General features: G+C 74.6%; 102 protein-coding genes and 1 pseudogene (2 of these 103 only partly in view). 47 read left to right on the forward strand and 56 right to left on the reverse strand.

Features of this window, described 5'->3' with window-relative positions; translation table 11 throughout:
- Positions 1–897, forward strand: the 3' portion of a protein-coding gene (locus ABZ836_RS09955) for an FAD-dependent oxidoreductase (RefSeq protein ID WP_361141073.1). It extends 465 nt beyond the left edge of the window; only the last 897 of its 1,362 coding nucleotides appear in the window; its start codon lies beyond the left edge, outside the window; its stop codon occupies positions 895–897.
- Between the two features lie 254 nt (positions 898–1,151).
- Entirely contained in the window at positions 1,152–1,574 is a 423-nt protein-coding gene (locus ABZ836_RS09960; RefSeq protein ID WP_356132844.1) for a PPOX class F420-dependent oxidoreductase, read from the forward strand.
- Positions 1,575–1,682: 108 nt separating this feature from the next.
- Here ABZ836_RS09960 and ABZ836_RS09965 read toward each other — a convergent pair whose 3' ends face one another.
- From ABZ836_RS09965 to ABZ836_RS10000, 8 genes are all read right to left on the reverse strand, one after another.
- The gene (locus ABZ836_RS09965; RefSeq protein WP_361141198.1) at positions 1,683–2,897 is read right to left on the reverse strand and encodes an ABC transporter substrate-binding protein; all 1,215 of its coding nucleotides are present in this window, start codon (positions 2,895–2,897) and stop codon (positions 1,683–1,685) included.
- A gap of 62 nt (positions 2,898–2,959) precedes the next feature.
- Positions 2,960–4,108 (reverse strand): branched-chain amino acid ABC transporter permease, encoded by a 1,149-nt coding sequence (locus tag ABZ836_RS09970; RefSeq protein ID WP_356132846.1) that lies wholly within the window; start codon positions 4,106–4,108, stop codon positions 2,960–2,962.
- Positions 4,101–4,997, reverse strand: coding sequence for a branched-chain amino acid ABC transporter permease (locus ABZ836_RS09975; RefSeq protein ID WP_356132848.1), 897 nt, complete (start codon positions 4,995–4,997; stop codon positions 4,101–4,103). Before ABZ836_RS09975 ends, ABZ836_RS09970 begins: the two co-directional genes overlap by 8 nt.
- The gene (locus tag ABZ836_RS09980; protein ID WP_356132850.1) at positions 4,994–5,875 is read right to left on the reverse strand and encodes an ABC transporter ATP-binding protein; all 882 of its coding nucleotides are present in this window, start codon (positions 5,873–5,875) and stop codon (positions 4,994–4,996) included. Before ABZ836_RS09980 ends, ABZ836_RS09975 begins: the two co-directional genes overlap by 4 nt.
- Positions 5,872–6,687 (reverse strand): ABC transporter ATP-binding protein, encoded by an 816-nt coding sequence (locus tag ABZ836_RS09985; protein ID WP_356132852.1) that lies wholly within the window; start codon positions 6,685–6,687, stop codon positions 5,872–5,874. Before ABZ836_RS09985 ends, ABZ836_RS09980 begins: the two co-directional genes overlap by 4 nt.
- Positions 6,688–7,046: 359 nt before the next feature.
- Entirely contained in the window at positions 7,047–8,318 is a 1,272-nt protein-coding gene (locus tag ABZ836_RS09990) for a helix-turn-helix domain-containing protein (RefSeq protein ID WP_356132854.1), read from the reverse strand.
- A 268-nt stretch (positions 8,319–8,586) separates the two neighbouring features.
- Positions 8,587–11,346, reverse strand: a complete 2,760-nt coding sequence (locus tag ABZ836_RS09995) for a LuxR C-terminal-related transcriptional regulator (protein ID WP_356132856.1) — start codon at positions 11,344–11,346, stop codon at positions 8,587–8,589.
- A gap of 275 nt (positions 11,347–11,621) precedes the next feature.
- The gene (locus ABZ836_RS10000; protein ID WP_356132858.1) at positions 11,622–12,557 is read right to left on the reverse strand and encodes an alpha/beta hydrolase; all 936 of its coding nucleotides are present in this window, start codon (positions 12,555–12,557) and stop codon (positions 11,622–11,624) included.
- A 339-nt stretch (positions 12,558–12,896) separates the two neighbouring features.
- Here ABZ836_RS10000 and ABZ836_RS10005 point away from each other — a divergent pair.
- A pseudogene (locus ABZ836_RS10005) lies at positions 12,897–14,239 on the forward strand (diaminopimelate decarboxylase).
- Positions 14,240–14,460: 221 nt separating this feature from the next.
- Here the strand turns inward: ABZ836_RS10005 and ABZ836_RS10010 are convergent.
- Positions 14,461–14,739 (reverse strand): GlsB/YeaQ/YmgE family stress response membrane protein, encoded by a 279-nt coding sequence (locus ABZ836_RS10010; RefSeq protein WP_356133006.1) that lies wholly within the window; start codon positions 14,737–14,739, stop codon positions 14,461–14,463.
- 231 nt (positions 14,740–14,970) lie between these two features.
- On the opposite strand from ABZ836_RS10010, the gene tgmA reads away from it, so the two are divergent.
- Both tgmA and tgmB read left to right on the forward strand, forming a co-directional pair.
- Positions 14,971–15,168 (forward strand): putative ATP-grasp-modified RiPP, encoded by a 198-nt coding sequence (tgmA, locus tag ABZ836_RS10015; protein ID WP_356132862.1) that lies wholly within the window; start codon positions 14,971–14,973, stop codon positions 15,166–15,168.
- A gap of 23 nt (positions 15,169–15,191) precedes the next feature.
- On the forward strand, positions 15,192–16,157 hold the full coding sequence (gene tgmB, locus ABZ836_RS10020; RefSeq protein WP_361141077.1) for an ATP-grasp ribosomal peptide maturase: 966 nt from the start codon (positions 15,192–15,194) through the stop codon (positions 16,155–16,157).
- A 38-nt stretch (positions 16,158–16,195) separates the two neighbouring features.
- Here the strand turns inward: tgmB and ABZ836_RS10025 are convergent, their stop codons facing one another.
- On the reverse strand, positions 16,196–16,750 hold the full coding sequence (locus tag ABZ836_RS10025; protein ID WP_356132866.1) for a roadblock/LC7 domain-containing protein: 555 nt from the start codon (positions 16,748–16,750) through the stop codon (positions 16,196–16,198).
- A gap of 119 nt (positions 16,751–16,869) precedes the next feature.
- Positions 16,870–17,298, reverse strand: a complete 429-nt coding sequence (locus tag ABZ836_RS10030) for a hypothetical protein (protein WP_356132868.1) — start codon at positions 17,296–17,298, stop codon at positions 16,870–16,872.
- Between the two features lie 243 nt (positions 17,299–17,541).
- Between ABZ836_RS10030 and ABZ836_RS10035 the strand changes: the two genes are divergently transcribed.
- The 5 genes from ABZ836_RS10035 to ABZ836_RS10055 all read left to right on the forward strand — a co-directional run bounded on the left by ABZ836_RS10035 (position 17,542) and on the right by ABZ836_RS10055 (position 22,235).
- The gene (locus ABZ836_RS10035; RefSeq protein ID WP_361141200.1) at positions 17,542–18,033 is read left to right on the forward strand and encodes a DUF5709 domain-containing protein; all 492 of its coding nucleotides are present in this window, start codon (positions 17,542–17,544) and stop codon (positions 18,031–18,033) included.
- The gene (locus ABZ836_RS10040) at positions 18,030–18,644 is read left to right on the forward strand and encodes a 2Fe-2S iron-sulfur cluster-binding protein (protein ID WP_361141080.1); all 615 of its coding nucleotides are present in this window, start codon (positions 18,030–18,032) and stop codon (positions 18,642–18,644) included. The genes ABZ836_RS10035 and ABZ836_RS10040 overlap by 4 nt, the downstream gene beginning before the upstream one ends.
- Positions 18,641–19,633, forward strand: a complete 993-nt coding sequence (locus ABZ836_RS10045; RefSeq protein ID WP_361141082.1) for a xanthine dehydrogenase family protein subunit M — start codon at positions 18,641–18,643, stop codon at positions 19,631–19,633. Before ABZ836_RS10040 ends, ABZ836_RS10045 begins: the two co-directional genes overlap by 4 nt.
- A gap of 51 nt (positions 19,634–19,684) precedes the next feature.
- Entirely contained in the window at positions 19,685–21,793 is a 2,109-nt protein-coding gene (locus tag ABZ836_RS10050) for a xanthine dehydrogenase family protein molybdopterin-binding subunit (RefSeq protein WP_361141084.1), read from the forward strand.
- 97 nt (positions 21,794–21,890) lie between these two features.
- On the forward strand, positions 21,891–22,235 hold the full coding sequence (locus tag ABZ836_RS10055) for a YkvA family protein (RefSeq protein ID WP_356132876.1): 345 nt from the start codon (positions 21,891–21,893) through the stop codon (positions 22,233–22,235).
- 101 nt (positions 22,236–22,336) lie between these two features.
- Here ABZ836_RS10055 and ABZ836_RS10060 read toward each other — a convergent pair whose 3' ends face one another.
- Complete coding sequence (locus ABZ836_RS10060; protein WP_356132878.1) at positions 22,337–23,995, reverse strand: catalase; 1,659 nt, start codon at positions 23,993–23,995, stop codon at positions 22,337–22,339.
- Between the two features lie 291 nt (positions 23,996–24,286).
- Here ABZ836_RS10060 and ABZ836_RS10065 point away from each other — a divergent pair, with 291 nt between their 5' ends.
- From ABZ836_RS10065 to ABZ836_RS10080, 4 genes are all read left to right on the forward strand, one after another.
- Positions 24,287–24,493 carry a hypothetical protein gene (locus ABZ836_RS10065; RefSeq protein ID WP_356132880.1) on the forward strand — a complete coding sequence of 69 codons (207 nt, stop codon included), beginning with the start codon at positions 24,287–24,289 and terminating at the stop codon, positions 24,491–24,493.
- A gap of 137 nt (positions 24,494–24,630) precedes the next feature.
- Positions 24,631–25,056 carry a MerR family transcriptional regulator gene (locus ABZ836_RS10070; RefSeq protein WP_356132882.1) on the forward strand — a complete coding sequence of 142 codons (426 nt, stop codon included), beginning with the start codon at positions 24,631–24,633 and terminating at the stop codon, positions 25,054–25,056.
- The gene (locus ABZ836_RS10075; RefSeq protein ID WP_356132884.1) at positions 25,053–25,385 is read left to right on the forward strand and encodes a thioredoxin family protein; all 333 of its coding nucleotides are present in this window, start codon (positions 25,053–25,055) and stop codon (positions 25,383–25,385) included. The genes ABZ836_RS10070 and ABZ836_RS10075 overlap by 4 nt, the downstream gene beginning before the upstream one ends.
- 94 nt (positions 25,386–25,479) lie before the next feature.
- Positions 25,480–26,220 (forward strand): nucleotidyltransferase domain-containing protein, encoded by a 741-nt coding sequence (locus tag ABZ836_RS10080; RefSeq protein ID WP_361141088.1) that lies wholly within the window; start codon positions 25,480–25,482, stop codon positions 26,218–26,220.
- Here the strand turns inward: ABZ836_RS10080 and ABZ836_RS10085 are convergent.
- Positions 26,205–26,609, reverse strand: coding sequence for a peptidase inhibitor family I36 protein (locus tag ABZ836_RS10085; RefSeq protein ID WP_356132888.1), 405 nt, complete (start codon positions 26,607–26,609; stop codon positions 26,205–26,207). The genes ABZ836_RS10080 and ABZ836_RS10085 overlap by 16 nt on opposite strands.
- A gap of 207 nt (positions 26,610–26,816) precedes the next feature.
- On the opposite strand from ABZ836_RS10085, the gene ABZ836_RS10090 reads away from it, so the two are divergent.
- Positions 26,817–27,074: a hypothetical protein gene (locus tag ABZ836_RS10090; protein WP_361141090.1), complete on the forward strand. Its 258-nt coding sequence runs from the start codon at positions 26,817–26,819 to the stop codon at positions 27,072–27,074.
- A 13-nt stretch (positions 27,075–27,087) separates the two neighbouring features.
- On the opposite strand, the gene ABZ836_RS10095 is transcribed toward ABZ836_RS10090, so the two are convergent.
- Together ABZ836_RS10095 and ABZ836_RS10100 are read right to left on the reverse strand one after the other, a co-directional pair.
- Positions 27,088–27,552, reverse strand: coding sequence for a DNA-binding protein (locus tag ABZ836_RS10095; protein WP_356132890.1), 465 nt, complete (start codon positions 27,550–27,552; stop codon positions 27,088–27,090).
- Positions 27,553–27,663: 111 nt separating this feature from the next.
- Positions 27,664–27,804: a hypothetical protein gene (locus tag ABZ836_RS10100; RefSeq protein ID WP_361141092.1), complete on the reverse strand. Its 141-nt coding sequence runs from the start codon at positions 27,802–27,804 to the stop codon at positions 27,664–27,666.
- 113 nt (positions 27,805–27,917) lie between these two features.
- On the opposite strand from ABZ836_RS10100, the gene ABZ836_RS10105 reads away from it, so the two are divergent.
- Complete coding sequence (locus ABZ836_RS10105; RefSeq protein ID WP_361141094.1) at positions 27,918–28,661, forward strand: hypothetical protein; 744 nt, start codon at positions 27,918–27,920, stop codon at positions 28,659–28,661.
- Between the two features lie 170 nt (positions 28,662–28,831).
- On the opposite strand, the gene ABZ836_RS10110 is transcribed toward ABZ836_RS10105, so the two are convergent.
- Entirely contained in the window at positions 28,832–31,318 is a 2,487-nt protein-coding gene (locus ABZ836_RS10110) for a tetratricopeptide repeat protein (RefSeq protein WP_361141095.1), read from the reverse strand.
- Positions 31,319–31,463: 145 nt separating this feature from the next.
- Between ABZ836_RS10110 and cpt the strand changes: the two genes are divergently transcribed.
- Positions 31,464–32,027 (forward strand): chloramphenicol phosphotransferase CPT, encoded by a 564-nt coding sequence (gene cpt, locus ABZ836_RS10115; RefSeq protein ID WP_361141097.1) that lies wholly within the window; start codon positions 31,464–31,466, stop codon positions 32,025–32,027.
- Between the two features lie 80 nt (positions 32,028–32,107).
- Positions 32,108–32,464 (forward strand): peptidase inhibitor family I36 protein, encoded by a 357-nt coding sequence (locus ABZ836_RS10120; protein WP_356132900.1) that lies wholly within the window; start codon positions 32,108–32,110, stop codon positions 32,462–32,464.
- Positions 32,465–32,542: 78 nt separating this feature from the next.
- On the opposite strand, the gene ABZ836_RS10125 is transcribed toward ABZ836_RS10120, so the two are convergent.
- Both ABZ836_RS10125 and ABZ836_RS10130 read right to left on the reverse strand, forming a co-directional pair.
- A complete protein-coding gene (locus ABZ836_RS10125) occupies positions 32,543–32,875 on the reverse strand; it encodes a hypothetical protein (RefSeq protein ID WP_361141099.1) in 333 nt (110 codons plus the stop codon).
- The gene (locus ABZ836_RS10130) at positions 32,872–33,720 is read right to left on the reverse strand and encodes a TIGR02452 family protein (protein WP_361141101.1); all 849 of its coding nucleotides are present in this window, start codon (positions 33,718–33,720) and stop codon (positions 32,872–32,874) included. Before ABZ836_RS10130 ends, ABZ836_RS10125 begins: the two co-directional genes overlap by 4 nt.
- 169 nt (positions 33,721–33,889) lie before the next feature.
- Here ABZ836_RS10130 and ABZ836_RS10135 point away from each other — a divergent pair, with 169 nt between their 5' ends.
- Positions 33,890–35,140: a HEAT repeat domain-containing protein gene (locus ABZ836_RS10135; protein WP_361141103.1), complete on the forward strand. Its 1,251-nt coding sequence runs from the start codon at positions 33,890–33,892 to the stop codon at positions 35,138–35,140.
- 43 nt (positions 35,141–35,183) lie between these two features.
- Here ABZ836_RS10135 and gdhA read toward each other — a convergent pair whose 3' ends face one another.
- Positions 35,184–36,521 carry an NADP-specific glutamate dehydrogenase gene (gene gdhA, locus ABZ836_RS10140; RefSeq protein ID WP_356132908.1) on the reverse strand — a complete coding sequence of 446 codons (1,338 nt, stop codon included), beginning with the start codon at positions 36,519–36,521 and terminating at the stop codon, positions 35,184–35,186.
- Positions 36,522–37,008: 487 nt separating this feature from the next.
- Here gdhA and ABZ836_RS10145 point away from each other — a divergent pair, with 487 nt between their 5' ends.
- A complete protein-coding gene (locus tag ABZ836_RS10145; protein WP_361141105.1) occupies positions 37,009–37,482 on the forward strand; it encodes a GNAT family N-acetyltransferase in 474 nt (157 codons plus the stop codon).
- A gap of 25 nt (positions 37,483–37,507) precedes the next feature.
- Here ABZ836_RS10145 and ABZ836_RS10150 read toward each other — a convergent pair whose 3' ends face one another.
- Entirely contained in the window at positions 37,508–37,714 is a 207-nt protein-coding gene (locus ABZ836_RS10150) for a DUF4287 domain-containing protein (protein WP_356132914.1), read from the reverse strand.
- 305 nt (positions 37,715–38,019) lie between these two features.
- On the opposite strand from ABZ836_RS10150, the gene ABZ836_RS10155 reads away from it, so the two are divergent.
- From ABZ836_RS10155 to egtD, 7 genes are all read left to right on the forward strand, one after another.
- On the forward strand, positions 38,020–38,232 hold the full coding sequence (locus tag ABZ836_RS10155) for a hypothetical protein (protein WP_361141108.1): 213 nt from the start codon (positions 38,020–38,022) through the stop codon (positions 38,230–38,232).
- Positions 38,233–38,395: 163 nt separating this feature from the next.
- The gene (locus tag ABZ836_RS10160; protein WP_361141110.1) at positions 38,396–38,806 is read left to right on the forward strand and encodes a VOC family protein; all 411 of its coding nucleotides are present in this window, start codon (positions 38,396–38,398) and stop codon (positions 38,804–38,806) included.
- 295 nt (positions 38,807–39,101) lie between these two features.
- On the forward strand, positions 39,102–39,560 hold the full coding sequence (locus tag ABZ836_RS10165) for a DUF1801 domain-containing protein (protein WP_361141112.1): 459 nt from the start codon (positions 39,102–39,104) through the stop codon (positions 39,558–39,560).
- A 245-nt stretch (positions 39,561–39,805) separates the two neighbouring features.
- Complete coding sequence (gene egtA, locus ABZ836_RS10170) at positions 39,806–41,092, forward strand: ergothioneine biosynthesis glutamate--cysteine ligase EgtA (RefSeq protein ID WP_361141114.1); 1,287 nt, start codon at positions 39,806–39,808, stop codon at positions 41,090–41,092.
- The gene (egtB, locus tag ABZ836_RS10175; protein ID WP_356132922.1) at positions 41,092–42,465 is read left to right on the forward strand and encodes an ergothioneine biosynthesis protein EgtB; all 1,374 of its coding nucleotides are present in this window, start codon (positions 41,092–41,094) and stop codon (positions 42,463–42,465) included. The genes egtA and egtB overlap by 1 nt, the downstream gene beginning before the upstream one ends.
- Positions 42,465–43,274 (forward strand): ergothioneine biosynthesis protein EgtC, encoded by an 810-nt coding sequence (gene egtC / locus ABZ836_RS10180; RefSeq protein ID WP_361141116.1) that lies wholly within the window; start codon positions 42,465–42,467, stop codon positions 43,272–43,274. The genes egtB and egtC overlap by 1 nt, the downstream gene beginning before the upstream one ends.
- Complete coding sequence (gene egtD, locus ABZ836_RS10185; protein ID WP_361141118.1) at positions 43,271–44,233, forward strand: L-histidine N(alpha)-methyltransferase; 963 nt, start codon at positions 43,271–43,273, stop codon at positions 44,231–44,233. Before egtC ends, egtD begins: the two co-directional genes overlap by 4 nt.
- Positions 44,234–44,403: 170 nt before the next feature.
- Here the strand turns inward: egtD and ABZ836_RS10190 are convergent, their stop codons facing one another.
- Positions 44,404–45,666 (reverse strand): extracellular solute-binding protein, encoded by a 1,263-nt coding sequence (locus tag ABZ836_RS10190; RefSeq protein ID WP_361141120.1) that lies wholly within the window; start codon positions 45,664–45,666, stop codon positions 44,404–44,406.
- A 222-nt stretch (positions 45,667–45,888) separates the two neighbouring features.
- Between ABZ836_RS10190 and ABZ836_RS10195 the strand changes: the two genes are divergently transcribed.
- Entirely contained in the window at positions 45,889–46,104 is a 216-nt protein-coding gene (locus ABZ836_RS10195; protein WP_356132930.1) for a dodecin, read from the forward strand.
- A gap of 49 nt (positions 46,105–46,153) precedes the next feature.
- Here ABZ836_RS10195 and ABZ836_RS10200 read toward each other — a convergent pair whose 3' ends face one another.
- Positions 46,154–46,645: an HAD family acid phosphatase gene (locus ABZ836_RS10200; RefSeq protein WP_356132932.1), complete on the reverse strand. Its 492-nt coding sequence runs from the start codon at positions 46,643–46,645 to the stop codon at positions 46,154–46,156.
- A 142-nt stretch (positions 46,646–46,787) separates the two neighbouring features.
- On the opposite strand from ABZ836_RS10200, the gene ABZ836_RS10205 reads away from it, so the two are divergent.
- On the forward strand, positions 46,788–48,557 hold the full coding sequence (locus ABZ836_RS10205; RefSeq protein ID WP_361141122.1) for a GAF domain-containing SpoIIE family protein phosphatase: 1,770 nt from the start codon (positions 46,788–46,790) through the stop codon (positions 48,555–48,557).
- 105 nt (positions 48,558–48,662) lie between these two features.
- Here ABZ836_RS10205 and ABZ836_RS10210 read toward each other — a convergent pair whose 3' ends face one another.
- Genes ABZ836_RS10210 through ABZ836_RS10220 form a run of 3 tightly spaced genes read right to left on the reverse strand, consistent with a single transcriptional unit; the run spans position 48,663 to position 52,064 of the window.
- Positions 48,663–49,412, reverse strand: coding sequence for a succinate dehydrogenase/fumarate reductase iron-sulfur subunit (locus tag ABZ836_RS10210; RefSeq protein ID WP_356132936.1), 750 nt, complete (start codon positions 49,410–49,412; stop codon positions 48,663–48,665).
- Entirely contained in the window at positions 49,409–51,355 is a 1,947-nt protein-coding gene (locus tag ABZ836_RS10215; RefSeq protein WP_361141124.1) for a fumarate reductase/succinate dehydrogenase flavoprotein subunit, read from the reverse strand. Before ABZ836_RS10215 ends, ABZ836_RS10210 begins: the two co-directional genes overlap by 4 nt.
- Position 51,356: 1 nt before the next feature.
- Positions 51,357–52,064, reverse strand: a complete 708-nt coding sequence (locus ABZ836_RS10220) for a succinate dehydrogenase (RefSeq protein ID WP_361141126.1) — start codon at positions 52,062–52,064, stop codon at positions 51,357–51,359.
- Between the two features lie 92 nt (positions 52,065–52,156).
- Here ABZ836_RS10220 and ABZ836_RS10225 point away from each other — a divergent pair, with 92 nt between their 5' ends.
- Entirely contained in the window at positions 52,157–53,044 is an 888-nt protein-coding gene (locus ABZ836_RS10225) for a LysR substrate-binding domain-containing protein (RefSeq protein WP_356132942.1), read from the forward strand.
- Between the two features lie 168 nt (positions 53,045–53,212).
- Here the strand turns inward: ABZ836_RS10225 and ABZ836_RS10230 are convergent, their stop codons facing one another.
- Both ABZ836_RS10230 and ABZ836_RS10235 read right to left on the reverse strand, forming a co-directional pair.
- Entirely contained in the window at positions 53,213–53,488 is a 276-nt protein-coding gene (locus tag ABZ836_RS10230; protein ID WP_356132944.1) for a DUF1876 domain-containing protein, read from the reverse strand.
- Between the two features lie 128 nt (positions 53,489–53,616).
- The gene (locus ABZ836_RS10235) at positions 53,617–55,755 is read right to left on the reverse strand and encodes an EAL domain-containing protein (protein ID WP_361141128.1); all 2,139 of its coding nucleotides are present in this window, start codon (positions 55,753–55,755) and stop codon (positions 53,617–53,619) included.
- Positions 55,756–56,035: 280 nt separating this feature from the next.
- Between ABZ836_RS10235 and ABZ836_RS10240 the strand changes: the two genes are divergently transcribed.
- The 3 genes from ABZ836_RS10240 (at position 56,036) to ABZ836_RS10250 (ending at position 58,420) form a co-directional block, all read left to right on the forward strand.
- A complete protein-coding gene (locus ABZ836_RS10240) occupies positions 56,036–56,746 on the forward strand; it encodes a hypothetical protein (protein WP_361141130.1) in 711 nt (236 codons plus the stop codon).
- Between the two features lie 43 nt (positions 56,747–56,789).
- Positions 56,790–57,554 carry a hypothetical protein gene (locus tag ABZ836_RS10245; protein ID WP_356132950.1) on the forward strand — a complete coding sequence of 255 codons (765 nt, stop codon included), beginning with the start codon at positions 56,790–56,792 and terminating at the stop codon, positions 57,552–57,554.
- Between the two features lie 251 nt (positions 57,555–57,805).
- Complete coding sequence (locus ABZ836_RS10250) at positions 57,806–58,420, forward strand: hypothetical protein (RefSeq protein WP_361141132.1); 615 nt, start codon at positions 57,806–57,808, stop codon at positions 58,418–58,420.
- 124 nt (positions 58,421–58,544) lie between these two features.
- On the opposite strand, the gene ABZ836_RS10255 is transcribed toward ABZ836_RS10250, so the two are convergent.
- The gene (locus ABZ836_RS10255; protein ID WP_356132954.1) at positions 58,545–59,039 is read right to left on the reverse strand and encodes a hypothetical protein; all 495 of its coding nucleotides are present in this window, start codon (positions 59,037–59,039) and stop codon (positions 58,545–58,547) included.
- Between the two features lie 332 nt (positions 59,040–59,371).
- Here ABZ836_RS10255 and ABZ836_RS10260 point away from each other — a divergent pair, with 332 nt between their 5' ends.
- The gene (locus ABZ836_RS10260; RefSeq protein ID WP_361141135.1) at positions 59,372–60,034 is read left to right on the forward strand and encodes a class F sortase; all 663 of its coding nucleotides are present in this window, start codon (positions 59,372–59,374) and stop codon (positions 60,032–60,034) included.
- Positions 60,035–60,173: 139 nt separating this feature from the next.
- Here ABZ836_RS10260 and ABZ836_RS10265 read toward each other — a convergent pair whose 3' ends face one another.
- Positions 60,174–61,037: a polysaccharide deacetylase family protein gene (locus ABZ836_RS10265; protein WP_361141137.1), complete on the reverse strand. Its 864-nt coding sequence runs from the start codon at positions 61,035–61,037 to the stop codon at positions 60,174–60,176.
- A 209-nt stretch (positions 61,038–61,246) separates the two neighbouring features.
- On the opposite strand from ABZ836_RS10265, the gene ABZ836_RS10270 reads away from it, so the two are divergent.
- Positions 61,247–61,792 (forward strand): sigma-70 family RNA polymerase sigma factor, encoded by a 546-nt coding sequence (locus tag ABZ836_RS10270; protein ID WP_361141139.1) that lies wholly within the window; start codon positions 61,247–61,249, stop codon positions 61,790–61,792.
- A gap of 176 nt (positions 61,793–61,968) precedes the next feature.
- The gene (locus tag ABZ836_RS10275; protein WP_356132961.1) at positions 61,969–62,475 is read left to right on the forward strand and encodes a hypothetical protein; all 507 of its coding nucleotides are present in this window, start codon (positions 61,969–61,971) and stop codon (positions 62,473–62,475) included.
- A 64-nt stretch (positions 62,476–62,539) separates the two neighbouring features.
- Here the strand turns inward: ABZ836_RS10275 and ABZ836_RS10280 are convergent, their stop codons facing one another.
- The 3 genes from ABZ836_RS10280 to ABZ836_RS10290 form a co-directional block, all read right to left on the reverse strand.
- A complete protein-coding gene (locus tag ABZ836_RS10280) occupies positions 62,540–63,406 on the reverse strand; it encodes a DNA-formamidopyrimidine glycosylase family protein (protein ID WP_361141141.1) in 867 nt (288 codons plus the stop codon).
- A 49-nt stretch (positions 63,407–63,455) separates the two neighbouring features.
- The gene (locus tag ABZ836_RS10285) at positions 63,456–65,558 is read right to left on the reverse strand and encodes a SpoIIE family protein phosphatase (protein WP_361141143.1); all 2,103 of its coding nucleotides are present in this window, start codon (positions 65,556–65,558) and stop codon (positions 63,456–63,458) included.
- A 76-nt stretch (positions 65,559–65,634) separates the two neighbouring features.
- Entirely contained in the window at positions 65,635–65,862 is a 228-nt protein-coding gene (locus tag ABZ836_RS10290) for a hypothetical protein (protein WP_356132966.1), read from the reverse strand.
- A 127-nt stretch (positions 65,863–65,989) separates the two neighbouring features.
- On the opposite strand from ABZ836_RS10290, the gene ABZ836_RS10295 reads away from it, so the two are divergent.
- Complete coding sequence (locus ABZ836_RS10295) at positions 65,990–67,417, forward strand: lipase maturation factor family protein (RefSeq protein ID WP_361141145.1); 1,428 nt, start codon at positions 65,990–65,992, stop codon at positions 67,415–67,417.
- A 102-nt stretch (positions 67,418–67,519) separates the two neighbouring features.
- Here ABZ836_RS10295 and ABZ836_RS10300 read toward each other — a convergent pair whose 3' ends face one another.
- From ABZ836_RS10300 to glgC, 3 genes are all read right to left on the reverse strand, one after another.
- The gene (locus ABZ836_RS10300; RefSeq protein WP_356133014.1) at positions 67,520–67,702 is read right to left on the reverse strand and encodes a hypothetical protein; all 183 of its coding nucleotides are present in this window, start codon (positions 67,700–67,702) and stop codon (positions 67,520–67,522) included.
- 360 nt (positions 67,703–68,062) lie between these two features.
- Complete coding sequence (locus tag ABZ836_RS10305; RefSeq protein WP_361141147.1) at positions 68,063–69,685, reverse strand: SDR family NAD(P)-dependent oxidoreductase; 1,623 nt, start codon at positions 69,683–69,685, stop codon at positions 68,063–68,065.
- Between the two features lie 196 nt (positions 69,686–69,881).
- Positions 69,882–71,111 (reverse strand): glucose-1-phosphate adenylyltransferase, encoded by a 1,230-nt coding sequence (gene glgC / locus ABZ836_RS10310; protein ID WP_356132970.1) that lies wholly within the window; start codon positions 71,109–71,111, stop codon positions 69,882–69,884.
- A 247-nt stretch (positions 71,112–71,358) separates the two neighbouring features.
- On the opposite strand from glgC, the gene ABZ836_RS10315 reads away from it, so the two are divergent.
- Positions 71,359–72,336, forward strand: a complete 978-nt coding sequence (locus ABZ836_RS10315; RefSeq protein WP_361141149.1) for a DMT family transporter — start codon at positions 71,359–71,361, stop codon at positions 72,334–72,336.
- Here ABZ836_RS10315 and ABZ836_RS10320 read toward each other — a convergent pair.
- Positions 72,306–73,661 (reverse strand): transglycosylase family protein, encoded by a 1,356-nt coding sequence (locus tag ABZ836_RS10320; RefSeq protein ID WP_361141151.1) that lies wholly within the window; start codon positions 73,659–73,661, stop codon positions 72,306–72,308. The two genes, ABZ836_RS10315 and ABZ836_RS10320, sit on opposite strands and share 31 nt — an antisense overlap.
- A gap of 647 nt (positions 73,662–74,308) precedes the next feature.
- On the reverse strand, positions 74,309–76,183 hold the full coding sequence (locus tag ABZ836_RS10325; RefSeq protein WP_356133010.1) for an ABC transporter ATP-binding protein: 1,875 nt from the start codon (positions 76,181–76,183) through the stop codon (positions 74,309–74,311).
- 315 nt (positions 76,184–76,498) lie between these two features.
- On the opposite strand from ABZ836_RS10325, the gene ABZ836_RS10330 reads away from it, so the two are divergent.
- From ABZ836_RS10330 to ABZ836_RS10340, 3 genes are all read left to right on the forward strand, one after another.
- Positions 76,499–77,581 (forward strand): mechanosensitive ion channel family protein, encoded by a 1,083-nt coding sequence (locus ABZ836_RS10330; protein WP_356132975.1) that lies wholly within the window; start codon positions 76,499–76,501, stop codon positions 77,579–77,581.
- 169 nt (positions 77,582–77,750) lie between these two features.
- On the forward strand, positions 77,751–79,973 hold the full coding sequence (locus ABZ836_RS10335) for an NADP-dependent isocitrate dehydrogenase (RefSeq protein WP_356132977.1): 2,223 nt from the start codon (positions 77,751–77,753) through the stop codon (positions 79,971–79,973).
- 144 nt (positions 79,974–80,117) lie between these two features.
- Entirely contained in the window at positions 80,118–81,365 is a 1,248-nt protein-coding gene (locus ABZ836_RS10340; RefSeq protein WP_361141154.1) for a cytochrome P450, read from the forward strand.
- 72 nt (positions 81,366–81,437) lie between these two features.
- Here the strand turns inward: ABZ836_RS10340 and ABZ836_RS10345 are convergent, their stop codons facing one another.
- Genes ABZ836_RS10345 through ABZ836_RS10355 form a run of 3 tightly spaced genes read right to left on the reverse strand, consistent with a single transcriptional unit; the run spans position 81,438 to position 83,994 of the window.
- Positions 81,438–81,923, reverse strand: coding sequence for a hypothetical protein (locus ABZ836_RS10345; protein ID WP_356132981.1), 486 nt, complete (start codon positions 81,921–81,923; stop codon positions 81,438–81,440).
- Positions 81,920–82,564: a sigma-70 family RNA polymerase sigma factor gene (locus ABZ836_RS10350; RefSeq protein ID WP_356132983.1), complete on the reverse strand. Its 645-nt coding sequence runs from the start codon at positions 82,562–82,564 to the stop codon at positions 81,920–81,922. Before ABZ836_RS10350 ends, ABZ836_RS10345 begins: the two co-directional genes overlap by 4 nt.
- Positions 82,561–83,994 (reverse strand): S8/S53 family peptidase, encoded by a 1,434-nt coding sequence (locus ABZ836_RS10355; RefSeq protein WP_361141156.1) that lies wholly within the window; start codon positions 83,992–83,994, stop codon positions 82,561–82,563. Before ABZ836_RS10355 ends, ABZ836_RS10350 begins: the two co-directional genes overlap by 4 nt.
- A 146-nt stretch (positions 83,995–84,140) precedes the next feature.
- Between ABZ836_RS10355 and ABZ836_RS10360 the strand changes: the two genes are divergently transcribed.
- The gene (locus ABZ836_RS10360) at positions 84,141–86,759 is read left to right on the forward strand and encodes a CHAT domain-containing protein (RefSeq protein WP_356132986.1); all 2,619 of its coding nucleotides are present in this window, start codon (positions 84,141–84,143) and stop codon (positions 86,757–86,759) included.
- A 98-nt stretch (positions 86,760–86,857) separates the two neighbouring features.
- Here the strand turns inward: ABZ836_RS10360 and ABZ836_RS10365 are convergent, their stop codons facing one another.
- On the reverse strand, positions 86,858–87,901 hold the full coding sequence (locus ABZ836_RS10365) for a hypothetical protein (protein WP_361141158.1): 1,044 nt from the start codon (positions 87,899–87,901) through the stop codon (positions 86,858–86,860).
- 436 nt (positions 87,902–88,337) lie between these two features.
- Positions 88,338–88,649 (reverse strand): hypothetical protein, encoded by a 312-nt coding sequence (locus tag ABZ836_RS10370; RefSeq protein WP_361141160.1) that lies wholly within the window; start codon positions 88,647–88,649, stop codon positions 88,338–88,340.
- Positions 88,650–88,906: 257 nt separating this feature from the next.
- On the opposite strand from ABZ836_RS10370, the gene ABZ836_RS10375 reads away from it, so the two are divergent.
- From ABZ836_RS10375 to ABZ836_RS10390, 4 genes are all read left to right on the forward strand, one after another.
- Positions 88,907–90,595 carry a hypothetical protein gene (locus tag ABZ836_RS10375; RefSeq protein ID WP_361141162.1) on the forward strand — a complete coding sequence of 563 codons (1,689 nt, stop codon included), beginning with the start codon at positions 88,907–88,909 and terminating at the stop codon, positions 90,593–90,595.
- A 4-nt stretch (positions 90,596–90,599) separates the two neighbouring features.
- Positions 90,600–90,938, forward strand: a complete 339-nt coding sequence (locus ABZ836_RS10380; protein WP_356138153.1) for an antibiotic biosynthesis monooxygenase — start codon at positions 90,600–90,602, stop codon at positions 90,936–90,938.
- A gap of 183 nt (positions 90,939–91,121) precedes the next feature.
- Positions 91,122–92,006 (forward strand): hypothetical protein, encoded by an 885-nt coding sequence (locus ABZ836_RS10385; RefSeq protein WP_361141164.1) that lies wholly within the window; start codon positions 91,122–91,124, stop codon positions 92,004–92,006.
- Positions 92,007–92,209: 203 nt separating this feature from the next.
- A complete protein-coding gene (locus ABZ836_RS10390; RefSeq protein ID WP_361141166.1) occupies positions 92,210–93,388 on the forward strand; it encodes a M14 family zinc carboxypeptidase in 1,179 nt (392 codons plus the stop codon).
- Between the two features lie 157 nt (positions 93,389–93,545).
- On the opposite strand, the gene ABZ836_RS10395 is transcribed toward ABZ836_RS10390, so the two are convergent.
- The 13 genes from ABZ836_RS10395 to ABZ836_RS10455 form a co-directional block, all read right to left on the reverse strand.
- Positions 93,546–95,126, reverse strand: coding sequence for a zinc ribbon domain-containing protein (locus tag ABZ836_RS10395; RefSeq protein WP_361141167.1), 1,581 nt, complete (start codon positions 95,124–95,126; stop codon positions 93,546–93,548).
- A gap of 5 nt (positions 95,127–95,131) precedes the next feature.
- Positions 95,132–95,698, reverse strand: coding sequence for a phage tail protein (locus ABZ836_RS10400; RefSeq protein ID WP_356138162.1), 567 nt, complete (start codon positions 95,696–95,698; stop codon positions 95,132–95,134).
- On the reverse strand, positions 95,695–97,656 hold the full coding sequence (locus tag ABZ836_RS10405) for a putative baseplate assembly protein (protein ID WP_356138164.1): 1,962 nt from the start codon (positions 97,654–97,656) through the stop codon (positions 95,695–95,697). The genes ABZ836_RS10400 and ABZ836_RS10405 overlap by 4 nt, the downstream gene beginning before the upstream one ends.
- Positions 97,656–98,078 (reverse strand): GPW/gp25 family protein, encoded by a 423-nt coding sequence (locus ABZ836_RS10410; protein WP_108952835.1) that lies wholly within the window; start codon positions 98,076–98,078, stop codon positions 97,656–97,658. Before ABZ836_RS10410 ends, ABZ836_RS10405 begins: the two co-directional genes overlap by 1 nt.
- Positions 98,078–98,386, reverse strand: a complete 309-nt coding sequence (locus ABZ836_RS10415) for a PAAR domain-containing protein (RefSeq protein ID WP_356138166.1) — start codon at positions 98,384–98,386, stop codon at positions 98,078–98,080. The genes ABZ836_RS10410 and ABZ836_RS10415 overlap by 1 nt, the downstream gene beginning before the upstream one ends.
- A gap of 36 nt (positions 98,387–98,422) precedes the next feature.
- Positions 98,423–100,246 carry a VgrG-related protein gene (locus tag ABZ836_RS10420; RefSeq protein ID WP_356138168.1) on the reverse strand — a complete coding sequence of 608 codons (1,824 nt, stop codon included), beginning with the start codon at positions 100,244–100,246 and terminating at the stop codon, positions 98,423–98,425.
- A complete protein-coding gene (locus ABZ836_RS10425; protein ID WP_108952832.1) occupies positions 100,243–100,965 on the reverse strand; it encodes a LysM peptidoglycan-binding domain-containing protein in 723 nt (240 codons plus the stop codon). The genes ABZ836_RS10420 and ABZ836_RS10425 overlap by 4 nt, the downstream gene beginning before the upstream one ends.
- 71 nt (positions 100,966–101,036) lie before the next feature.
- Entirely contained in the window at positions 101,037–101,462 is a 426-nt protein-coding gene (locus tag ABZ836_RS10430) for a phage tail protein (protein ID WP_361141171.1), read from the reverse strand.
- 96 nt (positions 101,463–101,558) lie between these two features.
- On the reverse strand, positions 101,559–104,480 hold the full coding sequence (locus ABZ836_RS10435; RefSeq protein WP_361141173.1) for a hypothetical protein: 2,922 nt from the start codon (positions 104,478–104,480) through the stop codon (positions 101,559–101,561).
- Positions 104,481–104,484: 4 nt separating this feature from the next.
- Complete coding sequence (locus tag ABZ836_RS10440; RefSeq protein WP_164540787.1) at positions 104,485–104,643, reverse strand: DUF6760 family protein; 159 nt, start codon at positions 104,641–104,643, stop codon at positions 104,485–104,487.
- Complete coding sequence (locus tag ABZ836_RS10445; protein WP_361141175.1) at positions 104,640–105,137, reverse strand: hypothetical protein; 498 nt, start codon at positions 105,135–105,137, stop codon at positions 104,640–104,642. The genes ABZ836_RS10440 and ABZ836_RS10445 overlap by 4 nt, the downstream gene beginning before the upstream one ends.
- Complete coding sequence (locus tag ABZ836_RS10450) at positions 105,134–105,574, reverse strand: phage tail protein (RefSeq protein ID WP_356138174.1); 441 nt, start codon at positions 105,572–105,574, stop codon at positions 105,134–105,136. The genes ABZ836_RS10445 and ABZ836_RS10450 overlap by 4 nt, the downstream gene beginning before the upstream one ends.
- Before the next feature lie 47 nt (positions 105,575–105,621).
- The gene (locus tag ABZ836_RS10455) at positions 105,622–107,166 is read right to left on the reverse strand and encodes a phage tail sheath family protein (RefSeq protein WP_356138175.1); all 1,545 of its coding nucleotides are present in this window, start codon (positions 107,164–107,166) and stop codon (positions 105,622–105,624) included.
- A gap of 256 nt (positions 107,167–107,422) precedes the next feature.
- Between ABZ836_RS10455 and ABZ836_RS10460 the strand changes: the two genes are divergently transcribed.
- On the forward strand, positions 107,423–109,129 hold the full coding sequence (locus ABZ836_RS10460; RefSeq protein ID WP_356138177.1) for a DUF4157 domain-containing protein: 1,707 nt from the start codon (positions 107,423–107,425) through the stop codon (positions 109,127–109,129).
- 21 nt (positions 109,130–109,150) lie between these two features.
- Here ABZ836_RS10460 and ABZ836_RS10465 read toward each other — a convergent pair whose 3' ends face one another.
- On the reverse strand, positions 109,151–111,104 hold the 3' portion of the coding sequence (locus ABZ836_RS10465; RefSeq protein ID WP_361141177.1) for an ATP-binding protein. Its footprint extends 338 nt past the window's final position; 1,954 of the gene's 2,292 nt are visible here — the last part of the coding sequence; the start codon falls outside the window, past its right edge — the gene reads right to left on this strand; its stop codon occupies positions 109,151–109,153.

Below are 111,104 nucleotides of genomic sequence, written 5' to 3' on the forward strand. Positions count from 1 at the left end.
AACGTGGCGCTCGACGTGGCCCGCATCCTGGCGAAGACCGCCGACGAGCTGCTCCCGACGGAGATCCCGGCCAACGTCCACGACGGCCTGAAGGCCAACCGGGCCAAGGAGATCCACGTCTTCGGCCGCCGTGGGCCCGCGCAGGCGAAGTTCAGCCCGATGGAGCTGCGCGAGCTGGACCACTCCCCCAGCATCGAGGTCATCGTCGACCCCGAGGACATCGACTACGACGAGGGGTCGGTCGCCACCCGCCGGGGCAACAAGCAGGCGGACATGGTCGCCAAGACCCTGGAGAACTGGGCGATCCGCGACGTCGGCGACCGCCCGCACAAGCTGTTCCTCCACTTCTTCGAGTCCCCGGTGGAGATCCTCGGCGAGGACGGCAAGGTCGTCGGCCTGCGCACCGAGCGCACCGCGCTCGACGGCACCGGCAACGTCAAGGGCACCGGCGAGTTCAAGGACTGGGAGATCGGCGCCGTCTACCGCGCCGTGGGCTACCTGTCCGACGCGCTGCCCAAGCTGCCCTGGGACGAGGTCAGCGGCACCGTTCCGGACGAGGGCGGCCGGGTGATCGAGAGCGGCGAGCACCTGCGGTCCACCTACGTCACCGGCTGGATCCGCCGCGGTCCGATCGGACTGATCGGGCACACCAAGGGCGACGCCAACGAGACGGTCGCGAACCTGCTCGACGACTACGCCAACGGCCGGCTGCTCACGCCCGCCTCCCCCGCCCCCGAGGCCGTGGAGGAGTTCCTCACCCGGCGCCAGGTGCGGTTCACCACCTGGGACGGCTGGTACCGGCTGGACGCCGCGGAGAAGGCGCTGGGCGAGCCGCAGGGCCGCGAGCGCGTGAAGATCGTGGAGCGCGAGGAGATGCTGCGGGCCAGCGGCGCCTGACGCCCTCGGCGCGCCGCCCGTGCCCGGGCACCGGCGCGTCGCCCCCGAGGGTCCCCGGCGGATCCCGGCGCCCCACGGAGGGCCCCCGGCCGAGGCCGGGGGCCCTTCGGCGTGTCCGGACGTCGGCGTGTCCGGACGGCGTACTCGGGGCAGGCGGTGCGGGACCGGGCGGGCCCGATGTGGCAGCGTGACCGGGTGACGCCCCGTCACACGACCCCGCCCGGCGGACCGTCGTGCGGAGAAGAGGAGAGACGATGTCGAAGCCGCCGCTTCCCGAGGCAGCGATCACCATGCTGGAGAAGCCGAACCCCGCGGTGATCACCACCCTGCGGGCGGACGGCCAGCCGGTCTCGACGGCCACCTGGTACGCCTGGGACGAGGGCCGGGTGCTGGTCAACATGGACGAGGGCCGCAAGCGGCTGGAGCACATCCGCCACGATCCGCGGGTGACGCTCACCGTCCTGGACGAGGCCAACTGGTACACCCACGTGACCCTCATCGGCCGGGTCGTCGAGATGAGCGACGACAGCGACCTGTCCGGCATCGACCGGCTGTCCCGCCACTACATGGGCGGGCCCTACTCCGAGCGGGGCCGCGGCCGGGTCAACGCCTGGATCGAGATCGACCGCTGGCACGGCTGGGGCTCGTTCCGCGACACCGACCAGGCCGCCGGCTGACCGCACCCGCGTGACGGCACGCACGCGCCGGAACGCGACGGCGCTCCCGCGCGCCACGCGGAACGGCCCGCGCCCGAGGGGGCGCGGGCCGTTCGCGGTGGACGGGGCTCAGGCGCGGCCCTTCTCCTTCAGGTACTCCTCGACGCCGGGGGCGACCCGGGGCTGCTCGACGATCTCGGCGCCGCCGAGCGCGTCCTTGGACGGCTTGAGCACGTAGTTCTCGAGCGAGGCCGGGCGCTTGACGTTGCTGAAGTCCTGCGGGGTGCCCAGACCGGTGTCGGCGTCGGCCAGCTGGCGGTGGGCCTTGACGATGTCCTCGCGGGCCAGGCTGCCGCTCTCGCAGGCCTTCTCCAGGGCCAGGCCCAGGAGCTGCGCGGCGTTGTAGCCGGAGAGCACGCCGGTGTCGACCGGGGCCTTCGGGTAGGCCTTCCGGTACTTGCCCACCATGTCCTTGACGCCGGGGATGTCCGCGTTGACCGCGGGGGCCGCGCTGATCATGTTCAGCATGCCCTCGAGGGCCGGGGCGGCCTCGGAGGCCATCAGCTGCGGCGAGTAGCCCGGGATGTTGGAGACGACCGGCACCTGGAGGCCGCGGGAGGCCGCGACACCGACCAGGGAGGCGGTCTGCACCGGGCCGGCGCTGATCAGGATCGCCTTGACCTTGGCCTTCTGCAGGGCGGCCACCTGGGCGGACAGGTCCTGGTCGGTGGGCTTGATCTTCTGCTCGACGATCTCCACGCCGGCCTTCTCCGCCGCCCAGGTCGAGCCCTCCAGGGCGTTGGAGCCGTAGTCGCCCTCGAAGTAGACGTGGCCGATCTTGTCGCCCTTCTCGATCCCCTTGGCCCGGGTCAGGAAGTCGACGCCCGCGATCATGTCGACGTCGTAGGTGGTGCCGGTGACCTGGACGGGGTCGATGCCCAGGAGGGAGGCGGACCATGCCTGCGGGTAGGTGAGGATCTGGTCCTTGCCGATGTCGTCGACCAGCGCGGCGACGACCGGGGAGCCGATGACCTGCGAGAGGGCGACGGAGTCGGGCGCCACCTCGGAGTACGCGGCGACGGCCTTCTGGACGTCGTAGCCGTGGTCCTTGACGGTGATCTCGATCTTGCGCTCGCAGATGCCGCCCTCGGCGTTCACCTCGTCGGCCCACATCTTCTGGGCGTTGGTGATGGACTCGCCGAGCGTGGCGTAAGGGCCGGTCAGGTCGGTCAGCGCACCGATCCTGATGGTGGTGTCGGTGACGCCCGGGCCGCCCTTGATGCCACCGGCGCCCTCCTTGCCCTTGGAGTCCTCGGCCTTGGTGCTGCAGCCCGCGACGAGCATCGCCGACAGGGCCGCGGCGACGGTGATGCGGGTGGCGCGACGGTGCGCGGAAGGCGTTGCGTTCACGGGGTGTGCTCCTTGACGGTGACGACGGGAACGGCGGACGGTGCGGGGGTCACGGGCTCGGCGAGCCCGGTGTCGTGGGGCGGCGCGGACGGCTTGCGCCGCAGCCGCAGCCGGAGCCGGCGGACGAGTCCGTGCAGGCCGTCGGGGGCCCACAGCAGGATCACGACGATCGCGGCGCCATACAGGTAGCGGGCGGCCTCGGTGGGACCGAGCGATCCGTCCGGGGAGCCGGGGGCGGCGACCAGCGGGAGCTGGTCGGCGTACTTGGCCATCACCAGCGGCAGGGCGGTCACGAAGAACGCTCCGGCCACCGCGCCCGCGACCGAGCCCAGACCACCGATGACGATCATGGCCAGGTAGTCGATGGAGAGGACCAGCCCGAAGTAGTCGGGCACCACGCGCCGGAAGGACAGGGCCAGCAGGACCCCGGCGAGGCCGGCGTACATGGAGGAGACCACGAACGCCGACGAGCGGTAGCGGGCCACCGGCACGCCCATCACGGACGCCGCGGTCTCGCTGTCCCGCAGGGCCACCAGGGCCCGGCCGGGGCGTCCGCGCAGCAGGCCGCGGGCGGTGAACCAGGTGAAGGCCAGCAGCAGCAGCCCGAAGTACCAGAGGCGCTCCTCGGCGCCGAACGGGACGCCGAACAGGCCGAGGTCGTCGTGCCCGGAGTCGAGGACGAGTCCGCCGATCTCCATCGGCTCCACCGAGCGGCCGTTGAAGCCTCCGGTGACGCCGTCCATGGTGAGCATCAGGTGGTGGCCGATGAAGACCAGCGCCAGGGTGGCGATGCCGAGGTACATGCCCTTCACCCGGCCCGCGACGGGGCTGAAGACGCCGCCCGCCGCTCCGGCGAGCAGCACGGCCAGCACCATGGCGATCACCGGGGGCAGCCCGAGGCCGGGGTCGCCGGAGAACCAGACGTACCCGTAGGCGCCGACGGCCAGGAAGAAGGCGTGGCCCATGGAGAGCTGGCCGGCGGTCCCGGACAGCAGGCTCAGTCCGATGGCGCCGATGGCGGCGGCCATGGAGAAGAGCCCGATCCGCAGCCAGTACGCCTCCAGGTAGAGCGGCAGCGCGCAGAGGACCAGCAGCGGGACGAGGATCCCGCCGAGGCGCAGCAGGGGCTTGGCGGCGTCAGACACGGGCCGCTCCCTTCGCTCCGAAGAGTCCGTTGGGCCGCACCAGCAGCACCAGGACCATGACCACGTACGGGGCGACGTCGCTGAGCCCGTCGCCGAGGACGTGCAGGTCGCTCTGGTAGGTGATGACGAAGGCCTCGGTCAGGCCGATCACCAGGCTGCCCGCCAGGGCGCCCACGGGTGAGGCGAGGCCGCCGAGGATGGCGGCCGGGAAGGCCTTGAGGGCGATCTGTCCGGTGGTGCGCTCCAGGCCGGTGGCCGGGAAGGCGGCGAGGAAGACCGCGGCGAGCGCGGCGAGGGCGCCGGCCAGGCACCAGGCGAGCATCCGGGTCCGGCCGAGCCGAACGCCCTGCAGGGCGGCCGCCTCGGTGTCCTCGGCGGCGCAGCGCAGCGACAGGCCCCAGCGGCTGTACCGGAAGAGGGCGAAGACGCCGCCGATGACCAGGGCGGAGACCGCGATGGCGGCCAGCCGGCTGTCGGCGACGGTCACCGGGCCGAAGGTGCGGACCTTGTCGCCCCACGGGTCGCCTAGCGACAGCAGGTCGCCGCCGATGCGGCGGGCCAGGTCGGTGACGATCAGGATGTCGACGCCGATGGTGACGATGGTGGCGACGTGGGCCGCCTTGGGGTCCTGCGGCAGGCGCTGCAGCAGGACCCGGTCGACGACTCCGGCCAGCGCGGCGGTGGCCAGCACGCCCACGGCCAGGGCGCCGGCGAAGCCGAGGTCCTCGTGGAGCACGGCGGTGAGGTAGCCGCCGAAGAGCAGCATCGAGCCGTGGGCGAAGTTCATGACGTGCGACGCCTTGAAGATGATGACGAAGCCGAGCGCCACCAGGGCGTAGACCGCTCCGAGGGCGAGGCCCGCCAGGAGGGTGTCGAGCAGGCCTGTCATGCCGCTTCCTTTCCGGGTGCTGAGGAGCCCGCGCCTTCGGGGCCGGAGCCGGCCGGGCCGGGGTCCTCGGGGCCGCCGCTCCCGGCGGCGGTGCCGAGGTAGGCGCGCAGCACCTCGGGGTCCCGCCGGACGGCGTCGGGGGTTCCGTGGGCGATGCGCCGGCCGAAGTCGAGGACGGTGACCTCGTCGGCGAGCCGCATCACCAGGCCCATGTCGTGCTCCACCAGCACGATGGACAGGCCGAGTTGCTCCCGCACGGTGCGGATGACCTCGACGGCCGCGGCGCGTTCGGTGGTGTTCATGCCGGCGACGGGCTCGTCCAGCAGGAGGACGCGCGGTTCCAGGCACAGGGCCCGCGCCATCTCCACGCGCTTGCGGTCGCCGTAGGACAGCAGGGCGACGGGCTGGTCGAAGTGGCGCTCGAGGCCGACGAGTCCGGCGATCTCGCGGGCCCGGGCGAGGTGGGTGCGCTGTTCCCGGACGGCGTGCGGCAGGTGCAGCGCGGAGGAGACGAAGCCGGCGCGGGTGAGGGCGTGCCGGCCCAGCATCAGGTTGTCGCCGACGGTGCCCTCGGTGGTGACGATGTTCTGGAAGGTCCGCGCGACGCCGAGGGCGGCGATCCGGTGCGGGGCGAGGCCGGTGAGGCGGTGCTCGCCGTAGCGGACGGTGCCCGAGGCGGGCCGGTAGAGGCCGGAGAGGACGTTGAAGCAGGTGGACTTGCCGGCGCCGTTGGGGCCGATCACCGCGTGGACGGTGCCGGGGGCGACGGTGAAGGAGACGTCGTCGAGGGCGGTGAGGCCGGCGAAGCGGACGGTGACGCCGTCGACCTCGAGGGGCTCGGGGGCGACGGGGGACGTGCCGGAGGGCCTGGGGTTCACGCGGCGCCCCTCTCCGGGCCGCCCGGGGCGGCGCCGTCGGTCGTGGCGGGCTCGTCCGCCTCGCCGAGGTAGAGGCGGCGGACGGCGTCGGTGCGGGCCAGCTCGTCGGCGGGTCCGGAGAGCCGGACCTCGCCCACCTCGAGGACGTGGGCGTGGTCGGCGAGGGCGAGCGCCATGCCGGCGTTCTGCTCGACCAGCAGCACGGAGGTGCCCTGGCCGTTGATCTCGCGGATCACCTCGGCGATCCGCTCGACCATCTGCGGGGCCAGGCCGAGGGAGGGCTCGTCCAGCAGGAGCAGCTTGGGGGCGGCCATCAGGGCGCGTCCGATGGCGAGCATCTGCTGCTCGCCGCCGGAGAGCAGGCCGGCCTGCTGGCGGGTGCGTTCGGCCAGGCGCGGGAAGAGCGCGAAGACGCGGTCGCGGCCCTCCTTGATCCGCTCGGGGCTGCGCCGGCCGAGGCCGAGGCCGCCGGAGCGCAGGTTCTCGTCCACCGTGAGGCCGGCGAAGACCCGCCTGCCCTCGGGCACCTGGACGACTCCGGCGCGCACCGCGGCGACCGGGTCCTGACCGTCGAGGACGGTGTCGCCGTAGCGGATGCCGCCCGCGGTGACGGCTCCGCGGTGCAGGCGCAGGGTGCCGGACACGGCGCGCAGCAGGGTGGTCTTGCCGGCGCCGTTGGCGCCGAGCAGGGTGACGACGCTGCCGGGCGGCACGTCCAGACTCACGGAGCGCAGTGCGGAGACCGCGCGTCCGTAGGTCACGTCGAGGTGCTCCACCCTGAGGGTGGACGCCTCGTCCGATGCTCGGGGCATCACTGCTCCTTGGTTGCGTGCCGCGCGACCGGGGCCGGGGCGGGGGCCGAAGGTGGCCGGCCCTGTCGGGACCGGGGCCTGGGCACGGGGCTCGTCGTTCGTCCGTGCGGGTATCCGCCTGGATGTTCCGTGCGGAAGTGGTGCTCAGATCAGCACGCGCCGAGGGGGGTGGTACAGCGGAAAACCCAAGCTCGCGGCGGTGCACCAACGCTGGTGGCGGCGGGTTGTGCGGGTGCCCAGTGGGCTTCGCGGACGGCCGCGGGCGGCGGCGCGGGCGGTGGACACGGCTGTGCCCCGGACCGCGGTCGGGCGGTCCGGGGCACGGGGCGCGCGGTGGCCTTCGGGGGCCCGCGCGGGCCTCAGGGGCGCAGCAGGCGGCGGGCGGCCAGGGCCAGGCTGACCTGGACGACGTCGCCGGGCCGGGTGAGGGAGCGGCCGGTCAGCTGCTCGCAGCGGCGGAGCCGGTTGAGGACCGTGTTGCGGTGGCAGTAGAGGCGGGTTCCCGCCCGCTGGGCCGAGCCGTCGCATTCCAGCCAGGCGGCGAGGGTGTCCAGCAGGACGTCGCGGTCGGCGGGTTCGAGCCGCAGCAGCGGGCCGAGGACCTCCTCGGCGAGCGCCCGGCCGAGTTCCGGCCGGGAGAGCAGCAGGGCGGAGGGGAGTTGTTCGTGGAGGCGCACGCTGCCGCCGCCGTCGGGGCAGATGCCGAGGGCGGTGTCGGCGTGCCGGCGGGCGTCGCCGAGCGCGGCCAGGCCGTCGACGGCGAGGCCGACGCCGACGCGGGCGCCCTCGGGCACGCCGGGTCCGGTGGCCAGGCGGCGCAGTGCCTGGTCGTCCTCGAGCAGGACGATGCCGTGGTCGAGGTCGACGCCGGTGTGCCAGTGCACCCGCATGCCGGCCGGGACGGCAGCGGCGCGGGCCGCGGCGCTCTCGGCCGCGGCACCCGCGCTGACCGCCACGACGGCGTACCGGCCCTGTTCGGGCAGGCCGAGCGCCTCGGCGGCCTCGGGGAGGTCGGCGATGCGGCTGGTGCCGTCGAGGAGGGCGGCGGTGAGCAGGCGCAGCCGGTTCTCCCGCCGCCAGGCGAGACGCCGTTCGACCTGGCGGTAGGCGTCGGCGACGAGGGTGCAGTGTTCGTCGACGAAGTTCCAGACGTCGGCGGCGACGTGGACCAGCAGGCGGACGTCGTCGGGGGACGTGCGGGAGGTCTCCTCGACGAGTGCCTGCCAGACCAGCGAACCGCCGAGGCGGAAGGCGTGCAGCAGGGCGTCGAGCGGGAAGCCCTGTTCGGCGCGGGTGGCGCCGATCTTCCACGAGCAGCGGCGGGCCTCCTCGCGGGCGGTGCGCGGGTCGAGCAGGGAGGCGACGCTGTGCCGCAGGGAGCCGTGGGCCTCCTGCCAGGTGCCGGTGGGCTCAGTCTCCATGGCCGCCCGGTAGACGGGTTCCTGCTCGCGCAACGCGGCCACCAGCCGGTCGGTGAGGTCCGGCAGGTCGTCCTGGATGACCCGCGCCGCTCGGTGCAGGACGCGGAGCGCCTCCGCGTCGGTCAGCGAACGGAAGCGTGGTGAGCGCGGCCGTGGTACGGCGGGTGTCGCGGGGCGCAGGGCACCTCGTGACCGTACGGCTTGGTACATCGCGATCCTCCTCCGAGGTCGGCTCCCCGGCAGTACGCGCGCGGCGGCCGTGCCGGCGGCCCCCGGGGTCCGGGGGCCGCGGTGCGGCCGTCGCCTGACTCGTCCTGTTACGCAGAATGACATACCGTCCGGTCGGTCCCTAGGGGTGTGCAGCCAGTTGCTCATTTGTTACCGATCGGTGCCGTGCGTATGCCGTGCGTGTGGCGAGCGCGTTGCGGGTGAGTGGCGGACGGGCCGCCGCCGCAGGCCGCCGCCGAGGCGCCCGCCGTCAGAGCTCCTGGCCGACCAGGCGGGCGAGTTCGACGCGGGAGCGCACGCCCAGCGCCGCGAAGATGTTGCGCAGGTGGTGGTCGACGGTGCGGGTGCTGACGGACAGGCGCTGGGCGACCTCGCGGTTGGTGTCGCCGCCCGCCACGCAGCGGGCGATCCGCTGCTGCTGGGGCGTCAGCCGGGCGAGCGCGCCGTCCTGGGGCGCGGCCGGGGCCTCGCCGTTGGCGCGCAGTTCGGCGCGGGCCTGGTCGGCCCAGACCCGCGCGCCGCAGCGGTCGAAGATGTGCAGGGCGTCGCGGAGGCGGCCGCGGGCCTCCCGGGGGCGTCGCCGGCGGCGCAGCCATTTGCCGTAGAGGAGTTGGGTGCGGGCCTGCTCGAAGTCGCCGCCCGCCTGTTCGTGGAGTTCCAGGGCCTGCCGGTACAGGGTGTCGGCGGTGCCGGGGTCGTCCGGCGGGACCAGCAGGGCGCGGCAGCGGGCGAGCTGGGCTGGCGCCTGGGGGTCGGCGCCGAAGTCGGCCCAGAGTTCGAACTCCTCGACCACGATGCGGGCCTCGTCGACGCGGTCGGCGAGGACGGCCGCCTCGACGAAGCAGGGCATCACCAGGGCCCGGACGGCGAAGTGGCCGCCGGTACGCCCGGGTCTGACCAGCGGGCCGAGCCGGGCGGCCGCCTCGGAGGGGCGGCCACGGCCCAGTTCGGCCCGCCCGGCGGCCCATTCGGCGAGGGTGGCGGTCTGCGCCAGGCCGTGGCCGCGCGCCGTCTCGAGGGCCGCGGCGGCCTGGGCGGTCACCTCGTCGACGTCGCCCTCGATGGAGGAGGCTAGGGCGAGGATGGCGCGGTGGTGGGCCACGGTGTTGCGCCGCCGGGAGTGGAGGGCGCAGCGCAGGCCCTCCTCGGCGTGGGCGCGCGCCCGGGCGTGGCGGCCGGCCCGGAGTTCGGCGTAGGCGAGGTATTCGAGGGTCTGCGGGACGAAGGCGTCGTAACCGCGGGCGCGGGCGGCCGCCAGGGCGCGGGCCCCGGCCCGGCAGGCGGTGTCCACCTCGCCGAGCAGCAGGGCGGCGGTCGCCGCGCGGTGCAGCGCCTCGGGTTCGTCCTGGGTCCAGCCGTGGTCGAGGACCCGGCGCAGCGGGCGGGCGGCGTCGGCGAGGCGGGCCTCGAGGATGGCGCGCATCCCGGTGAGGTAGTCCCGCACCGGGTCCGGACGGCCGGGTTCGGGTTCGGGGGCGGTGGCCGAGGCCGTGGCGAGGGCCGAGAGGCAGCCGGTCATGTCCCCCGCGGCCCAGGCGGCGTCCGCCGCGGCGACGGTGGCGGCCAGCGCCAGAGCGGGCGCCTCACCGGCCAGCAGGGAGCGGGCGAACAGCAGGGAGGCGTGGGCGTCGGCCACGGGGCCGTCCCCGAGGGTCATCACGCCGCGGAGCATCTCGGCGCGGCCGCGCACGGTGGCCCGGGCCTCGGGGCCGCCGGCGTCGGCGAGGAGGCCGCGCGCCTGGGCGGGTCGTCCGGCGAGCAGGGCCTGTTCGGCGGCGGCCGTGCGGCGCTCGGCGCGCAGGGTGGCGCCGAGGGTGAGGTCGGCGGCCCGGGCCAGGGCGGCGGCGCGCCGCAGGTGGGTGGCGTCGGTCGCCGGGTCGAGCGCGGTGCGGGCCAGGTCGTCGGCGAGCGCGGCGTCGGGGGCGCTGACGGAGTGGGCGAGGTGCAGCAGGGCGGCGAGGCGGTGGCCGTCCGCGGTCAGGACGGCGGCGAGCGCCCGGTGGGCGGCGCGGCGCCGCGCCGGGCGGGCGGCCGCGTGGACGGCGCGGCGGATCAGGGTGCCGGTGAAGCGGAGGCGGCCGTCGGCGACCGCGATCAGGTCCACGGCGCGTTCGGCGCGGGGCGGCGGGGCGGCGGCTCCGCCCAGCCGGCCGGCGGCGCGGAGCACCAGGTCGGCGTCGACCCCGGCCCGTCCGTCGGGCGGGGCGGTCTCGTGGGCCGCGGCGGCGGTGAGCAGCAGGTCGTCCAGCCCGGCGGGCAGTCCGGTCAGGCTCTCGCCGACCACGCAGGCCAGCACGTCGGCGTCGGCGAGGGGCCGGGGCAGCGGGGCTGCCCCGGCGAGTTCGTCGGGCGTGAGGCGCCGGACCAGGGCGTGCAGGAGGGAGGGGTTGCCGTCGGCCTCGGTGAGGAGTTCCTCCCGCACGGCGGGGTCGACGCCGCCGGGGAGGAGGTCGGCCAGCAGTGCCTGGGCGGCGGACCGGGACAGCGGGCCGAGGCGCAGGACGGGAAGTCCGGCGAAGTCGGGGTCGGCGGCGCGGTGCCCGGTGACGGAGACGAGCAGGCCGACCCGGCCGGCGGCGTGCAGGCGGCGGGCGGCGAAGCCGAGCGCGGCCCGGGAGGGGGCGTCCCAGAGGTGGGCGTCGTCGACGCAGAGCAGGAGCGGGCCGCCCGCGGCGGCGGCTCCGAGCAGGTCGAGCAGGCCCTCGGGGGTCCTGGGGGTGCGCGGGAGGTCGCCCACGGTGCGGGCGGCGGCGCAGCGCACGGCGTGGACGCCGCTGTAGGGGAGGCGGGATTCGGCGGCGGCCGCGCCGACGCGCAGGACGGGGCCGGCGGTGAAGGAGCGGGCGACGTCCTCGAGCAGGGTGGTGCGCCCGAGGCCGGGCTCGCCGGCCAGGAGGAGGACGGCGCTGCCGTCCTCCAGACGGTTCGTCAGGGTGGCGGCGGCCGCGCGCAGTTCCTCGCCGCGGCCGTGCGTCCGTGGGGGGTTGATGACGGTCGTCTGTCCGGTCATTCCCGCGATGTTACGGAGGAGTAAAGCCCGCCGGAAGCCTCCGGTCCGGGCCCGGTGCGCGGGTGTGTGGCCGTCCACGGGCGGAGGCGGCCGGCTGTGCGGCGGCACACGTCCGGGCTCCCCGGTCTTTCCTGTCTTTCCGGTCTTTCCGGTCTCTCCGGTCTCTCCGGTCTCTCCGGGTGCGAGGGCCGGTGCCCGGGAGGGGGCGCGGGCGGTTCCGGGCACGCCGAACGGCGGCCGCGCGCGGGGCGCGGCCGCCGTCAGGGTCCCCCGGGTCAGAAGGCGCAGGTGTTGCGGTACTCCTCGACGTCGCTGAAGAGACCGGTGCTGGGGCCCGGGCAGAGGAACTGGGAGTAGCGGGTGTCGTCGTCGACCCACCGCTTCAGCCAGGAGATGCTGTACTTCGCGATCGTCGTGTTGGAGGTGTTGGGCGCGAAGTGCGTGGCGCCGTTCAGCTCCAGGTACGCCTTCTCGGTGCTCGACGGGATGCTGGTGTAGAACGGCTCGGAGTGGGTGGTGACCGAGGCGATGCTGTCGTTCTCCGCGCCGAAGATCAGCGTGGGCGTCCGGATCTCGGACCAGGTCTTGTCCAGGTTCCACGGCGTCATCGGGATGATGGCCTTGATGGACGGCCGGTCCTTGGCCGCCTCGAGGGTGCCGCCGCCGCCCATGGAGTGGCCCATCAGGGCGACCCGGTTGGCGTCGATGCGCGTGCGGACGGAGCTGCGCTGCGTCAGGTAGTCGGCCGCCGCCAGCATCTGGTCGCCGCGGGAGGCGGGCTGGTCCGCGGTGGTGATGGTGTCGATGGTGAACACCACGAAGCCCTGGGAGGCGAGGCGCTCGCCGAGCCACGAGATGGACGACTCGTAGGCGGTGAAGCCCGGGGTGATCACCACGGCGCCGAAGGTGCCGTCGCTGGTGGTGGTCGGGTAGTAGACGGTGCCGCCGCCGAACCCTGACACCAGCAGGGACGAGACGGAGGTGCTGGACACCGAGTACGGGCCGCGGAGCGCCTCGATGCTGGAGTTCGTCGGGGCCGGTCCCCGCTCGTACGGGTTGTCCGCCGCGGTGGCGCCCGGGGCGGCGAGGGTGCTGAAGGCGACGGCTGCGGCCACGGAGGCGGACAGGCCGGCGACGCGGCCGAGACGGCGCCGACGGGTGGCCGGCGTGGGGAGAGCGTCGTTGGACGGGCTGCTCTGCGAGTGCTGCACGACGAGTCGTCCTCTCTGACGAGGCAGTCGCCCTCGCGGTCGCGGCACGCGTCGTCCTGACGTGTCCGCGCCGCCGGCGGTGCTGCCGCTGACTGGCAACGCCACTGTCGGGCCGCCCGCCGGACGCGTACATCGGCAAAATCACCGGTGTCGCCGCGCTGCCGTGACGCGGTCGGGGTCGTCGGCGGGCCGGCCGGGGGCGATGAGCAGGGCGGACGCCGTCTGGCTCGTGGGGCCGCGAAGGGGGAGGCTGTACGCGGCGCGCGCCGTGCCGCCCCTCGGAGCGGCGGCGGGCGCGGGCCTGTACGCCGTCGCCGCCGTGTCTGTGAGGAGTCGGAGATGAACTCTGCCGCGCCGTCGCCCGTCGGGGACGCCCGGCCGGCCGTCGCCGACGTCCTGTCGCGCGCCCTCGCGGCCGGGCTGGTCGGCCCGGACCGGCCGGTGGCAGGGTTCCTGGACACCGCGGGGATCCTGCGCTCGGTGGAAGGGCTGCGCACCGCGTTCGCCGGGGTCCCCGACGTGCTGCGTGTCCGCTGGTGCCCGTGCTGCGGCTGCTCGCGGCGGCCGGCATGGGGTGCGAGGTGGCGAGCCCCGGAGAGCTCCGGCTGGCGCTCGCGGCCGGGTTCGAGCCGGAGCGGATCGTGCTGGACTCCCCCGTGAAGACCGGGTCCGAGCTGCGGGAGGCGCTGGAGCTGGGTGTGGCGGTGAACGCGGACAACCTGGCCGAGGTGGAGCGCGTCGCGCGGCTGCGGCGGGCGGACTGCTCGTCGGTGCTGGGCCTGCGGATCAACCCGCAGGTCGGCGGTGGCTCCATCGCGGCCACCAGCACCGCCACCGACCACGCGAAGTTCGGCGTGGCGCTGCGGGACGCGGGGGCCGGGGACCGGATCGTGGAGGCCTTCGCCCGCCACCCCTGGCTGACCCGGCTGCACGTCCACGTCGGTTCCCAGGGCTGCCCGCTGCCGCTGATCGCCGAGGGGGTCGCGGCGGCGCACCGGCTGGCGGCCGTCATCGACGAGCGACTGGGCGAACGCCGGGTCACCGGCCTCGACATCGGCGGCGGACTGCCCGTCAACCACGCCGACGACCGGGTCACCCCGACGCACGCCGAGTACGTGGCCGCGCTCCGCGAGGCGGAGCCTGCGCTGCTGGACGGGCGCTACCGGCTGGTCACCGAGTTCGGACGGTCGCTGCTGGCGAAGAACGGGTTCCTCGCCGCGCGGGTGGAGTACGCCAAGGACGCGGGAGGGCGCCGGGTGGCGCTCACCCACGCGGGCGCCCAGGTCGCGACGCGCACCGTGCTGCTGCCGGACGCCTGGGCGCTGCGGGTCTCGGCCCACGGGCCGGACGGACGGCCGAAGACCTCACCGGCTCTGCGGCAGGACGTCGCAGGCCCGCTCTGCTTCGCCGGGGACGTGGTGGCGCACGACAGGGAGCTGCCCGAACTCGCCGAGGGCGACTGGGTGGTGCTGCACGACGCGGGCGTCTACTGCTTCACCGCCGCGTGGAGCTACAACAGCCTGCCGCGGCCCGCGGTGCACGGGTACCGGGCCGCGGCGGACGGCGGCGGCATCGTCTTCGCGACGGTGCGCTCGGCGCAGACGCTGGACGAGATCGTCCGGGAGTCCGGGCTCGACCACGCGGACGCGCTGCTGCGCGGTCCCGGCGACGCGCCCGTCTGACCGCGCGTCCGCCCGACCGACGCGTCCGCCCGACCGGCCGCTGCGGGCCGAGGCCGTCCCGCTCGCACCGCAGGCCGCAGGCCGGCGCCCCCCGGCCTGGCCCCCCGCGCGAAGGGGGCGGCAGTCCCGGCCCGGCCCGCCGCTCCCGGGCGCACACGTCGGCGCCCGCACCGGAAACCGGTGCGGGCGCCGACGAGTTGCGAGCGGTGCGACCGCTCGGGTCAGGCGTGACGGTGTGTGCGTCGACCGCCGGTGAAGGCACGGTAGATCAGCAGAAGGATCACCGAGCCGATGATGGCGGCGATCCACGTGGAAAGGTCGAAGAAGCCGTCGATCGAGTCGACGCCGAAGATGACCTTGCCCAGCCAGCCACCCAGCAGACCACCGGCCACGCCGATCAGCATGGTGATGATGATGCCGCCGGGGTCGCGCCCCGGGAGCAGCGCCTTGGCGATGGCGCCGGCGATCAGGCCGATCAGGATCCAGGCGATGATGCCCACCATTCCTCCACAGTCATCCAGGTTATCTGTCCTTTCATCGGATGTTCCGTGTGCGCCACGTCAAACCAACTTTTCTCGCCACCCCCTCGGACGGTCACGGAGCGTGAGGAAACCAATCACCGGCCCGGCACGTATAAGTCCCTGGAGGCGGAGCGTCCGACAACCTCGTCACGGGGCCGGGCGGGTCGTGTCCGAGCGAGGAATGTGACGGACCGTCCCAGGGAGAGACCCATGCGCATGTTCGCCCTCGAATACGCCCGTCCGGCGGAGGAGTCCGAGGTCACCACCACCGCGCCCTACAGATACGACCCGCTCCTGCAGCTCAACGTCCTCGACGACGGGCGCATGGCCGCCCACGACCGGGCCCTGCTGAGGGAGTTGGGGGCGACCACCTCGACCGCCGGTTCCAAGACGCACTTCGACGACTGACGCCGCCCCGCGGACGCGAAGCGATGACCGTTCTGATCCTGACATGTACACAGGATGTGACGGCGGACCTGGTGGTCGAACGGCTCGACGCCCGCGGCGTTCCGGTCCTCCGCATGGATCCGGCCGATCTTCCGGGCGCGGTCGCGCTCTCCGGCGAGTTCGGCGAGGGCGGGGAGGGCGGCGAGGGCGGGCTGCGCGGCGCGCTCTCGGTGGGCGGCCGGCAGGTGGGGTTCGGGGACCTGCGGTCGGTCTGGGTCCGCAGGCCGGGGGTTCCGGGCAGCGCCGCCGAGGATGCCTCCGACTGGCTCGTCCAGGAGGCGTCACAGGCGCTGTACGGCATGCTGCGCGGCACCGGAGCGCGGTGGATGAACCCGCCGGAGGCTGCGTACATGGCCCGGCACAAGCCGTGGCAACTGCGGCTGGCCCAGCAGTCCGGCCTCCCGGTGCCCGCCACGCTGATCACCACGGTGCCGCGCGCGGCCCGTGACTTCGCCGCCCGCCACCGGGACCTGGTGGTGAAGCCGGTGTCGGGGACGCACCCGCAGGACCCGCCCCTGGTGGTGCCCACCAGCCGGGTGGCCCCGGACGCCGACTTCGACGCGGTGGCGCTGGGCCCGACGCTGCTGCAGCGCCTGGTCGTCAAACGCGCGGACATACGGCTGACCGCGGTCGGCGACCGGCTGCTGGCCGCCCGGAAGGAGGTCTCGCCCGACGCCGCGCCCGAGGACGTGGACGTCCGCTTCGCCCCGTCCGCCCACGCCTGGCGGGCGGTGGGCGTGCCGGACTCCGTGGCGGCGGGCGTGCGGGGGTATCTCCACGCCGCCCGGCTCGCCTACGGCGCCTTCGACTTCGCCGAGGACGCGGAGGGGACCTGGTGGTTCCTGGAGTGCAACCAGTCCGGGCAGTTCGCCTTCGTCGAACTCGACACCGGGCAGCCCGTCACGGACGCGGTGGCGTGCTGGCTCGCCGGGCCGCGCGAGGAGGGCTGACCCTCGCGCCACGCGGCGCCAGGGCTGACTCCCGTGCCTCAGGCGGTGGACCGCGAGCCGGAGGAGCGGGGCCCGTTGCCTCGGGCGCGGCCGGCGCGCGTCGTCCCCGGCGAGCGGACCGGCAGCGCGGCCGGCTGCCCCACCGTCCCCGCCCCCGCCCCCGCTCCCGCTCCCGCCTGCGCCCGGTCCGGGGCGGGCGGCACGGGCGCGGTGGGCATCAGGTGCGCGATGCGGCTGCCCGCCCGCCGTCCTTCCAGGTGGAGGCGGCCCACGTTGACCCGGTCGCCGGCGAGCAGCGTGAGCACCGCCGCCGGGCCCGCGGCGTAGGTGGCGACGTAACCGGCGGAGCCGCGCACCAGGAGTTCCCGGAAGTCCCCGCGCCGCGCGGCGTCGGTGAGCCGGGCTCCGACCCCCAGGGCGGCCGCGGTGAGCGCGGCGAGCCCTTCGGGTTCGGTGCCCGGCGGGGTCTCGTGGGCCAGCACCAGTCCGTCGGCGCTGGCCAGCAGCGCCCCGGTCAGTTCCGGGACACGGGAGCGCAGCCCGCGCAGTTCCTCCCTGATCTCGGCCTCGTCGATCCCTGCCGCGCCGGTCATCGGCCCGCTCCCTTCGCCTCGCCCGTCAAGCTCTTCGTCACTCACCGCGGCTCCCGGGCCGGCTCCCGCACCCGCCACGGGGGTGGGGCCGCCGCCGGTGCGGCGCCGTCCCGGCCGCCTCATCCGAGCACCAGCCGCTCCACGACCTCCGCCAGCCGGATCCGGGCCATCGCGAGGTTGCCCTCGGTCCGGTCGAGCCACAGGTGCAGGCAGACACTGCCGTCGAAGGCGGTGGGCACGAAGCGCAGCACGTGGTAGGCCGAGGCGGTGGTCACGATCACGTCCTCGACCGGCGGCTCGTGTCCGGTCCGGCCCGACGTCCGCCGTCCCGGCCCCGCGTCGGTGAGGGCGTCCGCCGGGGCGAAGACCCGGTGCTCGGCGCTGACGCGGGCGACCTCGGCGATCTCGGCGGCCGCGGTCTCCGGGTCCTTGCCCGGTGCCTCGCCGACCGCCCCCAGGGAGAGCCCGCTGATCCAGTCGACCAGTGCGGCGCCCCGTGCCCCGGGCAGCCGTACCGCCTCCTGCAGGCTCTCGTCGATTCCGGGCACGCCGCATCCCCTCCCCCACTGCTCGCCTGTCCGCGCATCAGACCAGAGCCCCAGAGACTACGGAATGTGCCGCCCCCGGTTCGGGCCTTTGGCATTTTCCTTTGGAACATGCACGTATGTGGATCGCTTCGGCTTCGGAATCGATCGGGCCCCGGGCGGCGCGTCCGGGTGGCGGCCCGTGACGGGGGGTGTCAGGCGACCGGGGCTGGATACGCGGGTCCCATGACTGACCCGACAGACGCGATGGACGGCAACTCCGGCGGCCAGGACTTCGGTGACGAGGTCTACCAGCCCCAGGACGGCGCGGAGGGGCGCGAGGACGACGGGATCCTGGACCCGGAGGACACCCTCAACGAGCGGGAGAGCGAGCCCTACGACGAGGGTTACTCGCCCCCCGAGCGGCCGCTGGGGGTGGAACAGCACGGCACCACGGCCCGGGAGCAGCGCGAGGGCGAGAGCCTGGACGAGCGGCTGGCCGAGGAGCGGCCCGACCCGGCGGCCGAGGCGGCCACCGAGGGGGACGGGGTGGGTGACCTGCCGGGCGGCGAGGGCGAGCCCCTCGACGACCAGGTGGGCGACGAACGCGCCGGACGCCTGGTCGCCCCGGACGAGGGCGCCCGTGAGGACGCCGAGAAGGACATGCTCGCCGAGGACGTGGGCATCAGCGGCGGCGCCGCCTCCGCCGAGGAGGCCGCGGTGCACCGCGTACCGGAGGAGGACGAGCAGTCGCTATGACGACGCCCCAGACGCCCGGTACGTCCGGAGCACCCGGGACACCCGGGACGCCGCACAGCCCCGGGACACCAAGGACGCCCCCGACACCCGGTGCCCCCGCCTCCCGCACGACGCTCACCGTCAACGGCCGGGAGCACACGCTGACCGTCGACAACCGGCGGGTCCTGCTGGACCTGCTGCGGGAGGACCTGGACCTGGTCGGCGCCAAGAAGGGCTGCGACCACGGCCAGTGCGGGGCGTGCACGGTGCTGGTCGACGGGCGGCGGGTGAACAGCTGCCTGCTGCTCGCCGTCGCCCTCGACGGCAGCGAGGTCACCACCGTGGAGGGCCTGGCCGACCAGGACGGCGAGCTGCACCCGCTGCAGCGGGCGTTTGTGGACCGGGACGCCTTCCAGTGCGGCTACTGCACGCCCGGCCAGCTCTGCTCGGCGGTGGGCGCGCTGGCCGAGGCGGCGCAGGGGCACCCGTCGGCGGTCACCGGTCCCGGCACCGAGGCCGGCGAGCCGGTGCCGCTGGGCGCGGCGGAGATCCGGGAGCGGATGAGCGGCAACCTGTGCCGCTGCGGCGCCTATCCGCGCATCGTCGAGGCCGTGGAGGACGTGATCCCATGAGGACCTTCGAGTACGTCCGCGCCCGCACGGTCGAGGAGGCCACCGCCGCGCACGCCGCCGCACCGGACGCCCGCTACCTGGGCGGGGGCACCAACCTGGTGGACCTGATGAAGCTGGGCGTGGAGCGCCCGGCGACGGTGGTGGACGTCTCGCGGCTCCCGCTGGACACGGTGGAGGAGCTGCCGGACGGGTCGCTGCGCGTCGGCGCCACCGTCCGCAACAGCGACCTGGCCGCCCATCCGCTGGTCCGGGAGGGCTGGCCGGCGCTGTCCCAGGCGCTGCTCGCGGGCGCCTCGGGGCAGTTGCGCAACGCGGCCACCACCGGCGGCAACCTGCTCCAGCGGACCCGGTGCCCCTACTTCCAGGACCTGTCCAAGCCGTGCAACAAGCGGGAGCCCGGCAGCGGCTGCGGGGCGCGCGAGGGCATGCACCGCGACCACGCGGTCCTGGGCCACTCCGCCCGGTGCGTCGCCACCCATCCGTCGGACATGGCGGTGGCGCTGGCCGCCCTGGACGCGCGCGTGGAACTGGACGGCCCGGACGGCGCGCGCGAGGTGGCCGCCGACGCGTTCCACCGGCTGCCCGGCGACCGCCCGGACCTGGACACCGTGGTCCGCCCCGGCGAGCTGGTCACCTCCGTGGTGCTGCCCGCCGCGACCCGGGGGCTGCCGTCCGCGTACCGGAAGGTCCGCGACCGCGCCTCGTACGCCTTCGCGCTGGCCTCCGCGGCGGTCGTCCTGAAGGTCGAGGGCGGCGTCGTCGCGCGGGTGGGGATCGCCCTGGGCGGCGTGGCGCACCGGCCGTGGCGGGCACGCCGGGCCGAGGAGGCGCTCACCGGCGCCGCCCCCACCGGCGCCGCCTTCGAGCACGCGCTGGAGCGGGAGCTGTCGGCGGCCGAACCGCTGCGGGACAACGGGTACAAGGTGCCGCTGGCCCGTTCCCTCACCGTCGACGTCCTGACCCGTCTCGCCGCCCGGTCCGCCGGGTGACCGGGGCGCACCGCACCGGCGGCCCGCAGAACCACCTCACGGAGGAATCCCATGGCTGACGCCCCCGCCGCGCTCGGCGCCCCCGTCGTCCGGCGGGAGGGCCGCGACAAGGTCACCGGCCGGGCCCGCTACGCCGTCGAGCACCGCCTGCCCGGCCTGGCGCACGCCTGGCCGGTTCCCGCCCGGGTGGCTTCCGGGCGGGTGCTGGGCGTCGACGACTCGGCGGCGCTGGCGACGCCGGGCGTGCTGGCGGTCCTCACCCACGAGAACGCGCCCCGCCTCGCCGAACCCGACGACCCGACCCTGGCGGTCCTCCAGGACCCCCACGTCCCGCACCGGGGCTGGGTGGTCGCGCTGGTGGTCGCCGAGACGCTCGAGGCCGCCCGTGAGGGCGCCGCGGCCGTGCGGGTCGAGTACCTGGCGCAGGACCACGACGTGCTGCTGACGCCGGACCGCCCCGACGCGTACGTGCCGGAGAAGGCCAACGGAGGTCACCCGGCGCTGCGGGAGCACGGCGATCCGGACGGCGCGTTCGCGGCCGCGCCGGTCCGCGTGGACACCGCCTACCGGGTGCCGCCGCTGCACAACCATCCGATGGAGCCGCACGCCTCCACCGCCCGCTGGACGGAGGGTCGGTTGGAGGCCTGGTGCTCCAGCCAGGGCACCACCGCGGTCCGCCGGACGCTCGCGGCGGTGTTCCGGGTGCCGGAGACGGCCGTCACCGTGCGCGCCGAGCACGTCGGCGGGGGCTTCGGCTCCAAGGGGACGCCCCGCCCGGACGTGGTGCTGGCCTCGATGGCGGCGCTGCACACCGGGCGGCCGGTCGCGCTGGCGTTCGCCCGCCGGGACCTCCCCGCCCTGGTGGGCCACCGTGCGCCGACCCTGCACCGGGTGCGGCTGGGGGCCGGGCCGGACGGGGTGATCCGCTCGCTGACGCACGAGGTGACCACGTACAGCTCGCGGATCAAGGAGTTCGTGGAGCAGGCCGCCGTGCCGGGCCGGACGATGTACACCTCCCCGCACAGCCGGACCGTCCACCGGGTGGCGCGGCTGGACGTGCCGACGCCGTCGTGGATGCGCGCGCCCGGGGAGACGCCGGGCATGTACGCCCTGGAGTCGGCGATGGACGAGCTGGCCGGGCAGCTGGGCATGGACCCGGTGGAGCTGCGGGTGGTCAACGACTGCCGTGTCGAGCCCGACAGCGGCAAGCCGTTCAGCAGCCGCCACCTGGTGGAGTGCCTGCGGGAGGGGGCGCGCCGCTTCGGCTGGGCGGGGCGGGACCCGCGTCCCGGGGTGCGCCGCGCCGGCCAGGTGCTCACCGGCACGGGCGTCGCGTCGGCGACCTACCCGGTGCTGGTCTCCCCCAGCACCGCCACCGCGCGGGCGCTGCCGGACGGGACGTTCCTGGTGCGGGTGAACGCCACCGACATCGGCACCGGCGCGCGCACCGTGCTGGGCCAGGTGGCCGCCGAGGCACTGGGCGCCGCGGGCGACCGGGTGCGGATCGAGATCGGCGACAGCGACCTGCCCGCGGCGCCCCTCGCGGGCGGTTCCTCCGGGACGGCGTCCTGGGGGTGGGCGGTGCACGAGGCCTGCACCCGGCTCGCCCGCAGGCTGGCCGTGTACCGGGGTGCGCTCCCGCAGGACGGGCTGGAGGAGCACGCGGACACCGCCGGCACCGCCGACGCGGAGAGCGACTACGCCCGTCACGCCTTCGGCGCGCACTTCGCCGAGGTCGGCGTCGACACCGTCACCGGCGAGGTCCGGGTGAACCGGCTGCTCGGCGTGTACGCCGCGGGGCGCATCCTCAATCCGCGGACCGCCCGCTCGCAGTTCGTCGGCGGGATGGTGATGGGGCTGGGGATGGCCCTCACCGAGGGTTCCGCCCTGGACCCGGCCTTCGGCGACTTCGCCGAGCGGGACCTGGCGGCCTACCACGTGCCGGTCAACGCCGACGTGCCGTCGGTCGAGGCGCACTGGATCGAGGAGGACGACCCGCACCTCAACCCGGTCGGCGGCAAGGGCATCGGCGAGATCGGCATCGTGGGAACGGCCGCCGCCGTCGGCAACGCGTTCCACCACGCGGTGGGCGTCCGCCTGCGGGAGCTGCCGCTGACCCCGGACCGGGTCCTGGAGGCGCTGGGCGGCCGGGTGGGGTGAGCTCGGCCACGCCGGGGGCCGTACGGGCCGCCGGTCGGGGAAGCTGGAGAGGGAGGGCGTCGCACCCGCGGCGCCCTCCTCGCTCTGGAGGTGTGCGGTGGACGAGCGGACGACGCTGGTGCTGATCGTGGTCGCGGCCGTGGTCGCGGTGGTGCTGCTGGCCGTCGCGGTGCGGCTGCTGGTGCGGCTGGTGCGGACCCGCCGCGCGCTGCGGCGGGCCGGGCTGCCGACCGGGCCGCGGTGGGTGTTCTGGGGCGCGGTCGCCTACCTGGTGCTCCCGGCCGACCTGGTCCCCGACCCGGTGTACCTGGACGACGTCGGCGCCCTGCTGCTCGCCCTGCGGACCGTGGGGGCGGCGCTGCCGAGGAAGGGGAAGGGCGGCGCGGGCGCCCCCGCCGGCCCGGCCCTCCCCGGTCCCGCCCCCGCGCGCCAGGAGGACTGACGTCCCGCGCGACCCCACGCGCCGCCCACCACGTCGGACGAACGCCACGTCGCCCCCCGCGGAGAACCGCGGGGGGCGACGTGGGGTTCCGGCGGGCCGGGTCAGCGGGTGACCACGAACCGCTCGTCGGGGACGCAGTGGGTCATGGTGAGGCCCTCCACGTTCCGCGGCGGGTTGTTGCCGAGGTTGCTCAGCCGCTTCCGGTCCTCGTCGGTGAGGTCCTGGCTCTCCAGCGGCTCGAGGTGCGCGACGTCCTGCGCGCCGATGCCGAGGCCCTCGCCGACCCGCTTGCCGAGGTCGTTCTCGACCAGGAAGAAGTGCCAGACCATGCGCTCCTGGATGGGACGGTCGCACTGCGAGAGCAGGTCGATCATGTTCTTGACCAGGTCGTCCTGCTCCCACTGCTCCATCAGGCAGTAGCGCTGACCGGCCTGGAGGTAGTCGTTGGTGCGCGGGATGCGCTTGCGGGTGAGGCGCCCGCTGATCTCCGGCCCCTGCTCGTCGTGGGTCGGGTAGTGGGCCTCGCGCAGCCCGCCGAGGATGGAGGGCTCGTAGTTGACGAGCGGATTGCCGCCCCCGCCGTCGACGTGGTACGTCATCTGGCCGTCGCGCTGGTTGGTGCGGACCAGACCGTGGTCGGGCTGGTTGACGGGGAGCTGGAGGTAGTTCGGGCCCACCCGGTAGCGCTGGGTGTCGCTGTAGGAGAAGGTGCGGCCGACCAGCATCTTGTCGTCGGAGAAGTCCAGGCCGTCGACGAGGACGCCGGTGCCGAAGGCGATCTGCTCCGACTCCGCGAAGAAGTCCTCCGGACAGCGGTCGAGGACCATGCGGCCGACCGCCTTGGGCGGGAACTCCTGCTCGGGCCAGGTCTTGGTGTCGTCCAGCGGGTCGAAGTCCAGCTCCGGGTGCTCGTGGTCGTCCATCATCTGGACGAGGAGCTCCCACTCCGGGTAGTCGCCCCGCTCGATCGAGCCGTAGAGGTCCGCCGTGGCGTGACCGGTGTCCTGGGCCTGCAGGTTGGCGGCGTCCTCCTCGGTCATGCTCTTGACGCCCTGCTTGGGCATCCAGTGGTACTTGACCAGCTTGGTCTCGCCCTGCTGGTTGACCCACTTGTACGTGTTGACGCCGAAGCCCTGCTGGTGCCGGTAGTCGGCCGGGATGCCGCGCGGGCTGAACAGGTTCACCAGCATGTGCATCGACTCGGGGGTCTGCGACATGAAGTCGAAGATCCGGCGCGGCTGTTGCACGAAGGTGACCGGGTCCGGCTTGAGGGCGTGGATGACGTCGGGGAACTTGATGGCGTCACGGATGAAGAAGACGCCCAGGTTGTTGCCCACGAGGTCCCAGTTGCCGTCCTCGGTGTAGAACTTCACCGCGAAGCCGCGGGGGTCGCGGCTGCACTCGGAGGAGTCGCGGCCGCCGATCACGGTGGAGAAGCGGCAGGCGACGCGGGTCCGCTTGCCGCGCTCCTGGAAGAGCTTGGCGCGGGTGTACTGCGCGATGGGCTCGTCCCCCCAGGCGCCGTACGCCTCGAAGTACCCGAAGGCGGTGGCCCCGCGGGCGTGGACCACGCGCTCAGGGATGCGCTCGCGGTCGAAGTGGCTGATCTTCTCGAGGAACTGGTAGTTCTCCAGCGTGGCCGGTCCCCGCGCGCCCACGGTGCGCTGGTTCTGGTTGTCGTAGACGAAATGGCCCTGCCGGTTGGTGAGGATCTCCCTGTCGTCACCCTGCGCGGGGCCCTTGCTGGATACGTCCGTCATGCGGGGGGTGCTCCTTCGGCTGATCGCCGCGCTCACGCACCGTACGCGGGCACGCGACACGCTGTTGTAGGGCTTTTACGGTTTTAGCACCCTTTGCCCTGTGTGGCGATCGGTACGCGAGGGAGCCGTGGGACTCCAGGAGATCTCCTCCGGAACCCTGTACCCCCTTCACCGGAACGCAGCGCGCGGGCCGGCCCCGGATCGACCCCCTCCCCCGCGACCGTTTCGCAGGCATAGGTCATGTTTTCTTCGGGTACGCGGGTGCCAATCGGCGAGCCGAGGGAGAGACCCATGTCGACTGCACAGCCCGACGAGTCCCGCGCCTCCTCCGAGGGGGTCACCCCGGACGGGAAGCTGCACGCCCGTCCCGACACCGAGGTGACCCCCGAGGACCTGGTCCTGGCGACGGGGCGCGACGTCACGCCCGACACCCTGAAGTGGGCCGAGCGCAAGCTGGCCGCCGAAGGACCCGCGGCGCTCGACAAACTGCTGCCCTAGCTCGGCGGGGCGAGCGCGCTCCCCGCGACACCGAACCCCGGTACGGCCCCAACCGTCCCGGGGTTCGGTGTGTGTCCCCCGCGCCTCCGCAGCTGGGCCGTTGCCTTGACGTCGGCGTCAAGCCGTACGGTCGGCGCATGCGAATCGGCGAGCTGGCCGCCCGGGCCGGGACCACCACCCGGACCCTGCGGTACTACGAGTCGCGCGGGCTGCTGCCGGCGCGGCGGGACGGCAACGGACACCGCACCTACGACGAGCGCGATCTCGCACAGGTACGGCAGATCCGCACCCTCCAGGACTTCGGTTTCGGACTGGAGGAGACGCGGCCGTTCCTGGAGTGCCTGCGCGCGGGCCACGCGGAGGGGGATTCCTGCCCGGCGTCCCGGCTGGTGTACCGGCGCAAGCTGGACGAGCTCGACGCCATGATCGAGCAGCTGGGGGCGGTGCGGGAGAAGGTGGCCCGGCAGCTCGCCCGAGCCGAGCGGGCCGGTGACCGGCTGGCCGCCGAGGCGCTGGTTCCGGGCGGCCCGGAACCCGTCTGCGAACTGGGAGGACGAGGATGAGCAGGGCGAAGGGCGTGGCCGAGGTGACGGACGCGGATTTCGCGGCGGAGGTCCTCGGCGCCGCGCTGCCGGTGCTGGTGGAGTTCACCGCGGACTGGTGTCCGCCGTGCCGGCAGATGGCCCCGGTGCTGACCGCGCTCGCCGCGGAGGAAGGGGAGCGCCTGAAGGTGGTGCGGCTCGACGTCGACACCAGCCCGGAGACGACCAACCGGTACGGCGTGCTCTCCATGCCGACGTTCCTGCTGTTCCGCGGGGGCGAGCCGCTGCGTTCGCTGCGGGGCGCGATGCCCAAGCGGCGGCTGCTCGAGGCGGTGGACGAGGCCCTGTAGGTCCGGGACCGGCGCAAATGCGGGTGACGTGCGGCGGGGCGGCCGTGAGAATGGGGCCGCGGGGGGTCCGCGTGATCATCAGGAGGGAGCCGCCATGAGCACGGTCGAGAACGTCCTGCTGTCCGGGATCGTGGGCTCCACGGCGTACGGCCTCGCCCACGCCGGGTCGGACGTGGACCGGCTCGGCCTCTTCGCCGCACCCACCGTGGAGCTGCACGGTCTGCGGCGGCCGAAGGAGTCCCACGTCACCACCGCGCCGGACCGGACGCTGCACGAGGCGGCCAAGTGGTGCCGCCTGGCCCTGTCCTGCAACCCCACCGCGACGGAACTGGTCTGGCTGCCGGACGAGTTGTACGAGGTCCGCACCCCGCTCGGCGACGAGCTCATGGCCGTCCGCACCTCGTTCCTCAGCGCCGGGAGGGTGCGGGACGCGTATCTCGGTTACGCCGTCCAGCAGTTCAGGCGCCTGCAGGGCCGGGGCGAGGGCGAGGACGCGCCCGGGCGGCGCGCGCGGACCGCGAAGCACGCCCGCCACCTCAAGCGGCTGTGCGCGCAGGGGCTGGAGCTCTACACCACCGGACGGCTCACCCTCCGGGTCGACGACCCGCAGGAGTTCCACGACTTCGGCGAGCGGGTCGCCGCGGACCCCACCGCCGCGCAGCCCCTGCTGGACCGCTACCGGGCCGCCTTCGAGGAGGCGCGCACCGCCCTTCCCGACGCCCCGGACGAGGGCCCGGCGGAGGCCTGGCTGCACCGGGTCCGCGCCCACTTCTTCACCCCCTGCCCCGACGGGACGGGCCCGCGGGGCCGGTCCGCCGGTCAGCAGTTCTGGTAGATCGTCACCGCGTCGATCCGGGTGCCGAACTTCCCGCCCCACTTGTAGGCGTTGGAGTAGTCCCCCATCGCGACCCGGCGCATCTCGTGGGGGTTCCAGTCGATGAAGCAGCCGGGGGCGTTGGCGTAGAAGGAGCCGACGTTGTCGTGGAGGTAGGGCGGCAGGTCCCGGTAGCCGCTGCCGGGGGTCCAGCGCCAGGGGGTGCCCTCGAAGTCGTTGTCCTGCCAGAAGCAGATCTCGTTGGGGCCGCACTGGGCGGCCGCGCGCTCGAGCGCGGAGGCGCCGCCGGGTGCGGCCGTGGCCGCGGGGGCCCCTCCGAGCAGAGCGGTGAGTGCGAGGGCGAGTCCGAGTCCGAGTCCGGTTCGCCTGGTGATCGACGGACGACGCATGCCGCCTCCATGAGTGAGAAGTCGGATTCCGCTTCCCACCGTGCCCGAGCCGGCGGCACGCCACGTCGGTTCCGCCGCGATGCCACTCCTGCGGGGCATGCCGGGGTGACGTGTCGTTGACCCGGCGTGACGCAGGTGACGGCCGGTGTCCGCTCCGGCGGGGACGGCGCTTGACCTCGAGCGGAGTCGAGGTCGCAGGGTGGGCACATGACCTCTTCCGCGCACGACACGCATCGCCTGCCCGCCGACCCCGACGCCGCGACGGCCGCACTGCGCGCCCTGGTCGCGACCGTGGAGCGGGTGCAGCGCGACCAACTGGTCGACGAGTTCGTCGCCCTCTTCCGGGCCGACGCCGTGTGGACCACCAGCGGCGGGGGCACACCGCTGTACGTCGCCGCCAAGGAGGACGGGCGGTGGCTGCCGGCGGCCTGCCAGAACACCACCGCCCCCGACGGGGAGGGCTGAGCCCCTCCCCCGATCACTTCTCCGCCTCCGCCTCCTCCTCGCGCCCGGTCCGCGCGGCCAGGCGCTCGTACCGCTGCCGGGCTGCCTGCTGGGTGCCCAGCCCGAGGCCGAAGGCGATCTCCTGCCAGGTCATGCCCCGCCCGCGGGCCATCTGCAGCAGGCCGGTCTCGAGTTCGTCCAACTCGCCGCGCACCAGCGGCAGAAGGGTCAGGGCCGCGGTGATGTCGGCCTGGTCGACCTCCGGTTCGCCGTCCTCCGGGCGGGCGGCCCCGCTGAGCAGGAACGCCACCAGCCGCACCGCCTCGTGCGGCCCCGGCACGGCCGGATTGCTCTGGCGACGGCGTTGCTCGTCGGTCGCCGCGTGACGCTCGGCGATCCGGAACAGGGCGGCGGGCGCCCTCCTGGCCCGCGCCTCCTCGGGGTCCGGCGGCTGGAACGGGTCGGCGGGCGCGGGGTGCTGTTCTGGTGTCCTGGCCATGGGAACACCTTCGGGCGTACACATCAGCTTGTCAACCATTTATGATGAACGAATCGTTCACACGGGGTCGTGTCACGCCGCGACAGCGGCCTGCTACAGCGCCGAACCCGGTTACTTGCGCCTCCTCGACGCCGCTACCGCGGCCCACACCAGTCCCAGGACGAGGAGGCCGATCACGACCCACATCGGGGCTCCGCCCAGGGCCTTGTATGCCAGTACCGTCCCGTTGCCGGTCTGTCCCATCACAGTCACTCCGCTCCTTCGGTGCTGCTCGGCTGCGCCTGCTGACTGCTCGCCGCCGGAGCCGCCCCGTTGCCGGCCCACCCCTGAGGGGCACGCGGGTCGGCCTCTGCTTGGATCTCCACATGACGGACTGGTCTCAGCTTCACCACGCGTACGGGACCGCGGAGGACATTCCCGGCCTGCTCGACGCCGTCGGCCCGGATCCACAGGATCCGGTCTGGAACTCCCTGGCCTCTCGCCTGTATCACCAGGGCGGCGTCGGCTCGGCCAGTTACGCCGCCCTGCCGATCCTGGCGCAGAAGGCCCGGCAGTGGTCGATCACCGACCGGCGCATGCCGCTCTTCCTGGCCGGCCAGATCGTGGCCGCCCGCGACATCTACGACGAGGTCACAAGCCCCTTCGTCGCCCATTCCTCCGTCATCGCCGAACTGCTGGCACTGACGGAGGAAGCACTGGGCGATCCTGCCCTCGCCGACGACTCCGTGAACTACGTCCAACTCCTGTCGACGTCGCTCAGCTTCGAGGGGGTGGAAGGCTGGGGTGAGCACCTCGACCAGGTGTGCGGCGAGGAGTACGAGGTCTCCTGCCCGGACTGCTTCTCGGAGAACTTCATCGTCTTCGGCGAGAACGGCCACTACTCCACCGCTGACGACATGTACTTCAAGCGGCCGCCGGCCCACACCGTCCCACTCCAGCCGCAGGACCCGGCGACCGCCGAGGGGCTGCTGCCCAAACTGCACGCCCGGGTCCTGGCCGACGGACACCCCGAGATCGCAGCCAGACTTCCGTACGTCTTCGGCCACGCCCACTGCGCCCACTGCGGTGAGTTCTTCAGCGTCCCGGACGCCATTCTCGCCATGCCATGATCCGGCCTCATGGCGGCCGGACCGCCCCTGCCCTCCCCGGAGCCCGACGTTTACCGCGCGTCGCCGCCCGCGCAGGGGTCGACACGCAGCTCGACGCCGTCCGCGCGCCAGGCCCTCGTGTGGCCTCCGGCCGGAGCGAACGAGGAACCTCATCGTCCCCGCGGCGCCGTTCACCGCGGGTCGCCGGGGATGTCGCGTCGCCACGCGCCGTCCGGGTCCAGGGCGGCCGCGCGGTCGAAGTCCTGGCGTGCGGCGTCGGTGCGGCCGGCGAGGGTGCGGGCGCGGCCTCGGCCGACGAGGGCCCACAGGTCGTCGGGGTCGAGGGCGAGCGCCGCGGTGAAGTCTGCCTCCGCCTGCTCGTAGCGGGTGGCGTGCAGGTGGGCGAGGCCGCGTTCCACCAGGGCCCAGCGGTAGTCGGGGACCAGGGCGAGCGCCGCGGTGAGGTCGGCGACGGCCTCGTCGAGGGCCCCGGACAGCCGGTGCGTCTTGCCACGTTCGGCCAGTGCCCAGGCGTAGTCCGGCCGCAGCGCCAGCGCCGCGGTCAGGTCGGCGACGGCCTGCGGACGGCGGCCGGCCTCACGATGGGTCCGCCCGCGGGAGCCGAGGGCCCAGGCGTAGCCGGGGTCGAGGGCGAGGGCCGCGGTGAAATCGGCGATCGCCTCGTCGAGCCGCCCGGCCTGCCGGTGGACCTGGCCGCGGGAGCCGAGGGCCCGGGTGTGCCCGGGGTCGAGGGCCAGCGTGGCGGTGAGGTCCGCCAGGGCCTCGTCCCACCTCCCGGCCCGGCGGTGCGCCTCGCCCCGCTGGGCGAGCGCCCTCGCGTCGGTGGGGTCGAGGCGGACGGCGGCGGTGAGGTCGTCGACGGCCTCCTCCTCGCGGCCTGCCCGCAGGTGCGCGCGGCCGCGGTGGAAGCGGGCGGCGGCGCTGTCCGGGTCGAGCGCGACGGCCCGGTCGAACTCGGCGGCGGCGGCCTCCTCCTGACCGGACACCTCCAGGTGCCGGCCGCGCACCACATGGGCGTGGGCACGGGCCGCGGGACCGAGCGTCCGGCGGGTGAGCAGCACCCCCAGCGCGGCGACGACCACGTCCCCCTCCGCCTCCGTGGCTGCACGGAGGCGGCCGGCCTGCTCCCGCAGGAAGTCGTCGTCGGTGTCCTCGGCGGCCTGGCCGAAGGCGTCGGCCCACTGCCGCAGGATCTCCGGTCCGGCCTCCGCCGCCTGCACGGCCTCCTCCAGCACACCGGTCGCACCGCCGCCGGGGTGGGCGCAGAGCCGGTGGTACGTCTCGTCGATCCGGTGCCGCCACCACCGGGCGTCCTGCGGGCGCCGTCCTGCGGGCAGGTTCTCCTCGAGGCCGGCCCGCCAGGCGGCGTGCGCCTCGGCCAGCCGCAGGTGGACGGCGGTCCAGCCCTGCGGGGAGCGCGCCCGCTCACGCCGGACCATGCCCGCGCGGACGACGGCGTGGTACTTCTTGTACGCGCCGCTACCGCTGACGAAGGGCTGCCCGCAGAGCCAGCTCCACAGGTGACGCGCCTCCTCGGGTACCGCCGCCGCGAACACGTCCTCGTTGAGCCGGGGCGCGAGCGCGCAGGTCAGGACCACCTCGCGGCAGAGCGGATCGGCGATCCACCGCACGAACCGTTCGACGGCGGCCTCCGCCGCGTCCCCGTCCGGGTCGACGGCGTCGGCGCCCTGGGGCCGGGCCAGGGCGAGGAGGTCGGCGAGGAGCGGCAGGCCCATGGACAAACGCCCCACCGCCTCCACGGTCCCCGGCTCGGTGACTCCGCGCCGGGCCAGCAGCTCACGGGTCTCCTGTTCGGTGAACGCCTCCAGCGGGACGTCCTGCCCCTCGGCCTTGAGCCCCGCCCACTCCGGCTCCGAGAGGTCGTTCCGCCCCGCCAGCACCACGACGACGTTGACGGGCAGCGGCCCGTACCCGTCGCTCAGCAACGTCCGCAGCCACACGTCGAGATGGCGACCGGTCTCCTCCCACGTGTCCAGGAAGAGCACCACCCACGGGTACTTCTCGCACAGCTCGCCGAGCGCCGCGACGAACTCCTGGCCCACCGGGCCGAGTTCGGGCGTACGCACGCGTTGCTGACGGTTGCGGACGCGGTCCTGGATCCGGTCCACGCCCTCGGCGACCGTGTCCGGGTCGACCATCGCCGAGAGCAACGGGCCGCCGGGAACCACTCCGGACACTCCGCCGAGCACGATGCGGGAGATCGCCCGGGTCGTCGGCGAGGGCCCGTCGTCGGCCGCGCCGTCGAGGTCGACCGGTTCCGCGGCGGCCTCCTGCGCCCTGCGGTACTGCTCGACCGCCTTGTCGAACCCCTTCAACGGCCCGGCCTGATCGGCCAGTTGCCGCGCCAGGGCGACCATCCCCGACAGCGCCCCGTGCACGTCGTTCTCGTCGACGGCGGCGGTGAGCGCGCCCGCCTGCCGGGCGGCCTCACGCCACTGGCGCAGCAGGCTCGACTTGCCGACCCCGGCCACGCCCCGCACGTGGAACAGGAAGCTCGCCGGGTCCGTCCGCGAGAGCGGGTCCTTGGTCAGGTTCCGGGCGAACGACGCCACCTCGTCGCGTCGCCCCACGAACCGGTCCAGCGAGCGCATGGCGAGCAACTCGCCGCGGGACGGCCGCCGTTGCGGTCTCGGCATGGATGTCCTCCCTCGATCGGCCGTTGGGTACGACGCCCGCGGCGCCTCTCCGGTTGCCCCGGAGGAGGAGCCCCGCGGCGGAACCTCACCCGGCCGCCGGGGAAAAGGCGTGGCACCGCTCCGGAGCCGGTCCTGTCGTGGCGCGGTGACCACGCGAATGATCATTCTCAACGGCGGTTCCGGCGCGGGGAAGTCCGGCATCGTCCGGTGCCTGCAGGCGGTGCTGCCCGACCCGTGGCTGACCTTCGGCTGCGACTCGTTCGTCGACGCGCTGCCCGCGAGGATGCAGTCGTCGGAGGGCGGCATCGTGCTCGGCGCGGACGGCGAGGTCACGATCGGCGAGGAGTTCAGGACCCTGGAGGCCGCCTGGACCGAGGGCGTCGTGGCGATGGTCCGCGCGGGCGCCCGGGTGATCGTCGACGACGTCTTCCTGGGCGGGCCGGACTCCCAGCGGCGGTGGCGGAAGGCCCTGGGCGGCCTGGACGCGCTGTGGGTGGGCGTCCGTTGCGACAGCGCGGTCGCCGCGGGGCGGGAGATCGCCCGCGGGGACCGGGTTCCGGGCATGGCGGCGGCGCAGGCGGAGCCGGTGCACCGCGGCGTCCACTACGACCTCGAGGTGGACACCACCCGTACCGAGTCCCTGGAGTGCGCCCGCGTCATCGCGGCCCACGTGCGCCGGCCCCGTCCCGTGGCCGACGCCCACCGGTGACGGGCACGGTCCGGGCGCCGGCGTGCCCCGGTCGGCCCACGGAGGCGTGACCGATGGCCGCGATGATCGTTCCACCCGGCATGCGATCACTCACACACATGCGACGCTCCGGACTTGCCCTGCTCTGCGGTCTCGCCCTGATGACCGGCCTCTCCTCGGCGGCGGCCGCCGCCCCCGAAGCCGCGCCCGTCGCCGCGGCCGCCGCGAAGGGGCAGTTCCACTGGATCGGCGCCAAGGGCAAGCCCTACTTCGTGGAGAACCCGCCCAACGGCAGGTGCCTGTCCATGGCCGAGAAGGGCCGCGCCCCGCAGAACCGGACGTCCTCCGCGGCGACCGTCTACACGGGCAAGAAGTGCAACGGCACGGCCAAGCGCCTGGCTCCCGGCCAGCGGGCCCCGAAGGGCGTCGCCTTCGCCAGCGTGCGCTTCGGGAAGTGACCGTCCCACCCGGGAAGTGACCGTCCGGCCCGTCCCGGTGGCCCGACGCCCGGCCCGGCGTCCGGGTCGGCGGCCCGCTCAGCCCAGGCCGCGGTGTGCGGCCCAGAGCGCCGAGGCCCGGGTGGCCGCCGCCTCGATCAGCGCGGTGAGCTCGGGGCGATCGGCCGAGACGGGGAACGACACGTAGGCGCCCCGGCCGCCCGCCGTCGGACGGCCGTACGCCTTGGCGGCGAGGGTGCCGTCCGGCAGGAGACGGACGTTCAGCGTGGACAGGGTGAACTCCTGGTCCCGCCGGACGTCCGTCCACCGCAGCGCCTCCGGCACCGTCACGTTGACGGCCAGGGCGCTGACGTCGAGGGAGGCCAGGGCTGCGCGGACCTCGGGGTCGTCGGGGGAATGCCGGTGGTTCATGCGTCCACCCTCTCCTGGCCGGCGAAAGCACGGAAGGTCTCCTCGAACGCTCCGCGCGTCGCGGCGTCACGGGTGCGGTCGAGGACGCCGAAAACGACGTCCGCGAACCGTCCCTCGAACCGCCCGCCGGGCGCGAGCGGCGCGCGGAAGGCCTCGGCGACCTGGGCGGGGTCGTTGCGGAAGACGCCGCAGCCCCAGGCGCCGAGCACCAGCCGCCGGTAGCCGTGCGCGGCGGCCGTCTCCAGGACCCGCCCGGCCCTGACGGCGAGGGCCGCGGGGATGTCGTCGACCCGGTCCGGAAGGGTACGGGCGATGACTCCCGCGTTGGGCGCCGCGGCGGTGAGGAAGCCGACACGGTACGGCTCGTCGAGCAGACGTCCGCGGTCGTCGCGGAAGACCGGGACGCCGGGCGCGTGGATCACCCGGTCCGAGTAGAACGGACTGCGGTCGGCGCGGTGGTGGCCGTAGAACTCGGGCGCCCGCAGCAGACAGGAGTGCAGGGCCGAGCCTCGGCAGAGCGCCTCCTCCTGGGCCTGGGCCCCGTTGAGGTAGCCGCCCCCGGGGTTGCGGGCCGAGGCGAAGTTCAGCACGGCCACCGGGTCGTCACCGCTCCGGACGAGCCGGTGCGCGGCCTGCAGGCTGCTCTCCGGCGTGACCTCGACGACGGTGCGGACGGGTTCCGCGGCCGGCACCGGCACGGGATCCGGACCCACCATCCGGGTGCCGTCACCGGCCTCCCGGACCGCCTCGGCGATGTCGACCGTGCGGCCGTCGGACGCGCGGTAGCGGCCCGCCGCCACGATCTCCTCGTTCTCGCGGGCGATCCCCCGCAGCCGTGCGCTCATCAGGTGCGCCGTTCCTCCCTCCGGGCGGGCGACTCCCGCCCCGGCTCCGGACCTTAGCCCCGCGAGGCCGCGATCCCCCACCCGTTTTCCCACCGCACGGCTGTGCCAGACTGCGGGGCCGAGCGCCGGTCACGGTCGGGTCCGCTCGGGGGAGAGAAGGGGGCGCGGAATGGACGCGAGGCTGCTCGCGGCGGTGGAGGCGTTCGACGCGGAGACCGCCGGGGACCTGGTGGAGGACGGCGCGGATCCTGACCGTCCGCTGCCGGACGGATCGACGCCGCTGTCGCGCGCGGTCGCCTCGGGCTCCCCCGGACTGGTGTCCGCGCTGCTGGGCGCGGAGCCGCGCCTGCGGCTGCCGCCCGCGGAGCGGGAGAGGCTGCTGGCCCTGGCCCGCCGGTGGTACGAGGCCGGGGCGGAGGCCGGGTTGCGCCGGCTCACGGGAGCGACCGGGGCGGCGGAAACCGTACGGGTGGAGGACCCGGAGTTCCTCTTCGTCGAGGAGATCGCTCTGGACGGCCGCACCGTGCGCGGCGGCCACGGCGCGATCCTCACCATGCTGGAGCGGCGCTTCGTCCTTCCCACCCCGCCCGGGGAACTCGTCGCCCGTGCGGCCCGCACCGATCCGTACCACGCGGACTGGGGGGAATCGTCGTGGACGCTCGGCGAGCGCCGCGGCGACCCGGCCTGGCGGGCGCTCCTCACCCACCGGCACCACCCCTCGCCCCGCCACCGCCTCTTCCTCGCCGACCACCTGCGGTGCGAGGGAGTCACCACCGCGCACACCGAGGCCCGGCAGCGTGAGGCGGACCGGCTGCTCGCCGCCTGGGCGGCGGAGGAGACCGAGCCCGAGGTGCTCGCCATGGTGCTGCAGGCCCTGGCCACCGCCGACGACGGGCGGCCGGAGGGCCTGGTCGCGCACGCCCGTCACCCCGACCGGCGGGTGCGCGAGGCCGCGGCGGGCTGCCTGCTGATGTGGCGGCGGCCCCACCCGCCCGCCGCCCTCGCCGCCCTGGCCGCGCTGGCCCGCGACGACGACGCCGGAGTGCGGGCGGCGGCGGCCACCGCGATCGGCGCCGTCGGCGTGCACGCCGACGAGACCCGACGCCTCCTCCTCGCCCTGGCCGACGACCCGGACCCCTCGGCCCGGGCCGAGGCCACCCGGGCGCTGGCCTGCTCGGGCGACGCCCACCCGCTGGTGACCGACGCCCTGTGGAACCTCCTGTCGGAGGAGGACCAGGACCTGCGCCTGGACGGCGCGTTCGGCCTCGCGCGGCTGGACGACCCTCGCGCCCCGGAGGCCTACGACCGCGTGGGACGGCTCGAGGAGAAGTTCCACGAGGACCTCCGGGCCGGTTTCCTCCTGCGCCGGGCGTGGGCCGCCTCCTCAGCGGGGGACGGGCCCGGCGCCGTCCCCCGCTGAGGAGGCGGCGCCGGGCCCGATGTGCCGCGGCGTGGCCGTCGGGTCAGATGAGCCCCTGCGCCAGCATCGCGTCGGCGACCAGCTCGAAGCCGGCGATGTTGGCGCCCGCCACGTAGTTGCCGGGGCTGCCGTAGCGCTCGGCGGTGGTGTGGCAGGAGTCGTGGATGTGACGCATGATCTCCGCCAGCCGCTCCTCGGTGTGGGCGAACGTCCACGAGTCGCGCGAGGCGTTCTGCTGCATCTCCAGGGCGCTGGTGGCCACGCCGCCGGCGTTCGCCGCCTTGCCGGGGCCGAAGGCGACGCCCGCCTCCTGGAAGACGCGGACCGCCTCCGGGGTGGTGGGCATGTTGGCGCCCTCGGCGACGGCGGTCACGCCGTTGCGGACCAGGGCCACGGCGTCGCCCTCGTGCAGCTCGTTCTGGGTCGCGCAGGGCAGGGCGACGTCCACCGGGACGCTCCACACCCCGGCGCCGGGCACATAGGTGGCGCTGCCGCCGCGGGCCTCGGCGTACTCGGAGACCCGGCCGCGGCGGACCTCCTTGATCTCCTTGAGCAGGTCGAGGTCGATGCCCTTCTCGTCGACGACGTAACCGCCGGAGTCGGAGCAGGTGACCACGGTGGCGCCGAGCTGGTGCGCCTTCTCGATGGCGTAGATGGCGACGTTGCCGGAGCCGGACACCGCGACGCGCCGGCCGTCGAGGGAGCTGCCCCGGCTGCGCAGCATCTCCTGGGTGAACAGGACGCAGCCGTAGCCGGTGGCCTCGGTGCGCGCCTGGGCGCCGCCCCAGCCGAGGCCCTTGCCCGTGAGGACGCCGGACTCGTAGCGGTTGGTGATGCGCTTGTACTGGCCGAAGAGGTAGCCGATCTCGCGACCGCCCACGCCGATGTCACCGGCGGGGACGTCGGTGTACTCGCCGAGGTGGCGGTGGAGCTCCGTCATGAAGGACTGGCAGAAGCGCATGATCTCGGCGTCCGACCGGCCCTTGGGGTCGAAGTCGGAGCCGCCCTTGCCGCCGCCGATGGGCATGCCGGTCAGGGCGTTCTTGAAGATCTGCTCGAAGCCGAGGAACTTCACGATGCCGAGGTTCACCGACGGGTGGAAGCGCAGACCGCCCTTGTACGGGCCGAGCACGCTGCTGAACTCGACGCGGAAGCCGCGGTTCACGTGGATGTGACCGGCGTCGTCGGACCACGGCACACGGAAGATGAGCTGCCGCTCGGGCTCCGCCATGCGCTCGACGATGCGGGCCTCGACCAGCTCGGGCCGCCGCTCGAGCACCGGACCGAGGGAGTCCAGTACCTCGCGCACCGCCTGGTGGAACTCTGTCTCACCCTGGTTCCGGCGAAGAATCTCCGCGTACAGCGACTCGATGACGCGCATGTGCAGCCGTGACCTTCCGTGGTCGGAATGATGCCGTGCGCCTCGTCCCGGAGGGGCACGCGCAGAAACGTTGTGGCACCTCTATTGTCCCTGTCGTTCCAAAAAAACGACGGTCCGTATCCACATGGCGGACACCCGCCGGGCGGCAGTCACGGCCGGTGACGGCGCCCGGGTGCCGGGGCGGCGGGGCGGCGGCGTGCGGTCGCCGCGGGCCGTCACCGTCCGCGACCGGGCACGGTCGCGGGTGCCCAGGCCGGGCCGCCGCTCCGTACCGCGAGCGCCTCCTGGAACTGGACTGCGAGACCCTGCTCGCCCCCGGCGGCCGGCACTCCCTGGTCGTCCACACCGCCCGCCCCGGCAGCGAAACCCACGACCGGCTCCGCCTGCTCCAGGTCGTCGGCCTCCAGGACCTGGCCGCCGCTCCCCCGCCGCCTTCCGCCGCCGGGCACCGGCGGCCGCGGTCCGGCGCCGCGGACGGGAGTGCCTGATGGAACTGCTGCCCGCGGGCCCCGGCCACCCGGCCGTGGTGGCCGGATGGCCCGCCTCCGCCGCGGAGGTCGCCCTGTGGTGCGGACGGGACGAGTTCCCCGTGTCCGCGCGGACCGTCGCCGCCTGGCAACAGGAGGACGGCGTGCGGGCCTTCGTGCTGGTCGAGGGTGAACGCACGGTCGCCTACGGCGAGTTGTGGCTCGACGACGAGGAGGACGAGGCCGAGCTCGCACGCCTGGTGGTGGCTCCCGAGGCCCGCGGCCGGGGCGTGGGGCGGGCGCTGGTCCGGGCACTGCTCGCCGGGGCGGTGGACGCGGGCTTCGACGACGTCTTCCTGCGCGTGCGCCCGGAGAACGCCCCTGCGCTGCGGTGCTACCACGCCGCCGGGTTCCGGCCGGTCGCCCCCGGCCTCGCGCGGGAGTGGAACGCCGCCCAGCCGGTCGACCACGTCTGGCTGCGGGCCGGGGAGTGACCGCCGTGCCGTCGCGGCCCGGGCGTCACGCCGGCTCGGCCAGGGTGTGGGCGACGAGGGCGTTGGCGTGACCGTGGCCCAGGCCGTGCTCGTCCTTGAGCCAGGCGACCAGCTCCATGTGCCTGGTCAGCGGCGAGGAGCGGATCAGGTCCCTCCACTCCGCGATCGGGCGGCCGTACTTCTTCTCGATCGAGGGGAAGTAGCTGGCGGGGCCCTTCACCGGCGCGGTCATGCGTGCCTCCAAGTGGTCGGTGGACGCCTGCCGTTCAGGCGTCCACCGAGTAGGACCGCGGTCACCGGCAGAACTCGTCGGTCCTTCCCGGCGGAGTTCGCACGGCCCCCTCGGCCGTCCGTCCGTTCGCGCGGGGGCGGTCGCATCGGCGCGATCCCGCCCCCTAAGATCGGCTACGGCCTACGCTGGTCCCACCCCCCAGGACGGCGCCCCGCGGAGGTGCGCGGGACGTCGGGCCGAGCCGGTGACCGGCTCGGTCACCACCCCGTCTCCCGGCCTCCGGGCCGTCCACGAAAGCAGATCCGTTGTTCCAGGAAACGCCCATCTACAACCGTCTCGTCGCCGAGCGCGGCGACATTCCCGTCCAGGTGCGGGGCGAGGCCGAGCGCATACACCGCACGCTGACGCCGCTGCTGGGCCCGCCGCCGTCGAGCCGGCCGGCATGGCAGCCGCAGGGCGGCGCCCCGGTCCAGGGGGGCCGGCCGCCCGCCGCGCCGCCCTTCCCCGAGCTGCCCTGACCGCGGGCGGGCGCCGCCAGGGGGGTGGGCCGGGCGGCGCGTGCCGCCCGGCCGTTCGGCGTGGGCGCGCGGCCGGACGTGGGCCGGGCACCGCCCGCGTCCGTGGCGGACGGTGACCGGAAACCCCGGGACGGCGGCCTCGGGGCCGTTCTACGGTGACCGCATGGACCTGACGATCAACACGACCTCCCTCCCCCACGACGACCCGGAGGCCTCCCTGGCCTTCTACCGCGACCTCCTCGGGTTCGAGGTCCGCGGCGACGTCGGGGAGGGCAGGATGCGCTGGATCACCGTCGGCCCGGCGGGACAGCCGCAGACGTCCGTCCTGCTGGCCCCGCCCGGCGCCGACCCGGGGGTCACCAAGGCCGAGCGGCGCACCATCGCCGAGATGATGGCCAAGGGCACCTTCGGCTGGATCCTGCTGGCCACCCCCGATCTGGACGCCACCTTCGAGAAGGTGCGGGCCGGCGGCGCGGAGGTCGTGCAGGAGCCCACGGAGCAGCCCTACGGCATGCGGGACTGCGCCTTCCGCGACCCGGCGGGCAACCTGATCCGCGTCCAGGAGGCCCGCTGACCCGAGCCTCGGCAGGCCCGCTACGGCGCCGCACCGAGGCCGCACAGGGGCAGCCGGGAGGCCCGCGCGGGGGCGGCCTCCGGACCCGTTGCCCATGCCGGGTCGAGACCGGCTCCGAGCCGGGCCGGAGCCGGATCCAGGCCGGGTCGAGGGCCCGGACGGACCCCGTCCGGGCCGGTCAGTTTTCGAGAAGCCCCGGCGGCCCCCGCGGGCCTAGCGTGTGAGGCACGGCAGGACGACGGCCCCGGCGGGCCGGGCGGTCCGGCACCGGCACACGGCGCGAGAGGGGAACGCGATGAGGAGCACGCGGACGGCGGTCACGGTGGACGAGGCGCGGGAAGGGTTCACCGAGGAGGAGCGCGCCGCGATGAAGGACCGCGCCAAGGAGGTCCGCGGGGCGGCGCGGCGCGGCGCGGCCAAGGCGGACCCGGAGGCCGAGGTCCTGGCGAAGATCGCGGAGATGACGGCGGCGGACCGTGCCCTGGCCACCCGGATCCACGGCCTCGTGCGGGCGGCGGCCCCGGAGCTCACCCCGCGGCTCTGGTACGGCATGCCGGCGTACGCGAAGAACGGCAAGGTGCTGTGCTTCTTCAAGTGCGCGCAGAAGTTCAGGACCCGCTACGCCGAGTTCGGCTTCAGCGACGTCGCGGCCCTGGACGACGGCACTTTCTGGCCGATCTCGTTCGCCCTGACCGAGCTCACCGACGAGGTGGAGGCGCGGCTGGCCGACCTCCTCCGCAGGGCCGCGGGCTGACCTCGCCCGCCGCGGGAGGCCGGGCCGGACCGGGGAGCGCCCCGGGTCCGGCCCTCCGGCGTGCCGCCTGCCGCGCGGGCGCGGGCACCGTCCGGACCTGCGGCGCTTCCCGTCGTCACCGATTTCCGGACACCGGCGCACCGTCCCGGGACTCCGCTCCCGAGGTGCGCCCTTGTGTCCTTCCGTGTCAGGGTCTTGGGTGGGAAGCCAGCGTTGTCGACTCTCTCAGGAGGAGGAACCCGGGCATGTCCGAGGCGACAGGGACGGCGGCGGGGCCGGGAGAGATGCTGTCGGAGGCCGGCGCGGAGGCGCTGGTCCACGGCATCTGTTTCAAGACCGGTCCGCCCCGTCTGCTCGGCGTGGAACTGGAATGGCTGGTCCACGACCTGGACGATCCGCGCGCCACCGTCACCCCCGAGCGGCTCGAGGCGGCGCACGCCTCCCTGGAGGGGCTTCCGGTGACCTCGCCGCTCACCTTCGAACCCGGCGGGCAGGTCGAGCTGAGTTCCCGCCCCGCGGAGTCCCTCACCGCGTGCGTGGGGACGATGGCCGCCGACCTGGCGACGGTCCGCCCCGTGCTGCGCGAGCAGGGCCTGGCCCTGGCCGGCATGGGCCTGGACCCCTGGCAGCCGCCGCGCCGGTTCCTGCGGGAGCCGCGGTACGACGCGATGGAGCGCTGCCTGGACCGGTACGGGCCGGCGGGCCGGATCATGATGTGCACCTCGGCGTCGGTGCAGGTGAACCTGGACGCAGGCGTCGAGGAGCCCGGGACGATGGGGCATGTCCGCCGCTGGCGGATGTCGCACCTGCTGGGGGCGGTGCTGCTGGCCGCCTTCGCGCACTCCCCCATGGCGGAGGGACGTCCCACCGGCTGGCGTTCCACCCGGCAGTTGCGGTGGGCGGAGATCGGCGTGGAGCGTGCGGGCGCTCCCCCGCTGGAGGCGGAGCCGCGGGCGGCCTGGACGCGGCGGGCGCTCGACGCGCCGCTGATGTGCCGGCGCCGCACGGTCGGCCCGTGGGAGGTGCCGGAGGGGACGACCTTCCGGGACTGGCTGCGGCGCGGCGAGGCCGACGGCTCCGGGCCGCGGCGGGAGGACCTGGACTACCACCTGACCACCCTGTTCCCGCCGGTGCGGCCCCGCGGGTTCCTCGAGCTCCGGATGATCGACGCCCAGCCGGGCGAGGACGGCTGGATCGTGCCGCTCGCGGTCGCCGCGGCCCTCTTCGACGACCTGGCCGCCGCCGAGACCGCCTACCGGGCGGTCAAGCCGCTGGCCGAGCGGAGCCGCCCGCTGCCCGCCCCGCACAACCCGCTGTGGACGGGCGCCGCGCGGCACGGCCTGGCCGACCCCGAGCTGCGGGAGGCCGCCGCGATCTGCTTCTCGGCCGCGCTGGAGGCACTGCCCCGGCTCGGCGCGGGCACGGCGGTGACGGACGCCGTCGGCGAGTTCGCCGAACGGCACGTGGCGCGCGGCCGCTGCCCCGCCGACGACCTCCTGGACCGCGTCCGGCAGGGAAAGGAACCCTTCTGATGACCGAGGTCACCGGGCCGGGCACCACCGGTGCGCCCGAGGCGTTGCGGGAGCGGGCCGAGGCCGCGCTGTCCGCCGCCCGCAGGCGCACCGCGCTGCTCACCTCCTGTCTGGACGATCCCGAACTGACCGCCCAGCACTCTCCGTTGATGTCGCCCCTGGTGTGGGACCTGGCGCACGTCGGCAACCAGGAGGAGCTGTGGCTGCTGCGCGCGGTGGGCGGGCGCGAGGCGCTGCGGCCGGAGATAGACGGCCTGTACGACGCCTTCCAGCACTCCCGTGCCGAACGCCCGTCGTTGCCGCTGCTGCCGCCGGCCGAGGCCCGGCGGTACGTCGCGGAGATCCGCGGCCGGGTGCTGGACCTGCTGGAGCACGCGCCCTTCGACGGCCCCCCGCTCACCGCGGCCGGCTTCGTCTTCGGCATGGTCGCCCAGCACGAGCAGCAGCACGACGAGACCATGCTGATCACCCATCAGCTGCGCCGCGGTCCCGCGGTGCTCACCGCGCCCGACCCCGGGCCGGCCCCCGCGCACACGGGACCGGCCGAGGTGCTGGTGCCCGGCGGGCCGTTCGTGATGGGCACCTCCGACGAGCCCTGGGCGCTCGACAACGAGCGGCCGGGGCACCTGGTGGAGGTGGAGCCGTTCTTCCTGGACACCGCGCCGGTGACCAACGCCGCGTTCCTGGCGTTCATGGAGGACGGCGGCTACCACCAGCCCCGCTGGTGGCGTCCCGAGGGCTTCGAGCACCTGCGCGCGCAGGGCGTCGAGGCGCCGCTGTTCTGGCGGTTCGAGGGCGGGCAGTGGCTGCGGCGGCGGTTCGGGAGGACGGAGCCCGTACCGCCCGACGAGCCGGTCGTGCACGTGAGTTGGTACGAGGCCGACGCGTACGCCCGGTGGGCGGGGCGGCGGCTGCCGACCGAGGCGGAGTGGGAGAAGGCGGCCCGCCACGATCCGGCGACCGGCCGCTCCCGCCGGTACCCGTGGGGCGACGAGGACCCGTCCGCGCACCACGCCAACCTGGGCCAGCGGCACCTGCGTCCGGCGCCCGTGGGCAGTTTCCCGGCCGGCCGGTCGCCGCTGGGGATCGGGCAGCTGATCGGTGACGTGTGGGAGTGGACGTCGAGCGACTTCCTGCCGTATCCGGGGTTCGCGGCCTTCCCGTACCGGGAGTACTCGGAGGTGTTCTTCGGGCCGGAGCACAAAGTGCTGCGCGGCGGTTCCTTCGCGGTGGACCCGGTGGCCTGCCGGGGCACGTTCCGCAACTGGGACTACCCGGTGCGGCGGCAGATCTTCTCCGGCTTCCGCACGGCGCGTTCGGCCGTGCCCGACCGGGCGGGGCCGGGCGTCCGGCCGGGCGGGGAGGCGGTCTGATGTGCCGGCACCTGGCCTGCGTGGGGCCTGAGGCGCCCCTGCGCGACCTGCTGGTCGCTCCGGCGCACAGCCTGTTCCGTCAGTCGTGGGAGCCGAGGCGGCAGCGGTACGGGACGGTGAACGCCGACGGCTTCGGGGTGGGCTGGTACGCCCCCGGTGACCCGGTGCCCGCCCGCTACCGCCGGACGGGGCCGGTGTGGGCGGACCCCTCGTTCACCGACCTGGCGCGGGTGGTGCGCTCGGGCGCGGTGCTGGCCGCGGTGCGGGACGCCACCGAGGCGGGCGCCGACGGGGAGGCCGCCGCCGCGCCGTTCGCCGCGGGGCGGTGGCTGTTCAGCCACAACGGGGCGGTCGCCGGCTGGCCGGGGTCGCTGGCCGCGGCGGCCGGGACGCTGCCGCCGGTGCGGCTGCTGGAGCTGGAGGCGCGCACCGACTCGGCGCTGGTCTGGGCGCTGGTGCTGCACCGGCTGCGCTCCGGGGAGGAGGCCGGACCGGCGGTCGCCGGGGCGGTGCGGGAGGTGGCTGCGGCCGCGCCCGCCTCGCGTCTGAACCTGCTGCTCACCGACGGCGAGACGATCACGGCCACGGCGTGGGGGGACACGCTGTGGTACCTGGCCGAGCCGGGCCGGCGCGCCGTGGTGGCGTCCGAGCCCTACGACGACGACCCGCGCTGGCGGGAGGTCCCGGACCGGACGCTGCTCACGGCGACCCGCGCGGCCGTGCTGCTGGACCCGATGGACGGCGGCCCGGACACCCCGCCGCCGGCCGGCGCGAACGCCGGCACCCCGCAGGAAGGAGCACAGCGGTGAGCCCGTTCCGCATCACCCGCACCCTGCCCGAGGACGCCTCCCGGGCGGCGCTGCGCGCCGACGTCGTGGCCGGGCTGGCCGACCGGCCGCGGTCGCTGCCGCCGCGCTGGTTCTACGACGCCCGGGGCAGCGAGCTGTTCGACCGGATCACCCGGCTGCCCGAGTACTACCCGACGCGCGCCGAGGCGGAGATCCTCACCGACCGCGCCGGCGAGATCGCCCGGGCGAGCGGGGCCCGCACCCTGGTCGAACTGGGTTCGGGTTCCTCGGAGAAGACGCACCACCTGCTGGACGCGATGCCGGACCTCGCGCTCTACGTGCCGGTGGACGTGAGCGAGAGCGCGCTGCGGGGCGCGGGGCGGGAGCTCTCCGGGCGGCGTCCGGAGCTGGACGTGCACGCCGTGGTGGCCGACTTCACGGGGCGGCTGGAGCTTCCCGAGGGGCCGGGGCCGCGGCTGGTGGCCTTCCTGGGCGGGACGATCGGCAACCTGGAGCCCGCGGAGCGGGAGCGGTTCCTGCGGTCGGTACGGGAGTTGCTGTCGCCGGGTGACGCGCTGCTGCTGGGGACCGACCTGGTCAAGGACGAACGCGTGCTGGTCCGGGCGTACGACGACGCGGCCGGGGTGACCGCGGAGTTCAACCGCAACGTGCTGCGGGTGGTGAACCGCGAGCTGTCGGCGGACTTCCGGCCGGAGCTGTTCGACCACGTCGCGGTGTGGGACCCCGCCGCGGAGTGGATCGAGATGCGGCTCCGGTCGAGGGAGGCGCAGACGGTGAAGATCCCCACCGTGGACCTGGTGGTCGACCTGGCCGAGGGCGAGGAGGTGCGGACGGAGGTCTCGGCGAAGTTCCGCCCGGAGCGGGTGCGGGAGGAACTGGGCGCCGTCGGCATGGAGGTCACCCACTGGTGGACCGACCGCGAGGGGCGGTTCGCCCTGTCGCTCGGGGTGGTGCGCTGACGGGCCGGGCCGCTCCGGCGTTCCCGGTAGCCCCCCCCGCGTCCGGCAGGGGGTCCGCGTCGCCGTCGCGGGCCCCCTGCCCCCTGCCCCTGGCCCCCGAACTCCGGCCCCGGCCCCGGCTTCCGGCCCCCGGCCGCCGGCCGCCGGCCGCCGGCCGCCGGCCCCAAGGGTCAGCCGAAGACCGGGTTCAGCGCCTCCGTGACGAGCGCGGACGCCTTCTCCGCCTCGCGCCGCGGGTCCCCGCCCTCGAGGACGGCCGTCATGTACCGCTTGATCGGGTTGTCGGCCTCCACCTCGGCCCACTCGGGTGTGGACGGCGTGGCGCGGCCGTGGGCGGCGCCCGCGGCCATGGCGGCCACGCCCTCGTTGTCGGCGACGGCTCCGGCCAGTTTCTCCTTGTTGGGCACGTAGTTCATGGTGCGGGCCAGGTCGGTGACCCACTTCTCGCTCACCAGCGCGCCGATCACATCGATCGCCCCGCTCTGCTGGTCGGTGTTGCGGGGGATGATGAGGTCCGACCCGCCGGTGAAGACCGCGCCGGGCTTGTCCGCGGTCATTCCCGGGACCGGGAAGTAGCCGATTTTGCCCTCGAGTTCGGGGTTCTCGGCGAGGACCGTCTGGACCACGCCGGGCACGGCGACGATCTGCGCGACCTTGCCCTCGGCGAACACCCCGGCCTGCGGCGGGTGTTCCTCGTCGGCGTTGACGGGTCCGTCGCCCAGGGCCTGCAACTGCCGGTAGAACTCCATGCCGCGCAGGGCCTCTTCGGAGTGGAGGGCGCCTTCCCAGGCATTGCTGCGCTCGACGGCGAGGTCGCCGCCCTCGTCCCAGATGAAGCCGGAGAGGGTGTACCAGTCCTGGCCGGCCAGGTAGATGCCCTGGTTGCCGCCGGTGTCCAGCTTGCGGGTGGCTTCCAGCCACTCCTGACGGGTCTTCGGCGGGGCGGTGATCCCGGCCTGCGCGAAGAGGTCCTTGCGGTAGACCACCACGCGGTTGGCCGCGTACCAGGGGATCCCGTACTGGTGGTTGCGGTCCCGGCCGGGGTCGGTGAGGCCGGGGAGGCAGTCGTCGACGCCCCAGTCCCGGACCGCCTCCAGGGTGAGGTCGAGCAACTGCCCCTCGACGTACTGCGGCACCTGGGTGTTGCCGACCTCGATGACGTCCGGCCCGTCGGGGGCGTCCTCCGGCTCCATGGCCGCCTGGACCTTGGCGCCGATGCCCGTCCACTCCTGGATGCGGATGTCCAGCCGGATGTCCGGGTGACCGGCCTCGAACTCGGTGGTGAACCTCTTCAGGAACGCCTCGGAGGCGGTGCCCTTCATCAGCCACACGGTGACCGTGCTCCGTGTCGATCCGCCGGGGAGCATGCCGCAGGCGGCGGTGGTCATCAACGCGACGGAGGCGCCCATCAGGGCGAGCAGACGACGTCTCACGGTGGTCCTGTTCTGTGATGCGCAGAAAGACCCGTGGGGGGACGAGCGCGGGGCGCTCGGGGGGTGCCTGGATTTTGGTATGGACCAATGTCCGCGTCAAGGGCCTGCCGTGCGGAGGGCGGTGCGGAGCGTGACGTCTCGCGGTTCGTCCCGGCATGGGGCACGGTGGAGGGGTGTCGGGCGTCACCGTCCCCCGCGACGCCCCGGAGAGGAGTCGTCTCCATGTCGGACAACGTCTACCGGGTCACCGAGATCGTCGGCAGCTCCGCCGAGGGCGTCGACCAGGCGATCCGGAACGCCGTCTCCCGCGCGTCGAGGACGGTGCGCAACCTGGACTGGTTCGAGGTGACCCAGGTGCGCGGGCACATCGAGAACGGCGAGATCGCGCACTACCAGGTGGGGCTGAAGGTCGGGTTCCGCATCGAGGAGCCCGAGTAGGAGATGCGAGGGCGGGGGTGCCGAGCGGCGCCCCGCCCCCGTCGTCCCCTCAGGTGCGGCCCTCGCGCTCCTGCGCCTCCCGCAGGGCCTCCGACGCCTCGGCGGCCCAGCGGGCCCTGACCACCCGGAAGCCGGCGCGCTGCGCGTCGTCGCAGACCAGTTCGTCGTCGTCGACCAGCATGCGGATCTCCCGGTCGCGGGCGAGTTCCCGCAGGATCTCCAGCTTGGTGCGGCGGGCCGGACGCCGGTCGTGGTTCTTCCGCATCCGGATCGGGCCCTCGGGCAGGCCGTGGGCGGCCAGCCACTCCACGGTGTCGCGGCGGCACCGCTCCGGACGGCCGGTCAGGTAGACGACCTCGCACTCCTCGGCGGCCTCCAGCACCAGGGCGATGCCCTGGGCCAGCGGCGGGTCCTGAGGCGCGGCGGCGAAGAAGCCGTCCCAGTCCTTGGGACTGGTCTCCAGGAAGCGCCGGCGGTGCGTGGTGTCCGCCAGCGTGTTGTCCAGGTCGAACACGGCGAGGGGGCGTCGGGTCTCCTTCACGCACCCAGCCTAGGGGGCGGGCGACGCGTCCGGCTGATCTCCCCGGTCCGGAGGCGTCACACCGGGCCCGCGCGGGCACCATGCACCGGACCGGGCCGTGACCGATCGGCCCGACCGAGTTCCCCGGGAGGCGGCGACATCGATGGCGGAGCACCAGGACGGCGTACTGCCGGAGGCCGAGGCGCTGGCGTCGATCGGCAGAACGCTCGCCGCGCTCTCCGCACCGGCGTACATCGCCGACGGGTCCGGCGCCGTCCTGGCCGTGACCCCGGCCCTCGAGGAGCTGGTGGACAGGGACGCCGGCGCCATGGTGGGGCACGACGGCCACGAACTGCTGCATCGCAACGAGTACGGCGAGACGGTGGCCCGCTCGCGGTGCGGGATCCGGAAGGCGGCCCTCACCGGGCGGCCCACGCAGGGTGACCGCATGTGGATCGCCCGGGCGGACGGCTCGCTGGCGCAGGTGGGATGGCTGGCCGCCGGGTGCGACGTGCCGGGACTCGACCCGCTGATGCTGGTGGTCTTCACGCGGTGCTCCGACGCGGCGGAGACCGAGGAGGGCGCGGACCCGGCGGACGCCGAGGCCGCCGAGGTGGACCACGGGGTGCTCTCCGAGCTGGAGCGGCTGGCCCTGCTCGCCGAGACCACGACCCGGCTGACCAGCACCCTGGACATGGACGAGGCGCTGCGCAGGCTGACGCGCCTCCTGGTTCCGCGGCTCGCGGACTGGGCCGTCGTCGACCTCATCACCCAGCGCGACGAGGTGGTCCGGGTCTCCGTCGCGCACCAGGAGGACGGGCGGGTGGTGCGCAGGCCCGACCTCGAGGGGCCGATGCCCCCGATCCCCCCGGAGTCCACGATGCCCCTCTCCCGGGCGCTGCGGGGCGCGGCCTCGTCGATCGCCGGCCCGGAGACCTACCAGGGCCCGCCCGACGCGGACATCGCCGTGGCCCAGCGGAAGCTGTTCGAGGCCACCGGCATGCACTCGGCGGTCATCGCGCCCGTCCGCGGTCTGCGGGACGTGATCGGCGCGCTCACCCTGGGGCGCAGCGAGCGCCCCGAGCCGTACACGCCGGCCCATCTGCCGCTGCTGGAGGACATCGCCCGCCGCGCCGGACTCGCCCTGGACAACGCGCGTCTCTACGAGCAGCAGCGGGCCGTGGGCCAGACGATGCAGCGGCACCTGCTCCCCCAGCTCCCGCGGGTGCCCGGGATCGGCATGGCGGCCCGGTACCGCCCGGCGCAGGAGGCGTCCGAGGTGGGCGGCGACTGGTACGACGCGTTCGTGCTGGGCGACGGGGCCCTGGTGCTGGCGGTCGGGGACGTGGTCGGGCACGACCTGGAGGCGGCGGCGGGGATGGCGCAGCTGCGCAACATGCTCCGCGCCTACAGCTGGTCGGAGCAGCGGCCGCCGAGCAAGATCGTCGAGTGGCTGGACCTGGCGTGCCTGAACATCGCGGAGGTCTCCATGGCCACGTTGATCTGCGGCCGTCTCACCGGCACGAGGGACGGGCAGTACCGGCTGCGGTGGACCAACGCGGGTCATCCGCCGCCCCTCCTGGTGACCGGTGACGGCGAGGCCCGCTACCTCACCGAGGGTCACGGGCCGCTGCTCGGCCTGGGCACCAGCCCCACGCGGCCCGACGGGACCGTGCTCCTGCCGCCCGGCTCCACCCTGGTCCTCTACACCGACGGCCTGGTGGAGTCCCCGCGCGACGCCATCGACGAGGGCCTGGAGCGGCTGCGGGTGAACGCCGCGTCCCTGGCCCAGCACGGTCTGGACGACTTCACCGACCAGCTCCTGGAGCGGTCCCGCCCACCGCACAACGAGGACGACGTGGCGCTGCTCGCGGTGCGGATCCCGGCCGAGCCGCCCGCGACGCCGCCGCGCTGGCGGCCGCGGACCGGATGACCCGCCGGCGCCCGTGAGAAGGCCGCGGCGTGCTTGGCGGGGCCGGAATGAGCACCACACCGGCCCCGCCCGTCCGCACCTCGTCGGCGAACGTCCTTGTGCGGCCTACCGCCGCGCCCCCTTGGCCGTGGCCCGCAGCCACTCGCGGTTCATGTCGGTGATGGAGGACAGGGGGATGCCCTTGGGGCAGGCCGTGGCGCACTCGCCCGCGAGGGTGCAGCCGCCGAAGCCTTCGGCGTCCATCTGCTCCACCATGTCCAGCACCCGGGTCTCGCGCTCGGGGGCGCCCTGCGGGAGCACGTTCAGGTGGTTCACCTTGGCGGAGGTGAACAGCATGGCCGCGCCGTTGGGGCAGGCCGCCACGCACGCCCCGCAGCCGATGCACTCGGCGTGCTCGAAGGCGTAGTCGGCGTCCGGCTTGGGCACCGGCGTGGCGTGCGCCTCGGGGGCGGCGCCGGTCGGGGCGGTGATGTAGCCGCCGGACTGGACGATGCGGTCGAAGGCCGCCCGGTCGACCACCAGGTCCTTGATCACCGGGAAGGCCGCGGCGCGCCAGGGTTCGACGTCGATGACGTCGCCGTCCTGGAAGGACCGCATGTGGAGCTGGCAGGTGGTGGTGCGCTCCGGACCGTGGGCGTCGCCGTTGATCACCAGCGAGCAGGCGCCGCAGATGCCCTCGCGGCAGTCGTGGTCGAAGGCGACCGGGTCCTCGCCCTCGAGGATCAGCTTCTCGTTGAGGGTGTCGAGCATCTCCAGGAAGGACATGTCCGGGGAGATGCCGTCCACCTGGTACGTGGACATGGCGCCTCGGTCGGCGGCGTTCCGCTGCCGCCAGACGCGCAGGGTGAGCCTCATGCGTAGCTCCGCTGGGTGGGGTGGACGTACTCGAAGACCAGGTCTTCCTTGTGCAGCACGGGCGCCGTGCCGGTGCCGGTGAACTCCCAGGCGGCGGCGTAGGAGAACGCGTCGTCCTTGCGGGCGGCCTCGCCGTCGGGGGTCTGGGACTCCTCCCGGAAGTGGCCGCCGCAGGACTCGCTCCGGTGCAGGGCGTCCAGGCACATCAGCTCGGCCAGTTCCAGGTAGTCGACGACGCGGTTCGCCTTCTCCAGGGACTGGTTGAACTCCTCGCCGGTGCCGGGGACCTTGATCCGCCGCCAGAACTCCTCACGGATCTGCGGGATCCGCTCCAGCGCCTTGAGCAGCCCGCTCTCGGTGCGTGCCATGCCGCAGAACTCCCACATGAGTTCGCCGAGTTCGCGGTGGAAGGAGTCCGGGGTGCGGTCCCCGTCGACGGCGAGCAGCCGCCGCAGGCGGTCCTCGGTCTCCGCGACCACCTCACGGGCGGCGGGGTGGTCCGCGGTGACGTCGTCGGTGTGCGGGTTGCGGGCCAGGTAGTCGTTGATGGTGGCCGGCAGCACGAAGTAGCCGTCGGCGAGGCCCTGCATCAGGGCGGAGGCGCCGAGGCGGTTGGCGCCGTGGTCGGAGAAGTTGGCCTCGCCGATGGCGAACAGCCCGGGCACGGTGGTCTGCAGGTCGTAGTCGACCCACAGGCCGCCCATCGTGTAGTGCACGGCGGGGTAGATCCGCATCGGGACCTCGTAGGGGTTCTCCGCGGTGATCCGCTCGTACATCTCGAAGAGGTTGCCGTACTTCTCCTCGACCTTCTTCCGCCCCATCCGGCGGATGGCGTCGGAGAAGTCGAGGTAGACGCCCTGGCCTCCGGGGCCCACTCCCCTGCCCTCGTCGCAGACGTTCTTGGCGGCGCGGGAGGCGATGTCGCGCGGGACCAGGTTGCCGAAGGAGGGGTAGATGCGCTCCAGGTAGTAGTCGCGCTCCTCCTCGGGGATCTCGTTCGGCGGCCGGTCGTCGCCCCGGGCCCTGGGGACCCAGATGCGGCCGTCGTTGCGCAGCGACTCGCTCATCAGGGTGAGCTTGGACTGGTGGTCGCCGGTGCGCGGGATGCAGGTGGGGTGGATCTGGGTGAAGCAGGGGTTGGCGAACCAGGCGCCGCGCCGGTGCGCCCGCCAGACGGCGGTCGCGTTGGAGTTCATGGCGTTGGTCGACAGGTAGAAGACGTTGCCGTAGCCGCCGGTGGCGAGGACCACGGCGTCCGCGAAGTAGGTGTCGATGCGGCCGGTGACCAGGTCGCGGGCGACGATGCCGCGGGCGCGGCCGTCGACCACGACCAGGTCGAGCATCTCGGTGCGCGGGTGGAGCTCGATGTTGCCCGCGGCGACCTGCCGGGAGAGCGCCTGGTAGGCGCCGAGCAGGAGCTGCTGGCCGGTCTGGCCGCGGGCGTAGAAGGTGCGGGAGACCTGGACGCCGCCGAAGGAGCGGTTGTCGAGCAGGCCGCCGTACTCGCGGGCGAAGGGCACGCCCTGGGCGACGCACTGGTCGATGATCTCCACGGAGATCTGGGCGAGGCGGTGGACGTTGGACTCGCGGGCGCGGAAGTCGCCGCCCTTGACCGTGTCGTAGAAGAGGCGGTGGATCGAGTCGCCGTCGTTGCGGTAGTTCTTGGCGGCGTTGATGCCGCCCTGGGCGGCCACCGAGTGGGCGCGGCGCGGGGAGTCCTGGAAGCAGAACTGGACGACCCTGTAGCCCTGTTCGGCGAGGGTGGCGCCGGCCGAGCCGCCGGCCAGTCCGGTGCCGACGACGATCACGGTGTGCTTGCGCCGGTTGGCCGGGTTGACCAACTTCGCCTCGAAGCGGCGGCGGTCCCAGCGCTCGTTCACCGGGCCGGCGGGCGCCTTGGTGTCGGCGAGGGGCTCGCCGGTGGTGTGGCGGATGTAGGACATGTCAGCTCACCAGTCCGGTCATGACGCCCACGGGGACGGCGACGAAACCGGCCGTGAGCAGCAGTGCGAGAACGTTGGCAGCCGCCTTGAAGACCCGGCTGCGACCGCGGGCGCCGGCGCCGAGGGTCTGGGCGGCGCTCCAGAATCCGTGCCGGACGTGCAGGCCGAGCGCCAGCATGGCGACGATGTAGATCACGTTGCCGTACCAGGTGGAGAAGGAGTCCACCACGTTCTGGTACGGGTGGCCCTCCTGGAACCCGCCGGCGTGGACGTGGCCGGTGGTGAGGTCCAGGATGTGCCAGACGATGAAGAGGCCGAGGATGACGCCGCCCCAGCGCATGGTCCGGGTGGCGTAGCTCGCGCGGCGCCTGGTGTGGACGTACCGGGTCGGACGCGCCTTGATGTCGCGGCGGCTCAGCTGGTAGGCGGCCGTGGCGTGGGCGACGACCGCGACCACCAGCACGACCCGGATGATCCACAGGGTCCACTCGTAGTGCATGAACGGCTCGCCGACGGTGCGGATCCAGTGGCCGTACTCGTTGAACTCCGTGGGGCCGAAGAAGACCTTCAGGTTGCCGATCATGTGGGCGACCAGGTACAGCAGCATGATCAGGCCACTGACCGCCATCACGGCCTTCTTGCCGACGGTCGACTGCCACACGGCGTGTGTCCTGGACGGCCGTCGGCCCGTCCGCGTTGCCAGAGCCATGCAGCGAAGGTACGACCGCCTGGGCCGATCGGTCCAAGACATGATGCGCCTGGTTTCCATAGGCAGCACCTATCCACACCTATCATCGCGGCATGCACCTGCAGCAACTGCGCTATTTCGTGGCGGTCGCCGAGACCCGCCACTTCACCCGTGCGGCGGAACTGGTCCATGTCGCCCAGCCCTCGCTCTCCCAGCAGATCAAGTCGCTGGAGCGGGAGTTGGGGGCCGACCTGTTCTCCAGGGCGCGCGGGAACATCACCCTGACGGACGCCGGGGAGACGCTGCTCCCGCTGGCGCGGCGGATCCTGGCGGACACCGAGGCGGCCCGCCAGGAGGTGCAGGAGGTGGCGCAGCTGCGGCGCGGACGGGTGCGGCTGGGGGCTACGCCCAGCCTCTGCACCGGACTGCTGCCCGACGTGCTGCGCGCCTTCCACGACCGCTACCCGGGGGTCCAGCTGGTGATCGAGGAGGGTGGTTCGCACGACCTGGTGCGGGAGCTGGCGCGCGGCGCGCTGGATTTGGCGCTGGTGGTGCTGCCGCTGCGGACCCCGTCGCCGGCGCTGACCACGGTGGAGCTGCTGCGGGAGGAACTGGTGGTGGTGTCCTCCCCGGAGACGCCGCCGCCGGGGCACGGGCGGGGCCGGACGCGGCGGGTGCGGATCGCCGATCTGGAGGGGGAGCGGCTGGTGATGTTCCGCCACGGGTACGACCTGCGCGAGCTGACGGTGGCGGCGTGCCGGGCGGAGGGGTTCGAGCCGGAGTTCGCGGTCGAGGGAGGCGAGATGGACGCCGTGCTCGGCTTCGTCCGTGCCGGGCTCGGGGTGGCGGTGGTGCCGCGGATGGTGGCGGCGCGGGCCGGGCTGCGGGTGACCCCGCTGGCGGCGCCCGGCCTGTCACGGGCCGTGGCGCTGGCGCACCGCAGCGACGTGGCGCCGCCGCGGGCCGCGCGGGAGCTTCAGCGGATGCTGGTGGAGCGGTGACGCCGGTCCCGCCGGGCGGGGCGGGGCGCTCCGTGCGGGGCGGGGCGCTCCGTACGCGCCGCGGTGTCGTGACACGCCGCCGCCCGCCGCCGGTCCGCGGTGCCGGTCCGGGCACCGCCGGGCGGTGGCACGGCGCCGCGCCCGGTGCGGTGGGGGCGGCGGCGCGGGTCAGACCGAGATCGGGTGCGAGGGGCGGCCGGCCGCGGCGTCGATCTCCCGGTGCGCCTTGTCGAGGAGCTGCATGGCGATGTCGTTCAGCGCCCTGGCGCCGGCGACCTCCTCGCCCACTCTCGGCTGATTGGCGTCGGAGTCGTGCCGACTGGCGTGGCCGTGGCCCCGGATCTCGCTGCCGTCGGGCAGCCGTACCAGCGCGGCGGCCCGGGTGCGGGTGTCGTCCTCCTTGAATTCCAGTTCCACGTGCCATCCCACTGCGGTGTGCAGCATGGTGTCTCACCTCCTGGATGTCCTTCTTCCAGGGTGCGCCCGATGCGCGCGCCACGCAGCGGATGCCGCGGGCGCCGGGCGCCGGCCCGGACAGCAGGCGCCGGCCCGGACAGCAGGCGTCGGCCAGGTCAGCAGGCGTCGGCCAGGGCGAGGTCGTGGAGCCGCTCGGGCGGGCCGGGGCGGGCGTAGTACCAGCCCTGGGCGGTGTCGCAGCCCAGCTTGCGCAGCCGGTCGGCCTGGGCCGCCGTCTCCACGCCCTCGACGGTGACGGACAGCCCCAGGTTCCTGGCCAGCCGCACCACCCCCTCGACGATCTTGACGTCCACCGGGTCGGCCGGCGAGCTGCGGATGCCGCGGGTGAAGGAACGGTCCAGCTTGAGCACGCTCACCGGCAGCCGCCGCAGGCCGGCGAGGTTGGAGTACCCGGTGCCGAAGTCGTCGAGCGCGATCTCCACGCCCATGTCGCTCAGGGTGCGCAGTGGCCGCAGGACCTCGTCCTCCGCCCCGACCAGCGCCGATTCGGTGATCTCCAGGCAGAGCGCCTCGGGCGGCAGCCCGGCGTCCTCCAGGATCCGCGCGGTGTCCCGCACCAGGCCGGGGTCGGTGAGCTGGCAGGGCGAGAGGTTGACGTTGACGCGCAGGGCGCCGTTCCACTCACGGGCCTGCCGCACGGCCTGCTCGAGCACCCAGCGGCCCAGCGGGACGATCAGCCCGGTCCGCTCGGCGAGCGGGATGAACCGGTCGGGCCCCACCACGCCCTGCCTCGGGTGCAGCCAGCGCACCAGCGCCTCGGCGCCGCCCACGCTGCCGTCCTGGAGGCGCACCAGGGGCTGGTACTCGATGAAGAACTCGCCGTTCTCCAGGGCGGCGGGCATCGCGGTGGTGAGTCCGTGGCGGCAGATGGCGCGGGCGTCGGCCTCGGGGTCGGCGACCTCGAACCGGTTGCCGCCGGCCGACTTGGCCCGGTACATGGTGATGTCGGCGCTGCGCAGCACCTCGGCCGCCCCCCGTTCCCCGGCCGGGCCCTCGACGATGCCGATGGAGCCGCGCACGGCCAGCTCCCGGCCGTCGATGCGCACCGGGGTGGCCAGCGCGTTCATGATCCGCTCCGCCAGCTCGTCGACCCCGCGCCGGGTGTCGGGTCCGGTGGTGAGCGCGACGAACTCGTCGCCGCCGAGGCGGGCCACCATCTCGCCGGGTGCGGTGGCGCAGGCCTGCAGCCGGTCCGCGACCTCGACCAGGAGCCGGTCGCCGGCCTGGTGGCCGAGGCTGTCGTTGACCGTCTTGAAGCCGTCGAGGTCCAGGTAGCAGAGCCCGAAGCGCTGCCCGTCCCCTGCCGCCACGGCCTTCTCCAGCCGTTCGAAGAACAGCGTCCGGTTGGGCAGGCCGGTGAGGGCGTCGTGGGTGGCCTCGTAGCGCAGGCGGAGGTTGAGCAGGCGCCGCTCGGTGGTGTCCTCCATCAGCGCGAGCTGGTACTGGGGGCGGCCGTCGGCGTCCCGCAGCAGGGAGACGGTGAGGTTGGTCCACAGCACGGTGCCGTCGGGGCGGGTGAAGGCCTTCTCCACGCGGTAGTGCTCGCGCGACCCGTCGACCAGGTCGCCGTGCAGCCGCCAGATCTGGGCGCTGTCCTCCGGGTGCGTCAGCTCGGTGAACCGGCGGCCCAGCAGGGCGCCTTCGGTACCGCCGAACATGCGGGTCATGGCGGCGTTGATCTGGAGGATGGTGGAGTCGGGGCCGGCGATCCAGATGCCGGTGGCCGCGCCCTCGAAGACGGCGCGGAACCGCGCCTCGCTCTCGTGCAGGGCCTGGGTGGCCGCCTCGTTGAGCTGGGCCTGGGCTCCCAGCGCCGCCCGCGCCACGGCCCGCTGCTCGGTCTTCGTGCGGTCGCGCAGGGCCTCGGCGAAGCCGGTGGCCAGCGCGGCGCCCACCCGTACGGCGCGGGCCCGCAGCACGGCCGGGTCGGCGCCCTCGTGGCCGAGGCAGCACGCCGCGTGGGCATCCAGGCACTCGAGGGTGCGGCCCACCGCCTCCGGGTCCACCCGGCCCACGGCGACCAGCGCGGCGCCCGCCGCCCGTCCCGCCGACGCGTCGGGCGTGCGGGCGTGCAACGCCTCCCGCAGTCTCCGGGCGGCCGGCAGGAGTCCGGCTCTCAGCGCGCGCACCGCCTCGGGCGGGGCCTCCCGTGGGGCCTCGGACAGCAGGGCGCGGCTCCACGCGGCCGTGAACCGGTCCAGCTTCTCCGTCGGCGTGTCCGGGACGCCCGTCATGCCGGCCGGCCCCCGTCGACGCTCCGCGACGCACGGGCAGGACAGTTCATCTGGGGCTCCGGGGAGTAGACGGCCGAGGGTCGAGGTGAGGCTACTGATCAACCACCCAACCATGCGAGCAGAAACGGAAATTGACCATCCGATAGCGATCAGGCCCGGATGCTCGCCCTGGTGGATTCGACGGACTTGTCGGCAACTTCGCGCCGCCATATCCACCCGTTCGAAGCAACCGATGACACATCCGGCGTAACACCGGACAGACGTGACGATGATCACTCGCGTGGAGAGACCAACACGGAATCATCTCGTCCGCGCCACACGGGCGTTGACCGCCGCCGCGGTCGTCTGGCTCGCCGGCCCTGGGTGGCCGACGGCCGCCGCCGCGGACGCCTGCGCCTACGCGTCGTCCGGCCCGGGCGGGGCGGCGGCGGGGATCGTCACCGGCTCGGGGGTGGTGGGCGTCGGCCCGGTGCCGCCGGCGGACGCCTTCGTCCTGCCGTCCGGCGCGCCGGTCGCCGTCATCGGGCCCGACGGGATGACGGCCGCGGCCGGGGACGCGGTGGCCCGCCTCGACGGCGACGGCGCGTGGGCGCAGGCCGGGCGGTGCCCCACGCCGACACCCACCCCGACGCCGACACCGCCTCCCCCGCCGCCTCCGCCGCCGGAACCGGCGCCCGAGCCCCCGCCGCCGCCCCCGCCGCCCGCACCGGAACCGCCCGCTCCCGCCCCGGCGGCGCCCGCCGCGCCCGAGCCGGCTCCCGTCCGCACTCCCCCGCCCGCTCCCGCACCGGTGCGGCCCGCGCCGCCCGAACCGGCGCCGCGGCCGGCGCCCGAACGGTCCGCGGCGCCCTCGGCCGAGCCCGTCGCCTACCCGGTCCGCCGGGCGGCCGCCCCCTCGCTGCCACCGCGGCCCCGCCGGTCGCTGGTGTCCCTCGCGCTGCTGATCACGGCGCCCGCGGTGATCGCCGTGGCCGCGCTCCGTCCGCGGTGACGCGCCGTCCGGCCGCCGCGACCCCCACCCTCAGGAGGACTTCTTGCCGAGCTGGCTCGTACTCGCCCTCGCGATGGCCGCGGCGTGCGCCGTGGTCGTCGTGGTGGCCGTCATCCGGGAGCGCACCGCGCGCGAGGACGACGACCCGGACGACACCCCGGACGTGATCGAGTACATGACGATGATGATCGGCGTGGTCTACGCGATCGTCCTGGGCCTGGCGATCGCCGGCGTCTGGGAGGCCCGCAGCGCCGCGCAGGACCATGTGCGGGCGGAGGCGATGGCCCTGCACGAGATCTCCGAGCGGGTCCGGCCCTACCCGGTCGAGATCCGCGAGCTGATCCGGGAGGACGTGCACGCCTACGTCGGGCACGTGGTGAACACCGAGTGGAAGGTGATGGCCGACCAGGGCGAGCTCACCGGGCAGGGCGCCCGCCTGCTGGCGCGGCTCCGGCACGACCTGACCGACTACCAGCCCGCCTCGGACTTCGAGGCGCAGGCCTACCAGCCGCTGCTGGACCAGGTGACCCTGGTGGACCAGGCGCGGGCGGCCCGCGAGGACGCCACCGAGGCGACGATGCCGGGTGTGGTGTGGTTCGGGCTGATCACCGGGGCCGTGGTGACCATCGGCATGGTCTTCGCCCTGCAGATCCGGCGCACGCCGCGGGAGCTGGTGCTGGCCGGCCTGTTCTCGGCGCTGATCGCGTTCCTGCTGTTCCTGGTGTGGGACTTCGACGCGCCGTTCAGCCGGGGCATGGACGTGGACGCGGGGGCCTTCACGGCCTTGTTCCCGTCTGCCGGCACCTAGGTGCCTGTCCCGCGGAGGCGCGCCGCACGGCGCCCGGTGTTCCCGCTCCCACACCCGTGAGGGCGCGGGAACACCCGTCCGGCCCAGCGGTGTCACCCGTTCGCCCGAGCGGGATCGCGGGGGCGGTCCGCCGTTCCTAGCGTGCTGCGCAGGCAGGGCCGTGGAGCAGGTCCGCGGCCCGCAGCGCAGAACCGGAGGGCGTCATGGGCGTCACGGGCGTCATACGCGTCGCATCGGCCTTGCTCCTGGGCGTGACCGCCACCGCGGTCACGCCCGTCGTCGTGTTCGCGGCCGAGGAGGACCGGGAGGACGGCGGCACCTCGTTCTCGTTCGCCGTGGCGCCGGAGGCGGTGGCGCCGGGCGGCCGGGTCACCCTGTCGGTGGACGGCTGCCGGCACGCGGCGCAGGTCTCCTCGGCTCTCTTCCCCACCGTCACCCTGCCCAGGGGCACCACGACGGCACGGGCCCGGGTGGACGCGGACGCGCGTCCCGGCACGGTCCACCAGGTCTCGTTCCGCTGCGGCCTGGAGACGGGGGTGACGGAGCTCAGGGTGCGCGCGGCCCGGCCCGGGCCGACCGCCCGGCCCACCCGCCCGGCGCCGGTTCCCGAGCGGCCGGACCGGCCGGACCGCCCGGACGCGAGCGCGTCGTCGGCCACCCCCTCCCCGCCGCCCGCGGCGACCGTCCCGCCGGCTCCTCCGGAGCACGGTTCGCACGCGGGCGACGGCGGGACGGTCGCCGGGTTCGACCTGGGCGACCTCGGGCTGGGCGCGCTGCTGGTGACCGGCGCGCTGGGCGCCGCCCACCGTCTGACCCGGCCCGCCGCCGCGGCGGACAAGGCCTCCGGCGGCGAGCCCCGGGGATGAGCCCGGGACGCCGTGGGGCGACGGAAGCGGCGGCGGACAAGGGAACGGCGTCCCGCCCCGGGCCCCTAGGGGGCGCGGGACGGGACGCCGACGCGTGCGACGCTCCCCGGAACGCTGGACGGAATCAGATACGGCTCTCCGCGCGACGGCGCATCCAGAAGAACCCGCCGCCGAGGGCCGCGGCGGCGACCAGCCCGCCGCCGATGGCGATGTCGGTGGGCGTCGCGCCGGTCAGGGAGCTGCCGCCGAGACCACCGCGGACACCGCCGAGCACGGTGAACGCGTTGGAGCGGGTGAGGGTCTTGCCCTCGCCGCAGTGCGCGGTGATGCTGTGCGACCCGGCGGTGGCGTTGCTGTTCACCCGCACGGTGGCCTTGGACTTGCTGCTGCTGCCGCTGACCGGGCTGAGCGGCGTGGACGGGAAGACCGGCGAGGACACGGTGGACCCCGGCATCCGGCAGGAGCTGCCCTCCACGGTGACGGTCAGCTGCCCGCCGGGGGCGATGGTGCTCGGGCTGACCTGGATACTGGTGGGGTCGGACCATGCGCCGGCCGTCGGGGCAGCGAGCCCGATGGCGGCGAACGCGGCGGCCGAGACCGCCAGGGCACGAGTACGCATGAGTTCCTCCGCGGAAGACGCCCCGGGTCCCGTCCCCGGTCGATCGGCGAGAAAGCGCCTCCCAGTCAGACCCTCGGACGACCGGTCCCCTGCCGCATTTCGGCCTTCCGCCGTCCTGGTGAGCCGACACGCCGAGGAGAAACTCCGAATGCCTCATCGCCGCAGGTCACGGTGGGCCGGATATTTTCTCCCCCGGCGACTCGGATGGCGCACCGGCGTTTGACGGGGCCACCCGTTCGCCTCCGCCCCGATGCCGGTTCCGCACACGGCGCTTAGCGTTCTGCTATCGCGACAGACACGGCGACGGCCGCGTCGAGAGGGGAATGGCGAAGATGTCTGCGTCAGAACTGGCGGAAGAGGAGGAGCGGCCGAGGCGGCGCGCGCCCTGGGGCGTGATAGCGCTGGTGCTCCTTACCGGCCTCGCCCTCATCAGGAACGGTTCCGGGGAGTTCGACACCGGTCCCCCGCAGCCCACCTCGGTGGCCGCCGCCGACGCGTCGGTCCGGCCCCAGGCCTTCCCCGGAGCGGCCGCCCCGCTGCCGTTCTCCGAGGTGGACCGGGTGAGGATCCAGGCGATCCAGGTCGACGCCCCCGTCGTCCCGGTGGGCCTGGACCCCGACGGCTGGGTCGCCGCCCCGCCCCCGGAGGACCCCAACCTGGCCGGCTGGTTCACCGGCGCGGTGACCCCCGGCGAGAAGGGCACCTCCGTGATGGTGGGTCACGTGGACAACGCGCGGGGCCCGGCGGTCTTCTACGGCCTGGGCGCCCTCAAGCAGGGCAACAAGGTCGAGGTCCTGCGCAAGGACGGAAAGCTCGCGGTCTTCGAGGTCTACGGCATCGAGGTCTACGACAAGAACAATTTCCCCGGCGAACGCGTCTACGGCTCCACGGGAACTCCCGAACTGCGGGTCATCACCTGCGGCGGCGGATATTCACCGCAGGACGGTTACGCGGGGAACGTGGTCGTCTTCGCCCGCATGATCGAGACCCACTGACCATTGACCCACTGACCACCGACCCACCGACCCACCGACAATTCCCCGCACCGAATTCCGGAGGGCCCGTACGAGTTCCGTCTCGTACGGGCCCTCCGCCTGTTCCCGCCCGTGCCCCCCGTCCCTCGTCGTCGCGGGCTCAGGCGGCCCGGCGGCGGGGTACCGCGATGTGGTAGCCCTCGTCGAGGAGGCGGGGCAGGTAGCGGCGCAGGGCCTGGACGCTCTGGGAGCGGTTGCCGCCGGCGTCGTGGGAGAGCACCACCGCGCCGGGCGAGGCCTGTTTCTCCACCGTGGCGGCGATGGCGCCGACGCCCGGGGTCCGCCAGTCGAGCGTGTCGACGGTCCAGGCCATCGGTTCCATGCCCAGTTCCGCGCCGAACCGGTAGGCGTCCCGGTTCCAGGCGCCGTAGGGGGCGCGGAACCAGGCGGGGCGGGCGCCGCAGGTCTTCTCGACGACCTCGCTGGTGCGCTCCATCTCGCTGCGGACGGCGGAGCGGGAGAGCCGGGTGAGCAGCGGGTGCGACCAGGTGTGGTTGCCGATGACGTGGCCCTCGTCGGTCATCTGCTTGACCAGGTCGGGGTTGGCCTTCGCCATGTTGCCGCAGACGAAGAACATGGCGTGGATCCGGTGCTCGCGCAGGGTCTTGAGCACCTGCGGGGTGTAGCGGGGGTCCGGGCCGTCGTCGAAGGTGAGGACGACGGTGCGGCCGAGGCCGCCGACCCGCAGGAACGGTTCGTCGCGCACGGGCGTCCGGGCGGGCCGGGAGGCGGGCGGGGCGAAGCCGGCCACCGGACTGAGGCGGTAGGAGGTGGACACGGACGAACGTGCTCCGCCGGGGGCGCCCGGCGCGCCCGCGGCCCGGCCGGACGCGCCGGCGGCGGTCCCGGCGGAGGGGGACTCGGTGGAGAGGAGGGACGTGAGGCCCGCCGTGCCCGCCGCCGCGAAGGCGGAGGCTCCGGCGATCAACGCGCCCCTCCGGGTCAGCAATCGGTCCATTTTCATGATTAATCAGTCGCGCGGCGCAACGGCCGCCGCATCCCGGGTGGGCGCGGAGTGGCGTGATTGCACCCTTGCGGAGCACGGGACCGGCGTGTCGTCCTGGACCGCCGGGCGACCGTTCGTCGCACCGCTCGTCGACGCGTTCGACCGTCCGCCGCAGATCCGCGCGCGCGGACTGTTTCGCCGCCGTGTCCTGAGGTGCCATACGAGCCATGACGGCCGGAACCACCATCACCCGAGCGACGACCGCCGAGCACGAGCTGGCCCGTCTCCAGCGCGAGCACGGGCGGCCCCTGTTCGCCCTGCTGCTCAGGCTCTGCGAGGGCGACCGGCAGCGTGCCGAGGACCTGGTCCAGGAGACCCTGGTGCGGGCCTGGCAGAACCCCGCGGCGCTGCACGACGACGCCTTCGACTCCGTACGGCCCTGGCTGATGACGGTGGCCCGCCGGCTCGCCATCGACGCGCGGCGGGCCCGGCAGGCGCGCCCCGCCGAGGTGGGCGACGCGGTGCTGGAGAACGCGCGGGTCTGCGCCGACCACGCGGAGCGTTCGGCGGCGACGCTGGACGTCCGGGAGGCCGTGCGGCGGCTGTCCCCCGAGCACCGCGACGTCCTGGTGATGGTGTACTTCCGGGGCGCCAGCGTCGCGGAGGCCGCGACCGCCCTCGGCATACCGCCCGGGACCGTCAAGTCCCGTGCCTACTACGGGCTGCGGGCCCTGCGCAGGATCCTTCCGGGGTACGCGCCGGACCTGCGCTGAAACTCGGCGGCGGGTCAAGCCTTCTTAAAGCGCCTTGCCGATGACCATGGTTGGGTAATCGGCTGTCCCCATCGGGCCGATCGGTGCGAGCGGTTCGATCGGTTCGATCGGTTCGTTCCGGACGGAGGGAACCGGGCCGGGCGGGCGCGCGCCCACCGGAGGGAAGGCAGGCAGGCATGCTGGACAGAGGACACGACCGCCCGGAGCCGGACCGGCTGACGGTTCCGATGGCGTGGCTGTACGCCGAGTACATCGCCGACGAGCTGCTGCGGTCCGGGGACCTGATGCCGCCGACCTCGTTCGAGTACCGGGCGGGGCGGGACGCGCTGGCCCTGACGGTGTTCCTCTCCGACCTGGAGGGCGAGCTGAGCGGCGTCCAGGTGGTGACCCGGCTGGAGACCTGGCGTTCGCTGACCGCCTACGACCAGCCGTGGCAGGACTGGGTGCGCGAGCGGCTGGAGCGGCTCACCGCCGAGGCGCGGGCGAACGGCGCCCGGCCGGGCCCGGACCTGCGGCTGGCGCTGGCGGCCTGGCGGTGGCTGGAGGAGACGGAGCTCCTCGCGCCCGACCTGGACGCGGTGCCGGGCGGTGGTCCGGTGCCCGGGGAGGACGGTCCGCAGCGCTGGACCCCTGCCTGGCAGCTGGGCCTGCCCCTGGGGCACCTGGCCATCCACCTGTTCTGAGCGGGGCCGCCTCCCGGGGCGCGCGCAGCCTCGGGACCTGGGGCCCGGGGCGCGCGCCGCGCCGCTACTTGAGGAGCCGTGACAGGCGGCGGTCGGCCAGCGGGCGGCCCCCGGTCTGGCAGGTGGGGCAGTACTGGAGCGAGGAGTCGCTGAACGCCACCTCGCGGACGGTGTCGCCGCACACCGGGCAGGGTTCGCCGGTCCGTCCGTGGACCCGCATCCCGCTCTTCTTCTCCGCCTTCAGCCGCCCGGCGGCGACCCCGCGGGAGCGTTCCACGGCGTCCAGGAGCGTGGTGCGCAGCGCCTCGTAGAGCCGGTGCGTGTCCTCCGGCGTCAGCGTGTCGGTGAGCTTGAACGGCGACATCCTGGCCGCGTGGAGGATCTCGTCGCTGTAGGCGTTGCCCACCCCGGCGATCAGGCCCTGGTCGCGCAGGGCCCCCTTCAGCTGCCGCCGCTCGCCCCGCAGCAACTCCGTGAACCGGGCCTCGTCGAAGTCGTCGGCCAGCGGATCGGGGCCCAGGCGGGCCACGCCCGGCACCTCTCCGGGGTCATGGACGAGGTGGACGGCGAGGCGCTTCTGGGTGCCCGCCTCGGTGAGGTCGAAGCCCTGCCCGTCGTCCAGGACCGCGCGCAGGGCGAGCGGGCCCTTGCCGGGGCGCGGCGGGGTGGCGGGGACGCTGTCGAGCCAGCGGAGCCAGCCGGCCCGTGCCAGGTGGAACACCAGGCGGGGGCCGCCGTCGGCCGTGACCACGTCCAGGAACTTGCCGTGCCGGTGCACGGCGGTGACCGTGCGCCCCTCCAGGGCGGTGGGCGCCGGGTCGTACGTCTTCAGGACGCTGACGGCGAGGGGGAGGACGCGGGCGAACTCCCTCCCCACCAGGTGCTCCTGCAGGAAGCCCCTGAGGGCCTCCACCTCCGGCAGTTCGGGCATACCCCCAGCCTGCCACGGAGCGGGGCCGGCCGCCCGCGGCGGGCGCGGGTCACTCCCCGCCGGGTTCCTGGTCGTCGTCGGGCACCGAGGGGATCATGGTGAACTCGCACCAGACGCACTTGCCGCCGCCGCGGGCCTCGACGCCCCAGCTGTCGGCGAGCAGGTCCACGAGCATCAGCCCTCGCCCGTGCATGCCCACCGGGTCGGGGTCCCGCAGGTGCGGGAGGGCGCTCGAGCTGTCCTCCACCTCGATGCGCAGCAGCCGCTGCGGCCCGAGCAGCACCCGCAGGGTGACGGTGGCGCACCCCTCGGTGTGCATCAGGGCGTTGGTGATCAGTTCGTCCGCGGCGAGTTCGATCTCGTCGGCCCGTTCGACGGTGCCCCAGGCCCGTACCGCGGCGCGGATCATGTGGCGGGTCTCGGCCAGCGCGTCGGGGTCGCCGGGGACGACCTGCTGCCGGAGCTGGCCGCCGGTCCTGAGGCGGCCGGGGCCCCTGCGGCGCAGCAGCAGGAGGGCCACGTCGTCGTCGCCTCCGCGGCTGTCGGCCCGCTCGATCAAGGCGTCGGCGAGGCCGCGGACGTCGTCGGGGCACTGGGCGATGTAGTCCATCAGTTCCCGCACGCCCTCGGAGAGGTCGTCCCCCGGCATCTCGACGAGGCCGTCGGTGCACAGGACCAGGGTCTGGAGGGTGGAGAGCTCGAAGGTGGTGACGGGGTAGGTGAGGGCGCCGAACTCGGCGGACAGGCCCAGCGGCAGGCCGCCCTCGACGGGGAGGCGCCGGCAGGTGCCGTCGCCGCCGCGCAGGATCGGGTCGAGGTGACCGGCGCGCACCATGCGGACCACGCCGGTGGTGGGGTCGATCTCGGCGTACAGGCAGGTGGCGAACCGGTCGGTGTCGAGTTCGTGGAGGAAGACCGAGGCGCGGGCCATTACGGTGCCCGGCGTGTGCCCCTCGGTGGCGTAGGCGCGCAGCACGATGCGCAGCTGGCCCATGACGGCGGCGGCGTGGGTGTCGTGGCCCTGGACGTCGCCGATCACGGCGCCGACCCGGCCGCCGGGGAGCGGGATCAGGTCGTACCAGTCGCCGCCGATGTCGCGTCCGGCGGCGGGCGAGCGGTAGCGGACGGCGATGTCGGCGCCGGGCACGCTGGGGATGGTGCGGGGCAGCATGGCCTGCTGGAGGCCTTGCGCGAGGTCCATCTGCTGCTCGTAGAACATGGCGCGCTGCAGGCTCTGGGCGAGGCTGCCGGCGAGCGCGCCGAGCAGGGCGCGGTCCCCGGCGGTGAACCCGCGGCGGCCGCTGTAGAGCAGGCCCGCGGCGCCGATCGCCTTGCCCTCGGCGATCAGCGGGAGGTAGGCGGCCGAGGTGATCTGGAGGTGCACCAACTGGCTCCAGAGCATCGGGTAGTGGAGCGCAAACTCCTTGGCCGACTCGATGTAGCGGGGTCTGAGGGTGCGGACCACGTCGCTCATCGGGTACGGCTCGTCCAGCCGGGTGATGCGGGTGCCGGGGACGGCGTCCTGGGGCTCCTCGGTGACCAGGACGATGCGGTCGCCCTCGACCAGGCCCAGGACGACGAGGGAGACGCCCAGCGGCGTGCGCTGGTGGGCCTCGCCGAGGACCCGGGAGACGTCGCGCACGGTCCTGGCCGCGGACAGGGCGGCGGTCAGGGCCTGGACGACGTCGGTCTGGCGGCGTCGGGCCTCGTCCTCGACCGCCTGCTCGAGCCGGGCCTCGCTCTCCCGCAGTTCCTGGGTGGCGTCGCGGACGATGCCGACGACGCGGCGGAGCACCCCGTTCTCGTCGCGCCGCAGGTAGCCCTGGGTGTGGGTCCAGCGCAGGGTGCCGTCGCGGCGGCGGACGCGGAAGTAGGCGCCGTAGTTCTCGGAGCCCTCCTTGACGGCGCGGTTGACGGCCTCGTCGAGGCGGACGCCCTCGCCCGGGGGGACCCGGGAGGCCAGGCCGCCGGCGGTGCCGTCGAACTCCTCGGGGGTGATGTCGAAGATCTCGTGGGCCTGGGCGTCCATGAAGAACCGGCTGGTCTCCAGGTCCCAGTCGAAGGTGCCCATGCGGTTGAGCGCCAGGATGGGATACGGACTGTCGGGCCACCCCTCCGGGAGTGAGGTGTCCGCGGTGTCCCCATCAGCCATGGAGTCCACTTTGCCAGCATTTGCCGGTTTGCTCGACTCGTCGTCCGCCTCCTCCGGGCTGCGGCGGCGGCCCCCCTCAGTCACCGAAGACGTCGGTGGGACTGCCGAAGACACTGTCCCCGTCGAGGACGGCGACCCGGCCGCGCGTCACCTCCGACACGGCGCCGCCCTCGACGATCCCGTCGTCCGTCCGCGCCTCCTCCCGCGTGCCCGTCGGGCCGGGCCGCTCCCCCGCCGGCGACGCCCCGAGCAGGGCGAGGGGCACGGCGCAGGCGACGACGGCGACTCTGATCGGTGCGCGCACGGTGTCCTCCCACGCGGTTCGGGGCACTTCGTCACCATTGTCTGCCGGGTTCCGTGCGGTCACGCAAACGGAGACGGGCGTCACGGTCGGCGACCGCGCGGGGTCGCCGGGGAGGAGTGCCGAGGTCGTGGAGTGGTTCACCGCACCCGAGTACTGGACGGGCCGGCTGCTCTTCCAGCGAGGTCTGGCCGCCGTCTACCTGGTCGCCTTCCTGTGTGCCGCCCTGCAGTTCCGGCCGTTGATCGGGGAGCGGGGGCTGACGCCGGCCCCGCGGTTCCTGGAGCGGACGACGTGGCGGCAGGCGCCCACGCTGTTCCGCCTCCGCCTCTCCGGCCGCCTCGTCCTCTCCGACCGCCTCTTCGCCGCCTGCGCCTGGGCGGGCTGCGCGGTGTCCGCGGCACTGCTCGCGGGAGCGGCGGACCTGGTGCCGCTGTGGGCGTCGATGCTGCTCTGGCTCGTGCCGTGGGCGCTGTACCTGTCGGTCGTGAACGTCGGGCAGACCTGGTACGGCTTCGGCTGGGAGTCGCTGCTGCTGGAGACCGGGTTCCTCGCGGTGTTCCTGGGCAACGACGAGGTGGCGCCCCCGCTGGTGGTGCTGCTCCTGCTGCGCTGGCTGCTGTTCCGCCTGGAGTTCGGCGCCGGGCTGATCAAGATGCGCGGCGACGCCTGCTGGCGCGACCTCACCTGCCTGTACCACCACCACGAGACCCAGCCGATGCCCGGGCCGCTCAGCCGGTTCTTCCACCTGCTGCCGAGGCCGCTGCACCGGGCCGAGGCGGCCGCCAACCACGTCACCCAGCTGGCGGTGCCCTTCCTCCTCTTCACGCCGCAGCCGGTGGCCTCGTGGGCCGCCGCGCTGATGGTGGTCACCCAGCTCTGGCTGATCGCCTCGGGGAACTTCTCCTGGCTGAACTGGCTGACGGTGGTGATCGCACTGCCGGCGGTCCGGTGGCCGTGGGACACTGCGCCGCCCCGGCCCCCGTCCGGAGCACCGCTCTGGTACGTGATCACCGTTCTCGCCGTGGCCGCGCTGCTGCTGTGGCTGAGCCGCAACCCCGTGCGCAACCTGCTGTCGCGCCGTCAGGCCATGAACCGTTCCTTCGACCCGTTGCACCTGGTCAACACCTACGGGGCGTTCGGCAGCGTGACCCGGGTCCGGCACGAGGTGGTGATCGAGGGCACGTCCGACGAGCGGCCCCGCGAGACCTCCGACTGGCGCGCCTACGAGTTCAGGGGCAAGCCGGGGGACGTGCGGCGGCGCCCGCGGCAGTACGCGCCGTACCACCTGCGGCTCGACTGGCTGATGTGGTTCCTGGCCCTGTCCCCCGTGCCGGCCCGCTGGTTCACGGTGTTCGTGGAGAAACTGCTCGAGGGCGACCGGCCCACCCTGAGACTGCTGCGCCGGGCCCCGTTCCCGCCCGGGTCGCCCCCTCGCTGGATCCGCGCCCGGCTGTTCCGCTACCGCTTCGCCACGCGCGCCGAACGCCGCGAGACCGGGGCGTACTGGGTCCGCGAGTACGTCCGCGACTTCCTCCCGCCGACCCGCCTGTCCTGAGCGACGAAGGGGCGGCGGCCGGTCGGGGGGCCGGCCGCCGCCCGTCGTCGTCGCGTGCCGCGCCTGCGCGCGCCCTGACCGCCGACCGCCGTCGGCGACGCGTCAGTCGACGCTGGGCAGGATGTGCGGTTCGGCGAGGTCGTCCTCGTAGCCGGCGAGCCTGATGGGGGCGGAACGGGCCCACACCTCCAGGCTGCCGAGTGGTCCGTCGCCGTCGGCCGCGCTCCGGCCGGCGGGCGCCTCGCTCGCGATCGCCGTCATGGACGTCGTCTTCTCCGGTGTCACCGCGCACTCCTCATGTTGGGTCACCCTCGAGGCGCGGCGCCGTGTGGTGCTCGACGCCCGGGCGCCTCCCGGGTGCGGGTCGGTCGGGAGGCCTTTCGGGCGCGGTGGCGCCGGTACCTCGACGTGGGCAGGCCGGTGTGTCCGGCTTGTCCGGCGACGGCGGTGAGGGGCCGGTAGGGCCCGTCACGCTCTCCGTCCACCTCAGGGTAACCAAATGAGCGGGCTCCCGCTCGATAGCGCCGAAAACTTTGCGTTACCGTCTCACGACGCCCGGGTCACCGCGTCCGACCGCGCCACCCCGACCGCGGTCACCGCAGGCGCACGGGTCACCCCGTCCGCACGGTCACCGCATCGACCGAGTCACCACTTGCCGGGCGCGTAGTCCTTCAGGAACACGCCGTAGAGGTCCTCGCCGGCCTCGCCGCGCACGATGGGGTCGTAGACCCGGGCGGCGCCGTCGACCAGGTCCAGCGGGGCGTGGAACCCCGCCTCGGCGAGGCGCACCTTGTCCGGGTGCGGGCGCTCGTCGGTGATCCAGCCGGTGTCGACCGCCGTCATCAGGATGCGGTCCTTCTCGAACATCTCCTCGGCGCTGGTACGCGTCAGCATGTTCAGCGCGGCCTTCGCCATGTTGGTGTGCGGGTGTCCGGCGCCCTTGTACCCGCGCCCGAAGACCCCTTCCATCGCGGACACGTTGACGATGTACGTGCGCCGGTTCGGCGAGGCGGACATCGCCTGGCGCAGCCGGCTGATGAGGATGAACGGGGCGGTGGAGTTGCAGAGCTGGACCTCCAGCAGCTCCACCGGGGTGACCTGTTCGACGGACTGCACCCAGCTGTTGGTGTCGTGCAGGTCGGGGACGAGTCCGCCGGCGTCGATGGCGGTGCCGGCCGCGATCCGCTCCAGGGAGGCGGAGCCGGAGACCAGCGCGAGGTCGGTGACCTCCTGGGCGCTGACCGCCCCGCCGCCGGCCACCGGCAGCGCGGCGACGGCGCCGGAGCCGAACGCGCCGATCACCCGGGCGGACGGCAGCTCGCCCTTGGGCAGCGGCGCGGACTCGGCGGCGACCAGTTCGCTGTAGGCCTGCGGGGAGCGGCGCACGGTCTGGGCGGCGTTGTTGATCAGGATGTCCAGGTGCCCCTGCGCGGCCACCGAGTCGGCCAGCGCGACGACCTGGGCGGGGTCGCGCAGGTCGATGCCGACGATGTCGAGCCGGTCGATCCACTCGTCGCTGTCCGGCATCGCCTTGAAGCGGCGGATGGCGTCGTTGGGGAAGCGGGTGGTGATGGTGGTGTGCGCGCCGTCGCGCAGCAGGCGCAGCGCGATGTACATGCCGATCTTGGCGCGGCCGCCGGTGAGCAGCGCGCGCCGGCCGGTCAGGTCGGTGCGGGCGTCGCGGCGGGCCCGGTTCTCGTCGGCGCAGTCCGGGCAGAGCTGGTGGTAGAAGTAGTCGACCTCGACGTAGCGGCCCTTGCAGGTGTAGCAGGAGCGCGGGCGCTGGAGTATGCCGGCGATCCGGCGGCCGTCGTCGACGGAGGAGGACGGCAGGATGCCCGCCGTCTCGTCGTCGATGCGCTGGGCGGAGCCGGTGGCGGTGGCCTCGGTGACGGCGCGGTCGTGCGCGGTCTTGGCGGCGCGGCGCTCCTGCCGGCGGCGCTGCTTGACCGTCCGGTAGATGTGCGAGGTGGCCCGGCGCACCTGGACGGCGTCGGGGTGGTCGAGCTCGATCCGGTCGAGCTCCTCCAGGACGCTCAGGCAGATCGCCAGCCGCTCGGGGTCGATGCCGGGACCCCACTCCCCGGTCTCCCCGCCGTCCCTGGCCCCGGTGGTCTCCCCGGTCCCGGCGGCGCCCTGCCCGGCGTCCTCCGCCCGGTGCGCGTCCGGCGCCGCCGTCCGTGCCTCGCCCTGCGCGGGGATCCGCGCGGGGCCGCTGTTCTCCGGGGCGCGCGTGGCAGTGCCCTGGCCGTCGTCCGTCACCGTCATCGCCGCTGTGTTCCTCGTGTCACTCGCCCAGCCGCGTAGCTCGATCGAGTGACCGCGCGGCTCCCACATGAAAAGCGGTGGGAACCGTGTCGCGGATCGGTGTCCGGCTCTGTCCCACCAGGTGGGGAGGATACTGACGCCCGGGAGGCTCCGCCAAATGAACGACCGCCCGGGCGTCGTGTCTCACAGTGGTGTCCTACATGGGGGCCGGAACGTGCTGCGCCTTGCCGAGGACGACGACGCCGTTGTCGGAGACGGTGTAGAGCTCGGCGTCGCGTTCGCTGTTGACGCCGATGGTGGCCCCGGGCGGGACGTCGATGTTCTTGTCCAGGATGGCGTTGCGCACGACGGCGCCGCGGCCGACCCGGACCTTGTCGTGGAGCACGGAGTTCTGCACCACGGCGTCCGGCTCGATCACCACGCCCGGGGAGAGCACGGAGCGGGTGACCTGCCCGCGGATCAGGCAGCCTGCGCTCACGATCGACTCGGTCGCGTTGCCCCCGGCGTTGAAGCGTGCCGGGGAGAGCATCGGGTGGTGGGTGTAGATCGGCCAGTCGCGGTTGTAGAGGTTGAACACCGGCCGGTCGGCGAGCAGGTCCATGTGGGCGTCGTAGTAGGCGTCGATGGTGCCGACGTCACGCCAGTAGCCCTGGTCGCGCTTGGTCTCGCCGGGGACGTGGTTGGTGCTGAAGTCGTAGACGGCGGCGTCGCCGCTCTCGGTGAGCATGGGCAGGATGTCGCCGCCCATGTCGTGGTCGGAGTCGTCGTTCTCCGCGTCCCGGTGCAGGGCCTCCACCAGCACGTCGGTGGTGAAGATGTAGTTGCCCATGGAGGCGAGGATCATGTCGGGGTCGTCGGCGAGCCCCGGAGGGTCGGCCGGCTTCTCCAGGAAGCGTTCCACGGTCCGGCCGTCGGCGGCCGGGGTGATCACGCCGAACTGCGAGGACTCCGACCGCGGCACGCGGATGCCGGCGACGGTCGCCCCGGCCCCGCTGTCGATGTGCTGGCGCAGCATCTCGCGGGGGTCCATGCGGTAGACGTGGTCGGCGCCGAAGACGGCCACGTAGTCGGGCTGCTCGTCACGGATCAGGTTGAGCGACTGGTGGATGGCGTCGGCGCTGCCCAGGTACCACTGCTTGCCGAGCCGCTGCTGGGCGGGCACCGGGGTGACGTAGTTGCCGAGCAGGCTGGACATCCGCCAGGTGGTGGTGATGTGGCGGTCCAGCGAGTGCGACTTGTACTGGGTCAGTACGGCGATGTGCCGGATGTCCCCGTTCACCAGGTTGGACAGGACGAAGTCGACGAGCCGGTAGGTACCGCCGAAGGTGACGGCAGGCTTCGCGCGGTCCGCCGTCAGCGGCATCAGCCGCTTTCCCTCACCGCCCGCCAGCACAATGCCGAGTACGGAAGGCCCACCACGACGCATCGCCGCTCCTCTCACCGGTTCACCCGCCCCCTTGGTCCTGAACCGAGTGCCCCCTGCCCCGACCTGCTAAGCCTGCCCCGTGAGGAGGCCCGTGTCACCCGTTCGGGGGAGGATCGGGCCTTTCCGGGTACTCCACCGTCAGGAGGATCCGTGAAGGACGGAAGAACGCCTCCGGAACGACGACGGAAGAGGGCGTGACCGGCATCGTGGGGTCCTTGCAAGGTGAGCGCGTGCCGGAGGGCTGCCGATGAGCGCCCTGATGTGGTCCGTCGTCCTGTCCCTCGTGTCCGCCGTGGCCTACGCCGGCGGTGCGATCGTGCAGGAGCGGGTGGCGTCGGTCCGGGGCGGCTCCGTGCCCCTGGGCGACCCGGTGTGGTGGTCGGCGGTCCTGCTCAACGGCCTGGGCGCGGGGCTGCACGTGGCGGCTCTGGCGCTGGGGCCGCTCAGCGTGGTGCAGCCGATGGGGGCGCTGACCATCGTGTTCGCGCTGCCGATGGCGGCCCTGTTCGTGGGCCGCGCGGCGGGCGACCGGAACGCCTGGCGGGGGGCTCTGCTGGCCACGGCGGGGCTGGCGGGGCTGCTGGCGCTGGTCTCCGGCTCGGGCACCCGGACGCCTTCGGGCGGGGAGCGGATCGCGCTGCTCGCGGTGACGGCGGGCGTGCTGGCGCTGCTGCTCGCGGTGTCCCGGATGCCGCGCACCCCCGCCGCGGTGCGTGCCGCCGCACTGGCCACCGGGGCGGGCGTCGCCCACGGCCTGGCCTCGGTCTTCACCAAGGCAGTCGCCGCCGACCAGTCGGACGGCTTCGTCCTGGCCGGCCTGCCCTCGGTCGGGGCGGTGCTGGCCCTGTCGGCGGCGGGGCTGGTGCTGTCCCAGTCCGCGTACCACGTGGGCGGTCTGCACGCGCCGCTGGCGACCCTGACCGTGGTCAACCCGGTGGCCGCCACGGTGGTGGGCCTGGTGCTGTTCGGCGAGTCGTTCCGCATGGGCGCCCTCGGGGCCGTCCTGGCGGCGGGTTGCGGCCTGGTCGCGGTGGCGGGGCTGGCCCTGCTGTCCGCGGGCCGCGCCCACGCCGCGGCGGTGCCGGCGCAGGCGACCCCGGACCACGACCGGGACGGCGCCGGGCACGACGGCCGTGAGGAGCAGGACGAGCAGGACGAGCAGGACGAGCGGGAGGAGCGGGCGGAGCGGGACGCTCACATGGCGACGCCGCCGGCCCGCAGGTAGGCCACCGGGTCGATGTCGCTGCCGAAGCCGGGGCCGGTGCGGACCTCGAAGTGCAGGTGCGGGCCGGAGCTGTTGCCGGTGGAACCGGAGCGCCCGAGCCGCTGCCCCGCGGCGACCGACTGCCCGGCCTTGACGGAGATCGCCGACAGGTGGGCGTACTGCGAGTACCGCCCGTCCTGGTGGCGGACGACCACCTGGTAGCCGAACGATCCGCCCCAGCCGGCCGTGACGACCTGGCCGGCGCCGATGGACTGCACGGCGGTGCCGGTGGGCACGGGGAAGTCGATGCCGGTGTGGTAGCCCTTCGACCACGAGGAGCCGTGCTTGCGGTAGGCCGTGCCGAGGGCCGCGTTCACCGGGGCGACCCGGGTCCGTGTCGCGGCGGGGCGGGCATCGTTCCCGCGCCGGTCGGCGGTGCGCTCCTCGCTCTTGCGGGAGTCGGTCTTCTTCGGCTGGGTGCTGCGCTGCTCGGTCTTCTTCCCGGCCTCGCCGTCGCCGGCCTTGCCGGCCTTCTCGCCCTTCCCGGCCTTCTCGGTGTTCTCGGTCTTCTTCTGCCCGCCGGCCTTCCCCTGACCGCGGGACCTCTCCTTCGTGTCCTTCGCGGAGGCGTCGGGCCGCGGGGCGGGGGCCGCGCCGTCCGGCATCCTCAGGCGCTGGCCGGGCATGATCAGGTCGGGGTCGGAGCCCACCGTGGAGCGGTTGGCCGCGTAGAGGGACTGCCAGCCGCCGTCCACGTCCCGGGTGTCCGCGATGGCGGAGAGGGAGTCGCCGCGGACCACGGTGTACAGGTCGGTTTGTCCGGCGCGGGACTGCGGCGGGGTCTGCGGCCGGACGTCCTTGCCGGTGTCCCGCGCTCCCGCCGGCGCCGCCTTGCTGCCGGGGGCCTTGCGGTCCGAGGCCTTCGCCGCGGCGCCGCCGGAGCCGTCCCCCAGGTCGGGCGCGGGGCCGCCGCGGGTGAGGCCGGCGCGGCCCGAGCAGACCGGCCAGGCGCCGGGTCCCTGGACGTCGAGGACCTTCTCGGCGACGACGATCTGCTCCTCGCGGGTGGCCTGGTCGGCACGGGGCGCGTAGACACGGCCGCCGAAGCCCTCCCAGGTCGCCTGGCTGAACTGGAGCCCGCCGTAGTAGCCGTTGCCGGTGTTGACGTCCCAGTCGCCGCTCGCCTCGCAGGCGGCGACCCGGTCCCAGGTGGAGGCCTCGGCCGCCTCGGCGGTGCCGGTCCCCACCAGCGGAAGCGCGATGCCCGCGCCACTGGCGGTGACGGTGAGCGAAGCGCGGTTGAGTCTGTTGGGCTGGTACCGGCGGTGCCGGCCGCGTGCGGCCATTGGTGCCTCCTCGACACAGGTCAGGAGACACAGAACGTAAGCGCAGTGACAGAGGGTCACAAGCAGGAATTCGGACCGGTTGCGTGCGACAGGAAGCCGGTAAACCCGCAGTTGACGGATATCGCCGGACGAATATGCCGGGGTGAACGCGGTACGGGGCGTCTGGCGCGAAAGCGCCGGACGCCCTGCGTTTCAGCTCACAGCACCGGCCCGCCGGATCGCGGAGGCCCGGGTTCCGGGTCGGGCACCGGCTCCGGCCCCGGCGGCTGCGGGATCGGCGACGGCGAGGGCTCCGGCGGCACGGGCCCGGATGGCGTGGGACCGGGCGGTGGCGGGGTGGGACCCGGCGGCGTCGGTCCTGGCGGGGGAGGACCCGGGGGTTCCGGACTCGGGACCGGGTTGGGGCCGGGCTCGGGCACGGGATCCGGGAACGGGTCCGGTCCTGGCCCCGGCGCGGGGGCCGGGCCGGGCTCCGGGAACGGCTCGGTCATGGCGTCGTCTCCCATCCGGTCGCCTCCGGCGGCGCCGCGCCGGTTTCTGGACCTGTTCCACGCCTGCCCGCTCCGGGCGGTCTCACTCACCCCGACGGGGTACCGGCCGCGGGAACCGGCTCCGGCCGTGTGCTCGGGCGGCGGGACCGCGCCCGGTCAGGCCACCGCCTCCGGCACCGTTCCGGTACGCGCCCGGTGGAGTTCGGCGTAGCGGCCTCCGAGGGCGAGGAGCTCATCGTGGGTGCCGCGCTCGACCACGCGGCCGGCCTCCACGACCAGGATCAGGTCCGCGCCGCGGATGGTGGAGAGCCGGTGGGCGACGACCAGCGCGGTCCTGCCCTCGAGCGCCTCGGCGAGCGCCGCCTGCACGGCGGCCTCGGAGGTGTTGTCGAGGTGCGCGGTGGCCTCGTCGAGCAGGACGACGCGCTGGCGGGCCAGCAGCAGCCGGGCGATGGTCATCCGCTGTCGCTCGCCGCCGGAGAGCCGGTAGCCGCGCTCCCCCACCACCGTGTCCAGGCCGTCCGGCAGGGACCGGACCAGTTCCTCGAGGCGTGCCCGGCGCAGCACGTCCCACAGTTCGTCCTCGCCGGCCTCGGGGCGGGCGAGCAGCAGGTTGGCCCGGACCGTGTCGTGGAAGAGGTGCCCGTCCTGGGTGACCATGCCGACCGCCGCGCGCAGCGAGGCCGCGCCCACGTCGCGGACGTCGACGCCGCCGAGGCGGACCGCGCCGGAGTCGACGTCGTAGAGGCGCGGGAGCAGTTGGGCGACGGTGGACTTGCCGGCGCCGGAGGAGCCGACCAGGGCGACGGTCTGCCCCGGTTCGGCGCGGAAGGAGATGCCGTGCAGGACCTCCTCGCCGCCGCGGGTGTCGAGGGCGGCGACCTCCTCCAGGGAGGCCAGCGAGACCTTGTCGGCGGACGGGTAGGCGAACCGCACGTCGTCGAACTCCACGGAGAGCGGGCCGTCGGGCAGGTCGCGGGCGTCCGGGCGTTCGCGGACCAGCGGCTCGAGGTCGAGGACCTCGAAGACCCGCTCGAAGCTGACCAGCGCGGTCATCACCTCGACGCGGGCGCCTGCCAGCGAGGTGAGCGGGGCGTAGAGCCGGGTGAGCAGCAGGGCGAGGGCCACCACGGCGCCGGGTTCGAGGCTGCCGCGGAGCGCGAACCAGCCGCCGAGGCCGTGGACGAGGGCGAGCGCCAGGGCGGAGACCAGGGTGAGGGCGGTCATGAAGACCGACTGGACGGTGGCGGTGCGGATGCCGATGTCGCGGACCCGGCGGGCGCGTTCGGCGAACTCGGCGGACTCCTCCTCGGGTCGGCCGAAGAGCTTGACCAGGGTGGCGCCGGGGGCGGAGAAGCGTTCGGTCATCCGGGTGCCCATGGCGGCGTTGTGGTGGGCCGCCTCGCGCTGGAGGCGGGCCATCATCGAGCCCATCCGGCGCGCGGGGACCACGAAGACCGGGAGCAGCACCAGGGCGAGCAGGGTGATCCGCCAGGAGAGGGTGAGCATCACGACGAGGGTGAGCACGAGGGTGACGAGGTTGCTGACCACGCCGGAGAGGGTGTTGCTGAAGGCGCGCTGGGCGCCGATGACGTCGTTGTTGAGGCGGCTGACCAGCGCTCCGGTGCGGGTGCGGGTGAAGAAGGCGACGGGCATCCGCTGGACGTGGTCGAAGACGGCCGTCCTCAGGTCGAGGATGAGGCCTTCGCCGAGGGTGGCGGAGAGCCGGCGCGCGACGACGCCCACCACCGCCTCCACCACGGCGATCAGCGCCATCAGCAGCGCCAGCCGCACCACCAGGCCCTCGTCGTCGCCGGAGACGACGGCGTCGACCACCCGCCCGGCGAGGACGGGGGCCGCCACCGCGAGCAGGGCGGTGACCACCCCCAGGGCGAGGAACAGCGCGATCCGGCGGCGGTGCGGGCGGGCGAAGGCGGCGACGCGGCGGAGCGTGGCGCGCGCCAGGGGGCGGCGGACCTGGTCGTCGGCGTTCACCAGGCTGTGGAGCTGCGTCCAGGCGGTGGTCTCCATACTCATGCCGGGAACCGTAGAACCTCAAGTTCGCTGGAGGTCAACGCCGTCGCGGCCCGGGCCCGCGGCGCGGCGGCCGGGCCGTCGCAGCGGCCACGACGGAGCAGCGGGTGACGGGCCTCCGGTACCGGTCCGTCAGAGCTCCTGCCGGGCGGGCCGGGTGACGTTCCGTCGGCCGTCTGGGGCAGGATGTGTCCGCCCGCCCGGCTCGCACGCTTGTCCGGGCGGGGAGCGGCAGATCCCCCCGAAGAACCGAACAGGTGGCAAGGTGACGAGACTCCCCCTCCGTCCGACGGCGAGCTCCGGAGGCGCCCGGTGAACCGAGCGCTGGAGCTGCAGGACCTGATCCGCGCGGGCGTCGCGGTGGGCGCCGGCCTGGTGCTGGCCTTCCTGGCGCGGACGCTGACGCGCTGGCTCGGCCGGCACGCGGAACGCACCCGCTGGCAGGGCGACGACGTGATCGTGGGCATGCTGCGCACGGTGGCGCCGTGGGCGGCCGTGCTCGGCGGACTGGCGACGGCCTCGGCGCTGCTGCCGCTGACCGACGCGGTGGACCGGACGGTGGGCCGGTCCCTGACGGTGGTGATGATCACCGTGGTGACGCTGGCCGTGGCCCGCGGGGTGGGCGGCATGATCGGCACGATCACCCAGGCGCGGTCCGGAGTGGCCTCCTCGGCCTCGATCTTCGCCAACATCACCCGGGTGTCGGTGGTGGCGCTGGGGTTCCTGGTGATCCTCCAGTCCCTCGGCATCTCCATCGCCCCGCTGCTGACCGCCCTGGGGGTCGGCGGTCTGGCGGTGGCCCTGGCGCTGCAGGACACGCTGGCCAACCTGTTCGCCGGCATCCACATCCTCGCCTCGAAGACCGTCCGCACCGGTGACTACATCCGGCTGACCAGCGGCGAGGAGGGGTACGTCGTCGACATCAACTGGCGGCAGACCACCATCCGCAACCTGTCGCAGAACCTCGTGATCATCCCCAACGGGAAGCTCGCCGGGACCAACATGACCAACTTCAGCCGCCCCGGCGAGGACATGACGATCATGGTCCAGGCGGGCGTCGGCTACGACAGCGACCTGGAGCACGTGGAGCGGGTGACCGCCGAGGTCGTCGCCGAGGTGATGAAGGAGGTGGAGGGCGCGGTGCCGGAGCACGAGCCGGCCATCCGCTTCCACACCTTCGCGGACTCGCGGATCGGCTTCACGGCCATCCTGGGCGTGGGCGAGTTCAGCGACCAGTACCGGATCAAGCACGAGTTCATCAAGCGCCTGCACCGCAGGTTCCGGGCGGAGGGCATCAGCGTGCCGCCGCCGATCCACGACGTCACCGTGCGGCAGCAGGATCCGGCGATGCCGCACCAGCGTGCGGCGCAGGCGGCGCAGGGCCTGCCCGGCTGAGCGGGCGCGCGGGCGGGACGGCCGCGGCCCCGGGAGACCGGGGTCCGCGGCCGTCCGCGCGTCCGCGCGGCCCCTCCGTGTCCGGAAGGGGCGGGCCGGGGGTCGCGCCGCCGCGATCACGAGATATCTTGATGTCGAGCAATGTTGCAGACGTGGAGCGGAGCACCCGGTGACTGACTCGACCATCATCTATACGCACACCGACGAGGCGCCGGCGCTGGCGACGTACTCGTTCCTGCCGGTCGTCCGGGCGTACGCGGCCCAGGCCGGTGTCCCGGTGGAGACCCGTGACATCTCCCTGGCGGGCCGGATCCTCGCCGTGTTCCCGGAGTACCTCACGGAGGACCAGCGCATCCCGGACGCCCTGGCGGAGCTCGGCGAGCTGGCCAAGAAGCCCGAGGCCAACATCATCAAGCTGCCGAACATCTCGGCGTCGATCCCGCAGCTGAAGGCCGCCGTGGCGGAGCTGCAGGCGCAGGGCTACGCGCTGCCGAACTACCCGGACGACCCGAAGACCGACGAGGAGCGCGACGTCCGCGCCCGCTACGACAAGGTCAAGGGCTCCGCGGTCAACCCGGTCCTGCGCGAGGGCAACTCCGACCGCCGCGCCCCCGCCTCGGTGAAGAACTACGCCAAGAACCACCCGCACCGCATGGGCGCCTGGTCCTCCGACTCGAAGACCGACGTCGCCACCATGGGCGAGAACGACTTCCGCTCCACCGAGAAGTCCGCCGTGATCGCGGAGGAGGGCTCGCTGCGCATCGAACTGGTTACCGCCTCCGGCGAGACCAAGGTGCTGCGCGAGTCGGTGCCGGTCCTGAAGGACGAGGTCGTCGACGCCTCCGTGATGCGCGCCGCCGCCCTGCGCGAGTTCCTGACCGCGCAGGTCGCCCGCGCCAAGGAGGAGGGCGTCCTCTTCTCCGTGCACCTCAAGGCGACGATGATGAAGGTCTCCGACCCGATCGTCTTCGGCCACGTGGTCCGCGCCTTCTTCCCGAAGACCTTCGCCGAGTACGGCGAGAAGCTGGCCGCCGCCGGCCTCTCCCCCAACGACGGCCTGGGTGGCATCTGGAAGGGTCTGGAGTCCCTCCCCGAGGGTGACGCGATCAAGGCGTCCTTCGACGCGGAGCTCGCCGAGGGCCCGGCCCTGGCGATGGTCGACTCCGACAAGGGCATCACCAACCTGCACGTCCCGTCCGACGTCATCGTCGACGCCTCGATGCCGGCCATGATCCGCACCTCCGGCCACATGTGGGGCCCGGACGGACAGGAGGCCGACACCCTGGCCGTCCTGCCGGACTCCAGCTACTCCGGCGTCTACCAGGCCGTCATCGACGACTGCCGCGCCAACGGCGCCTTCGACCCGTCGACCATGGGTTCCGTCCCGAACGTCGGCCTGATGGCGCAGAAGGCGGAGGAGTACGGCTCCCACGACAAGACCTTCGAGATCGCCGAGGCGGGCACCGTCCGCCTGGTCGACGCCAACGGCGACGTCGTCCTGGAGCAGCCGGTCGAGCCGGGCGACATCTTCCGCGCCTGCCAGACCAAGGACGACCCGATCCGCGACTGGGTCAAGCTGGCCGTCACCCGCGCCCGCGCCACCGGCGACCCGGCCGTGTTCTGGCTGGACGCCGAGCGCGCCCACGACTCCAAGCTGATCGAGAAGGTCAAGGCGTACCTGCCGGAGCACGACACCGAGGGCCTGCAGATCGAGATCATGGCGCCGGTCGAGGCGACCAAGTTCTCCCTGGAGCGCATCCGCAAGGGCCTGAACACCATCTCGGTCACCGGCAACGTGCTGCGCGACTACCTGACCGACCTGTTCCCGATCCTGGAGCTGGGCACCAGCGCCAAGATGCTGTCGGTCGTCCCGCTGATGGCGGGCGGCGGCCTCTTCGAGACGGGCGCGGGCGGCTCCGCCCCCAAGCACGTCCAGCAGCTGGTCAAGGAGAACTACCTGCGCTGGGACTCGCTCGGCGAGTTCTTCGCCCTGGTCCCCTCCCTCGAGCAGTTCGCCAAGGTCACCGGCAACGCCAAGGCCCAGGTCCTGGCCGACACCCTCGACCGCGCCACGGCGACCTTCCTCAACGAGGACAAGTCCCCGACCCGTCGTGTCGGCGGCATCGACAACCGCGGCTCGCACTTCTACCTGTCCCTGTACTGGGCGCAGGAGCTGGCCGCGCAGAAGGACGACGCCGACCTGGCCGCCGCCTTCGCCCCGCTGGCCGAGAAGCTCACCTCCGACGAGGCGAAGATCGTCGAGGAGCTGAACGCGGTGCAGGGCCGGCCGGCCGAGATCGGCGGCTACTACCAGCCCGACCCGGAGAAGGCCGCCGCCGTCATGCGGCCCTCCGCCACCTGGAACGAGGCGCTGGCGTCCCTGGGCGCCTGATTCCCTCGCGGCGTAGCACCGCCCCGCCCGGACTCCGGGCGGGGCGGTGCCCGTTTCCGGGCGGGGTGGCCCGGTCGGGTCCTTCTGGGGCCGCACGGAGCAGCCGGACGCGACACCGGGCCCCGCCCGGCCCAGGGTGGTGCCATGACCCAGGAGATCACCGCCCCGCCCCCGCCGCCGCCCGTCCGGGACTGGGTGCCGCCCGAGATCGACGGCCCCGGCTTCGACCCGCTGCTGGCGGAGCTGATGCGCGAGGGCCCGCTGACCAGGATCCGGCTGCCGCACGGCGAGGGGTGGGCCTGGCTGGCCACCCGCTACGAGGACGTCCGCGCGATCACCAACGACCCCCGGTTCGGGCGGGCGGAGGTGACGCGCCGCCAGGTCACCCGGCTCGCGCCGCACTTCAAGCCGCGGCCCGGCTCGCTGGCCTTCGCCGACCAGCCCGACCACAACCGGCTGCGCCGCGCCTTCGCTGGCGCGTTCACCGTCGGGGCGATGAAGCGGCTGCGCCCCCGCGCCCAGGAGCTGCTGGACCCGCTGGTGGACCGGCTGGTGGCGCAGGGACCGCCCGCCGACCTGATCGCCACGGTGCTGGAGCCGTTCCCGCTGGCCGTGGTGAGCGAGGTGATGGGGGTCCCGGAGGAGGACCGGGAGCGGGTGCACGCCTGGACCCGGCAGATCATCTCCACCTCGGGCGGCGCAGAGGCAGCCGAACGCGCCAAGGCCGGGCTCTACGGGTGGATCACGGAGCGGATCCGGGCCGGGCGCGCGGACGGCGGGGACGGCGGGGACGGCGGGCAGGGCGGCGTGCTGTCGATGCTGGGCGCGGCCGTCGGCCGGGGCGAGCTCTCCGAGGAGGAGGCGATCGGTGTGGCCGGGCCGCTGCAGATCGGCGGCGAGGCGGTGACCCACAACTGCGGCCAGATGCTGTTCCTGCTGCTCACCCGCCCGGAGCTGATGGCCCACCTGCGGGGCGTGCTGGACCGCCCGGCCGGGCGCGACGCCGCCCTGGAGGAGCTGCTGCGCTGGATCTCGCACCGCAGCACCGTGGGGCTGGCGCGGATCGCGCTGGAGGACGTGGAGCTGGCGGGCCGCACGATCGCCGCCGGCGAGCCGGTGTACGTCTCGTACCTGGCGGCCAACCGCGACCCGGAGATCTTCCCCGACCCGGAAGGGATCGACCTGACCCGGGACCCCAATCCGCACCTGGCCTTCGGCAACGGGCCGCACTTCTGCACGGGCGCCGTCCTGGCCCGGCTGCAGACCGACCTGCTGGTCACCACCCTGCTGGAGCGGCTGCCGGGGCTCCGGCTCGCCGTGCCGGCGGAGCAGGTTCCCTGGCGGCGGCGCACGATGATCCGCGGGCCGGAGGCGCTGCCGGCCGCCTGGTGACGGCCGGCCCTCCGGGGCCGGGCCCGGCCGCGGCCCCGGGGTGCGCGGGCCCCGGGGCCCCGTGGGTCGCGGTCAGACGCGCAGCCACTCGGTGACGACGACCTCGTCGCCGGTCCGCACCCTGAGGGCGAACGGGCCGGTGACCTCGACCGGGCAGGAGAACCCGCCGGTCTCGTCCGCCGCGCAGGACGCGGCCGCCTCCGGGAAGGGCCGGGTGAGGACCTCGACGGCCGCCTCGCGGGGCGGCAGGAGCTGGCCGAGCAGTCCGTCCTCGCCTACCTCGACGTCCACGGTGAGGTCGCCGGCCGCGAAGGTGAGCATCCGCGGGCCGTCCTCGGCGCCGCGCACCGGCGCGGCGTCGAGCAGCGAGTCGAAGGTGAGCTCGGCGAGCCGGGCGTCCAGGTCGTGGAGGGCGAAGGCGGCCAGCGCCGCGTCCCGCAGCGCGTGCGGCACCGGGTCGCAGACCAGGGCGGCCTCCCTCAGCAGGGCCTCCACCTCCGCCAGTTGCGCCTCGTCGAAAGGCTCCTCGGCCTCGTCGAAGGTGGTCTCGCCGTTCACAGAACCCCCCGGTCGCTCAAGCGCTTGCGCAGTCTGCGCAGGCACCTCTGTCGAATCGGTCCGATGGACCCCACCGCGATACCCAGCGCCGCCGACACCTCGCGGTAGCTGGGCGGCGGCTGGGCGATGATCAGGCGCAGCAACTGCCGGCAGCGGTCGCCGAGCGCGTCGAACTCCTCCCAGACCGTCCGGTGCCGGTCGGCCTGTTCCGCCTCCGCCTCGGCCTCCAGCACCTTCTGCTCGGGCGAGCAGCTGTCGCAGGGCCGGTCCAGGACCTGCGGGTCGTCGGTGGGCGTCCAGCGGCGCATGGACCGCAGCACCTTCAGGCATTCGTGCCGCGCGGTGGCGGCGAGCCAGGAGCCCGCCTTCTCCGGCTCCCGGATCCGTCCCAGGTGCTGGGCGAACCGGAACCAGGCGATCTGGTAGACCTCGTGGGCGTCGGCCTCGGAGAGCCGGTGCCCCCGGACGACGGACCACACCAGCGGGCTCAGCCCGTCCACCAGTCCACGCCAGGCGTCCTGGTCACCCTCGACCGCGGACTTCAGCAACGCGGCGACTGTCGCTCGTTCCACTCCCCCACCCCTCGTGTACGGCACGTCATGGTACGCCGTACGGAAGTGGGTCAAGGCAGCGGCCGTCATGCCTCGTCCGAGGGCGAGTCGACGGGACGCCAGGTGGGCGGGCGCAGCACGGCCGCCTTGGCGCCGGCGACGGCGACGGCGGCGGTGCTCCTGAGCGAGGAGAGCAGCTCGCGGCGGGCGCGGCGCGGGTCGGTCTCCTTGTGGGCGGCCATGTGCGAGGCGATCATGGCGGCGGCCACCGGGGTGGCGAAGGAGGTGCCGCTCCAGCGGGCGTAGCCGGTGAACTCGACGCGCTCCGGCTCCCCCGGCGACTCGTCGCCGTCGGCGCTGAGCACGCCGGAGCGGACGGGGAAGCGGCAGGTGCACGGGTAGTCGCCGCCGTGCCGGCAGGCGTCGTAGCTGGAGTGCTGGTAGACGTACGGGACGGGCGCGTCGAAGCCGGTGAGGGGGCCGGTGAGGCGCTCGCCGGGGGCGTAGACGTTCACCCAGGGGCCGTGGTTGCTGAAGCAGGCGGGGCCCTCGCCGTCGGCGCGCAGGGCTCCGACGGAGAGCACCGCCTTGGCGTACTTGCCCTTGGCCGCGTAGGCGGCGGGGAAGAACGGGATGTCGTTGCCGTTGTTGCCGGCGGCGGCGACCAGCAGGGTGCCGGGGTGGTCGAGCAGTTCGGCCATGAACCGCTCGAGCCCGATGAGTCCCGCGTCGTCGCCGGTGGAGGTGCCGGCGGAGAGGCTGATCAGGGCGGGCCAGCCGGCCTGCTCGGCGGCGTCGAGGAGGAGGTCGCCGAACTCGGACTCCAGGACGGCCCCGGCGTCGTTGAGGGCGTTGGAGACGGTGATGTCGGTGTGCGGGGCGACGGCGGCCAGGACGCCCGCGATGAAGGTGCCGTGGCCGGCGTACTGCCGCAGCAGGCCCTCGGCGTCCCGCTCGGACTTCTCCAGGTCGCCGTGGACGCCGCCGAGGTGGGCGCAGCGGGCGTGGTCGCTGGTGAGGCCGGTGTCCACCACCAGTACGCCGACGGCCGGGCCGGGGTGGTGGACGGCGGTCGCCGGGGCGGGGTTGGGCGCCTCGCCCGGCTCGGCGGGGACCGGCTCGTCGCCCGGGCAGGCGTTGGGGGTGACGGAGATGACGTGGTTGCGGGAGGCGAGCCGGCGTCCGGCGCGGGCCTCGACGGCGCGCACCGCGCGCAGCGCCCCGGCGACGGCGGGGTCGGCGTCCTCGGCGGCCGCGGTCGGTTCGGCGACCCGGACCCGCACCACGCCGGAGCGGTTGCCGGGCCCGGCGAGGCCTATCCGCTCACGGCGGGCGGCGCCGGGTATGTCCGCGAGACCGCCGCGCACGGTGTCGGCGACCAGGCGCGCGTCCTCCCCGTCGCGCACCAGCAGGTGCCCGCGCTCGTAGAGGTATCCGCCCCGCTCGTCCACGGCCAGTGGCACGTCGGGCATGGAACGTCGGACCTGCTCGCACTGCTCGCTGAACCGCCGTGCCGGCATAGGGTTTCCTCCCCCGTGGACTGCTGATGTCTCGGTGACTACGGCGTCGAGGTGACTGCCGTGTCGTCAGGGAGAGTCTGCCTTACCGGTTCTGATACACCGCCTTCACACCGCACCGGGTGAATGCCCTGGCCAGGGCCACTACGATGCGTCGGGTGACAGCGGGAAGCGGAACCGTCCTCGAACTGCTGCCGATGGTCTTCGCCAGGCCGGCCGTGGCGCTGCGCAGGGCGGAGCGGCTCCTCGAGTCCGGTCCGCCGCCCGAGGACGCGTCGGTGGCCCACCAGGTGATCGGCATCTGGCAGCGCGACTTCGGTGATCTGGACGTGGCGCTGCGCCATCTGCGCCGTGCCCGGGACCTGGCGGCGCTGGCCGGTTCCGCCGACCGGGAGGCCGACGTGCTGGCCACCCTCGGGGTGGCGCTGGTGCACGCGGGCCGGACCCGGCAGGGGCTGGCGGCGTTCGAGCGGGGTGTGCGCCGAGGTTCGGCGCACACCAGGGCGCGGGTGCTGTACCGCAGGGCGTACTCGTTCTGGGTGCTGGGCCGTCACCGTGAGGCGCTGGACGACGTCCGGCGGGCCGTGCCGGTGCTGCGGCAGGCCGAGGACGTGATCTGGGTGGCGCGGTCGCTGACCCTGCGGGCGACGGTCCACCTGGCGCTGGGCGCGGTGGACCGGGCGGCGGCGGACTTCGCGGCGGCGGAGCGGCTGTGGGGCACGACCGGTCAGGACCACGACAAGGCGGACGTGGTCGAGTGGCGGGCGATGACGGCGTTCCGCGCCGGTGACATCCCGGCGGCGCTGCGGCTCTTCGACGAGGCCGCCGAGCGGTACACGGCGCTGGGCACGCCGACCTTCATGCTGAGCATCCGCCGCTGCGAGGTGCTGCGGGCCGCCGGTCTGGCGGCGGAGGCGCTGGCCGAGGCGGACGCCGCGGTCGCCGCACTGGACCGGGTGGGCGGGCAGCGCACCCGCAAGGCGGAGCTGCTGCTGGCGGCGGCCCGGGCGGCCGGTCCGGCGGGCGTCCCGGAGACGGCGGTGGACCGGGCGGCCGCGGCGGTGCGGCTGTTCTCCCGGCAGCGGCGGCCGTGGTGGGAGGCGCACGCGCGTCTGGTGCTGGCGGAGGCGCGGTTCGCGGCCGGGCGGCGCACCGGCCGCATGGTCGCCGGGACCGCCGCCCTGGCCGAGCGGCTGGCCTCGTTCGGTTCGCCGTCGGCGCCGGAGGCCTCGCTGCTGGCGGGCCGGATCGCGCTGGCCCTGGACCGGCCGGCGGAGGCCGAGCGGCAGCTCGCGCTCGCCGCCCGGGCCCGCCGGAGCGGGGCGCCGCAGGCGCGGGTCACGGGCTGGGTGGCGCAGGCCCTGCGGGCGCGGGCGGCCGGTTCGCGCCGCGGGGTGCTCCAGGCCTGCCGGCGCGGGCTGGACGTGCTGGACGAGCACCGCACCACGCTGGGCGCCCCCGAGCTGCGGGCCCGGGTCACCGAGCAGGGCGCCGAACTGGCGGCGCTGGCGCAGGAGGCGGCGCTGGCCTCGGGCGGGTCGCGGCGGTTGCTGGAGTGGAGCGAGCGGTGGCGGGCGGCGGCGCTGGCCGCGCCGGTGGCCCGGCCTCCGGCGGAGCCGGAGCTGGTGGGCGCCCTGGCGTCGTTCCGTGAGATCGCGGCGCGGGCCGAGGAGGCGCGCCGGGACGGCCGCCCGGTGCCCGCGCTGGAGCGTGAGCAGCGGCGGCTGGAGCGGGACATCCGGGCGCGGACCCTGCGGGCCCGGGGCGGGCGCGAGGGGGACGGCCGGCGGTTCGACCCGGCGGCGCTGCTGGAGCGGCTGGACGGCGACGGGACGCAACTGGTCGAGCTGGTGGTGCTGGACGACCGGGTGCGGGTGCTGCTGTGCCAGGGCGGCCGGGTGCGGCGGTTCACCGGCGGGCTGCTGTCCCGTGCGGTGGCGGAGGCCGAGATGGTGCAGGCCGGGCTGCGGCGGCTCGCCCACCCCGGCGGCGCGGCGCGGCTGCCGCTGCTGGAGGCCGCCGGGCGGCGGCTGGAGCAGCTGCTGCTGGGCGACGCGGCGGAGGCCCTCGGGCCGGGGCCGGTGGTGGTGGTTCCGCCGGGGCGGCTGCACCGGGTGCCGTGGGCGCTGCTGCCGTCGCTGCGGGAGCGGGTGGTGAGCGTGTCGCCGTCGGCGGGGGCGTGGCTGCGCGCGCGGGAGACCACCGCGCCGGTGATGGGGCGGCACGTCCTGGTGCGCGGGCCCGGGCTGGCGACGGGCGGCGCCGAGGTGCCGGAACTCGCGGACCACTACGGTCGGTTGACGCTGCTGGAGGGCGGCGGCGCGAGCGCCGGGGAGGTGCTGCGGGCGCTGGACGGGGCGTCGCTGGCGCACATCGCCGCGCACGGCGTCTTCCGTGCCGACAACCCGCTGTTCTCCTCGCTGCGGCTGGCCGACGGTCCGCTGATCGTGCACGACTTCGAGCGGCTGCGGCGGAGCCCGTACCGGCTGATCCTCTCCAGCTGCGACACGGCGCGGCTGGCGCCGGTCGGCTCGGACGAGCTGCTGGGCCTGGTCACGGCGCTGCTGCCGCTGGGCACGGTCGGTGTCGTGGCGAGCAGCGCGCCGGTGAACGACGCGGCGGTGGTGCCGTTGATGCTGGCGCTGCACAAGGCGCTGGCCTGCGGCCTGTCGCTGGCCGAGGCGCTGCGGGACGCCCGCGCGGCGCTTCCGGGCGACGCGGTGCACCAGGCGACCGGGTGGGCGTTCACCGCCTTCGGGGCGGCGTGAGCCGCGGGGCGCGGCGGGGCGGGGCGGGGTCGGCGGGCCCGGGGGGGGGCGCCGCGGCCGGTGCGGGCGGTCGGTGCCCCGCCGCGGGGGCGGGCGGCTCAGTCCTCGCGGCCGGCGAGGCGTTCGGCGCGGGCCTCGGCGGTCGCCGCCCGGCGGCGTGTCTCCCCGAGGCTGCGGGCGGCCTCGCGGGCGCGGTCGTGGGCGGCCCGCTGCTCGGCCTCGGCGGTTCGGGTCCCGGCGCGGGCGGCGCGCAGTTCCTGTTCCAGTTCGGCCACGCGTCGCTTCAGGTCGCCGACGCGGTCGGACGCCTCCCGGGCCTCCCGGTCGGCGTCGGCGGCCTCCTCCTCCGCCTCCGCGAGGGCGCGGGCCGCCTCCGCGGCCTCCCGCCGGGCGGCCTCCCGTTCACGGCGGCGCTCCCGCTCGGCCGCCTTGCGTTCGGCCGCCTCCCGCTCCGCCGCCTTCTGTTCGGCCGCCTCCCGCTCCGCTGCTTCCCGCTCCGCCGCCTCCTGTCCGGCCGCCTCCCGTTCGCGGGCGCGCCGGTCCTTCGCCGCCGAGCGGTCCCCGCCGCGCGGGGCGGCCCGTCCACGTGACGGCGGCTCGTCCGCCTCCGCCACCTGGTCCGGCGGCGGCACCAGCCGGAGGTCGGGCGGGGCCGCGCCGCCCAGGGCGGCGGCGAAACCGGGCGCGGCGGTGAGCGGTTTCGCCAGCCGCCCCTCCGCCCAGGCCCCGGCGGCCTCGGGATCGGCCAGGACGGCACGGAGGGTTCCCTCGACCTCCTCCCGCGCCCCTTCCCCGACCCGGTGGCCGGCCGCCGCGGTCAGCTCGACGGCCTGCCGGGCGAGTGCGGCGACGAGCAGGTTCTGCTGCCGGGACAGTTCGCGCAGCGATCCGCCGTCCAGGTCGAGGTGTGCCTGCCGCAGGGCCTCGCCCAAGCCGAGCAGCGGTTCGATCTCCTCCTGGCGTTCCCGGACCAGCAGGTTGCAGGCCCAGGCGGAGAGGGTCGGCTTCCGCAGGGCCTTGATGCTCGCGGCCAGCTTCCGGTCGCCCTCCTCGCGGGCCTGCGCGGCGCGCTCGTCGCGCAGGCCGGTGAACGCGTCGGGGCGCGCCGCGTAGAGCTCGTCGGCGACCGCCTCGAAGTCCACTCCGCGCCTCCCTCCGTCCGGGACACCGAGTCTGTCACCGTTCGTGCGGGCACCCACGGCGGACGTCCTCCGTCCGGCGGAGCCGGAGCACACCCGAGGCCGATCCGCCAGGGCACCAACTGCGCGCCGACGCCGAGCTGTCGGCCGTCCGACGGACTCGACTCCCTCGCGGGGTCGCCGCCCGGTGTGCGGGGCCCGCCCGTCGAGCCCGGTGACCACGCATCCCGCGGCCTCGCAGGCACGGGGCCGGAAGCGCGCGGTGACCGCGGGGTGGGTCAGCAGGCGGGCGGCGAGGAAGCTGGGGGCGTTCGGGGAGGGTGGGTCGAGGTCGACCAGGGCGGACCCGGACCGCGCCGCGGCGACCGCCACCCGCGCGTCCGTGCCGTCGGTCCCCTCGCCCGCCGTCCGTGTGCCGCGAGCGTGGGCGGTCGACGGATCACACGCTCGCGAAGGCGGAGATCAACGTGTCGGTCCGCAGCCGGAGTTCGCGGTTCGGAAGGCCGGTGACGGTGACCATCAGGACGTCGCTGCCGGCGGCGCGGGCGAGCGACACCTCGACCTCGGCGCGGGTGCCCGCCAGGGGGTAGGCGTACCAGCCGTCCGGGCGTTCGTCGTCGGTGTCCTCGATGCCCGCCGCCACGGTCTGCCAGTCCGCGCCGTCGAAGGCGTGGCCGACGTAGTGGGAGAGCAGCTGGAGGAAGGGCAGGAGGTTCTGGCTCCATATCCAGCCGCTGACCGGCTCGGCCATGTTCCCTCCCGCCAGGGGGGTCCGCCCCCGGATCTCACCTTGCCCGAAACGGTCCCCGTCTGCGACCCTCCCCGCATGACAGAACGAAAGGACGTCCGGGCCCTCGTCCGGTGACCCGCACAGCATCGTAGGACCTCGGCGGTCCCCTCTCCGACGGGCCGTCGCTCCTCGACCTGGCCCGCACGCCGAAACCGTCCCTCCCCCCGGAACCGTGCCCCGGCGCGTCGGGCCGCGGCGACCGTGCCGCGCCCCGCCTCGTGGCCACGGTCGCCCGGCTCGTCTCGTCCTCACCGCCCTCGCGCGACCTGCTGGCGGTGCTGGACCGGCAGCTCCGGCGGATCCGGTGGGACGTCCAGGAGCACCGGCTGAAGGCGCTGTTCCGGCACCGGGCGCTCCGCCCCGACCGTCTGCGTGCCCTGGCCCGCTGGCTGCTCCGGCACTCCACGCACGCCGACGCCGTGCGCCTCGGCATCCAGCTCCTCGGCCTGGTCGGCACCGAGGACGACGGCGACCTCGAGGTCCTCACCACCCTGGGCACCCTGGACGCCTTCTCCCGGCAGGCCGTGCCGGCTCTGGAGCGGTGCTCCCGCGAGGCGTGGCGTGCCCTCTTCGAGGTCGCCCGGCGGTCCGAGGGGTGGGCCCGTGCGACCGCGGTGGGACGCCTGGAGGGCGCGACCGACCCGGAAATCAAGGAGTGGCTCGTCCGGGACTCCTGCACCGGCGACGTCCTCGACGGCTACCTCGCCCTGACCGCCGCCCGCACCGGCGACCTGGCCGGCTTCCTCTCCCGCGAGGTGCTGGACGCGTCGGCCCTGGACGGCGCCTCCCGGCTCGTGGAGGCGCTCACCGACCTTGACGGCCCGGGCGCCTCGCTGGGGTCGTATCCGGAGGCGGTCACCGCCCTGGAGGCGTTGCTGCGTCACTGCCGGACCGGAGGCGTTTCCCTGCGGCGGCTCTCGACGCTGCTGTCGGTCGACGCGTTCCTGGACTCCTGTCGCCCGGTGGACCCGTGGACCGACCCCCGGGTGCCGCACGTGCGTGCGGAGGTGAAGGCCCTGGTCACCGGCCCCGGGGCGCGGCGGCTCGTCCTGGACGGACTGGGGTCGGACGAGGAGCGCGTCTTCCGCCGGGCCGCGTGGGCCGCCCGGCGGACCGGCGTCCGCGCGCACTCCGCGCTGCTGGCGCGGGTCGAACGCACGCCGCTCGACTCCGGCTTCTGGTACCTCCTGGTCGACGGCTGTCCGGCGGACGACATCTCCGGCGTCGTCGCCGCCGCGGAACGTCTGCTCCCCCTGGCCGAGTTGCGGACGGGGCCGTCGACCGACGTCGGTCTCGGCCGGGAGTTCGGGACCGACCAGGTCCTGGACGTGATCGTCAGCCGCCTGGGCGCCCATCCGGGCCACGGCTGGAACCTGCTGGCCACCGCCCTGCGCAACCGGACCACCCGCAACCGCCGGATGGCCCTGAACGCTCTCGGCGAGTGGCCGGTGCATGCCGTGCCGGCCGCCGCCGTCGCGCTGCTGGAGACGGTCGCCGAGGAGGAACCGGACGCCGAGCTGCGGGAGTCGACGCGGGCTCAGCTGCACCGGCTGGCCCCGGACGGGCATCCTCCGCCGGAGGTGGAGCCGCACCCGGTGGTCCCCGACGAGGTCCTCGCCGCGCACCGCACGGCGGTCGTCGCCGGCCTGGAACTCGGCGAGCACTTCCGGGTCCACGGCCCGGTCGCCGGGTGGGACACCGAGGCCCGTGCCGTGGGAGCCGAGTTGCAGCGTGCCTGCGAGGCGGCCGGGAACGCTCTGGACCGGGCCGTCCGCGACACCGGGCCGAGGGAGTCCCGGGCGGGACGCCGGGCGCTCGGGCGCACCCTCGCGCGGGCGGCGGAGGGCGTGGCGGACGCCTGGCGTGCGAGCCGCCTCGATGGGTCCCGCGGCGGTACGGCAGGATGAGGGCATGAGCGTCGTGAAGATCAACGTCCTGAACGTGCCGGCCGAACAGCGGGAGGTGCTGGAGAAGCGCTTCGCCTCGCGGGCGCACGCCGTGGAGAACTCCGACGGGTTCGAGTGGTTCGAACTGCTCCGTCCGGTCGAGGGCACCGACACCTACCTCGTCTACACGCGCTGGCGCGACGAGGCGTCCTTCCAGGCATGGATGGAGGGTCCGATGAAGTCCGCGCACCAGAACGGCGGCCAGGCGGAGGGCGAGCGCCCGAAGCCGGCGGCGAGCGGTTCCACGCTGTGGTCGTTCGAGGTCGTCCAGCAGGCGGGGCCCGGTGGCGGGCAGAGCGCCTGAACCGTCATCCACCGGCCATGGGCCGCTCCCGCGACACCCGAGGGTGACGCGGGGGCGGCCCTTCTCGTTGTCCGGCCTCCACCGCCCTTCGAGTTGAACACGTTCAAAAGCGTGGCAGGATGATGCCGACGGCCGCACCCGTGCGGACCGCCGTCCGCGGCATGCGGTGAAGGGGGAGGGAACATGGCCGGTCGAGGCCGGAACTACGCCTGGATGCTGACGATGTCCCTGCTGGTGCTGGGGTTCGAGGCACTGCTGGGGCTGGTGGCCGTGATGGTGTGGGGGGCGACCCTGGAGAAGGCCGACGTCGGCCCCAACGGCCTGGTACTGGTGGGCCTGGTGGTGCTCCTGCCGGTCGCCGCCCTGGTGGGAGCCGTGGCCGCGGCCGTGCTGTCGCACGTGGTGGTGCTGCCGGCCGTCTGGCTGGGCGACGCGCCGGCGCGGTTGTTCCGCCGGCGGCCGGGGTGGTGGTGGGTGCTCCTCGCGGCGGTGGCCGTTCCGCTGCCGGTGGTGGCGCTGGTCGAGTGGCGGAACGGCCACGGCCTGGGACCGGCGACCCTGGCCCGGTGGGCCCTGGTGGCCGCGGTCGCGGTGCCGCCGGCCCTCCTGTGCCGGCTCCGCGGGCCGGGGCGCGGCTGGGCGCCGATCGGCGTGGTGGCGCTCTGGGGCGTCGGCGCGGTGGTCGGAGCCGGCCTGTTCGGCGGGGTGGCGCTGGCCACCGGCGTACTGGAGTCCTACGAGCCGCCGCGCGTCTCCCGTGAGGTCCTCACCGGCACCTGGTCCGACGGCGAGGAGGGCGTCCTGGTCCTGCGTCCGGACGGCACCGCGACGGCCACCGGGGTCGCCCGGTTCGACTTCGAGGAGCGGGTGGCCCCGTGCGGCGGGGAGGGCACCTGGTCCTTCGACCCCGGCGCCGGCACCTGGGAGCAGTCGATCGAGATCGTGGTCCCCGGGTGCGCGCAGGACGACTGGCAGCTGATGGGGACCTCGGAACGGCCCACGCTGTACTCCTACATCGGCGATCCGGACTCCGTGGACCTGTACGAGCTCACCCGGCTCGACGACTGACACCGGGCACGGCCTCCCGCGCCGCGTGCGGGAGGGGGTGTCGCCGCGGGCGGGGAGCGGCGGGGGCGGCGGGCCGCGAGGACGCCGGAGGGATCGGCGGCCAAAAAACCCGTGTATCGGCCATGTTCACAGCGGGTTCCGGCTTCTAGGGTGATCACGCACCATCCCCCGGGACGTTGTCCGCAACAACTGAGGAGCAGGGAATGACTGTGCGCCGTTGGATCGCGGGGCTGGCCGGCATGGCGCTGACCGCCGGACTGGGCACCGCCGCCGTCACCGTGACCGCCACGCCCGCGGCGGCGATCCCGCCGACCTCGCACTGCGGGACCGAGGCCTCCGGCTCCGGCAGCAACGGGTTCGTCGACCACGCCCAACTCACCCGCGCGCTGCGGCAGGTGGAGGCGAGCACCGGCGGCACCGTCGACGTCGAGGTGGCCGGCCACTCGCAGCAGGGCAGAGCCATCCACACCGCGCGGGTCGGCGAAGGCGACCAGGTCGTCCTCGTCCAGACCCAGATCCACGGCAACGAGATGCACGGCACGGAGGCCGTCCTGGAGCTGCTCAAGCGGTGGGGCGCGGACACCCCCGCCGCGCGGGAGCTGCGGGAGCGGGTCACCGTCGTGGTCATCCCCCGCCTGAACGCGGACGGCGGCGAACTCGACCGCCGGCAGAACGCCATGACCTGGGACGAGGTCGTCGCCGACTTCCCGCAGCTGGCCGGCGTCTCCCCGGCGTGGAACTACAACGCCCGCGTGGGCGGCTTCGACGTCAACCGGGACTTCAACCCCGACCTGGACTACGTGCCCGCACCCCAGGACTTCCCGGGCACCAGCGCGGACACCGGCTGGTACGTCACCCCGGAGGCCCAGACCTCCCGTGACGTCTACCGGTCGCTGGAGGCCGAGTTCGGCACCGTCGACTACTTCGTCGACCTGCACAACCAGTGGTCCTGCTACGCCACCGAGGACCTGGAGCACATGTCGCCGCTGTCCATCTCCGCCAAGTTCATCGACGATCCCGCGGAGTTCGGCGACTGGCCCGAGTTCGACCTGGAGGCCTCCAAGCGGGCGAACGTCGCCGTGTACGAGGCGCTGCAGGACCAGGGCCGGTCGGGCTTCGGGCACCTCACCCTGTACCCGCAGGACACCAACCTCCCGGGCACGGCGCTCGGCTCCTACCAGCTGCGGGGCTCGGCGGTCGTCCTGTTCGAGACCTCGTCGCAGACGCAGTACGACGGCATGAAGCGCAACGGCATGCTCGCCAAGCAGGTCGAGACCGGCCTCGGCGGACTGGTCGACGCGGTCGCGGACGGCTCGGTGGACCGTCTCGACGAGGGCGTCTACGACTCCATCCCGGAGCGTGTCACCCTGCCCGCGGACTGACGCCTCCCTCGGACACCGTGCGGGGCCCCGGCCTGTTCGGCCCGGGCCCCGCGTGCACCGAGCCGTGGACGCCGGGGGCGGGCGGACGAGGGCCTGCTCCATGGACGACTGGGAGCGCCTGCCGCACGGGCAGTCGAAGGTGCGCGTCCGGCGGCGGTCAGCTCCGGGCGAAGAACTCCACCTCCGCCAGGGCCAGATGGCGGCCCTCGGTCAGGCCGACGGGTGAACGCAGCGTGATGCGCACCGCCTTGGCGTCGCTGACGCGGATGGGGAAGGTCTGCGGGCCCGGCTTGTCGCTGAGGGTGAGTTCCTTGCGCCGCAGCTCACCGTCCGCGGTCGTCACCTCGAGGTCCAGGCGGAGCGCGCGGGCCTGCCGGGGGTAGGACTCCGGTTTCTTGGACGGGCCGTTGGTGACGATCAGGTCGACGAAGCGGAACGGCTTGCGGAAGGTGTAGGTCACCGAGGCCCCGGCCGCCGGTGCTCCCCAGTAGCGGTTGCTGAGCCCGTCGGTGGTGTGGGTCGCCGGATGCCCGGACGTCGCGGCGCTCGCCTCGACGCTCACCGGGGTCACCGGCTTGGACTTGCCGAGCTTGTCCCGGGTGTCCTCGACGAAGGCGCGTCCGGCCGGCAGCAGCAGGACGCCGCCCGCGCACAGGGCCGCCAGCACGACCAGGACGACCAGGAACCGCGTCGCCCTGCCCGAACCGGAGCGCACCCGACGGCGGAACGGCCACGTCGTCCGCCACCACGGGAGCGGCTCGGGCTTCTCGGCAGCGCTCAGCACGGTCGCGCAGCGGCGGCAGAACCGGCGGCCCGCTGCGTTGAGCGCGCCGCACGCCGGGCAGGGCGTGCCGTCCTCCTCCTGCGGCGTCGCCGCCGCCGGCCGCACGACGGGGCGCGGAGCCACCGCCTTCGCGGGCCGCACCGGTCCGACGGCCGAGGGGGCCGGAGCGGGGCGGGGGCTGTCCGCGGCGGCGGGAGTCACGGCCGAGGGGCTGGTGGGAGGGTTCGGGCGCGCGGCGGAGGCGCGGGCCGAGGCCGCCGGGGAGGGAGCGTCCGCGTCGGCCTGCGGGGTGGGGCGGGTGGCTGGACGGGAGGCGGCGCCGGGGCCCGAAGCGGTGGCGGCGCCGGTGCCGGCGGTCCCGGTGCCGGCGGTCCCGGTGCCGGTGGAGCCGGTGCCGGTGGAGCCGGTGCCGGTGGAGCCGGTGCCGGTGGTCCCGGTGCCGGTGGAGTCGGTGCGGGCGGTCCCGGTGCCGGTGCGCGGTTGCGTGTCGGCGGCTCCGGACGCGTGCGGGGCCGGTGGGGTGCCCGTCTCCCCCGCCTCGCCCCGGTTCCGCCACGTCCGACGGGCCCGCGGTGACGCGGCGCGTGACGGTGGGGCAGGCGGCGCGGCCTCCCCCGCCGGGGCGGCGGCGGACAGCCCGGTCGCCGCCGGGGGCCCGGTCGCCGCCGACGGCTCGGACGCCGGCTCGGGCGCGGAGCCCGCCGCAGCCGCGGAGGCGGCCTCGGGCGCAGAACCCGCGGAGCCGGCCGAGGGCCCCCGGGTGGCCGACGGCGCGGCCGCGGCCGACGGCCCCGCGGCGGTCGGCGCGGCCTCCGGGGTGGCCGGGGGTTCCGACGCCGCGGGCGGCGTGGGCGCGGCAGGCGTCGGCTCCGACCAGCCCAGGTAGGCGCCGCAGTTGCCGCAGAAGTCGTCGGTGGGGCCGTTGAGCACCCCGCACGAAGGACACGCGCGCATGGGCGTCACCTCTCTTCGTCGCTGGACGGGCCGGGCAGGATCTCCACCCGGCAGGCGGTGTGCACCGGGCACATGGCCCGGACGACGGCGTGGACCCGGTCCGGATCGACCGGTGCCCCGTCGCGGCCCGGCCGGACGCGGACCAGGGGCCCGGCGGGGTCGGGGGCCGGCAGGGCGGCGCCGGGGGTGGCGGACCACACCGCGCCGCCGTCACCGGTGACCTCGGCGTCCACGCCCAGCGCGAGCCGCAGCCCCTCGACGAGCCCGCGCGCCGTGCCGCGCCACCGGTGCAGTTCCACGGCGCGGGATACCGCCTCACGGCGCAGTTCCGTCGGCCGCCGCGGGTCGTCGACGACACCGACCCAGGACGCCAGCCAGGCCAGGAAGTCGTCCGGGGCCACCCGTGGGTCGAGGTAGGCGGCCAGGTTGTCCAGGGTCGCGAACACCGGGGCGAGGACGGTGTCGAGGCCCGCGGTGAACCGTTGCGCGAAGTCGTCGTCGGCGTAGAGGGCCGGCAGCTGGGCGCCGATCGGGTACCGGCTCGGCAGGCCGGGGACGGCGGCGCGGCTCATGCTCCCGCCTCCGGCCGCGAGGAGGTGACGACCACCTGGTGCTGGTAGGAGAAGACCAGCGCCCCCTCGGCGACGTCGATGCGGTCCGTCGGCGCGCCGCGCCGGCCGGTGACCGGGTCGGCGGGGAAGAGGCGGATGTCCTCCACGAGGGCGTCGCCCGCGGCGCGCTGCAGCACGCCGAACACCTCGCCGTACTGCACCGGCCGCCCGAACGGCCATCCGGTGCCGTCCAGGCCGCCGTGCAGCGGGTTGAGGTGCCGGAACAGGGCGTCGAGCGACGCCTCCCGCACCCGGTCGACGTCGCCCGGCGCCGCCGTGAGCCGGGCGACCACGGTGACGCCCTGGTAGACCGGTGGCTCGACCACCAGGCGGGTGCCGATCAGGCGCCGCTCGTCGAGGCTCTCGGTGATCGCCCGCAGGACCTGGTCGGAGGGGATCAGCTGCTCGAAGCGGAGCCGGTCGTCGCCCTCGTCCGCCACCGCGTCCGGCACCACCAGGACCCGGACCGCGCCCGCGCCGTCCTCGGCGGGCAGGCAGCGGACGCGGCGGGCGGAGGGCGCCGCCTGACGGGCGATGACCTCGTGGTCCTCGGCGGTCACCGCCCGCTCCTGCGTCCGCAGCGCCCGCGGCGCGCGCAGTCCGGCATTCTCCACGGTCTCCCCCGCGACGCCGCCGCGCGCCGCCTCCCGGTTGACGACACGGGCGACGTACGGGACGGAGGAGCGCAGCACGGAGATGGCGCCCCGGGCGACGTTGCCCTCCGGGCCGCCGCCGGTGCGGTAGCGGGCCACCCGCACCTGGGCGCCCTTGGGCGGGACGGCGCCGCACTGCCGCAGTGTGCCGTCCGGCTCGCGCAGCACCGGGGGGAAGCCGAACTCGCCGGTGGTGGCGTCCACCCGGACGTGCCGGTCGTCGGGCCCTGAGCGGCCGAAGTGCTCGACCACGTCCCAGCGTTGCCAGCCCTCGTCCGTGGACACCTCCACCACGGGGGGCTCGCCGTCGAGCAGGACGGGCGGGCGGCCGAGCCGGAACGACTGCCCGGCGACCCCCTCGGACGTGCCGAGCGGCACGTCGGTCACGGTCTCGGCGTGTTCCACGGACATGGTGCCGCCCACGGTGAACACGGCCGCCTCGCGCACCGTCGGGGACTCCGAGTAGAACGGCTGGCCCGGCTCGGCCTCCGTGACGCGGCAGCGCAGCCACCCGGCCCGGGTGCCGCCGATGACCGACGCCGTGTGGCCGGCCGGCACGTACACGACGACCTCGCCGGGCCTGTTGAGCCCTCCGGTGGTGTCCGGGCCGGTCTCGCAGGCCCGCCAGCCGCCGCCGTCCCACGCCTCCCAGGCGAGCGGCGGCTGACGCGGGTCCACGCCGACGCCCTCCACCCGGCTGTCCAGGCGCACCGCGACGATGCAGCCCGGCACGGCCGTCGGCAGGCCGAACAGCAGGGCGTCGCCCGGCTCCGGCGTGGCCTGGAAGCAGGGGATGTCGCGTCCTTCGGCCAGCGCCCCCGTCCGGTCGGTCTGCTCGCCGCCGCGGTGGGCGGTCACCAGGCGGGTCAACTCGCTGGGCAGGATGTGCAGTTCGGCCGTGGTCGTGAAGACCACGGACTCGTCCGCCTCACCGGGTGCGGTGGTCACCTCGGTGCCCGCGGGCAGCGTCACCGTGTCGGGCTGCGGCGCCGAGAGCCAGAAGTCGACGTCGGCCACGGCCGCGGCCGGCGGGAAGAGGCGGATGCCCAGCAGGTCGAGGAAGGCGATGTAGTTCTTGTCCGGCACCCGGTTCAGCCGGTACAGCAGCTGGTCCACGAGGTACGCGAACGTCTCGATCAGGGTGACGCCCGGGTCGGAGACGTTGTGGTCGGTCCATTCCGGGGCGCGCTGCTGCACGTACCGCTTCGCCTCGTCGACGAGTTGCTGGAAGCGGCGGTCGTCCAGATTCGGGGAGGGCAGGGCCATCAGTCGGCGACCAGTTCCTCGGCCCCCTCCTCGGAGGGGATCGTGTAGAAGGGAAAGACCAGGTTGCGGCGGTCGTTGGTGGACCGCACGGTGTAGCGCACGTCGATGTAGAGGGTGCCGTCCTCGACGGCGTCGAAGGCGACGACCACGTCGTCCACGGTGATGCGCGGCTCCCACCGTTCGAGTGCCTCGCGCACCTGCTGGGCGATGCGTCCGGCGGTGGCGCCGTCGCCGGGGGCGAAGACGTAGTCGTGGATGCCGCAGCCGAACTCGGGGCGCATGGGGCGCTCGCCGGGCGCGGTGCCGAGCACCAGGCGGATCGCCTCCTCGATCTCCCGCCCGCGGTCGACCAGGGCGATGCCGCCGGTCGGTCCGACCCGCAGCGGGAAGGCCCAGCCGCGTCCGATGAACCGTTCGCTCATCACACTCCCCCGATCAGGACGTTCGGCGCGCCGGTCAGGATCACCGCGCCGCAGACGGTCCGGTCGCGCGCCCGGGCGGCGGGCAGTCCGCCGATCAGCACCGTGGCGGCGACCGGGTTGGGCAGGATGACGTTGGCCGGGCCGGTGGCCGCGTGCGGCGGTATCGGACAGGTGTGGAGGCTGCCCACGACGGCGGCGGGCCGGCCGCCGATCAGCACGCGGGCCACGGTCGCGGCGACGGCGGGCGGCGGCGTGGCGATCACCCCGCCGTGGGCGGTGGGGTCACCGGTTCGGGCTGCGGCCGGCATGCGTTGCTCCTCGGGTCGACAGGGTTCGTGGCGTGGTCAGTTGATGCGGATGAGCTTCGCCTTCAGGACTCCCAGCAGGCCGCCGTCGACGGTGACGTCCTGGCTGCCGGTGACCTTGACCGAGCGGCCGCCGACCTTCACCCCGACCCGGCCCTGGATGTCCACGTTCCGGCCCGACACGCTCACGTCGCCGCGCCCCGCGTCCAGGGTGATGCCCTGCTTGTCGAGCAGGACGGAGGTGAGGGGCCGCCGGCCCTTGGCGAAGACCGTGAGTTCGATCCGGTCGCGCCGGTCGTCCAGGAAGACCTCGAGGCGCTCGTCCCCGGTGGTGAGCCGGAGGCCCGAGGGGCCCGGCGCCCTGGCGTCCAGCAGTTCCACCCGGTGGCCCGAACGCGACACCACGGAACGGCGGTTGACCTTCCCGGTGGTCCCGTCGACCAGCGGGACGTCGTGCGGTGACGGCTTGTCGACGCCGTTGTAGAGGCCTCCGATGACGTAGGGGCTGTCCAGCAGGCCCTGTTCGAAGCCCACCAGCACCTCGTCGTTGACCTCGGGGCTCACCACGCCCCCGCCGCCCTTGCCGCCCCACTGCACGGTGCGCACCCAGTCGGTGGTGTAGGTGTCGTCCAGCCAGGGGAAGCGCAGCTTCACGGCGCCGGTTTCGGCGCCGCCCGGCTCGCGGACGTCCGTGACCACGCCGATCGCGAGGCCGGGCATGCGCGGTCCACGGCCCGGCGCGTTGGCGCCGGTGACCAGGCCGGTCAGGGAGCGGTCCGGGCTGGCGCTCACCCACACGGTCGTCCGGTACCCGCCGTGCGGTTCCAGGACGTGCTGCACGGCCGTCGCCGTGTACCGGCCGGAGAACGCCTGTCCGACGTTGCCGAGCGCCACCGGCTTGCCCGCCCGCAGCCGCGGGTTGCCCTCGGCCACCGCCTCCAGCTCGCCGAAACCGGCGCTGACCTGGGCGGCCGTGGCGGCAGCAGCCGCCGTCGTCTCCGCCTGGGTGCGGTACGGGGTGTCGGTGACCGTCAGCTTCGACGACCTGCCGAACCGGGCCGCGAACGCCGGGCTCAGGCCTGGCACCACGGTGTCGCTGTCCACCGACGGCTGCCGGGCCACCAGCGGCCTCTTGGTGGTCACGTCCCAGCCGCGCACCTCCACCTGCGCGGCGCCGTCCGCGGCCGACAGCGAGGCGCGCAGCGCCAGCAGGTTCCGGCCGTACTCCAGCACCATCGGGTTCCGTGCGGCCGAGGTGGACGGCGCGGGCGCACCGGACGCCTTGCGCGGCTTGGTGAACTGGAGCAGGCCCTTCTCGTCGACGCGGACCTGCGCGCCGCTCTCCGCCGCCAGGTGCTGCAGGAAGTCCCAGTCGGAGACGTTCGCCTGCGACAGCTGCCGGTAGGTGACCGGCGCCGCCTCCACGGTCCCGCAGGCCAGCCCGGCCCCGGCGGCCACCTTGCGGACGATCGCCGCCGCCGTCATGTTCCGGTAGGCGACCACCTTGCGGCCGCGCTGGAGGCGGTGGGCCTTGGAGAAGGCGCGCACCACCGTGAACGAGCCCGTGCGGTCCCGGTCCACCTCGAGGGCGGTCACCTCGCCGTCGAAGAGCCGTTCACGGGCCTGGCCGGACACGGTCACCACGGACACCCTGAGCGGGGTGCCGATGGTGATGCCGACGGCCCGCAGGAACTCGTGGTCCGGGTCGCGGAAGGTGAGCTGTGCCGCGTCCGGCAGGCCCACGTTCTCGTCCACCACGCAGCTCACCAGCTGCGCGGCCCAGATGGGCGGCAGTTCGCCGGGCGTCTCGATGACGGGGTCCGCCGCGAACGACCGGCCGCCCTGTGCTCCGGATGCGCTCACCGCTCCTCCTCACCGCCCGCGTCGCGCAGGCCCGGCACCACGAGCTGGGTGCCGGGCGCCAGCGCCATCGGGTCGTCGATTCCGTTGGCCTCCGCGATGACCCGCCAGGCCGTCGCGTCCCCGTACTCCCGCCAGGCCAGCAGGGCCAGGCTGTCGCCGGCCACCACGGTGTGCGTGCTGCGGGCCGTGCGCGCGCCGGACGTCGGGTTCTGCCCCGGCGGGTCGACGCTCGCCTCCTCGATGGACAGGGAGCAGGTGGCCCGCAGCGGTTTGCCGTCCACGTCGAACAGCGTGTAGCTCACCGAGAGGCTGGTGAGCACCCCGTCGAACGAGGTGGTCCGCGCGCTGCCCCACTCGAACCGCACCCACGGGCTGGCGGGCTTCTTGCGGCCCAGGCTGGCCGGGGTCGGCACGCACGCCTTCATCAGCTTCTCCACCGCCTGTTCCACGGAGTTGTCGTGGGTGGCGGTGGCGTCCAGGAACACCTGCAGGCTCAGCTCGCGCGGGCCGCTGCCGACGAACTCGGGCAGCGCCGACTGCTCCGCCATCCGGGACGGGGAGCGCCGCCACTCGGTGCTCTTGCGCAGCTCCAGGGTGGAGGGGTTGAACTGGAGGTCGAGCCGGGCGATCGTGCCGCCCGGCTTGGCGCCGACCGAGGCCGGGGGCTCCTTCAGCGTCAGCTGGGCCCTGGCCCTGCTGGAGCGGACCGCTGGGGACATCCGGTGCCTCCTTTCCGTGCGGCGGGTGGGTGGTGGGTCGAGACGGGGTGCGGGGGGGGCGGGTGGTCGCGTCAGGACCAGCGCAGGCCCTCGTGGGCGATCTCCAGGCTTTCGACGGCCGCCGCCGGGTTCGAGGGGTCGAAGGACGGCCCCTGCCAGCGCACGGGGACGATCCCGAACACCTGCCAGCTCATGATCGGGGTCAGGTCCGGCCTCAGCGCGACGATCTCGCCGTCCTTGGGCTCCACCCGCTTCAGCGTCTCGTCGAGCCAGCGCCCGATCTTCGCCGAGTCGGCGGTGACCGGCCGGGTGAGCGTGATGTTCGACCAGTTGACGCGTCCGGGCAGTTGCCAGGTGAAGCCGTTGTTGCCGCCCTCGGCGTAGCTCTCCATCTCGACCTCGGCGCCCATGCCGGAGCAGGTGTGGAAGGCCCCCAGGTCGTCACCGCCGATGGCGAGGCGGAAGAACACGCTCGTCGCGAAGATGCTGTCCGTCATCCGTTTCCTGCCCTGCCCGTTCCCTGACCTCGTCCGATTCCTGGTGCTGTTCCGTGCCGTGCGCGCGTCCGCCGCGCTCCTGCCGCCGCCGTGGTCTCAGCGGCGCCCGTCGTGGGGGCGCCCCGTGCGTTCCCGGCCGCGCCGCAGTTCGGCGCGGAGCAGCCGGGCGACCGGGTCGAGCAGGCGGCGTGCCAGGTCGTCGAGGTCGAGGCCGGGGTCCCGCTCCGGATCGGCGCCCCGGGCCGTGCTTGAGGCGGAGGCTGGGGTTCCCGCCGGCGCGGGGGCGGACGCCGACCGTGGCCGGCCGCCCGCGGGTGCCGCCTTGGCCGGCGTGCCCGGAGGGACGCGGTCGCCGGCGCCCGCTCCGGACCGCAGCCGGGGGCCGGTGCGCTGGACGGTGGTGGACGTGCCGCCCGTGCCGCCGTCGGATCCGCCCCGACTCCAGCGGACGACGGGGACGTCGCCCGGCACGGTCGGGCTTCCCGGCGCGGCCGCGAATCCCGGGACGGCGGGCGGCCGGTCCGCGAGCGGCGCGGCCTGCGGCGCGGTCACCGGCAGGGCCCGCGCCGGTGCGGCGGCGGCCCGGGCGGACGCACCGGTCCCGGGTGCCGGTGTCCCGGACGCCGGGGACGCGGGCGGCGCGGGCCGGACGACGGGGACGCGCTGGACGGGGGCCGGGCCTCCGGTCGGCCGCGCAGCCGAGCCCGCGGCTCCGGTACGGCCGGTCGTGGCACGGCGGCCCCGCGGCCCCGCCGGGACGGGGGGTGCGCCGCCGGGGCCGGAGGCGGGGGTACGGACCGGAGCGGTTCCGTCCGCGGTGCGGGCGACGGCGTCCGGGGTGGTGGCCCAGCGCGCCGCGACCACGGGTCGGCCGCCGGACCGGGCCGGAGGCGGTGCGGAGCCCTCCGGGACCTGGGTGTTCAGGGAGAGCGGGCGGGCGGCGAGCAGGGAAAGGCTGCGCGACACCGGCAGCGGCCGCGTGGCGACCACGCCCGAGGGCCTGGGTCCCCCGCCGCCCTGGCCCGGCGAGGCGCCTGGGGCCACGCGGCGGGCGGCGACGAGCGGCACCGGGCCCGCCGCGCCGGACGGGGCTCCGTGCGGCTTCCCGGCGGCCGGACGCGGCCCGCCCGGCGACGCGGTACCGGGTCGCCGCTGTCCCCGTGGCGCGGGGCCCGGCGCGTCGACGGCGGGCGCCCGCTCCGGACTTCCGCCTGCGGTCACGGTGGTGGGCGGAGGCGGCGTCACCACGGGTGTGGCGGGGCCCGCGCCGAGGTGCGCGGTGCCGTGAGGCGCGGCGGCGTGCGGCGCGGTGCCGTGAGGCGCTGTGTTCGGGCCCGGGGCGTCCGCCGCGAGGCTGCGCTGCACGCCACCCCTGCCCAGCAGCGGCGCGTCCGCCGTGGGGCGGGAGGCGGGACCGTCCGGCACCGGGCCCCGGGCGGAGGCGCCCGCCACCTCGGCGCTCGGCGGCAGCGAGGGCAGCGGGGCGCCCAGGCCGCCGCGCGCGCGGGCCCCGGTGCGGGCCGGCCTGTCCGTCCCACCGCCACCGGGCGGTGAGCCTTCGCCACCGCCGGCGTCGTCCGTGCGGCGCTGGACGACGGGGAGGGGCGGACCGGGCAGGTCCCGGCCGCCGGGCGCGGCGGGCGGGGCGGCGGCTTCCTTGGCCAACGGCACCGCGGTCGGCGGCAGTTCGCTCAACGGCGCGCCGAGCGGCGCGCGGGTGCTCGCATCCCGCGTCGGGGTGGCCGGTGCGGTCGGGGTGGTGGTGCGGGTGTCGGGAGCCGGGAGGGTGACGGGCCGGAGGGCGGGGACGCGGCGCACCGGGCCGGCCGGGCGACGGGCGACGGTCAGCGAGGGCCCCGCCGGGCGGGGCCTGACGGAGGGGCGGGGCGCGTCGGCGCCGGAGTCCGGGCCGTCGGCGCCCCGCGGCGCGCGTCCACCGGCTCCGGACGCGCGCCCGGAGCCGGGCCCGGGCGAGCCGGACCGCGTCCGCGGGGCGAAGCCTTCGGCTGCGGGCCGGACCGGGGCGCCGTCGGCGGCCGCGCTCGGGACCGGCGACACGCGCCGCACCAGCGGGATCTCCGGCGCGGTCGGTCCACGGCCGGCGTCGGAGGGCGCCACGACCGGACGGGTGCCCGGCTCCGCCGTCCGCTGGACGGCCGGCGGGGCGGAGGAGGGCTGGGCGGAGAGCACGGCGGGGGAACTCCCGGGCGTCAGACCACGCTCGCGCGGAGCGTCGTCCGCAGGTCCGCTGCCGGTGGCGCCGTCGCGTCCGGGACGCGCCACCACGGGACGCACCCCGGCCGGTACCGCACCGGACGCAGCCGTGGCCGCACCGGACGCAGCCGTGGCCGCACCGGACGCAGCCGTGGCCGCACCTGACGACGCCGAGGGCTCGGTGGACGGAACCGGGGCATCGTTGGGCGGAGCCGTGGTGGACGCCCGCGCTCCCGGCCGCGTCCGTCGCGCGACCTGCGGAGCCCGGTCGGCCGACGGGCGTGGCGTGCCGCCCGAAGCCCCGGCACCACGCCCACCGGCACCCGCCGCACGGGCACCCGCCGCACGGGCGCCCACCGCAGGGGCGCCCACCGCACGGGTGTCCGCCACCCCCGCCTCCGCCGCGCCGCCCTGCGGCTCCTCGGCGCCCTCCGCCCGCAGCGACCGCAGCAGCAGCGGTCCGCCACCGCCCCCGGTGGCCTGCGGGGCGGCGGCCGGGCGGGTCACGCCGCGCACCAGGCCGGTCGGGGCCGTGGGCAGCACGGCGTGGCCGAGGCCGGAGTCGAACGAGGGGTTCTGCCAGGACGCGAGGTCCGCCCGGAAGGCGAGGCCGTCGCTGACGCCGAGCGGGGCCCGGGAGACGGTGAGCCGAGGCGGCGGGGTGCGGCGCCAGCCGCCGTCCCAGTCGCCGGGCACGGAGGAGGCCCCGGCATCGGGTGCGCCCCGGTCCGGCCCCGCGCCGGACGTGCCGTCCGCGACGGTCGGCCCGGCGGCCCGGCGGCGCAGCCTGTCCCGCCATGCCATGTGCTCAACCGCCTTCGTTCACGCGGGTGTTGATGCGGGCGATCTCGGCCACCCACTGACGGCGCTCGTCGTGGGTCAGGTCGAGGATCTCCTCGCGGGGCCAGTGGAAGTGATAGGCGACGTACGCGATCTCCTCCCGGAGCCGGGGAAGGGCGTACGTCACGATTCCCCCAGGCGCCCGCCCGAGAGGTCGACCTCGAAGCCGCCCTCGCAGTGCGGACACGTCACCGCCGCCCGGGTGTGGCCCTCGCTGTTGACGCGGCGGTAGAAGTCCTGGAGGAAGGCGACGTCGGTGGCGTACATCCGTTCCACGATCCCGGCGTGCACGTCGGTGATGGAGCCGAGACGGGTGATCACCTGGCTCAGCAGCACCACGCTCAGGTACGCGGGGTTCTCCTTGACCCGCAGGTCGATCTGGGGCCGCAGTTCGTCCCGGGCGGTGGCCAGGCGCATCGCGCCGTGGCGGTGGACGGTGCCCGCCTCGTCGACGTAGCCGCGCGGCAGCTCGAACTCGAACTCGGTGCGCAGCCCGTGGTCCTCCCTCGGCGGCGGGGCGGCGGCGGCGGGGGGTGGCGCCGGCTGCTCGGTCGCCTGGGCGGGTGCCGTCACCTGGAGGATCTCCTCCAGGTTGCCCGCCGTCACCGTACGGCGCCTCATTCGACGACGATCTCCTCGAACACGATGGTGACGGTCTCGGTGGCGTGGGAGGCGTCCCCCGCCTTCAGGGACGGTCCCTCCCACTTGGAGGCCCAGCCCTGCATCAGCTGGATGCGGCGGACCGTGCTGCCCTCGGTGTCCTTGATCTCGATGGTGATGTTCTGGCGCGCGGCGTTGACCGCGCCGTTGTTCAGGGTTTCCTTGATCCAGTTGGTGAACTCGCTGCTCTGGTCGAGTCCCCGGGTGATCGTGATCTCGCCCGCCTGCCGGCCGCCGGGCTGCTTGCGGATGATCTGCTTGCCCTCGGCGCTGACCTGCTTGATCTCGACGACGTCCTCCTCGACGGTCAGCCCGCTGATCTCCTGGATCGACTCGACCAGGTAGCCACCGAGTTGCACGCCGAAGACGTGGGTGGAAAGCGCATCGCCCGTTGCCATGACTGTCTGTCACCTTTCTTGCGGAGCCGTTACCACGGTCCCCGGGATCATTCGTCGATGAGGCTGGTGCTGTCGGAGAACTGGGCCAGCCGGAACACCACGAACTCCGCGGGTTTGACCGGCGAGACGCCGATCTCGCAGACGACCCGGCCCTGGTCGATGGACTCCTGCGGATTGTTGTCGCGGTCGCACTTCACGTAGAACGCCTCTTCGGCGGTGCGGCCGAACAGCGCGCCCCGGCGCCACTCCTCGGTGAGGAACGCCGTGACGTTGCGCCGGATGCTCGACCAGAGCCGGTCGTCGTTCGGCTCGAAGACCACCCACTGGGTGCCCAGGAGGATCGACTCCTCCAGGTAGTTGAAGAGCCGGCGCACGTTCAGGTAGCGCCAGGCCGGGTCCGAGGAGAGGGTGCGGGCGCCCCAGATCCGGATGCCCCGGCCCGGGAACGCGCGGACGCAGTTCACGCCGATCGGGTTCAGCAGGTCCTGCTCGCCCTTGCTGAGCCGCAGCTCCAGGTCGACCGCGCCGCGGATCACCTCGTTGGCGGGCGCCTTGTGCACACCGCGCTCGGCGTCGCTGCGGGCCCACACGCCGGCGACGTGACCGCTCGGCGGGACGGTGGTGTTGCGGCCGGAGGCCGGGTCGAAGACCCGCACCCACGGGTAGTAGAGGGCGGCGTAACGGGAGTCGTAGCCCGCCTCGTCGTTGCGCCAGGTCCGCACCTGCTGGGCGGTCAGTCCGGGCGGGGTGTCCAGGACGGCCACCCGGTCGCCCATCTGCTCGCAGTGCGAGATCACGGCGAGCTGGACGGTGCGCACGCCCTCGGCGTCGATGTCGCCGCGCTGGTGGGCGCTCATCAGGTCCGGCACCGCGACCATGGTGATCTCGTCGATGGCCTCCAGGCCGCCGAAGCCGGTGCGGTCGCCGGCGTCGCCGACGTACTCGGCCGCGCCGAGGCGGGCCACCTCGCCGGAGCCGGAGGACGCGGGCGCGGCCGGCGCGTCGGCCAGCGTCACGGTCTGGTTGGCGGGCCGGGTCTGCGGGGCGCCCTGCTGCTCGGTGACCTCGACCAGCTTGGAGGCGCGGGCCTGGTTGACCAGGTACCCCTTGACGTTCTTCCGGGTGGAGACCTCGTACGTCTCCGCCACCTGGTCGCCCCGGCGGACCAGGACCTTGAAGCGGTCCTCCGGCGGGTTCTCGCCGTCCGCGTCGGCGATCTCCACCGACACGCCGGTGACGCCGGGCCGCGCCGCGACCAGGAAGCCGCCCAGTTCGGCCGGCCGGGCCGCCTCGGCCGCCTGCGCCGCGGGGGCGGAGGCGTCGTCCGGGGAGCCGCCGACGCGCACCACGTACGCGGCGCCGCCGCCGTTGGCGAAGTAGCCGTGGACCGCGTGGGCGAGGTAGGTGCCCTCGGTGAAGCCGCCGAAGGTCCGGGTGTACTGGTCCCAGCTGGTGACCAGCGTCGGCGTGTGGAACGGGCCGGTCTCGGCGAACCCGACGAACGCGGCGACCGCGGTGCCCACCCCCTCGATGGGCCGGGCACCGGACTGCACCTCCTCCACGTACACGCCCGGGGTGAGGTACGTCGGCATGCTCGCTCCTTCGGGTCCTGCGGTTGCTGGCGGTTGCGTCACCTGTGTCCAGGCCGAGTCTGCGGGGCGGAACCAGCAGGTGACAGGGCCGCGCGGACCTGCCCGGGGGCAGCGTCGCTGCCCCCGGCCGCCCGTGACGACCGCCCGGCCGTCCCTCGGCCCTGCCCCCGCACTGCCCCTCGGGGCATGGACGGCCCGCGCGTGCGCGCGTTCGACTGGAGGCCGCACCAGAGGTGCGTCGACGAGGAGGCAGCGGATGCGGACGTCCAGGTCGCGCTCCGAGCAGGAGGGCAACGAGCGGACGGCCGCCGGTCGCGCGGCCGTCCGGAAGGCGTCCCCGCACGGCGCCGCCGTACCTCCCCCGCTGACCGCCGGCGCCCTCCACGCCGCCCAGCGCGGTGCGGGCAACGCCGCGGTGACCGCGATGATCGCCCGCCGGGCCCGCTCCGAGGCCGCCCCCGACGCCCCCGCCACGGGTGTGCGCGAAGTGCTGCGGTCGGCCGGGAAACCGCTGGCCGAGCCGGTGCGCCAGGAGATGGAGGCCAGGCTCGGCGCCGACTTCTCCGACGTCCGTCTGCACACCGGTGCGACCGCTCGCAGGTCCGCGGCGGACATCGGCGCACGCGCCTACACCTCGGGCAGCCACGTCGTGATCGGTGACGGCGGCGGCGACAAGCACACCCTCGCCCACGAACTGACGCACGTCGTCCAGCAGCGCCAGGGCCCGGTCTCGGGCAGTGACACCGGGCAGGGTTTCACGGTGTCGGATCCGGCTGACCGCTTCGAGCGGGCCGCCGAGGCCAACGCGCACCGGGTCATGTCCGGGCCGGTCCCGGACGTTCAGCGCGTGCCGGAGTCGGGGCCGGGCCTGACGGGGGCCTCGACGGACACGGTGCAGCGGGCCAGCTCGACCACGCTGGAGAACGCGACCGTGACGCACTACAGCCCGACCAAGGCCGGTGCCCCGGAGGTGCGGGACCTGACCGTCGAGCGTCCCCGGGAGGTGACCGGCCCCATCACCCCGACCGGCACGAAGGGGCGCCCGGCCGCCCCGAACCCGATCGCGGTCAAGACGCTTCACTCCGCCTACAAGGCACAGGTGCGTGCGCGTGGGGTGGCGCCCAACGAGGGCGAGGTGTGGAAGGACCTGTTCGGTGGGGCGGGCTACGACCGCGGCCACGTGATGGGCCTGGAGGTGGGCGGAAGCGACGTGGCGAGGAACATCGTCCCCCAGTGGTCCTTGAACCAGGGCACCGGCATGTGGCGCAAGATGGAACAGGCGCTGGTGGGGGTGAGCTCGGGCGACCTGCGCTTCGAGGTGCACTACCAGACGGACGTGGGCAATCACCGGCGGGTGATGATTCCGGTCAGCATCGACATCTACCTCGACAACGTCTCCTACAAGTCGTGGAACAACGAGCCCGACACCAACGACCTGATCAGGGCGGGCAAGGATCCGGGCGACGCGGCGGAGTACTACACGGAGGCGAAGGCGGCACTGAGCCAGGCGAAGCTGACCGAGAACGAGATGCAGGACTTCGCCGCCCAAGCACTGGCCAAGGACAGGGCCACCTTCCTCGCCTACGAGGACTACGAGAGGCAGAGGGCCCAAGGCCAGGCGCCCGCGGCCGGCAGTACCACCGCCGACACCCACCTGCAGGGCATGACCCGTTCCAGCTTCCCCAAGGAGCGCCGGGACAAGCTGATCGAGTCGTACATCACGGCAGGCTGGGTGACCAGGACCGGCAGCGGCAAGAACGCGGAGTACACCCTGCACGACGTCCCGGCTCCCGCGCCCGACAGCGACAGCGAGTCCGGCAGCGACTCCAGCAGCGACTCCGACGTGGAGATGTCCGACGCTTCCCAGGTGTCGTCGCCCGGGCAGCCGTTCGCCAGCATCCAGTACGGCTCGCAGAGCAGCAGCTCCGACGAGGACTGGGACGCGATGTCCACCGGCTCCTGAACGCCGCCCAGGCGGAACCGGTCAGGCCGCGGTGGCCACCGCGAGATGCGGTCCGAACTCGCTCTCCAGGACCAGCCGTCCCAGCTTGCGGTACTCCTGGGCGATCGCCGTGATCAGCTGACCCATGGTGAGCGGGGTGCCGGTCTCCGCCGCCAGGTAGGCCGCGGTCACCACGCAGGAGCGGATGGACCCGCCGGCCAGGTCGAAGCGGTCCGCGCAGAAGGCGAGGTCCAGGTCGTCGGCCCGGGGCAGGCGGTCGCCCAGGCACCGGTCCCAGAGGGCGAGGCGCTGCCCCGGGTCCGGCACGGGGAAGTCGGCCACCACGTCCAGGCGGCGGGTGAACGCCTCGTCGAGGTTGGCCCGCAGGTTGGTGGTGAGCACGGCGATGCCGTCGAAGGACTCCATGCGCTGGAGCAGGTACGCGGACTCGATGTTGGCGTGCCGGTCGCGGGCGTCCTTCACCTCGGAGCGCTTGCCGAAGATCGCGTCGGCCTCGTCGAAGAGGAGCACGGCGTTGACCGCGGAGGCCTCGGTGAAGATCCGCTCCAGGTTCTTCTCGGTCTCGCCGATGTACTTGTCGACCACGGTGGACAGGTCGACGACGTAGAGGTCCATGCCGAGGTCCGCCGCGACGACCTCGGCGGACATCGTCTTGCCCGTGCCCGACTCCCCCGCGAACAGCGCGATCACGCCGCGCCCCCGGCCGCCGCCGGGCCGCATGCCCCACTGCCCGAGCACCTGGTCGCGGTGGCGGGCGCGCAGCGCGAGTTCGCGCAGGCGGCGGTGGGTCGTCGGCGGGAGGACCAGGTCGTCCCAGCCGACCCCGGGTTCGACGCGGCGGGCCAGACGGTCGAGTCCCGCGCCGTTCTGGGCGCGCACGGCGGCGCGCAGGTCGTCGGGCGCGACCGGCCGGCCGTCGAGGGCGGCGGTGCGCGCCGCGACGTCGGCCGCGCGGCGCAACTGCGCGGAGTCCAGCCGGTGGGCGGCCACCGCCCGGGCGAGTTCGCCGACGTCGACGGACTCGCCGGTGCCGTTGCTGTCGCCGTTGCCGTTGCCGTTGCTGGAGGCGGTGCCGGTGCCGTCGCCGTTGCCGTCGCCGGTGCCGGAGGCCGTGACCCGGTCCAGGGCGTGGCGCCAGCGTTCGGCCTGCCGCTCGGGGGAGGCGGCCGGCACGGTCAGGACGACGGGGCTGTCGGGCGCCCAGGCCGGGTCCCAGCCGCCGGAGCCGTGCGTCAGGAGGGGGAGGCCGCGCAGCGCTCCGCACACCGCCCGCAGCGTCCGGTCCCGGTCGGCGGGCTCCCCGGGCAGCGCCTCCAGCGGGCCGAGGACGACACCGGCCCCTGTCAGACGGCTCTCCAGCGCGACCAGCCGCGCCACCTCGGGCGCGTCGCCGGACCGCCGGGCGAGGGCCGCCGCGTCCAGGACGAGCGGGCGCCGCCCGGCCGTGCGCAGCGCCGCGACGGCCAGGCCCTCCGCGTCGCCGCCCCGGCTGCGCAGGTGGACGAGACCGCTGCCGCTGCCCGCGGCGGCGGCCGCCCGGTGGACCGCCGCGGGGTCGGCGGCCGGGTCCTCGTGCGCCGCGCCGAGCAGGCCGGCGAGCCGGGCGTCGGGCCGCGCCGTGCCCAGGAGGTGCGCGGTGACCCGGTCGGGGACGGCCAGGACCCGGGAGAGCGGAGGCCGTTCCGGCTCGGTGACCGTGAGCAGACCGCCGTCGACGAGCGGCGCTCCGGCGGCGAGCCGGAACCGTCCGGGTCCCGCCGGGGAGAGCCCGCACAGTTCCAGGGCGAGCCCGACCGTGGGTCTGCGGCGCGTCAGGTCGTCGTTGAGGTAGCCGTAGAGCGGCTCGAACCGGGCGTCCAGATCGGGCGCCACCGCGACCAGGAGCAGGTCCAGCTCCAGGGGCGAGAGCCCGAACCGCGCGGCGAGGCCGCCGAGGACGGAGCCGGCCGGTGGCTGCCGGGGTTCGTGGCCGGGT

Origin of the sequence: Streptomyces sp. NPDC047130 (assembly GCF_040643475.1) — a bacterium.
Taxonomy (GTDB): Bacteria; Actinomycetota; Actinomycetes; order Streptomycetales; family Streptomycetaceae; genus Streptomyces.

Bases quoted from the DNA above. Each gene is read 5' to 3' on its own strand.
- ABZ836_RS09960 (WP_356132844.1), top strand. From the start codon at position 1,152: ATGTCGAAGCCGCCGCTTCCCGAGGCAGCGATCACCATGCTGGAGAAG.
- ABZ836_RS09965 (WP_361141198.1), bottom strand. From the start codon at position 2,897: ATGCTCGTCGCGGGCTGCAGCACCAAGGCCGAGGACTCCAAGGGCAAG.
- ABZ836_RS09975 (WP_356132848.1), bottom strand. From the start codon at position 4,997: ATGACAGGCCTGCTCGACACCCTCCTGGCGGGCCTCGCCCTCGGAGCG.
- ABZ836_RS09985 (WP_356132852.1), bottom strand. From the start codon at position 6,687: ATGCCCCGAGCATCGGACGAGGCGTCCACCCTCAGGGTGGAGCACCTC.
- ABZ836_RS09990 (WP_356132854.1), bottom strand. From the start codon at position 8,318: ATGTACCAAGCCGTACGGTCACGAGGTGCCCTGCGCCCCGCGACACCC.
- ABZ836_RS09995 (WP_356132856.1), bottom strand. From the start codon at position 11,346: ATGACCGGACAGACGACCGTCATCAACCCCCCACGGACGCACGGCCGC.
- tgmA (WP_356132862.1), top strand. From the start codon at position 14,971: ATGCGCATGTTCGCCCTCGAATACGCCCGTCCGGCGGAGGAGTCCGAG.
- tgmB (WP_361141077.1), top strand. From the start codon at position 15,192: ATGACCGTTCTGATCCTGACATGTACACAGGATGTGACGGCGGACCTG.
- ABZ836_RS10025 (WP_356132866.1), bottom strand. From the start codon at position 16,750: ATGACCGGCGCGGCAGGGATCGACGAGGCCGAGATCAGGGAGGAACTG.
- ABZ836_RS10035 (WP_361141200.1), top strand. From the start codon at position 17,542: ATGGACGGCAACTCCGGCGGCCAGGACTTCGGTGACGAGGTCTACCAG.
- ABZ836_RS10040 (WP_361141080.1), top strand. From the start codon at position 18,030: ATGACGACGCCCCAGACGCCCGGTACGTCCGGAGCACCCGGGACACCC.
- ABZ836_RS10045 (WP_361141082.1), top strand. From the start codon at position 18,641: ATGAGGACCTTCGAGTACGTCCGCGCCCGCACGGTCGAGGAGGCCACC.
- ABZ836_RS10050 (WP_361141084.1), top strand. From the start codon at position 19,685: ATGGCTGACGCCCCCGCCGCGCTCGGCGCCCCCGTCGTCCGGCGGGAG.
- ABZ836_RS10060 (WP_356132878.1), bottom strand. From the start codon at position 23,995: ATGACGGACGTATCCAGCAAGGGCCCCGCGCAGGGTGACGACAGGGAG.
- ABZ836_RS10065 (WP_356132880.1), top strand. From the start codon at position 24,287: ATGTCGACTGCACAGCCCGACGAGTCCCGCGCCTCCTCCGAGGGGGTC.
- ABZ836_RS10070 (WP_356132882.1), top strand. From the start codon at position 24,631: ATGCGAATCGGCGAGCTGGCCGCCCGGGCCGGGACCACCACCCGGACC.
- ABZ836_RS10075 (WP_356132884.1), top strand. From the start codon at position 25,053: ATGAGCAGGGCGAAGGGCGTGGCCGAGGTGACGGACGCGGATTTCGCG.
- ABZ836_RS10080 (WP_361141088.1), top strand. From the start codon at position 25,480: ATGAGCACGGTCGAGAACGTCCTGCTGTCCGGGATCGTGGGCTCCACG.
- ABZ836_RS10085 (WP_356132888.1), bottom strand. From the start codon at position 26,609: ATGCGTCGTCCGTCGATCACCAGGCGAACCGGACTCGGACTCGGACTC.
- ABZ836_RS10090 (WP_361141090.1), top strand. From the start codon at position 26,817: ATGACCTCTTCCGCGCACGACACGCATCGCCTGCCCGCCGACCCCGAC.
- ABZ836_RS10095 (WP_356132890.1), bottom strand. From the start codon at position 27,552: ATGGCCAGGACACCAGAACAGCACCCCGCGCCCGCCGACCCGTTCCAG.
- ABZ836_RS10105 (WP_361141094.1), top strand. From the start codon at position 27,918: ATGACGGACTGGTCTCAGCTTCACCACGCGTACGGGACCGCGGAGGAC.
- ABZ836_RS10110 (WP_361141095.1), bottom strand. From the start codon at position 31,318: ATGCCGAGACCGCAACGGCGGCCGTCCCGCGGCGAGTTGCTCGCCATG.
- ABZ836_RS10120 (WP_356132900.1), top strand. From the start codon at position 32,108: ATGCGATCACTCACACACATGCGACGCTCCGGACTTGCCCTGCTCTGC.
- ABZ836_RS10125 (WP_361141099.1), bottom strand. From the start codon at position 32,875: ATGAACCACCGGCATTCCCCCGACGACCCCGAGGTCCGCGCAGCCCTG.
- ABZ836_RS10130 (WP_361141101.1), bottom strand. From the start codon at position 33,720: ATGAGCGCACGGCTGCGGGGGATCGCCCGCGAGAACGAGGAGATCGTG.
- ABZ836_RS10135 (WP_361141103.1), top strand. From the start codon at position 33,890: ATGGACGCGAGGCTGCTCGCGGCGGTGGAGGCGTTCGACGCGGAGACC.
- gdhA (WP_356132908.1), bottom strand. From the start codon at position 36,521: ATGCGCGTCATCGAGTCGCTGTACGCGGAGATTCTTCGCCGGAACCAG.
- ABZ836_RS10145 (WP_361141105.1), top strand. From the start codon at position 37,009: ATGGAACTGCTGCCCGCGGGCCCCGGCCACCCGGCCGTGGTGGCCGGA.
- ABZ836_RS10150 (WP_356132914.1), bottom strand. From the start codon at position 37,714: ATGACCGCGCCGGTGAAGGGCCCCGCCAGCTACTTCCCCTCGATCGAG.
- ABZ836_RS10160 (WP_361141110.1), top strand. From the start codon at position 38,396: ATGGACCTGACGATCAACACGACCTCCCTCCCCCACGACGACCCGGAG.
- ABZ836_RS10165 (WP_361141112.1), top strand. From the start codon at position 39,102: ATGAGGAGCACGCGGACGGCGGTCACGGTGGACGAGGCGCGGGAAGGG.
- egtA (WP_361141114.1), top strand. From the start codon at position 39,806: ATGTCCGAGGCGACAGGGACGGCGGCGGGGCCGGGAGAGATGCTGTCG.
- egtB (WP_356132922.1), top strand. From the start codon at position 41,092: ATGACCGAGGTCACCGGGCCGGGCACCACCGGTGCGCCCGAGGCGTTG.
- egtC (WP_361141116.1), top strand. From the start codon at position 42,465: ATGTGCCGGCACCTGGCCTGCGTGGGGCCTGAGGCGCCCCTGCGCGAC.
- ABZ836_RS10195 (WP_356132930.1), top strand. From the start codon at position 45,889: ATGTCGGACAACGTCTACCGGGTCACCGAGATCGTCGGCAGCTCCGCC.
- ABZ836_RS10205 (WP_361141122.1), top strand. From the start codon at position 46,788: ATGGCGGAGCACCAGGACGGCGTACTGCCGGAGGCCGAGGCGCTGGCG.
- ABZ836_RS10210 (WP_356132936.1), bottom strand. From the start codon at position 49,412: ATGAGGCTCACCCTGCGCGTCTGGCGGCAGCGGAACGCCGCCGACCGA.
- ABZ836_RS10215 (WP_361141124.1), bottom strand. From the start codon at position 51,355: ATGTCCTACATCCGCCACACCACCGGCGAGCCCCTCGCCGACACCAAG.
- ABZ836_RS10220 (WP_361141126.1), bottom strand. From the start codon at position 52,064: ATGGCTCTGGCAACGCGGACGGGCCGACGGCCGTCCAGGACACACGCC.
- ABZ836_RS10225 (WP_356132942.1), top strand. From the start codon at position 52,157: ATGCACCTGCAGCAACTGCGCTATTTCGTGGCGGTCGCCGAGACCCGC.
- ABZ836_RS10230 (WP_356132944.1), bottom strand. From the start codon at position 53,488: ATGCTGCACACCGCAGTGGGATGGCACGTGGAACTGGAATTCAAGGAG.
- ABZ836_RS10235 (WP_361141128.1), bottom strand. From the start codon at position 55,755: ATGACGGGCGTCCCGGACACGCCGACGGAGAAGCTGGACCGGTTCACG.
- ABZ836_RS10255 (WP_356132954.1), bottom strand. From the start codon at position 59,039: ATGCGTACTCGTGCCCTGGCGGTCTCGGCCGCCGCGTTCGCCGCCATC.
- ABZ836_RS10260 (WP_361141135.1), top strand. From the start codon at position 59,372: ATGTCTGCGTCAGAACTGGCGGAAGAGGAGGAGCGGCCGAGGCGGCGC.
- ABZ836_RS10265 (WP_361141137.1), bottom strand. From the start codon at position 61,037: ATGAAAATGGACCGATTGCTGACCCGGAGGGGCGCGTTGATCGCCGGA.
- ABZ836_RS10270 (WP_361141139.1), top strand. From the start codon at position 61,247: ATGACGGCCGGAACCACCATCACCCGAGCGACGACCGCCGAGCACGAG.
- ABZ836_RS10275 (WP_356132961.1), top strand. From the start codon at position 61,969: ATGCTGGACAGAGGACACGACCGCCCGGAGCCGGACCGGCTGACGGTT.
- ABZ836_RS10280 (WP_361141141.1), bottom strand. From the start codon at position 63,406: ATGCCCGAACTGCCGGAGGTGGAGGCCCTCAGGGGCTTCCTGCAGGAG.
- ABZ836_RS10285 (WP_361141143.1), bottom strand. From the start codon at position 65,558: ATGGCTGATGGGGACACCGCGGACACCTCACTCCCGGAGGGGTGGCCC.
- ABZ836_RS10305 (WP_361141147.1), bottom strand. From the start codon at position 69,685: ATGACGGTGACGGACGACGGCCAGGGCACTGCCACGCGCGCCCCGGAG.
- glgC (WP_356132970.1), bottom strand. From the start codon at position 71,111: ATGCGTCGTGGTGGGCCTTCCGTACTCGGCATTGTGCTGGCGGGCGGT.
- ABZ836_RS10315 (WP_361141149.1), top strand. From the start codon at position 71,359: ATGAGCGCCCTGATGTGGTCCGTCGTCCTGTCCCTCGTGTCCGCCGTG.
- ABZ836_RS10320 (WP_361141151.1), bottom strand. From the start codon at position 73,661: ATGGCCGCACGCGGCCGGCACCGCCGGTACCAGCCCAACAGACTCAAC.
- ABZ836_RS10325 (WP_356133010.1), bottom strand. From the start codon at position 76,183: ATGGAGACCACCGCCTGGACGCAGCTCCACAGCCTGGTGAACGCCGAC.
- ABZ836_RS10340 (WP_361141154.1), top strand. From the start codon at position 80,118: ATGACCCAGGAGATCACCGCCCCGCCCCCGCCGCCGCCCGTCCGGGAC.
- ABZ836_RS10350 (WP_356132983.1), bottom strand. From the start codon at position 82,564: ATGACGGCCGCTGCCTTGACCCACTTCCGTACGGCGTACCATGACGTG.
- ABZ836_RS10355 (WP_361141156.1), bottom strand. From the start codon at position 83,994: ATGCCGGCACGGCGGTTCAGCGAGCAGTGCGAGCAGGTCCGACGTTCC.
- ABZ836_RS10360 (WP_356132986.1), top strand. From the start codon at position 84,141: ATGCGTCGGGTGACAGCGGGAAGCGGAACCGTCCTCGAACTGCTGCCG.
- ABZ836_RS10370 (WP_361141160.1), bottom strand. From the start codon at position 88,649: ATGGCCGAGCCGGTCAGCGGCTGGATATGGAGCCAGAACCTCCTGCCC.
- ABZ836_RS10380 (WP_356138153.1), top strand. From the start codon at position 90,600: ATGAGCGTCGTGAAGATCAACGTCCTGAACGTGCCGGCCGAACAGCGG.
- ABZ836_RS10385 (WP_361141164.1), top strand. From the start codon at position 91,122: ATGGCCGGTCGAGGCCGGAACTACGCCTGGATGCTGACGATGTCCCTG.
- ABZ836_RS10390 (WP_361141166.1), top strand. From the start codon at position 92,210: ATGACTGTGCGCCGTTGGATCGCGGGGCTGGCCGGCATGGCGCTGACC.
- ABZ836_RS10395 (WP_361141167.1), bottom strand. From the start codon at position 95,126: ATGCGCGCGTGTCCTTCGTGCGGGGTGCTCAACGGCCCCACCGACGAC.
- ABZ836_RS10400 (WP_356138162.1), bottom strand. From the start codon at position 95,698: ATGAGCCGCGCCGCCGTCCCCGGCCTGCCGAGCCGGTACCCGATCGGC.
- ABZ836_RS10405 (WP_356138164.1), bottom strand. From the start codon at position 97,656: ATGGCCCTGCCCTCCCCGAATCTGGACGACCGCCGCTTCCAGCAACTC.
- ABZ836_RS10410 (WP_108952835.1), bottom strand. From the start codon at position 98,078: ATGAGCGAACGGTTCATCGGACGCGGCTGGGCCTTCCCGCTGCGGGTC.
- ABZ836_RS10415 (WP_356138166.1), bottom strand. From the start codon at position 98,386: ATGCCGGCCGCAGCCCGAACCGGTGACCCCACCGCCCACGGCGGGGTG.
- ABZ836_RS10425 (WP_108952832.1), bottom strand. From the start codon at position 100,965: ATGTCCCCAGCGGTCCGCTCCAGCAGGGCCAGGGCCCAGCTGACGCTG.
- ABZ836_RS10430 (WP_361141171.1), bottom strand. From the start codon at position 101,462: ATGACGGACAGCATCTTCGCGACGAGCGTGTTCTTCCGCCTCGCCATC.
- ABZ836_RS10435 (WP_361141173.1), bottom strand. From the start codon at position 104,480: ATGGCATGGCGGGACAGGCTGCGCCGCCGGGCCGCCGGGCCGACCGTC.
- ABZ836_RS10445 (WP_361141175.1), bottom strand. From the start codon at position 105,137: ATGAGGCGCCGTACGGTGACGGCGGGCAACCTGGAGGAGATCCTCCAG.
- ABZ836_RS10450 (WP_356138174.1), bottom strand. From the start codon at position 105,574: ATGGCAACGGGCGATGCGCTTTCCACCCACGTCTTCGGCGTGCAACTC.
- ABZ836_RS10455 (WP_356138175.1), bottom strand. From the start codon at position 107,166: ATGCCGACGTACCTCACCCCGGGCGTGTACGTGGAGGAGGTGCAGTCC.
- ABZ836_RS10460 (WP_356138177.1), top strand. From the start codon at position 107,423: ATGCGGACGTCCAGGTCGCGCTCCGAGCAGGAGGGCAACGAGCGGACG.